Annotated in this window: 77 protein-coding genes, 1 pseudogene and 1 other annotated feature; of the genes and pseudogenes, 47 read left to right on the top strand and 31 right to left on the bottom strand. The window is 51.4% G+C overall.

What is annotated here, in order from left to right:
- Positions 1–268: 268 nt before the first annotated feature.
- Both ACJHYR_RS11480 and ACJHYR_RS11475 read right to left on the bottom strand, forming a co-directional pair.
- Complete coding sequence (locus ACJHYR_RS11480) at positions 269–1,132, bottom strand: YjjW family glycine radical enzyme activase (protein WP_001586637.1); 864 nt, start codon at positions 1,130–1,132, stop codon at positions 269–271.
- Positions 1,104–2,654, bottom strand: coding sequence for a YjjI family glycine radical enzyme (locus ACJHYR_RS11475; protein ID WP_001143238.1), 1,551 nt, complete (start codon positions 2,652–2,654; stop codon positions 1,104–1,106). The genes ACJHYR_RS11480 and ACJHYR_RS11475 overlap by 29 nt, the downstream gene beginning before the upstream one ends.
- 257 nt (positions 2,655–2,911) lie before the next feature.
- Here ACJHYR_RS11475 and deoC point away from each other — a divergent pair, with 257 nt between their 5' ends.
- From deoC to yjjJ, 5 genes are all read left to right on the top strand, one after another.
- The gene (deoC, locus tag ACJHYR_RS11470) at positions 2,912–3,691 is read left to right on the top strand and encodes a deoxyribose-phosphate aldolase (RefSeq protein WP_001298497.1); all 780 of its coding nucleotides are present in this window, start codon (positions 2,912–2,914) and stop codon (positions 3,689–3,691) included.
- A 77-nt stretch (positions 3,692–3,768) separates the two neighbouring features.
- Entirely contained in the window at positions 3,769–5,091 is a 1,323-nt protein-coding gene (gene deoA, locus ACJHYR_RS11465) for a thymidine phosphorylase (protein ID WP_072837370.1), read from the top strand.
- 51 nt (positions 5,092–5,142) lie between these two features.
- Positions 5,143–6,366: a phosphopentomutase gene (deoB, locus tag ACJHYR_RS11460; protein WP_000816471.1), complete on the top strand. Its 1,224-nt coding sequence runs from the start codon at positions 5,143–5,145 to the stop codon at positions 6,364–6,366.
- A 56-nt stretch (positions 6,367–6,422) separates the two neighbouring features.
- Positions 6,423–7,142 carry a purine-nucleoside phosphorylase gene (gene deoD, locus ACJHYR_RS11455; RefSeq protein WP_000224877.1) on the top strand — a complete coding sequence of 240 codons (720 nt, stop codon included), beginning with the start codon at positions 6,423–6,425 and terminating at the stop codon, positions 7,140–7,142.
- Positions 7,143–7,308: 166 nt separating this feature from the next.
- Positions 7,309–8,640 (top strand): type II toxin-antitoxin system HipA family toxin YjjJ, encoded by a 1,332-nt coding sequence (gene yjjJ, locus ACJHYR_RS11450; protein ID WP_042097273.1) that lies wholly within the window; start codon positions 7,309–7,311, stop codon positions 8,638–8,640.
- Here yjjJ and lplA read toward each other — a convergent pair whose 3' ends face one another.
- Together lplA and ACJHYR_RS11440 are read right to left on the bottom strand one after the other, a co-directional pair.
- A complete protein-coding gene (gene lplA / locus ACJHYR_RS11445; RefSeq protein ID WP_000105893.1) occupies positions 8,641–9,657 on the bottom strand; it encodes a lipoate--protein ligase LplA in 1,017 nt (338 codons plus the stop codon).
- A 27-nt stretch (positions 9,658–9,684) separates the two neighbouring features.
- On the bottom strand, positions 9,685–10,329 hold the full coding sequence (locus ACJHYR_RS11440) for a YtjB family periplasmic protein (RefSeq protein ID WP_000124615.1): 645 nt from the start codon (positions 10,327–10,329) through the stop codon (positions 9,685–9,687).
- A gap of 105 nt (positions 10,330–10,434) precedes the next feature.
- Here ACJHYR_RS11440 and serB point away from each other — a divergent pair, with 105 nt between their 5' ends.
- From serB to nadR, 3 genes are read left to right on the top strand one after another with little or no spacing between them, the layout of a single operon-like run.
- Positions 10,435–11,403: a phosphoserine phosphatase gene (serB, locus tag ACJHYR_RS11435; protein WP_001132956.1), complete on the top strand. Its 969-nt coding sequence runs from the start codon at positions 10,435–10,437 to the stop codon at positions 11,401–11,403.
- A 48-nt stretch (positions 11,404–11,451) separates the two neighbouring features.
- Positions 11,452–12,834: a DNA repair protein RadA gene (gene radA, locus ACJHYR_RS11430; RefSeq protein ID WP_001029698.1), complete on the top strand. Its 1,383-nt coding sequence runs from the start codon at positions 11,452–11,454 to the stop codon at positions 12,832–12,834.
- 20 nt (positions 12,835–12,854) lie between these two features.
- Entirely contained in the window at positions 12,855–14,087 is a 1,233-nt protein-coding gene (gene nadR / locus ACJHYR_RS11425) for a multifunctional transcriptional regulator/nicotinamide-nucleotide adenylyltransferase/ribosylnicotinamide kinase NadR (RefSeq protein WP_000093812.1), read from the top strand.
- Positions 14,088–14,334: 247 nt separating this feature from the next.
- Here nadR and ACJHYR_RS11420 read toward each other — a convergent pair.
- The 5 genes and pseudogenes from ACJHYR_RS11420 to ACJHYR_RS11400 all read right to left on the bottom strand — a co-directional run.
- Positions 14,335–14,475: pseudogene (locus ACJHYR_RS11420) on the bottom strand (hypothetical protein); the annotation flags it as partial.
- Between the two features lie 72 nt (positions 14,476–14,547).
- Positions 14,548–14,760 (bottom strand): DUF1471 domain-containing protein, encoded by a 213-nt coding sequence (locus ACJHYR_RS11415; protein WP_000848790.1) that lies wholly within the window; start codon positions 14,758–14,760, stop codon positions 14,548–14,550.
- A 157-nt stretch (positions 14,761–14,917) separates the two neighbouring features.
- On the bottom strand, positions 14,918–15,334 hold the full coding sequence (locus ACJHYR_RS11410) for an SRPBCC family protein (protein WP_001140838.1): 417 nt from the start codon (positions 15,332–15,334) through the stop codon (positions 14,918–14,920).
- A gap of 25 nt (positions 15,335–15,359) precedes the next feature.
- Positions 15,360–16,157 carry an SDR family NAD(P)-dependent oxidoreductase gene (locus ACJHYR_RS11405; RefSeq protein WP_059328241.1) on the bottom strand — a complete coding sequence of 266 codons (798 nt, stop codon included), beginning with the start codon at positions 16,155–16,157 and terminating at the stop codon, positions 15,360–15,362.
- Positions 16,158–16,176: 19 nt separating this feature from the next.
- Complete coding sequence (locus ACJHYR_RS11400; RefSeq protein ID WP_000023619.1) at positions 16,177–17,187, bottom strand: aldo/keto reductase; 1,011 nt, start codon at positions 17,185–17,187, stop codon at positions 16,177–16,179.
- Between the two features lie 133 nt (positions 17,188–17,320).
- On the opposite strand from ACJHYR_RS11400, the gene ACJHYR_RS11395 reads away from it, so the two are divergent.
- Complete coding sequence (locus tag ACJHYR_RS11395) at positions 17,321–18,208, top strand: LysR substrate-binding domain-containing protein (RefSeq protein ID WP_000566334.1); 888 nt, start codon at positions 17,321–17,323, stop codon at positions 18,206–18,208.
- 153 nt (positions 18,209–18,361) lie between these two features.
- Here ACJHYR_RS11395 and ettA read toward each other — a convergent pair whose 3' ends face one another.
- Complete coding sequence (gene ettA, locus ACJHYR_RS11390; RefSeq protein WP_000046749.1) at positions 18,362–20,029, bottom strand: energy-dependent translational throttle protein EttA; 1,668 nt, start codon at positions 20,027–20,029, stop codon at positions 18,362–18,364.
- A 210-nt stretch (positions 20,030–20,239) separates the two neighbouring features.
- Between ettA and sltY the strand changes: the two genes are divergently transcribed.
- Together sltY and trpR are read left to right on the top strand one after the other, a co-directional pair.
- Positions 20,240–22,177, top strand: a complete 1,938-nt coding sequence (gene sltY, locus ACJHYR_RS11385; protein WP_000409419.1) for a murein transglycosylase — start codon at positions 20,240–20,242, stop codon at positions 22,175–22,177.
- Positions 22,178–22,266: 89 nt separating this feature from the next.
- Entirely contained in the window at positions 22,267–22,593 is a 327-nt protein-coding gene (gene trpR, locus ACJHYR_RS11380; protein WP_000068680.1) for a trp operon repressor, read from the top strand.
- On the opposite strand, the gene yjjX is transcribed toward trpR, so the two are convergent.
- On the bottom strand, positions 22,587–23,102 hold the full coding sequence (yjjX, locus tag ACJHYR_RS11375; protein WP_001389639.1) for an inosine/xanthosine triphosphatase: 516 nt from the start codon (positions 23,100–23,102) through the stop codon (positions 22,587–22,589). The two genes, trpR and yjjX, sit on opposite strands and share 7 nt — an antisense overlap.
- Before the next feature lie 51 nt (positions 23,103–23,153).
- Here yjjX and gpmB point away from each other — a divergent pair, with 51 nt between their 5' ends.
- A complete protein-coding gene (gpmB, locus tag ACJHYR_RS11370) occupies positions 23,154–23,801 on the top strand; it encodes a 2,3-diphosphoglycerate-dependent phosphoglycerate mutase GpmB (RefSeq protein WP_000942344.1) in 648 nt (215 codons plus the stop codon).
- Here gpmB and robA read toward each other — a convergent pair.
- On the bottom strand, positions 23,798–24,667 hold the full coding sequence (robA, locus tag ACJHYR_RS11365) for an MDR efflux pump AcrAB transcriptional activator RobA (RefSeq protein ID WP_000371666.1): 870 nt from the start codon (positions 24,665–24,667) through the stop codon (positions 23,798–23,800). The two genes, gpmB and robA, sit on opposite strands and share 4 nt — an antisense overlap.
- A 210-nt stretch (positions 24,668–24,877) precedes the next feature.
- Between robA and creA the strand changes: the two genes are divergently transcribed.
- Genes creA through creD form a run of 4 tightly spaced genes read left to right on the top strand, consistent with a single transcriptional unit; the run spans position 24,878 to position 28,887 of the window.
- Positions 24,878–25,351, top strand: a complete 474-nt coding sequence (gene creA / locus ACJHYR_RS11360) for a protein CreA (protein ID WP_000875487.1) — start codon at positions 24,878–24,880, stop codon at positions 25,349–25,351.
- 12 nt (positions 25,352–25,363) lie between these two features.
- Entirely contained in the window at positions 25,364–26,053 is a 690-nt protein-coding gene (gene creB / locus ACJHYR_RS11355; protein WP_001188679.1) for a two-component system response regulator CreB, read from the top strand.
- Positions 26,053–27,477, top strand: a complete 1,425-nt coding sequence (creC, locus tag ACJHYR_RS11350; protein WP_021564842.1) for a two-component system sensor histidine kinase CreC — start codon at positions 26,053–26,055, stop codon at positions 27,475–27,477. The genes creB and creC overlap by 1 nt, the downstream gene beginning before the upstream one ends.
- Positions 27,478–27,534: 57 nt before the next feature.
- On the top strand, positions 27,535–28,887 hold the full coding sequence (creD, locus tag ACJHYR_RS11345; RefSeq protein ID WP_072837372.1) for a cell envelope integrity protein CreD: 1,353 nt from the start codon (positions 27,535–27,537) through the stop codon (positions 28,885–28,887).
- 59 nt (positions 28,888–28,946) lie between these two features.
- On the opposite strand, the gene arcA is transcribed toward creD, so the two are convergent.
- Positions 28,947–29,663, bottom strand: coding sequence for a two-component system response regulator ArcA (gene arcA / locus ACJHYR_RS11340; RefSeq protein WP_001194358.1), 717 nt, complete (start codon positions 29,661–29,663; stop codon positions 28,947–28,949).
- Positions 29,664–29,758: 95 nt separating this feature from the next.
- Between arcA and yjjY the strand changes: the two genes are divergently transcribed.
- From yjjY to ACJHYR_RS11305, 7 genes are all read left to right on the top strand, one after another.
- Positions 29,759–29,899, top strand: a complete 141-nt coding sequence (yjjY, locus tag ACJHYR_RS11335) for a protein YjjY (protein ID WP_001303782.1) — start codon at positions 29,759–29,761, stop codon at positions 29,897–29,899.
- A 399-nt stretch (positions 29,900–30,298) separates the two neighbouring features.
- Positions 30,299–30,985 (top strand): tRNA/rRNA methyltransferase, encoded by a 687-nt coding sequence (locus ACJHYR_RS11330; protein WP_001223148.1) that lies wholly within the window; start codon positions 30,299–30,301, stop codon positions 30,983–30,985.
- Positions 30,986–31,198: 213 nt separating this feature from the next.
- Complete coding sequence (gene thrL / locus ACJHYR_RS11325) at positions 31,199–31,264, top strand: thr operon leader peptide (RefSeq protein ID WP_001386572.1); 66 nt, start codon at positions 31,199–31,201, stop codon at positions 31,262–31,264.
- Positions 31,200–31,319, top strand: a sequence feature (Thr leader region). Its footprint overlaps the gene before it by 65 nt.
- A gap of 25 nt (positions 31,320–31,344) precedes the next feature.
- Positions 31,345–33,807: a bifunctional aspartate kinase/homoserine dehydrogenase I gene (gene thrA / locus ACJHYR_RS11320; protein WP_042028634.1), complete on the top strand. Its 2,463-nt coding sequence runs from the start codon at positions 31,345–31,347 to the stop codon at positions 33,805–33,807.
- A 1-nt stretch (position 33,808) separates the two neighbouring features.
- Positions 33,809–34,741, top strand: a complete 933-nt coding sequence (gene thrB, locus ACJHYR_RS11315) for a homoserine kinase (RefSeq protein WP_000241660.1) — start codon at positions 33,809–33,811, stop codon at positions 34,739–34,741.
- Positions 34,742–36,028 carry a threonine synthase gene (gene thrC / locus ACJHYR_RS11310; RefSeq protein WP_000781055.1) on the top strand — a complete coding sequence of 429 codons (1,287 nt, stop codon included), beginning with the start codon at positions 34,742–34,744 and terminating at the stop codon, positions 36,026–36,028.
- A 213-nt stretch (positions 36,029–36,241) separates the two neighbouring features.
- Positions 36,242–36,538, top strand: coding sequence for a DUF2502 domain-containing protein (locus ACJHYR_RS11305; RefSeq protein ID WP_000738732.1), 297 nt, complete (start codon positions 36,242–36,244; stop codon positions 36,536–36,538).
- A 152-nt stretch (positions 36,539–36,690) separates the two neighbouring features.
- Here the strand turns inward: ACJHYR_RS11305 and yaaA are convergent, their stop codons facing one another.
- Both yaaA and ACJHYR_RS11295 read right to left on the bottom strand, forming a co-directional pair.
- Positions 36,691–37,467, bottom strand: coding sequence for a peroxide stress protein YaaA (yaaA, locus tag ACJHYR_RS11300; protein WP_059328242.1), 777 nt, complete (start codon positions 37,465–37,467; stop codon positions 36,691–36,693).
- Between the two features lie 69 nt (positions 37,468–37,536).
- Positions 37,537–38,967 (bottom strand): alanine/glycine:cation symporter family protein, encoded by a 1,431-nt coding sequence (locus ACJHYR_RS11295; RefSeq protein WP_001112575.1) that lies wholly within the window; start codon positions 38,965–38,967, stop codon positions 37,537–37,539.
- 278 nt (positions 38,968–39,245) lie between these two features.
- Between ACJHYR_RS11295 and tal the strand changes: the two genes are divergently transcribed.
- Together tal and mog are read left to right on the top strand one after the other, a co-directional pair.
- Positions 39,246–40,199 (top strand): transaldolase, encoded by a 954-nt coding sequence (gene tal / locus ACJHYR_RS11290; protein WP_000130187.1) that lies wholly within the window; start codon positions 39,246–39,248, stop codon positions 40,197–40,199.
- Positions 40,200–40,313: 114 nt separating this feature from the next.
- Positions 40,314–40,901: a molybdopterin adenylyltransferase gene (gene mog / locus ACJHYR_RS11285; RefSeq protein ID WP_001094685.1), complete on the top strand. Its 588-nt coding sequence runs from the start codon at positions 40,314–40,316 to the stop codon at positions 40,899–40,901.
- 34 nt (positions 40,902–40,935) lie between these two features.
- Here the strand turns inward: mog and satP are convergent, their stop codons facing one another.
- The 3 genes from satP to ACJHYR_RS11270 form a co-directional block, all read right to left on the bottom strand.
- On the bottom strand, positions 40,936–41,502 hold the full coding sequence (gene satP / locus ACJHYR_RS11280; RefSeq protein ID WP_000528538.1) for an acetate uptake transporter: 567 nt from the start codon (positions 41,500–41,502) through the stop codon (positions 40,936–40,938).
- Positions 41,503–41,650: 148 nt separating this feature from the next.
- Complete coding sequence (gene msyB, locus ACJHYR_RS11275; protein ID WP_001102367.1) at positions 41,651–42,364, bottom strand: acidic protein MsyB; 714 nt, start codon at positions 42,362–42,364, stop codon at positions 41,651–41,653.
- Positions 42,365–42,389: 25 nt separating this feature from the next.
- Positions 42,390–42,794, bottom strand: coding sequence for a DUF2541 family protein (locus ACJHYR_RS11270; protein WP_000843584.1), 405 nt, complete (start codon positions 42,792–42,794; stop codon positions 42,390–42,392).
- Positions 42,795–43,169: 375 nt separating this feature from the next.
- Between ACJHYR_RS11270 and dnaK the strand changes: the two genes are divergently transcribed.
- Positions 43,170–45,086 carry a molecular chaperone DnaK gene (dnaK, locus tag ACJHYR_RS11265; protein WP_000516135.1) on the top strand — a complete coding sequence of 639 codons (1,917 nt, stop codon included), beginning with the start codon at positions 43,170–43,172 and terminating at the stop codon, positions 45,084–45,086.
- Positions 45,087–45,174: 88 nt separating this feature from the next.
- On the top strand, positions 45,175–46,305 hold the full coding sequence (dnaJ, locus tag ACJHYR_RS11260) for a molecular chaperone DnaJ (protein WP_001118464.1): 1,131 nt from the start codon (positions 45,175–45,177) through the stop codon (positions 46,303–46,305).
- A gap of 103 nt (positions 46,306–46,408) precedes the next feature.
- Here dnaJ and mokC read toward each other — a convergent pair whose 3' ends face one another.
- Complete coding sequence (gene mokC, locus ACJHYR_RS11255; RefSeq protein ID WP_000809168.1) at positions 46,409–46,561, bottom strand: type I toxin-antitoxin system toxin MokC; 153 nt, start codon at positions 46,559–46,561, stop codon at positions 46,409–46,411.
- 585 nt (positions 46,562–47,146) lie between these two features.
- Between mokC and nhaA the strand changes: the two genes are divergently transcribed.
- Positions 47,147–48,313: a Na+/H+ antiporter NhaA gene (gene nhaA / locus ACJHYR_RS11250; RefSeq protein ID WP_000681360.1), complete on the top strand. Its 1,167-nt coding sequence runs from the start codon at positions 47,147–47,149 to the stop codon at positions 48,311–48,313.
- 65 nt (positions 48,314–48,378) lie between these two features.
- Positions 48,379–49,278, top strand: coding sequence for a transcriptional activator NhaR (nhaR, locus tag ACJHYR_RS11245; protein ID WP_001300855.1), 900 nt, complete (start codon positions 48,379–48,381; stop codon positions 49,276–49,278).
- Between the two features lie 37 nt (positions 49,279–49,315).
- Here the strand turns inward: nhaR and ACJHYR_RS11240 are convergent, their stop codons facing one another.
- From ACJHYR_RS11240 to rpsT, 6 genes are all read right to left on the bottom strand, one after another.
- Complete coding sequence (locus ACJHYR_RS11240; RefSeq protein WP_000871674.1) at positions 49,316–50,275, bottom strand: hypothetical protein; 960 nt, start codon at positions 50,273–50,275, stop codon at positions 49,316–49,318.
- A gap of 12 nt (positions 50,276–50,287) precedes the next feature.
- Positions 50,288–52,738 (bottom strand): fimbrial biogenesis outer membrane usher protein, encoded by a 2,451-nt coding sequence (locus tag ACJHYR_RS11235; protein WP_072837373.1) that lies wholly within the window; start codon positions 52,736–52,738, stop codon positions 50,288–50,290.
- A 12-nt stretch (positions 52,739–52,750) separates the two neighbouring features.
- Positions 52,751–53,434, bottom strand: a complete 684-nt coding sequence (locus ACJHYR_RS11230; RefSeq protein ID WP_001306194.1) for a fimbria/pilus periplasmic chaperone — start codon at positions 53,432–53,434, stop codon at positions 52,751–52,753.
- Between the two features lie 49 nt (positions 53,435–53,483).
- Entirely contained in the window at positions 53,484–54,017 is a 534-nt protein-coding gene (locus ACJHYR_RS11225) for a fimbrial protein (RefSeq protein WP_000759930.1), read from the bottom strand.
- Between the two features lie 301 nt (positions 54,018–54,318).
- Entirely contained in the window at positions 54,319–55,740 is a 1,422-nt protein-coding gene (espX1, locus tag ACJHYR_RS11220; RefSeq protein ID WP_042028630.1) for a type III secretion system effector EspX1, read from the bottom strand.
- Positions 55,741–56,224: 484 nt separating this feature from the next.
- Positions 56,225–56,488, bottom strand: a complete 264-nt coding sequence (gene rpsT, locus ACJHYR_RS11215; protein ID WP_001274021.1) for a 30S ribosomal protein S20 — start codon at positions 56,486–56,488, stop codon at positions 56,225–56,227.
- Positions 56,489–56,590: 102 nt separating this feature from the next.
- On the opposite strand from rpsT, the gene ACJHYR_RS11210 reads away from it, so the two are divergent.
- The 11 genes from ACJHYR_RS11210 to caiF all read left to right on the top strand — a co-directional run bounded on the left by ACJHYR_RS11210 (position 56,591) and on the right by caiF (position 70,064).
- Positions 56,591–56,809, top strand: a complete 219-nt coding sequence (locus ACJHYR_RS11210; RefSeq protein ID WP_001300728.1) for a DUF2575 family protein — start codon at positions 56,591–56,593, stop codon at positions 56,807–56,809.
- 7 nt (positions 56,810–56,816) lie between these two features.
- Positions 56,817–57,758 carry a bifunctional riboflavin kinase/FAD synthetase gene (gene ribF / locus ACJHYR_RS11205; protein WP_000767330.1) on the top strand — a complete coding sequence of 314 codons (942 nt, stop codon included), beginning with the start codon at positions 56,817–56,819 and terminating at the stop codon, positions 57,756–57,758.
- A gap of 42 nt (positions 57,759–57,800) precedes the next feature.
- Positions 57,801–60,617 carry an isoleucine--tRNA ligase gene (gene ileS / locus ACJHYR_RS11200; protein ID WP_001286869.1) on the top strand — a complete coding sequence of 939 codons (2,817 nt, stop codon included), beginning with the start codon at positions 57,801–57,803 and terminating at the stop codon, positions 60,615–60,617.
- Complete coding sequence (lspA, locus tag ACJHYR_RS11195) at positions 60,617–61,111, top strand: signal peptidase II (protein WP_072837374.1); 495 nt, start codon at positions 60,617–60,619, stop codon at positions 61,109–61,111. The genes ileS and lspA overlap by 1 nt, the downstream gene beginning before the upstream one ends.
- A gap of 87 nt (positions 61,112–61,198) precedes the next feature.
- Complete coding sequence (fkpB, locus tag ACJHYR_RS11190) at positions 61,199–61,648, top strand: FKBP-type peptidyl-prolyl cis-trans isomerase (RefSeq protein ID WP_000004655.1); 450 nt, start codon at positions 61,199–61,201, stop codon at positions 61,646–61,648.
- A 1-nt stretch (position 61,649) separates the two neighbouring features.
- A complete protein-coding gene (gene ispH / locus ACJHYR_RS11185) occupies positions 61,650–62,600 on the top strand; it encodes a 4-hydroxy-3-methylbut-2-enyl diphosphate reductase (RefSeq protein WP_001166395.1) in 951 nt (316 codons plus the stop codon).
- A gap of 65 nt (positions 62,601–62,665) precedes the next feature.
- Positions 62,666–63,580, top strand: a complete 915-nt coding sequence (gene rihC / locus ACJHYR_RS11180) for a ribonucleoside hydrolase RihC (RefSeq protein ID WP_001239137.1) — start codon at positions 62,666–62,668, stop codon at positions 63,578–63,580.
- Between the two features lie 166 nt (positions 63,581–63,746).
- Positions 63,747–64,568: a 4-hydroxy-tetrahydrodipicolinate reductase gene (dapB, locus tag ACJHYR_RS11175; protein ID WP_000543604.1), complete on the top strand. Its 822-nt coding sequence runs from the start codon at positions 63,747–63,749 to the stop codon at positions 64,566–64,568.
- 455 nt (positions 64,569–65,023) lie between these two features.
- Positions 65,024–66,172 (top strand): glutamine-hydrolyzing carbamoyl-phosphate synthase small subunit, encoded by a 1,149-nt coding sequence (gene carA, locus ACJHYR_RS11170; protein ID WP_059328244.1) that lies wholly within the window; start codon positions 65,024–65,026, stop codon positions 66,170–66,172.
- A gap of 17 nt (positions 66,173–66,189) precedes the next feature.
- A complete protein-coding gene (carB, locus tag ACJHYR_RS11165; RefSeq protein ID WP_001126365.1) occupies positions 66,190–69,408 on the top strand; it encodes a carbamoyl-phosphate synthase large subunit in 3,219 nt (1,072 codons plus the stop codon).
- Positions 69,409–69,668: 260 nt separating this feature from the next.
- On the top strand, positions 69,669–70,064 hold the full coding sequence (gene caiF / locus ACJHYR_RS11160) for a carnitine metabolism transcriptional regulator CaiF (protein WP_000333125.1): 396 nt from the start codon (positions 69,669–69,671) through the stop codon (positions 70,062–70,064).
- A gap of 118 nt (positions 70,065–70,182) precedes the next feature.
- Here the strand turns inward: caiF and caiE are convergent, their stop codons facing one another.
- The 6 genes from caiE to caiT form a co-directional block, all read right to left on the bottom strand.
- Positions 70,183–70,773, bottom strand: a complete 591-nt coding sequence (gene caiE, locus ACJHYR_RS11155; protein WP_072837375.1) for a carnitine operon protein CaiE — start codon at positions 70,771–70,773, stop codon at positions 70,183–70,185.
- A 5-nt stretch (positions 70,774–70,778) separates the two neighbouring features.
- Positions 70,779–71,564 carry a crotonobetainyl-CoA hydratase gene (caiD, locus tag ACJHYR_RS11150; RefSeq protein WP_000004399.1) on the bottom strand — a complete coding sequence of 262 codons (786 nt, stop codon included), beginning with the start codon at positions 71,562–71,564 and terminating at the stop codon, positions 70,779–70,781.
- Between the two features lie 108 nt (positions 71,565–71,672).
- Entirely contained in the window at positions 71,673–73,226 is a 1,554-nt protein-coding gene (gene caiC, locus ACJHYR_RS11145; RefSeq protein WP_001306200.1) for a crotonobetaine/carnitine-CoA ligase, read from the bottom strand.
- A gap of 72 nt (positions 73,227–73,298) precedes the next feature.
- Positions 73,299–74,516 (bottom strand): L-carnitine CoA-transferase, encoded by a 1,218-nt coding sequence (caiB, locus tag ACJHYR_RS11140; RefSeq protein WP_000349941.1) that lies wholly within the window; start codon positions 74,514–74,516, stop codon positions 73,299–73,301.
- A 117-nt stretch (positions 74,517–74,633) separates the two neighbouring features.
- The gene (gene caiA, locus ACJHYR_RS11135) at positions 74,634–75,776 is read right to left on the bottom strand and encodes a crotonobetainyl-CoA dehydrogenase (RefSeq protein ID WP_000347117.1); all 1,143 of its coding nucleotides are present in this window, start codon (positions 75,774–75,776) and stop codon (positions 74,634–74,636) included.
- A gap of 30 nt (positions 75,777–75,806) precedes the next feature.
- On the bottom strand, positions 75,807–77,321 hold the full coding sequence (gene caiT / locus ACJHYR_RS11130; RefSeq protein ID WP_000787103.1) for an L-carnitine/gamma-butyrobetaine antiporter: 1,515 nt from the start codon (positions 77,319–77,321) through the stop codon (positions 75,807–75,809).
- 472 nt (positions 77,322–77,793) lie between these two features.
- On the opposite strand from caiT, the gene ACJHYR_RS11125 reads away from it, so the two are divergent.
- The 7 genes from ACJHYR_RS11125 (at position 77,794) to kefC (ending at position 85,024) form a co-directional block, all read left to right on the top strand.
- The gene (locus ACJHYR_RS11125; RefSeq protein ID WP_000692217.1) at positions 77,794–78,564 is read left to right on the top strand and encodes an electron transfer flavoprotein FixA; all 771 of its coding nucleotides are present in this window, start codon (positions 77,794–77,796) and stop codon (positions 78,562–78,564) included.
- A gap of 14 nt (positions 78,565–78,578) precedes the next feature.
- Positions 78,579–79,520 carry an electron transfer flavoprotein subunit alpha/FixB family protein gene (locus tag ACJHYR_RS11120; RefSeq protein ID WP_001091477.1) on the top strand — a complete coding sequence of 314 codons (942 nt, stop codon included), beginning with the start codon at positions 78,579–78,581 and terminating at the stop codon, positions 79,518–79,520.
- A gap of 50 nt (positions 79,521–79,570) precedes the next feature.
- A complete protein-coding gene (locus tag ACJHYR_RS11115) occupies positions 79,571–80,857 on the top strand; it encodes an FAD-dependent oxidoreductase (RefSeq protein ID WP_001287739.1) in 1,287 nt (428 codons plus the stop codon).
- Positions 80,854–81,141 carry a ferredoxin-like protein FixX gene (gene fixX / locus ACJHYR_RS11110; protein WP_059328245.1) on the top strand — a complete coding sequence of 96 codons (288 nt, stop codon included), beginning with the start codon at positions 80,854–80,856 and terminating at the stop codon, positions 81,139–81,141. The genes ACJHYR_RS11115 and fixX overlap by 4 nt, the downstream gene beginning before the upstream one ends.
- Positions 81,142–81,199: 58 nt before the next feature.
- Entirely contained in the window at positions 81,200–82,531 is a 1,332-nt protein-coding gene (locus tag ACJHYR_RS11105) for an MFS transporter (protein WP_001183198.1), read from the top strand.
- Between the two features lie 107 nt (positions 82,532–82,638).
- Positions 82,639–83,169, top strand: a complete 531-nt coding sequence (gene kefF, locus ACJHYR_RS11100; RefSeq protein ID WP_000600725.1) for a glutathione-regulated potassium-efflux system oxidoreductase KefF — start codon at positions 82,639–82,641, stop codon at positions 83,167–83,169.
- Positions 83,162–85,024, top strand: coding sequence for a glutathione-regulated potassium-efflux system protein KefC (gene kefC, locus ACJHYR_RS11095; RefSeq protein WP_000377114.1), 1,863 nt, complete (start codon positions 83,162–83,164; stop codon positions 85,022–85,024). The genes kefF and kefC overlap by 8 nt, the downstream gene beginning before the upstream one ends.
- Positions 85,025–85,152 lie beyond the last annotated feature (128 nt).

Raw genomic sequence — 85,152 nt, 5'->3', positions numbered from 1 at the left:
GATGCGACGCTGACGCGTCTTATCATGCCTACAGGTCTGTGCCGAACCGTAGGCCGGATAAGGCGTTCACGCCGCATCCGGCAGTTGGCGCACAATGCCTGATGCGACGCTGACGCGTCTTATCATGCCTACAGGTCTGTGCCGAACCGTAGGCCGGATAAGGCGTTCACGCCGCATCCGGCAGTTGGCGCACAATGCCTGATGCGACGCTTGACGCGTCTTATCATTCCTACAAGTCTGTGCCGAACCGTAGGCCACATCCGGCATGTCACAAATACAGCGCCGGAAATATCAACCGGCTCACCCCGCGCACCTTTAACGCATCAGCCAACTGCTCAACATCTTCCGGTGTGGCGCTCGGCCAGCTTTGCGCTTCGCCATACACGCCGTGGGCATGAAACGCGTTCAGGCGTACCGGAACATCGCCAAGTCCCTTGATAAACGCCGCCAGTTCTTCGATGTGTTGCAAATAATCCACCTGGCCAGGGATTACCAGCAAACGCAGTTCCGCCAGCTTGCCGCGCTCTGCCAGCAAATAGATGCTGCGCTTAATCTGCTGATTATCGCGTCCGGTTAACTGTTGATGACATTCGCTACCCCACGCTTTGAGATCGAGCATCGCGCCGTCGCACACCGGGAGCAATTTTTCCCAGCCGGTTTCGCTCAACATACCGTTACTGTCCACCAGACAGGTGAGATGGCACAGTTGCGGATCATTTTTGATAGCAGTAAACAGCGCCACCACAAACGGTAGCTGGGTCGTGGCTTCGCCGCCGCTTACCGTTATCCCTTCGATAAACAGCACTGCTTTGCGGATATGGCTAAGCACCTCATCCACGCTCATGGACTGCGCCATTGGCGTGGCATGTTGCGGACACATCTTCAGGCAGGTATCACATTGCTCGCAGACCACAGCGTTCCACACCACTTTGCCGTCAACAATCTGCAACGCCTGATGCGGACACTGTGGCACGCACTCCCCGCAGTCATTGCAACGTCCCATCGTCCACGGATTGTGACAGTTTTTGCAGCGCAGATTGCAGCCCTGCAAAAACAGAGCCAGACGACTGCCTGGCCCGTCAACGCAGGAGAAGGGGATAATCTTACTGACTAAAGCGCATCTGCTGTTCATGGCTTATCACGCGCGGCTGGCGTTCCAGAATACGAGTGTTACGTGCGGCCTCTTCGCCCAGCCAGGTGGTGTTGGTACGTGAACCTTCGGCGCGATATTTTTCTAAATCCGACAAACGCACCATATAACCGGTAACGCGAACCAGATCGTTACCGCTGACATTGGCGGTAAATTCACGCATTCCGGCTTTAAAGGCACCGAGGCAAAGCTGTACCAGCGCCTGCGGATTACGTTTGATGGTTTCGTCGAGCGTCAGAATGTCGCTGATGCCGGAATAATAATAAGCATGATGCGGGGCGACGGTTTGCAGATGGGTGATCGGATCTGGCTCATCACCATACGGCAAGCGTGCGCCCGGCGTGGTGCCGATATCGGAACTGATCCCCGACTGTGCGTGTAACATGGCGCGTTTTTGCCAGCCATATTTCACGGGGGTATTGGCGACAAACTCCGCCAGTTGCGCGCTGATGCGATAACCCACTTCATTTGCAGCAGCTTCTTTACCGTAACGTGCGACAATTCCTTCTTTCTCACACAGTAAGTTAACTGCTTCCGCCAGTCCGTACATGCCAAACATTGGCACAAAACGTTCAGGGTTAATCAGCCCTTCTTTCACCAGGAAGCTATTCTCAAAGAAGTGTGATTGTTGATAGAGGAATTCACACCGCGCATCGATGATGGCGATCTGCTGCTGGCAGTAGTGCGGTAGAGTGCGCGTAAAGAAGTCATCCAGCGATTCGCTGCGCTCGGCAATGGCTTTCAGGTTAAGGCGTACCAGCGTGCTGCCACCACCCGCCAGCGGCAGTGAGTTGTAACAGCTCACAATCCCGTAGCCCCCTTTTGTGAAAATTTTATCATGCACCGGACCGTTGGCGATGTGCGGTTTGCTACATTCACAGATGTTCTTCGCCACTTCCAGCAGCAGGTCATCAGGGGTGATTTCAGGATCGTAGATAAAGGTCAGGTTCGGTGAAACCTGCTTCAGCTCTGCATCTGCACGTAAGATTGCACGGGTGATGGGCGAATCAGACGGGCCGATATTGGCGTGCATAAAGGCGTCTGGCAGGGTTCTGTCGAGGTAACGCCAGAAACGTTTTATTCGAATATCGATCTCGTCTTGTGTTAGAATTCTAACATACGGTTGCAACAACGCATCCAGTTGCCCCAGGTAGACCGGCATCGATGTGACCGACGGTACGTGGTGGTAAAGAATGGTCAGCAGAGAGAGTGCATCATCAAGATCTTTCGCGCCTTCCAGCTCCAGCCATTCGGAACCGTTCGCCAGAAAACGGGCGTAATCGGGTAAGACATAGCGCGGTTTGTACGGCGCATGACCTTCAAACATATCGCAGATTACACCTTCATCCAGCGCGCGGCGGGCTTCGGCAGGAAGCTGTGGGTAAGGCAGATTGTTTTCTGCTTCCAGTGCCAGAAAATGGCGCTTCTGCTCCGGGCTAAGCACTGGGCTGGTGACAATTTGCTGGCAACGTTGTTGCAGTGCATTTTCATGAGAAGTGGGCATCTTCTTTTCCTTTTATGCCGAAGGTGATGCGCCATTGTAAGAAGTTTCGTGATGTTCACTTTGATCCTGATGCGTTTGCCACCACTGACGCATTCATTTGAAAGTGAATTATTTGAACCAGATCGCATTACAGTGATGCAAACTTGTAAGTAGATTTCCTTAATTGTGATGTATATCGAAGTGTGTTGCGGAGTAGATGTTAGAATACTAACAAACTCGCAAGGTGAATTTTATTGGCTACAAGCCAGGAGAATGAAATGACTGATCTGAAAGCAAGCAGCCTGCGTGCACTGAAATTGATGGACCTGACCACCCTGAATGACGACGACACCGACGAGAAAGTGATCGCCCTGTGTCATCAGGCCAAAACTCCGGTCGGCAATACCGCCGCTATCTGTATCTATCCTCGCTTTATCCCGATTGCTCGCAAAACGCTGAAAGAGCAGGGCACCCCGGAAATCCGTATCGCTACGGTAACTAACTTCCCACACGGTAACGATGACATCGACATCGCGCTGGCAGAAACCCGTGCGGCAATCGCCTACGGTGCCGATGAAGTTGACGTAGTGTTCCCGTACCGTGCGCTGATGGCAGGTAACGAGCAGGTTGGTTTTGACCTGGTGAAAGCCTGTAAAGAGGCTTGCGCTGCGGCTAACGTACTGCTGAAAGTGATCATCGAAACCGGCGAACTGAAAGACGAAGCGCTGATCCGTAAAGCGTCTGAAATCTCCATCAAAGCGGGTGCTGACTTCATCAAAACCTCTACCGGTAAAGTGGCAGTGAACGCGACGCCGGAAAGCGCGCGCATCATGATGGAAGTGATCCGTGATATGGGCGTAGAAAAAACCGTTGGTTTCAAACCGGCGGGCGGCGTGCGTACTGCGGAAGATGCGCAGAAATATCTCGCCATCGCCGATGAACTGTTCGGCGCTGATTGGGCCGATGCGCGTCACTACCGCTTTGGCGCTTCCAGCCTGCTGGCAAGCCTGCTGAAGGCTCTGGGCCACGGCGACGGTAAGAGCGCCAGCAGCTACTAAGGCTTGATTTGCCGGATGACGCAGCGATGCTCATCCGGTTCCCCGATTACCTCGTCTCTTTTCCACGGGAGGTTACCTTGTTTCTCGCACAAGAAATTATTCGTAAAAAACGTGATGGTCATGCGCTGAGCGATGAAGAAATTCGTTTCTTTATCAACGGTATTCGCGACAACACTATCTCCGAAGGGCAGATTGCCGCTCTCGCGATGACCATTTTCTTCCACGATATGACAATGCCTGAGCGTGTCTCGCTGACCATGGCGATGCGAGATTCAGGAACCGTTCTCGACTGGAAAAGCCTGCATCTGAATGGCCCAATTGTTGATAAACACTCCACCGGTGGCGTCGGCGATGTGACTTCGCTGATGTTGGGGCCGATGGTCGCAGCCTGCGGCGGCTATATTCCGATGATCTCCGGTCGCGGCCTCGGTCATACTGGCGGTACGCTCGACAAACTGGAATCCATTCCTGGCTTCGACATTTTCCCGGATGACAACCGTTTCCGCGAAATTATTAAAGACGTCGGCGTGGCGATTATCGGTCAGACCAGCTCACTGGCTCCGGCGGATAAACGTTTCTACGCGACCCGTGATATTACCGCAACCGTGGACTCCATCCCGCTGATCACTGCCTCGATCCTGGCGAAGAAACTGGCGGAAGGTCTGGACGCGCTGGTGATGGACGTGAAAGTGGGTAGCGGCGCGTTTATGCCGACCTACGAACTCTCTGAAGCCCTTGCCGAAGCGATTGTTGGCGTGGCTAACGGCGCTGGCGTGCGCACCACCGCGCTGCTCACCGACATGAATCAGGTACTGGCCTCCAGTGCAGGTAACGCGGTTGAGGTTCGTGAAGCAGTGCAGTTCCTGACGGGAGAATATCGTAACCCGCGTCTGTTTGATGTCACGATGGCGCTGTGCGTGGAGATGCTGATCTCCGGCAAACTGGCGAAAGATGACGCCGAAGCACGCACGAAATTGCAGGCGGTGCTGGACAACGGTAAAGCGGCAGAAGTCTTTGGTCGTATGGTAGCGGCACAAAAAGGCCCAACCGACTTCGTTGAGAACTACGCGAAGTATCTGCCGACAGCGATGCTGACGAAAGCAGTCTATGCTGATACCGAAGGTTTTGTCAGTGAAATGGATACCCGCGCGCTGGGGATGGCAGTGGTTGCAATGGGCGGCGGACGCCGTCAGGCATCTGACACCATCGATTACAGCGTCGGCTTTACTGATATGGCGCGTCTGGGCGACCAGGTAGACGGTCAGCGTCCGCTGGCGGTTATCCACGCGAAAGACGAAAACAGCTGGCAGGAAGCGGCGAAAGCGGTGAAAGCGGCAATTAAACTTGCCGATAAAGCACCGGAAAGCACACCAACTGTCTATCGCCGTATCAGCGAATAACGGTATACTGATCTGATCATTTAAATTTGAAGCACTGAGTACGGAGAACATATGAAACGTGCATTTATTATGGTGCTGGACTCATTCGGCATCGGCGCTACAGAAGATGCAGAACGCTTTGGTGACGTCGGGGCTGACACCCTGGGTCATATCGCAGAAGCTTGTGCCAAAGGCGAAGCTGATAACGGTCGTAAAGGCCCGCTCAATCTGCCAAATCTGACCCGTCTGGGGCTGGCGAAAGCACACGAAGGTTCTACCGGTTTCATTCCGGCGGGAATGGACGGCAACGCTGAAGTTATCGGCGCGTACGCATGGGCGCACGAAATGTCATCCGGTAAAGATACCCCGTCTGGTCACTGGGAAATCGCCGGTGTCCCGGTTCTGTTTGAGTGGGGATACTTCTCCGATCACGAAAACAGCTTCCCGCAAGAGCTGCTGGATAAACTGGTCGAACGCGCTAATCTGCCGGGTTACCTCGGTAACTGCCACTCTTCCGGTACGGTCATTCTGGATCAGCTGGGCGAAGAGCACATGAAAACCGGCAAGCCGATTTTCTATACCTCCGCTGACTCCGTGTTCCAGATTGCCTGCCATGAAGAAACTTTCGGTCTGGATAAACTCTACGAACTGTGCGAAATCGCCCGTGAAGAGCTGACCAACGGCGGCTACAACATCGGTCGTGTTATCGCTCGTCCGTTTATCGGCGACAAAGCCGGTAACTTCCAGCGTACCGGTAACCGTCACGACCTGGCCGTTGAACCGCCAGCACCGACCGTGCTGCAGAAACTGGTTGATGAAAAACACGGCCAGGTGGTTTCTGTCGGTAAAATTGCAGACATCTACGCCAACTGCGGTATCACCAAAAAAGTGAAAGCGACTGGCCTGGACGCGCTGTTTGACGCCACCATCAAAGAGATGAAAGAAGCGGGTGATAACACCATCGTCTTCACCAACTTCGTTGACTTCGACTCTTCCTGGGGCCACCGTCGCGACGTCGCCGGTTATGCTGCGGGTCTGGAACTGTTCGACCGCCGTCTGCCGGAGCTGATGTCTCTGCTGCGCGATGACGACATCCTGATCCTCACCGCTGACCACGGCTGTGATCCGACCTGGACCGGTACTGACCACACGCGTGAACACATTCCGGTACTGGTTTACGGCCCGAAAGTAAAACCGGGCTCACTGGGTCACCGTGAAACCTTCGCGGATATCGGCCAGACTCTGGCAAAATATTTTGGTACTTCTGATATGGAATATGGCAAAGCCATGTTCTGATGGATTTGGGCGGAGCGTTGACTCCGCCTTTGTTATGTCACAAAAAGGATAAAACAATGGCTACCCCACACATTAATGCAGAAATGGGCGATTTCGCTGACGTAGTTTTGATGCCAGGCGACCCGCTGCGTGCGAAGTATATTGCTGAAACTTTCCTTGAAGATGCCCGTGAAGTGAACAACGTTCGCGGTATGCTGGGCTTCACCGGTACTTACAAAGGCCGCAAAATTTCCGTAATGGGTCACGGTATGGGTATCCCGTCCTGCTCCATCTACACCAAAGAACTGATCACCGATTTCGGCGTGAAGAAAATTATCCGCGTAGGCTCCTGTGGCGCTGTTCTGCCACACGTAAAACTGCGCGACGTCGTTATCGGTATGGGTGCCTGCACCGATTCCAAAGTTAACCGCATCCGTTTTAAAGACCATGACTTTGCCGCTATCGCTGACTTTGACATGGTGCGTAACGCAGTAGATGCAGCTAAAGCACTGGGCATTGATGCTCGCGTTGGTAACCTGTTCTCCGCTGACCTGTTCTACTCTCCGGACGGCGAAATGTTCGACGTGATGGAAAAATACGGCATCCTCGGCGTGGAAATGGAAGCGGCTGGTATCTACGGCGTCGCTGCAGAATTTGGCGCGAAAGCCCTGACCATCTGCACCGTGTCTGACCACATCCGTACTCACGAGCAGACCACTGCCGCTGAGCGTCAGACCACCTTCAACGACATGATCAAAATCGCACTGGAATCCGTTCTGCTGGGCGATAAAGAGTAATTGTGTTTCGCTGAAAGGCGAACGTCGTGTTAAGCCGGAGTGGGAGACCGCTCCGGCTTTATATTATCTATTCATTTCTCTCTCCAGCTTGAATATTTTCGCTATACTTTTCAGTGAAATGTGTTAATAAATCTATTCAAGTATCTATTCACGAATCTATTCATTAATGAGCGAACTGACCGATCTTTTATTGCAAGGGCCGCGTTCTGCCCCGGAATTGCGCCAGCGTCTGGCAATCAGTCAGGCGACGTTCTCACGCCTTGTTGCCAGAGAAGATCGGGTGATTCGCTTTGGTAAAGCACGGGCAACGCGATATGCACTGCTGCGTCCTTATCGCGGAATTGAGCGTATTCCCGTATGGCGAGTGGACGATGCCGGAAAGGCGCATAAATTCGCCGACATCCGGTTGTGCTGGCCGCAGGGAAGTTGTCTGGTAACAGGCGCAGATGGCGACGAACAGTGGTTTGATGGTTTGCCCTGGTATTTGACCGATCTGCGACCGCAGGGGTTTTTGGGGCGCGCGTGGGGCAGGAAGTTAGCCGCGCAACTGAATCTTACTGAAGATATCCGTCTCTGGCAGGAAGAAGATGTGCTCTACGCCCTGACCGTATTTAGCGGTGAATACACCGGCGGCTGGCTGGTCGGGGAGGGGAATTATCAGCGATGGATTACTGCACAACGCCCTGCGGCAATTCATCTGGATCAAAAACTCACCCGTTATGAACAACTGGCGCATGATGCACTGGCAGGAGAAATTGTGGGTTCTTCTGCGGGCGGCGAGCAGCCAAAATTTACCTGCTATGCACAAACGCCGTCAGGCAATAAACATGTGCTGGTTAAATTCACCGTGCCACAGCAAACCGCGGTCAGCCAACGTTGGGGCGACTTGCTTATTGCGGAATCTATTGCCGCGCAAATCCTGCGCGACGGTGGGATCCACGCCATCGAGTCAACGGTGCTTGTAACAAGTAACAGGCAGGTATTCCTTGAAGCGGAACGATTTGACTGCAAAGGTAACGATGGTCGCTTGCCCATTGTGTCGCTGGAGGCGGTGCAGAGTGAGTTTATCTCTTCTCCGGGATCGTGGCCGGAGGCTATGCGCCGTTTGTGTGAGCAACAACTTGTCACTCACCAGAGCGTGGCGCAAACAGAAGTGATCTGGGCGTTTGGGCGACTTATCGCCAACAGCGATATGCACGCAGGCAATTTATCATTTTATTTATCTGAACCACCATTTGCGCTGACGCCCGTCTACGACATGCTGCCGATGGCCTATGCACCAAACAGCGCCGGAATGTTGCGTGATGCTGCCATTGAGGTGAGGTTTGATCTTAACGTCAGTAAAAGTGCATGGTTAACGGCGATCCCGCTGGCGCAGCAGTTCTGGCAAACGGTCGCCGGAGATCCGCGTATCAGCGAGGCATTTCGCCACATTGCACAAGAAATGCCGGAAAAAATCCGGCAAATCGAAGGGAAAGTTGCCCGCATGGGCGGGTAACTACCGCACTGCCCCCGCTATCCATGCCGACAACTCCCGTAGCTCTTTTTCCTGTTCCGGGAAGTCAACCAACAGCGCTTCGCACTCCTGTTGCAGCATATCTGCGCGGTACAGGCAGCCTTGCAGTCGTCCGGCGAGGGCTTCCAGCGGCGCGGGGTTGAGGCTGTCGGTAAACACCTGGGCGCGGGTGATATGGCCTTTTTCAACGTCGAAATGCAGTTCCACACCGCCCCAAGTAAAGCGTTCATCCAGCAGATGCGAGAATGCCGGAGCCTGACCGAAGTTCCATTCCCAGCTACTCTGGCGGGCAAAGGTTTCGGCGAAGTTTGGCAAGTCTGGCGTTTTGTCCGGGGAGATGATTTCTGCTTCCACGCGCTCGCCATAATGGGCGAAAAAGGCCTCGGTTATGGCCTCGCAAACCTGCTCATGGGTGATCCCCGGCAGCAGCTCGGTGAGGTTGGTCACGCGGGAACGTACCGACGTAATGCCTTTCGCCGCCAGTTTCTTTTTATCCGGATTGAGATAGTTTGCCAGGCGGCTAAGGTCGGCATTGAGCAGCAAGGTGCCGTGGTGGAAGCCGCGATCTTTGGTTTCGCGATAGGCCGAGCCTGAGACTTTGCGGTCGCCTTCGGCGGTTTTCACCACCAGATCGTTACGTCCGGACGCTTCGGCGGTGACGCCGAGCGCGTTCAGCGCATTAAGCACAATCGACGTGGAGATAGTTTTATCGTACTCCGGCTTGCCAGCCATAAAGGTAAAGCAGGTATTGCCGAGATCGTGGAACACCGCGCCGCCACCGCTGCTGCGCCGCGCCAGGCGGACGTTATCTTCTTCCATCCGCCGGGTATTACACTCTTTCCACGGGTTCTGCGCGCGACCAATCACTACCGTGTCGGCATTGCGCCAGAGAAACAGAACGCGCTGCGTGGCGGGCATCTGGCGAAAAATACACTCCTCCACCGCCAGGTTAAACCACGGGTCGTAAGAGTCAGAGATGAGCAGGCGTAATGTGGACATAACGATTTCCTTTCTTGTAGTAATGGGTCACTCTTTTTTCTCGCTTTCTTCCTCTTCCGGCACCGGTTTGCTGGCGGTTAACAGGAAGGGCGATTGCTGCCAGCGGGTGCGTTTACCCTGTAGCAGCGTGCGGGTCAGCACTACGCCGATTGCCAGTGAGAGCAGCAACATCAGGCGTAAAATGTTAGTGGTGTTATCCACCTGTTGGGCTTCGGTGGCGAGCGTATGGGTGTCGAGCGTCAGGCGCAGATAGCCGAGCGGTCCGTTTTTCCCGGCAATTGGTTCGACAATCTGCTGGTTAAAATAGCCGCCCGCTTTTTTGCCGTCGAGCGCCAACCGGTCGCGCACTTCGACGCTTTCGCCAGAACGGGCGATAAGATCGCCTTGTTCGTCATACACGCCCGCGTCGAGGATGCGGCTTTCATCCGTTAACTGATCGAGGATCGCCTGAATGCGTTTTTCATCCGGTGAGTCGGTACGCATCAGCGGTGCAACGTTCAGCGTCACCTGACGCGCCAGGGTGCGGGCCAGTTCTTCCAGCTGTGGATTACGCTGTCGCTGGTGGTTTTGACTAAACCATGACGCTCCCTGCATCAGCGCCACTAACAAGGCAAGACAGAACAGGACAATCACTGCCCGATGCAGCCGGAATTTCAGTTTTGTGCGAGCCATCTTCCACCCTTTGAAAATTTGAGACTTAATGTTGCCAGAAGCAATGGATACAAGGTAGCCTCATGCGTTATTTTCCCTGCTTCGAACGATTTTACAGGAGCCTTAATGCCTAACATTACCTGGTGCGACCTGCCTGAAGATGTCTCTTTATGGCCGGGTCTGCCTCTTTCATTAAGTGGTGATGAAGTGATGCCACTGGATTACCACGCAGGTCGTAGCGGCTGGCTGCTGTATGGTCGTGGGCTGGATAAACAACGTCTGACCCAATACCAGAGCAAACTGGGCGCGGCGATGGTGATTGTTGCCGCCTGGTGCGTGGAAGATTATCAGGTGATTCGTCTGGCAGGTTCACTCACCGCGCGGGCTACGCGCCTGGCCCACGAAGCGCAGCTGGATGTCGCGCCGCTGGGGAAAATCCCGCACCTGCGCACGCCGGGTTTGCTGGTGATGGACATGGATTCCACCGCCATCCAGATTGAATGTATTGATGAAATTGCCAAACTGGCCGGAACGGGCGAGATGGTGGCGGAGGTAACCGAACGGGCGATGCGCGGCGAACTCGATTTTACCGCCAGCCTGCGCAGCCGCGTGGCGACGCTGAAAGGCGCTGATGCCAATATTCTGCAACAGGTGCGTGAAAATCTGCCGCTGATGCCAGGCTTAACGCAACTGGTGCTCAAGCTGGAAACGCTGGGCTGGAAAGTGGCGATTGCCTCCGGTGGCTTTACTTTCTTTGCTGAATACCTGCGCGACAAGCTGCGCCTGACAGCCGTGGTAGCCAATGAACTGGAGATCATGGACGGTAAATTTACCGGCAATGTGATCGGCGACATCGTAGACGCGCAGTACAAAGCGAAAACTCTGACTCGCCTCGCGCAGGAGTATGAAATCCCGCTGGCGCAGACCGTGGCGATTGGTGATGGAGCCAATGACCTGCCGATGATCAAAGCGGCAGGGCTGGGGATTGCCTACCATGCCAAGCCAAAAGTGAATGAAAAGACGGAAGTCACCATCCGTCACGCTGACCTGATGGGGGTATTCTGCATCCTCTCAGGCAGCCTGAATCAGAAGTAATTGCCTGCCCGTCATCCTGCGGGCGGCACAGCATTAACGAGGTACACCGTGGCAAAAGCTCCAAAACGCGCCTTTGTTTGTAATGAATGCGGGGCCGATTATCCGCGCTGGCAGGGGCAGTGCAGCGCCTGTCATGCCTGGAACACCATCACCGAGGTGCGTCTTGCTGCGTCGCCAACGGTGGCGCGTAACGAGCGTCTCAGTGGCTATGCCGGTAGCGCCGGGGTGGCGAAAGTCCAGAAACTCTCCGACATCAGCCTTGAGGAGCTGCCGCGTTTTTCCACCGGATTTAAAGAGTTCGACCGCGTATTAGGCGGCGGGGTGGTGCCGGGAAGCGCCATTCTGATTGGCGGTAACCCAGGTGCGGGGAAATCCACGCTGTTGCTGCAAACGCTGTGCAAACTGGCGCAGCAGATGAAAACGCTGTATGTCACTGGCGAAGAGTCGCTGCAACAGGTGGCAATGCGCGCTCATCGCCTTGGCCTGCCGACTGACAATCTCAATATGTTGTCGGAAACCAGCATCGAGCAGATCTGCCTGATTGCCGAAGAAGAGCAACCGAAGCTGATGGTAATTGACTCCATCCAGGTGATGCATATGGCGGATGTTCAGTCATCGCCTGGCAGCGTGGCGCAGGTGCGTGAAACGGCGGCTTATCTGACGCGCTTCGCCAAAACGCGCGGCGTGGCGATTGTCATGGTTGGGCACGTAACCAAAGATGGCTCGCTGGCTGGCCCTAAAGTGCTGGAACACTGTATCGACTGTTCGGTGCTTCTGGATGGCGATGCCGACTCCCGTTTTCGCACCTTACGCAGCCATAAAAACCGCTTCGGCGCGGTGAATGAGCTGGGCGTCTTCGCGATGACCGAACAGGGGCTGCGTGAAGTTAGCAACCCTTCCGCCATCTTTTTAAGCCGCGGTGATGAAGTGACCTCCGGTAGCTCAGTGATGGTGGTATGGGAAGGAACGCGTCCACTGCTGGTGGAGATCCAGGCGCTGGTCGATCACTCGATGATGGCGAATCCACGCCGCGTCGCAGTAGGGCTGGAGCAAAACCGTCTGGCAATCCTGCTGGCGGTGCTGCACCGTCACGGTGGGTTGCAAATGGCCGATCAGGATGTATTTGTTAACGTGGTCGGTGGCGTGAAGGTAACCGAAACTAGCGCCGACTTAGCGTTACTGCTGGCGATGGTTTCCAGCCTGCGCGACAGACCGCTGCCGCAGGATCTGGTGGTGTTTGGTGAAGTCGGGCTGGCAGGGGAGATCCGCCCGGTGCCCAGCGGCCAGGAACGAATCTCTGAAGCGGCGAAACACGGTTTTCGGCGGGCGATTGTTCCGGCGGCTAACGTGCCGAAAAAAGCGCCGGAAGGGATGCAGATTTTTGGCGTTAAAAAACTCTCCGACGCGCTTAGCGTGTTCGACGACTTATAATGAGAGATACGGAGGGAGATATGTCGTCATTTGATTACCTGAAAACTGCCATCAAGCAACAGGGCTGCACGCTACAGCAGGTAGCTGATGCCAGCGGTATGACCAAAGGGTATTTAAGCCAGTTACTGAATGCCAAAATTAAAAGCCCCAGCGCGCAAAAGCTGGAGGCGTTGCACCGTTTTTTGGGGCTTGAATTTCCCCGGCAGAAGAAAACCATTGGTGTCGTATTTGGTAAGTTCTACCCGCTACATACCGGACATATCTACCTTATCCAGCGCGCCTGTAGCCAGGTTGACGAGCTGCATATCATTATGGGTTTTGACGATACCCGCGACCGCGCGTTGTTTGAAGACAGCGCCATGTCGCAGCAGCCCACGGTGCCGGATCGTCTGCGCTGGTTATTGCAAACCTTTAAATATCAGAAAAATATCCGTATTCATGCTTTCAACGAAGAGGGCATGGAGCCGTATCCGCACGGCTGGGATGTGTGGAGCAACGGCATCAAAAAGTTTATGGCTGAAAAGGGGATCCAGCCGGACCTGATCTACACCTCGGAAGAAGCCGATGCGCCACAGTATATGGAACATCTGGGGATCGAAACGGTGCTGGTCGATCCGAAACGCACCTTTATGAGTATCAGCGGTGCGCAGATCCGCGAAAACCCGTTCCGCTACTGGGAATATATTCCCACCGAAGTGAAGCCGTTCTTTGTGCGTACCGTGGCGATCCTTGGCGGCGAGTCGAGCGGTAAATCCACCCTGGTAAACAAGCTTGCCAATATCTTCAATACCACCAGTGCGTGGGAATATGGTCGCGATTATGTCTTTTCACACCTTGGCGGTGATGAGATCGCATTGCAGTATTCCGACTACGATAAAATCGCGCTGGGACACGCGCAATATATTGATTTTGCGGTGAAATATGCCAATAAAGTGGCGTTTATTGACACCGATTTTGTCACTACCCAGGCGTTCTGCAAAAAGTACGAAGGGCGTGAGCATCCGTTCGTGCAGGCGCTGATTGATGAATACCGTTTCGATCTGGTGATCCTGCTGGAGAACAACACGCCGTGGGTGGCGGATGGTTTACGCAGTCTCGGCAGTTCGGTGGATCGCAAAGAGTTCCAGAACTTGCTGGTGGAGATGCTGGAAGAGAACAATATCGAATTTGTGCGGGTTGAAGAAGACGATTACGACAGCCGTTTCCTGCGCTGTGTGGAGCTGGTGCGGGAGATGATGGGGGAGCAGGGATAACCGTGACGAAACGGCTCAAAGGCGAGGTATAAAATGAGTTTTTTTGATGAGTTGAAAACCTCTCTGGAAGAGGCTGTTGAGATTAGAAAGAACCTGCACGGGTGACCCACTACGAAATTGCGGATGCTAAGGCTATTCGTGAGCAACTTCATACTCCAACTGACCGGTTGCGTAGCCAGAATGCAATCAAATCTGACAGTCCGCTTCGGCGCGCGCTTTGGTGTATTTACCGGAGTAAATCAGCGTGCCATGGAAAATTATGCGCAGCGCTTCTGCTGATTTGCGTACCTTCGCTGATGAGAAGTCCTGCACTGGCGTGCTGCGCGTAATAGTCCGCCATCATGTCAGTCGTAACGTCACCCGCACGGGAACGTGTCATCGGTGGCATTACAATACGGTTTTTTAATGGCAACGCATTCAGCGCATATTTAGCAAATTACGTAATGGGTCCCTTGCGCGGTTATTTGTACAGTTCGGCACTCATGGTGACGGTATTGCCCATGCGAGCGCTGGTGATTTTGTATTCAGAGGCGTTTATCTCTTTCGCTTTCTGCGCAATAACCGCTTCCGCAGAATCCAGTGTTGTACCGGTTGCTGTTACGCTTTGCGCCGATGCGTTAAACGCCGCGACAGAGAAAAGAGAAGCTGTAAAAATTGCGATGATCGTTTTCATGTTTATATTCCAGAGTGTCTTAATTGTTTGGCGTTTATTAACGCGATGGGGAGAGAATACGCCTGCTGCCTGATAACATAAATGATACAAATGACAATAGACTATTCTGATTTTGTTAATAATCAGACGCCGGACGTTCCGACGCCTGTCGATTGCATCAGGCAACAAAGTTGTCCTTCAGCGCTTTGAGACCATCCCGATAGATGCCGGTAAACAGCGCTTCGGCCTCTTCGTTCGTCACATTCACCGGGGTGAATTCACCGAACCATTCCACACGGGAAACCTGGCTGTCGGCGGTTTCATGAACGGTAATGGTGGAGAGGTAATCCACCACCGGGAACGGTGCCTGAATAATGGAATAGGTATAACTGCGTTGACGGTTATCAAACGCTTCCAGACGTTCAACCACAGTGCCGCCGTCAGAGGTTGTCAGCGAACGAACGCGACCGCCTTCTGTCACTACGCTTTTCGGGATGAACGGCAGCCAGTCTGGCAGCGCATCAAAGCCGCCCATCAATTGCCATACGGCGTCGGCAGAAGCCGGAATTTCGATCGATACAGTTGTTTTAGCCATGATAATTTTCTCTTAATTTATAGGGTTACATAGTCAGGGTGTCGACGACACCGCCATCGACGCGCAGGGCTGCCCCTGTGGTTGCCGAGGAAAGCGGTGACGCGAGATAAACCGCCAGATTCGCTACTTCTTCCACATCCGCCGCACGCTGGATGATGGAACTCGGACGCGAGGTTTTAACAAACTCATCGGCCTGTTCACGCGCACTGCGTCCCGATTGTGCAGCGGCATCCGCCAGCATCTCTTTCAGGCCATCGGTAAAGGTTGGCCCTGGCAGAATGGCGTTGACGGTCACACCGGTCCCTGCCAGTCGTTTCGCCAGACCATGAGAGACCGCCAGATTCGCGGCTTTGGTGACGCCGTAGTTGATCATGTCGCCAGGGATTGCCACGCCGGATTCGGACGAGACAAAGATAATCCGCCCCCAGCCCTGTTCCGTCATGCCTGGCGCATAGTGACGCGCCAGACGAACGCCGGAGAGGACGTTGACGTTATAGAAGTGCAGCCACTCATCATCCGGAACGCTAAAGAAATCTTTATCGTTGAAAATGCCCAGATTATTGACCAGCACATCAGCCGTTGGGACTGCAGCGATCAGCGCAGCCACGCCGTCTTCGGTGCTGAGATCGGCCACCACGCCACGCAGTGACGCCGTGGGAGTTTGTGTCGCAATCGCAGCCATGGCGTCATCAACGCCGCGCTGTTTACGGCCGACGACAACCACCGTTGCGCCTGCTTTTGCCAGTCCGGCGGCGATACCCTGCCCAATGCCGGAGGTTGAGCCGCTGACCACCGCGACTTTACCTGTCAGATCCAGTTTCATCGTTTTCTCACCAGGTTGATTAACGGGTCGGCAGCGGAGCGTTTTCCGCAACCAGATTTTGACGGCGCATTTCTGCCCAGAATTCAGCCGGAACAGGCGCATTCAGTGCAGCCAGATCTTCTGCCATACGGCCAGGACGGCTGGAGCCAGGAATAACCGCCGCAACGGCCGGGTTTGCCAGCGCGAACTGCAGCGCAGCTGCTTTAACGTTCACATTGAAACGTGTGGCAATGGTGTTAATTTGCGCCACTTTCTGCTGGATGGCCGCAGAAGCTTTCTGATATTCAAAGTGCTCGCCGCCTGCCAGTACGCCAGAGCTGTACGGACCGCCCACAACAATATCCACGTTCTGTTCCAGTGCTTCTGGCATCAGGCGTTGCAGCGCACGTTCGTGATCCAGCAGGGAATAACGCCCCGCCAGCAGGAACGCATCCGGCTTCGGTTCGTCCAGCGCCAGCGTCAGTTCGCAAGGTTCGACGCGATTCACACCCAGTCCCCAGGCTTTAATCACACCTTCGTCACGCAAACGTGTCAGTGCACGAAACGCACCGGTACGAGCAATGTTGAACTGCTCCAGCCAGCTGTCACCGTAGAAGTCCTGCGCCGGGTCGTGGATCCAGACAATATCCAGACGATCTGTTTTCAGGCGTTTCAGGCTGTCTTCAATCGAGCGCAGCGTGGCGTCAGCAGAGTAGTCATTCAGAATTTTGTTTTTCAGGCCATGTTCGAACAGGCCACCTTTTTCACCGAAATCACGTTTTGCCGGATCTTCCATTTCGTCCAGCATGATGCGGCCGACTTTGCTGCTCAGAACGTATTCATCACGTGGATACTGAGACAGCGCTTCGCCCATGCGGATTTCAGAAAGGCCAGAGCCGTACAGCGGCGCGGTATCAAAGTAACGCACGCCCAGGTTCCAGGCTTCGCTCACGGTGGCGTGGGCCTCGTCTTCCGGAATGGCACGGAACATGTTGCCGAGTGGTGCGCCACCTAAGCCAATTTTGCCGGGAAGTAAATTTTTGATGCTCATAAGATGTCCTCAATTATTCGGTTTGGGTTAGGGCGTTTTTTTGCTATCGCCCTGTGACGTGGATCACAATACCTTGCGAGGTTGTGACTTGATAGGACATAATTCGTCTGACTTAAGTCCTTTGAGGTCTAACATGATTGATTTACGCCAACTGAAGTACTTCGTGGTGGTCGCAGAAGAAGAGCACGTGGGACGCGCAGCCGAGCGATTACATATCTCGCAATCACCGCTGAGCCGCCAGATTGCACAACTGGAAGAACGGCTGGGGCTGACGCTGTTTGAGCGTAATCAGCAGCGCATTCGCCTGACCGCTGATGGACAGACATTCCTTGCCGAAACACGTTCATTGCTGACACACGCCAACCGTCTGGAGTCGTTAGGCAAACGCCTGGGACGGGGGGAAGATGGTGGCTTGTGTATTGGCTATATCGAAAACGCCATGCATTCCGGTGTGCTTTCTACGGCGCTACGTACGTTACGTGTATCGCGTCCGAATGTGCATATCGCACTTTACAGCCAACCACCGGCTACCCAGATTGAAGGCCTGCGCCAGCGCAGTCTCGATTTTTCTCTGGTCGATACGCCGCCCACCGACAGCGAGCAGGATCTGGAATATATTCAGGTTCTGGATGATCGAATGTTGTTGGCCTTACCGCAAAATCATCCTCTGGCGCAGGAGGAAAACCTTGTCGCGTCACAACTTGGCGATGAGCAGTGGATTGCGGTGATTCATAACGACGATGCGCATTCTCGCGATCATTTTGTCGCCGCCTGTGTTAACGCCGGGTTTAATCCTGATATTCGCCTGGAAGCGGGTGAACCCCTCACGGCATTAGGTTTGGTCGCTGCGGGATTAGGTCTGGCCTTAATTCAACATAGTCTGCGTCATAATGCGCCGGAAGGGGTGGTATTACGTGAATTGCCGTGGATGAATTATTCAACGCAATTATGGGCAGCCTGGCATAAAGCCAACCAACGTCCGCTGGTTTCCCATTTCCGCCAGATTTTGCGCGGTGAATAAAACGTTAAGCGGGAACCATGAGTTCCCGCTTGATTTGAGATGTCAGTCCGCATCTGAGCTAATACGCTTAAAGAGAATTCTGCCTTTTCGGGGACTCATCATTTAACTAATACCGGATGCGATGCTGGCGCGCCGCATCCGGCATTTTACGCATTACTTCGCAATACGCTTGTACTTGATACGCTTCGGCTCCAGCGCGTCTGCGCCCAGCGTGCGTTTCTTGTACTCTTCGTACTCGGTAAAGTTACCTTCGAAGAACTCAACTTTACCTTCATCCTGGTAATCCAGGATGTGCGTGGCGATACGGTCGAGGAACCAACGGTCGTGCGAGATAACCATCGCACAGCCCGGGAACTCCAGCAGGGCGTTTTCCAGCGCGCGCAGGGTTTCGATATCCAGGTCGTTGGTTGGTTCGTCGAGCAGCAGCATGTTGCCGCCAACTTGCAGCAGCTTCGCCAGATGCAGACGACCGCGCTCACCGCCGGAGAGTTCACCAACGCGTTTACCCTGATCAACCCCTTTAAAGTTAAAGCGGCCAACGTAGGCGCGGCTTGGCATCTCGGTGTTGCCGATTTTCATGATATCCAGCCCGCCGGAAACTTCTTCCCAAACGGTTTTGCTGTTATCCATTGAGTCACGGAACTGATCAACCGATGCCAGTTTCACCGTTTCACCCAAAGTGATGGTGCCGCTGTCCGGCTGTTCCTGACCAGAGATCATACGGAACAGGGTCGATTTACCCGCACCGTTCGGACCGATGATCCCGACGATCGCCCCTTTCGGGATCGAGAAACTCAGATCATCAATCAGCAGACGATCGCCATAGGATTTACGCAGATTGCTGACTTCCAGCACTTTGTCGCCCAGACGCGGTCCAGGTGGAATAAACAGTTCGTTGGTTTCGTTACGTTTCTGATATTCGGTGCTGTTCAGTTCTTCAAAGCGCGCCAGACGTGCTTTACCTTTCGACTGACGGCCTTTAGTCCCCTGACGTACCCACTCCAGCTCTTTCTCAATCGACTTACGACGCGCAGCTTCTTGTGAAGCTTCCTGCGCCAGACGTTGATCTTTCTGCTCCAGCCAGGAGGAGTAGTTACCTTCCCACGGAATACCTTCACCACGGTCCAGTTCGAGGATCCAGCCTGCAACGTTATCAAGGAAGTAACGGTCGTGGGTAATCGCCACAACGGTGCCTTCGAAGTCGTGCAGGAAGCGTTCCAGCCAGGCCACGGATTCGGCATCCAGGTGGTTGGTCGGTTCGTCGAGCAGCAGCATGTCTGGTTTTTCCAGCAGCAGGCGGCACAACGCCACGCGACGACGCTCACCACCGGAGAGGTTTGCGATTTTCGCGTCCCAGTCCGGCAGACGCAGCGCATCCGCTGCACGCTCCAGCTGAACGTTCAGGTTGTGACCGTCGTGAGCCTGAATGATCTCTTCCAGACGGCCTTGTTCAGCGGCCAGCTTGTCAAAATCGGCATCCGGATCGGCGTACAGCGCATACACTTCATCCAGGCGTTTCAGGGCGTTAACCACTTCAGAAACCGCTTCTTCAATGGACTCACGCACGGTGTGTTCCGGGTTCAGCTGCGGTTCCTGCGGCAGATAACCAATCTTGATATCCGGTTGCGGACGCGCTTCGCCTTCGATGTCTTTATCAATGCCCGCCATAATGCGCAGCAGGGTGGACTTACCCGCGCCGTTCAGACCCAGGACACCAATTTTTGCCCCAGGGAAGAAACTCAGAGAGATGTTTTTCAAAATATGACGTTTCGGCGGAACAACTTTGCCGACACGATGCATGGTATAAACGAATTGAGCCACGTTGGACTTCGCCTCTATGTTTATCGTGATGATGAGTTTTCAAAGGCGAAGTGTAGCCTGTTTCCTTATCTAATCCCAGCCGGTCGATCACCCTCCCGATAAAAGTAAAAAAGTGTCCGTAACGTGGCGTAAACGGCAATGACTGGTTAGCATAAATCTATTACGCGGCATGACGCTGCATTGATGTATTTACACTTAGAGGATGCGCTTGTGGAAAAAGCCAAACACGTTACCTGGCGGCTGTTGGCTGCCGGTGTCTGTCTGCTGACGGTCAGCAGCGTGGCGCGAGCCGACTCACTGGATGAGCAGCGTAGCCGCTACGCCCAAATCAAGCAGGCCTGGGATAATCGACAAATGGATGTGGTCGAACAAATGATGCCTGGACTGAAAGATTATCCGCTTTATCCCTACCTGGAATACCGCCAGATCACCGATGATCTGATGAATCAACCGGCGGTGACGGTCACTAACTTTGTTCGCGCTAACCCCACGCTTCCTCCCGCTCGCACGCTGCAATCTCGTTTCGTCAATGAACTGGCGCGGCGTGAAGACTGGCGTGGCTTGTTAGCCTTTAGCCCGGAAAAGCCCGGAACTACCGAAGCGCAATGTAATTACTACTATGCAAAATGGAACACCGGGCAGAGTGAAGAAGCCTGGCAAGGGGCGAAAGAGCTGTGGCTAACCGGCAAGAGCCAGCCTAACGCCTGTGACAAGTTATTTAGCGTCTGGCGTGCGTCAGGTAAACAAGATCCGCTGGCGTATTTAGAGCGTATCCGTCTGGCGATGAAAGCGGGTAACACTGGCCTGGTAACAGTGCTGGCAGGGCAGATGCCTGCCGATTACCAGACTATCGCTTCGGCAATTATTTCACTGGCGAACAATCCTAATACGGTACTGACCTTCGCGCGTACAACCGGAGCGACCGATTTTACCCGTCAAATGGCGGCGGTGGCGTTTGCCAGTGTGGCGCGGCAGGATGCTGAAAATGCACGGCTGATGATCCCGTCGCTTGCCCAGGCGCAGCAGCTTAATGAAGATCAGATTCAGGAGCTGCGCGATATCGTCGCCTGGCGTTTGATGGGCAACGATGTCACCGACGAACAGGCGAAATGGCGTGATGACGCCATTATGCGTTCGCAATCTACTTCGCTTATTGAACGCCGTGTGCGAATGGCGCTTGGCACCGGCGATCGTCGCGGCCTGAATACCTGGCTGGCGCGTTTGCCGATGGAGGCGAAAGAGAAAGATGAATGGCGTTACTGGCAGGCGGATTTACTGCTGGAACGCGGACGTGAAGCTGAAGCGAAAGAGATTTTGCATCAACTCATGCAACAGCGTGGTTTCTACCCGATGGTTGCAGCACAACGCATCGGCGAAGAGTATGAGCTGAAGATTGATAAAGCGCCGCAGAATGTTGACAGCGCCCTGACTCAGGGGCCGGAGATGGCGCGCGTGCGCGAGTTGATGTACTGGAATCTCGATAACACCGCGCGTAGCGAGTGGGCCAATCTGGTGAAGAGCAAGTCAAAAACAGAGCAAGCTCAACTGGCGCGGTATGCTTTCAACAACCAATGGTGGGATCTTAGCGTTCAGGCAACGATCGCCGGGAAGCTTTGGGATCATCTGGAAGAGCGATTCCCGCTGGCTTACAACGATCTTTTCAAACGTTACACCAGTGGGAAGGAGATCCCGCAAAGCTATGCGATGGCGATTGCCCGTCAGGAGAGCGCCTGGAATCCGAAAGTGAAATCACCGGTAGGGGCCAGCGGCCTGATGCAGATTATGCCGGGCACGGCGACCCATACGGTGAAGATGTTCTCTATTCCTGGTTATAGCAGCCCTGGGCAATTGCTGGATCCGGAAACGAATATCAACATTGGCACCAGTTACCTGCAATATGTTTATCAGCAGTTTGGTAATAACCGTATTTTCTCCTCAGCAGCTTATAACGCCGGACCAGGGCGGGTGCGAACCTGGCTTGGCAACAGCGCCGGGCGTATCGACGCAGTGGCATTCGTCGAGAGTATTCCGTTCTCCGAGACGCGCGGTTATGTGAAGAACGTGCTGGCTTATGACGCTTACTACCGCTATTTCATGGGGGATAAACCGACGTTGATGAGCGCCACGGAATGGGGACGTCGTTACTGATCCGCACGTTTATGATATGCTATCGTACTCTTTAGCGAGTACAACCGGGGGAGGCATTTTGCTTCCCCCGCTAACAATGGCGACATATTATGGCCCAACAATCACCCTATTCAGCAGCGATGGCAGAACAGCGTCACCAGGAGTGGTTACGTTTTGTCGACCTGCTTAAGAATGCCTACCAAAACGATCTCCATTTACCGTTGTTAAACCTGATGCTGACGCCAGATGAGCGCGAAGCGTTGGGGACTCGCGTGCGTATTGTCGAAGAGCTGCTGCGCGGCGAAATGAGCCAGCGTGAGTTAAAAAATGAACTCGGCGCGGGCATCGCGACGATTACGCGTGGATCTAACAGCCTGAAAGCCGCACCCGTGGAGCTGCGCCAGTGGCTGGAAAAGGTGTTGCTGAAAGATCACTGATACACCGCATTATGAAACGGACTCAGCGCCAGGATCACCGCCTGGTGATAGACGCTGGCGCGGGTAAGTTTCCCGGCGGTAAACACGCCGATCGCCCCTTCCTTACGACCAATCTCATCAATACCGGTATAACGCGACATCACGGGACCGAGCGCCTCGCCTTCACGCACTTTCTGCAAAATCACCGCAGGTAACGGCAAAGTTGCCGAACGCGCCTCGCCGCGCTGGCTGGCGTTTTCAATCACCACCCAACTGAAGGTGCTGTCGCCATCAATGCCAGCTTCAATCGCCACCCAAAAATCAGCCTCTGGATGTAAACGGCGGGCATTTGCTACCCGATTTCGTGCGCCAGCGCGCGTTTCCTCACTGCCAAAGGGCTGTTCCGGTACACCGCTCTCGACGGCAACGGATGCAATATGGCAGGATCCTTCGCCGAAGATCTCGTGAAATGCCTGCAGAATGGCCTGAATTTTAGCGGGATTGGTGGTCGCACAGACAACTTGGTGCATAATCAGCATTACTCAGAAAATTAACGTTACAGCAGTATACGGAAAAAAAGCATGTTACAGGTATACCTAGTCCGCCACGGTGAAACGCAGTGGAACGCCGAGCGACGTATTCAGGGCCAGTCTGACAGCCCGCTGACCGCCAAAGGTGAGCAACAGGCGATGCAGGTGGCAACCCGTGCCAAAGAGCTTGGCATTACGCATATCATCAGTAGCGATTTAGGACGCACCCGGCGTACGGCGGAAATCATCGCCCAGGCCTGCGGCTGTGACATCATCTTTGATTCTCGCCTGCGTGAATTAAACATGGGTGTGCTGGAAAAAAGACATATCGATTCTCTGACCGAAGAAGAAGAGAACTGGCGTCGGCAGCTGGTCAATGGCACCGTTGACGGGCGTATTCCTGAAGGCGAGTCAATGCAGGAGCTCAGCGATCGCGTCAATGCGGCACTGGAATCTTGCCGGGACTTACCGCAGGGAAGCCGACCGCTGCTGGTGAGCCATGGTATTGCACTGGGATGCCTGGTGAGTACGATTCTCGGATTACCAGCATGGGCAGAGCGTCGCTTACGTCTGCGTAACTGTTCTATTTCGCGCGTGGATTATCAGGAAAGCCTGTGGCTGGCGTCTGGCTGGGTCGTTGAAACCGCAGGGGACATCTCGCATCTGGACGCCCCTGCATTAGATGAGCTGCAGCGTTAACGACGGATCGGAATCAGCAGTTCACAGCGCAGATTAATTGGGCGATCTCCCGCTTTGGCATCTTCTGCCGGGTAGTATCGCTCAATATCCTGACCTTTACGGCGCGTCAGGTTGAGCATTGGCATACACGTTCCGTATACCGTCAGGATAAACTCCTGCACGCCGGTTCCCAGACCTTCATAGGTAAACATCACATATTCGCCGCCCTGCAGCATCACCGGATGCCCCGTCAGTACATAGCCATCTGCCTGATCCTGGGCTAACGCGGTGGTATAGAATACCTCTTGTTCGTCGTCTTTATCCTGACTCGGACGCGTTTCATTCAGGCCGTAGAGCACCGGCGGAATGGTCGGCGCGTTGCCGAGAAAATCGTGCCAGAACTGATAACGCATTTCATGGCGGAAATCAGAGATTTGCTCCAGCGAACAGGAGTAGCTCTGGGTAACACCAATCAGCGGCGTATCTTCCAGGGTGACAAATTTGTGCTCTGGCATAGTGAATTCACCCAGGCGTAGCGGCGGGCGAATACCAAAGGCGCTCCATTCAGGAGAACGGCGGTAAAGTGCAGGAGTCTGGGCAAACTGCTTCTTGAATGCGCGGGTAAATGTCTGTTGAGAGTCGAAGCGGTATTGCAGCGCGATGTCCAGAATCGGACGCGCAGTCAGGCGTAGTGCGACCGCCGATTTCGACAAACGACGAGCACGAATATACGCGCCAATAGCATGGCCTGTGACATCTTTAAACATTCTCTGTAAGTGCCACTTGGAATAACCTGCTTTCGCCGCTACATTGTCGAGCGACAGGGGCTGATCCAGATGACCTTCCAGCCAGATTAAAAGGTCGCGAATAATGCCGGCCTGATCCATAAAATATCCTCATCCTTTCAACAACGAGCACCTGACATCAGGTAATTGGATAATAGCATTTTTTGCTGTTTTAGCATTCAGTGTTTTTTTCTTAGTAGAGTATGTTTTAGGACTTGACGGAAATAAAAGTATTGAGATTTTGTTCTTAATCAATATGTTATTTACCGTGACGAACTAATTGCTCGTGTAATAGATAAAAATGGTAACAATATGAAATACAAGCATTTGATCCTGTCTTTAAGCCTGATAATGCTGGGGCCATTGGCTCATGCAGAAGAGATTGGTTCGGTCGACACCGTATTTAAAATGATCGGCCCGGATCACAAAATTGTTGTGGAAGCCTTTGACGATCCCGATGTGAAAAATGTCACCTGTTATGTGAGCCGGGCGAAAACCGGTGGTATTAAAGGGGGATTGGGCCTGGCAGAAGATACCTCCGATGCGGCCATTTCTTGTCAGCAAGTCGGGCCGATTGAACTGTCGGATCGTATTAAAAACGGCAAAGCTCAGGGCGAGGTAGTATTCAAAAAACGCACGTCCCTGGTCTTTAAGTCGTTACAGGTCGTGCGCTTTTATGACGCCAAACGCAACGCGCTCGCTTATCTGGCTTACTCCGACAAAGTTGTAGAAGGTTCGCCGAAAAACGCGATTAGCGCGGTTCCTGTCATGCCGTGGCGGCAATAACAGAGGCGATTTATGCAACGGGAAACGGTCTGGTTAGTGGAAGATGAGCAAGGGATAGCCGACACTCTGGTCTACATGTTGCAGCAGGAAGGTTTTGCCGTCGAGGTCTTTGAGCGAGGCTTGCCGGTGCTGGATAAAGCTCGCCAGCAGGTTCCCGATGTCATGATTCTCGACGTTGGTTTGCCTGATATCAGTGGCTTTGAATTGTGCCGCCAGTTACTGGCGCTCCATCCGGCGTTACCTGTACTGTTCCTGACGGCCCGAAGTGAAGAGGTCGATCGCCTGCTTGGGCTGGAAATTGGCGCTGACGACTACGTGGCTAAACCGTTTTCACCCCGCGAAGTGTGCGCCAGGGTGCGCACCTTACTGCGTCGGGTGAAGAAGTTCTCGACGCCGTCTCCCGTCATCCGTATTGGACATTTTGAATTGAATGAACCCGCGGCGCAGATCAGCTGGTTTGACACGCCATTAACGCTGACGCGGTATGAGTTTTTATTGCTGAAGACGTTACTCAAGTCGCCAGGCCGCGTCTGGTCCCGCCAGCAACTGATGGATAGCGTGTGGGAAGATGCGCAGGACACCTACGATCGCACCGTCGATACCCACATTAAAACGTTGCGTGCCAAGCTGCGCGCCATCAACCCCGATCTTTCACCGATTAATACTCATCGCGGCATGGGATATAGCCTGAGGGGCCTGTAATGCGTATCGGCATGCGGTTGCTGCTGGGCTATTTTTTACTGGTGGCGGTGGCAGCCTGGTTCGTACTGGCCATTTTTGTCAAAGAAGTTAAACCGGGCGTGCGAAGAGCAACGGAGGGGACGTTGATCGACACCGCAACGTTGCTGGCGGAGCTGGCGCGTCCCGATTTGCTCTCTGGGGACCCAACGCATGGGCAACTGGCGCAGGCGTTTAATCAGCTACAGCATCGCCCGTTTCGCGCCAATATCGGTGGCATTAACAAAGTGCGCAATGAATATCATGTCTATATGACCGATGCGCAGGGCAAAGTATTGTTCGATTCGGCAAATAAAGCCGTTGGACAGGATTATTCGCGCTGGAATGACGTCTGGCTAACGTTGCGTGGTCAGTATGGTGCGCGCAGCACGTTGCAAAATCCTGCCGATCCCGAAAGTTCTGTGATGTATGTTGCCGCGCCGATTATGGACGGCTCGCGGCTTATTGGCGTTTTGAGCGTAGGCAAACCGAACGCGGCGATGGCTCCGGTCATTAAGCGCAGCGAGCGGCGAATTTTATGGGCCAGCGCCATTTTGTTGGGGATTGCACTGGTGATTGGCGCAGGCATGGTTTGGTGGATCAACCGCTCCATTGCCCGGCTCACTCGCTATGCTGATTCCGTCACTGACAATAAGCCCGTTCCTCTTCCCGATCTCGGTAGTAGCGAGCTGCGTAAACTCGCGCAGGCGCTGGAAAGTATGCGCGTGAAGCTGGAAGGGAAAAACTATATTGAGCAGTATGTTTACGCATTAACTCATGAGCTAAAAAGCCCACTGGCGGCGATTCGTGGCGCGGCGGAAATTTTACGCGAAGGTCCGCCGCCGGAAGTGGTGGCTCGTTTTACTGACAACATTCTGACGCAAAATGCGCGTATGCAGGCATTGGTAGAAACGTTACTACGCCAGGCAAGACTGGAGAATCGTCAGGAAGTCGTTCTGACTGCTGTTGATGTGGCGGCATTATTCCGCCGCGTCAGCGAAGCGCGCACCGTGCAGTTGGCAGAAAAAAACATCACTTTGCATGTTATGCCCACCGAGGTTAATGTTGCTGCTGAACCGGCGTTACTGGATCAGGCGCTGGGGAATTTACTGGATAACGCCATCGATTTTACCCCCGAGAGCGGTTGCATCACGCTAAGCGCCGAAGTGGAGCAGGAACACGTCACGCTTAAGGTGCTGGATACCGGTAGTGGTATTCCTGACTACGCGCTTTCACGTATTTTTGAACGCTTTTACTCTTTGCCTCGTGCAAATGGGCAAAAAAGCAGCGGTCTGGGGTTGGCGTTCGTCAGTGAGGTCGCCCGTTTGTTTAACGGCGAAGTCACGCTGCGCAACGTGCAGGAAGGTGGCGTGCTGGCTTCGCTTCGACTTCACCGTCACTTCACATAGCTTCAAATTCTTCCCACATAGCCTTCGTATCCTGCTGCCATTGCAAAGGAGAAGACTATGTTGAAATCCCCCCTGTTCTGGAAAATGACCACCCTGTTTGGTGCAGTATTGCTGTTGTTGATTCCGATAATGCTGATTCGGCAGGTGATTGTCGAACGTGCTGATTACCGTAGCGATGTGGAAGATGCGATTCGCCAAAGTACCAGCGGGCCGCAAAAACTCGTTGGGCCGCTCATCGCTATTCCTGTGACCGAGCTTTATACGGTGCAGGAAGACGATAAAACCGTGGAGCGGAAACGAAGTTTTATCCATTTTTGGTTACCTGAGTCATTGATGGTTGATGGCAATCAGAACGTGGAAGAACGCAAGATAGGGATTTATACCGGTCAGGTCTGGCACAGTGATTTAACGCTAAAAGCCGATTTCGATGTTTCGCGTCTTAGCGAACTCAACGCGCCAAATATCACCTTAGGCAAGCCCTTTATTGTGATTAGCGTCGGGGATGCGCGTGGTATTGGTGTGGTGAAAGCGCCTGAAGTTAACGGAACGGCACTGACCATTGAACCCGGTACCGGGTTAGAGCAAGGCGGGCAGGGCGTGCATATCCCTTTACCTGAAGGGGACTGGCGGAAGCAGAACCTGAAGCTGAATATGGCACTGAATTTAAGCGGTACCGGCGATCTTTCTGTGGTGCCTGCCGGGCGTAATAGCGAAATGACCTTAACCAGCAACTGGCCGCATCCCAGTTTTTTAGGTGATTTTCTACCAGCCAAACGGGAAGTTAGCGAGTCAGGTTTTCAGGCGCAATGGCAAAGCAGCTGGTTTGCTAATAATCTCGGTGAGCGTTTTGCTTCAGGCAATGATACCGGCTGGGAAAACTTCCCCGCGTTTAGCGTCGCAGTGACGACGCCAGCCGATCAATACCAATTAACGGACCGGGCGACTAAGTACGCCATTCTGCTGATTGCACTGACTTTTATGGCGTTCTTTGTTTTTGAAACGCTCACCGCGCAACGTTTACACCCAATGCAATATTTGCTGGTGGGGCTTTCATTGGTGATGTTTTATTTGCTCTTGCTGGCGCTTTCTGAACATATCGGTTTTACCGTGGCATGGATAATCGCCAGTCTGATTGGGGCGTTAATGAACGGTATTTATTTGCAGGCGGTATTGAAAGGCTGGCGCAATAGCATGTTGTTTACCCTCGCGCTGTTGTTGCTGGATGGTGTGATGTGGGGACTGCTCAACTCTGCCGATAGCGCGCTGTTGTTGGGAACCAGTGTGCTGGTGGTGGCGCTGGCCGGCATGATGTTTGTGACCCGTAATATCGACTGGTATGCGTTTTCACTGCCGAAAATGAAAGCCAGTAAAGAAGTTACAACGGACGATGAATTACGTATCTGGAAATAAGGTTGAAAAATAAAAACGGCGCTAAAAAGCGCCGTTTTTTTTGACGGTGGTAAAGCCGATTAATCTTCCAGATCACCGCAGAAGCGATAACCTTCACCGTGAATGGTGGCGATGATTTCCGGCGTATCCGGCGTAGATTCGAAATGTTTACGAATACGGCGGATCGTCACGTCTACAGTACGGTCGTGCGGTTTCAGCTCACGGCCGGTCATTTTCTTCAGCAGTTCAGCACGGGACTGAATTTTGCCTGGGTTTTCACAGAAGTGAAGCATGGCGCGGAACTCGCTGCGCGGCAGCTTGTACTGCTCGCCATCAGGGCCGATCAACGAACGGCTGTTGATGTCCAGTTCCCAACCATTGAACTTGTAGCTTTCAACGCTACGACGTTCTTCGCTGACAGTACCCAGATTCATGGTACGGGACAGCAGGTTGCGTGCACGAATAGTCAGTTCACGCGGGTTGAACGGTTTGGTGATGTAGTCATCTGCACCGATTTCGAGGCCGAGAATTTTATCGACTTCGTTGTCACGGCCAGTCAGGAACATCAACGCAACATTCGCCTGCTCGCGCAGTTCACGCGCTAACAGAAGACCGTTCTTACCCGGCAGATTGATATCCATGATCACCAGGTTGATGTCATATTCAGAGAGGATCTGATGCATTTCCGCGCCATCTGTCGCTTCGAAAACATCATAGCCTTCCGCTTCGAAAATACTTTTCAACGTGTTGCGTGTTACCAACTCGTCTTCAACGATAAGAATGTGCGGGGTCTGCATGTTTGCTACCTAAATTGCCAACTAAATCGAAACAGGAAGTACAAAAGTCCCTGACCTGCCTGATGCATGCTGCAAATTAACATGATCGGCGTAACATGACTAAAGTACGTAATTGCGTTCTTGATGCACTTTCCATCAACGTCAACAACATCATTAGCTTGGTCGTGGGTACTTTCCCTCAGGACCCGACAGTGTCAAAAACGGCTGTCATCCTAACCATTTTAACAGCAACATAACAGGCTAAGAGGGGCCGGACACCCAATAAAACTACGCTTCGTTGACATATATCAAGTTCAATTGTAGCACGTTAACAGTTTGATGAAATCATCGTATCTAAATGCTAGCTTTCGTCACATTATTTTAATAATCCAACTAGTTGCATCATACAACTAATAAACGTGGTGAATCCAATTGTCGAGATTTATTTTTTATAAAATTATCCTAAGTAAACAGAAGGATATGTAGCATTTTTTAACAATTCAACCGTTAGTACAGTCAGGAAATAGTTTAGCCTTTTTTAAGCTAAGTAAAGGGCTTTTTCTGCGACTTACGTTAAGAATTTGTAAATTCGCACCGCGTAATAAGTTGACAGTGATCACTCGGTTCGCGGTTATTTGATCAAGAAGAGTGGCAATATGCGTATAACGATTATTCTGGTCGCACCCGCCAGAGCAGAAAATATTGGGGCAGCGGCGCGGGCAATGAAAACGATGGGGTTTAGCGAACTGCGGATTGTCGATAGTCAGGCACACCTGGAGCCAGCCACCCGCTGGGTCGCACATGGATCTGGTGATATTATTGATAATATTAAAGTTTTCCCGACACTGGCTGAATCGTTACACGATGTCGATTTCACTGTTGCCACCACTGCGCGCAGTCGGGCGAAATATCATTACTACGCTACGCCAGTAGAACTGGTGCCGCTGTTAGAGGAAAAATCTTCATGGATGAGCCATGCCGCGCTGGTGTTTGGTCGCGAAGATTCCGGGTTGACTAACGAAGAGTTAGCGTTGGCTGACGTTCTTACTGGTGTGCCGATGGTGGCGGATTATCCTTCGCTCAATCTGGGGCAGGCGGTGATGGTCTATTGCTATCAATTAGCAACATTAATACAACAACCGGCGAAAAGTGACACAATGGCAGACCAACATCAACTGCAAGCTTTACGCGAACGAGCCATGGCATTGCTGACGACTCTGGCAGTGGCAGATGACACAAAACTGGTCGACTGGTTACAACAACGTCTGGGGCTTTTAGAGCAACGAGACACGGCAATGTTGCACCGTTTGCTGCATGATATTGAAAAAAATATCACCAAATAAAAAACGCCTTAGTAAGTATTTTTCAGCTTTTCATTCTGACTGCAACGGGCAATATGTCTCTGTGTGGATTAAAAAAAGAGTGTCTGATAGCAGCTTCTGAACTGGTTACCTGCCGTGAGTAAATTAAAATTTTATTGACTTAGGTCACTAAATACTTTAACCAATATAGGCATAGCGCACAGACAGATAAAAATTACAGAGTACACAACATCCATGAAACGCATTAGCACCACCATTACCACCACCATCACCATTACCACAGGTAACGGTGCGGGCTGACGCGTACAGGAAACACAGAAAAAAGCCCGCACCTGACAGTGCGGGCTTTTTTTTCGACCAAAGGTAACGAGGTAACAACCATGCGAGTGTTGAAGTTCGGCGGTACATCAGTGGCAAATGCAGAACGTTTTCTGCGGGTTGCCGATATTCTGGAAAGCAATGCCAGGCAGGGGCAGGTGGCCACCGTCCTCTCTGCCCCCGCCAAAATCACCAACCACCTGGTGGCGATGATTGAAAAAACCATTAGCGGCCAGGATGCTTTACCCAATATCAGCGATGCCGAACGTATTTTTGCCGAACTTCTGACGGGACTCGCCACCGCCCAGCCGGGATTCCCGCTGGCGCAACTGAAAACTTTCGTCGACCAGGAATTTGCCCAAATAAAACATGTCCTGCATGGCATTAGTTTGTTGGGGCAGTGCCCGGATAGCATCAACGCTGCGCTGATTTGCCGTGGCGAGAAAATGTCGATCGCCATTATGGCCGGCGTGTTAGAAGCGCGTGGTCACAACGTTACCGTTATCGATCCGGTCGAAAAACTGCTGGCAGTGGGGCATTACCTCGAATCTACCGTCGATATTGCTGAGTCCACCCGCCGTATTGCGGCAAGCCGCATTCCTGGTGATCACATGGTGTTGATGGCAGGTTTCACCGCCGGTAATGAAAAAGGCGAACTGGTGGTGCTTGGACGTAACGGTTCCGACTACTCTGCTGCGGTGCTGGCTGCCTGTTTACGCGCCGATTGTTGCGAGATTTGGACGGACGTTGACGGGGTCTATACCTGCGACCCGCGTCAGGTGCCCGATGCGAGGTTGTTGAAGTCGATGTCCTACCAGGAAGCGATGGAGCTTTCCTACTTCGGCGCTAAAGTTCTTCACCCCCGCACCATTACCCCCATCGCCCAGTTCCAGATCCCTTGCCTGATTAAAAATACCGGAAATCCTCAAGCACCAGGTACGCTCATTGGTGCCAGCCGTGATGAAGACGAATTACCGGTCAAGGGCATTTCCAATCTGAATAACATGGCAATGTTCAGCGTTTCCGGCCCGGGGATGAAAGGAATGGTTGGCATGGCGGCGCGCGTCTTTGCAGCGATGTCACGCGCCCGTATTTCCGTGGTGCTGATTACGCAATCATCTTCCGAATACAGTATCAGTTTCTGCGTTCCACAAAGCGACTGTGTGCGAGCTGAACGGGCAATGCAGGAAGAGTTCTACCTGGAACTGAAAGAAGGCTTACTGGAGCCGCTGGCAGTGACGGAACGGCTGGCCATTATCTCGGTGGTAGGTGATGGTATGCGCACCTTGCGTGGGATCTCGGCGAAATTCTTTGCCGCGCTGGCCCGCGCCAATATCAACATTGTCGCCATTGCTCAGGGATCTTCTGAACGCTCAATCTCTGTCGTGGTAAATAACGATGATGCGACCACTGGCGTGCGCGTTACTCATCAGATGCTGTTCAATACCGATCAGGTTATCGAAGTGTTTGTGATTGGCGTCGGTGGCGTTGGCGGTGCGCTGCTGGAGCAACTGAAGCGTCAGCAAAGCTGGCTGAAGAATAAACATATCGACTTACGTGTCTGTGGTGTTGCCAACTCGAAGGCTCTGCTCACCAATGTACATGGCCTTAATCTGGAAAACTGGCAGGAAGAACTGGCGCAAGCCAAAGAGCCGTTTAATCTCGGGCGCTTAATTCGCCTCGTGAAAGAATATCATCTGCTGAACCCGGTCATTGTTGACTGCACCTCCAGCCAGGCAGTGGCGGATCAATATGCCGACTTCCTGCGCGAAGGTTTCCACGTTGTTACGCCGAACAAAAAGGCTAACACCTCGTCGATGGATTACTACCATCTGTTGCGTCATGCGGCGGAAAAATCGCGGCGTAAATTCCTCTATGACACCAACGTTGGGGCTGGATTACCGGTTATTGAGAACCTGCAAAATCTACTCAATGCAGGTGATGAATTGATGAAGTTCTCCGGCATTCTTTCTGGTTCGCTTTCTTATATCTTCGGCAAGTTAGACGAAGGCATGAGTTTCTCCGAGGCGACCACGCTGGCGCGGGAAATGGGTTATACCGAACCGGACCCGCGAGATGATCTTTCTGGTATGGATGTGGCGCGTAAACTATTGATTCTCGCTCGTGAAACGGGACGTGAACTGGAGCTGGCGGATATTGAAATTGAACCTGTGCTGCCCGCAGAGTTTAACGCCGAGGGTGATGTTGCCGCTTTTATGGCGAATCTGTCACAGCTCGACGATCTCTTTGCCGCGCGCGTGGCGAAGGCCCGTGATGAAGGAAAAGTTTTGCGCTATGTTGGCAATATTGATGAAGATGGCGTCTGCCGCGTGAAGATTGCTGAAGTGGATGGCAACGATCCGCTGTTCAAAGTGAAAAACGGCGAAAACGCCCTGGCCTTCTATAGCCACTATTATCAGCCGCTGCCGTTGGTGCTGCGCGGATATGGTGCGGGCAATGACGTTACAGCTGCCGGTGTTTTTGCCGATCTGCTACGTACCCTCTCATGGAAGTTAGGAGTCTGACATGGTTAAAGTTTATGCCCCGGCTTCCAGTGCCAATATGAGCGTCGGGTTTGATGTGCTCGGGGCGGCGGTGACACCCGTTGATGGTGCATTGCTCGGAGATGTAGTCACGGTTGAGGCGGCAGAGACATTCAGTCTCAATAACCTCGGACGCTTTGCCGATAAGCTGCCGTCAGAACCTCGGGAAAATATCGTTTATCAGTGTTGGGAGCGTTTTTGCCAGGAGCTGGGTAAGCAAATTCCAGTGGCGATGACCCTGGAAAAGAATATGCCGATCGGCTCGGGCTTAGGCTCCAGCGCCTGCTCAGTGGTCGCGGCGCTGATGGCGATGAATGAACACTGCGGCAAGCCGCTTAATGACACCCGTTTGCTGGCTTTGATGGGCGAGCTGGAAGGGCGTATCTCCGGCAGCATTCATTACGACAACGTGGCACCGTGTTTTCTTGGTGGTATGCAGTTGATGATCGAAGAAAACGACATCATCAGCCAGCAAGTGCCAGGGTTTGATGAGTGGCTGTGGGTGCTGGCGTATCCGGGGATTAAAGTCTCGACGGCAGAAGCCAGGGCTATTTTACCGGCGCAGTATCGCCGCCAGGATTGCATTGCGCACGGGCGACATCTGGCAGGCTTTATTCACGCCTGCTATTCCCGTCAGCCTGAGCTTGCCGCGAAGCTGATGAAAGATGTTATCGCTGAACCCTACCGTGAACGGTTACTGCCAGGCTTCCGGCAGGCGCGGCAGGCGGTCGCGGAAATCGGCGCGGTAGCGAGCGGTATCTCCGGCTCCGGCCCGACTTTGTTCGCTCTGTGTGACAAGCCGGATACCGCCCAGCGCGTTGCCGACTGGTTGGGTAAGAACTACCTGCAAAATCAGGAAGGTTTTGTTCATATTTGCCGGCTGGATACGGCGGGCGCACGAGTACTGGAAAACTAAATGAAACTCTACAATCTTAAAGATCACAATGAGCAGGTCAGCTTTGCGCAAGCCGTAACCCAGGGGTTGGGCAAAAATCAGGGGCTGTTTTTCCCGCACGACCTGCCGGAATTCAGCCTGACTGAAATTGATGAGATGCTGAAGCTGGATTTTGTCACCCGCAGTGCGAAGATCCTCTCGGCGTTTATTGGTGATGAAATCCCGCAGGAAATCCTGGAAGAGCGCGTACGCGCGGCGTTTGCCTTCCCGGCTCCGGTCGCCAATGTTGAAAGCGATGTCGGTTGTCTGGAGTTGTTCCACGGGCCAACGCTTGCATTTAAAGATTTCGGCGGTCGCTTTATGGCACAAATGCTGACCCATATTGCGGGCGATAAGCCAGTGACCATTCTGACCGCGACCTCCGGTGATACCGGAGCGGCAGTGGCTCATGCTTTCTACGGTTTGCCGAATGTGAAAGTGGTTATCCTCTATCCACGAGGCAAAATCAGTCCACTGCAAGAAAAACTGTTCTGTACATTGGGCGGCAATATTGAAACTGTTGCCATCGACGGCGATTTCGATGCCTGTCAGGCGCTGGTGAAGCAGGCGTTTGATGATGAAGAACTGAAAGTGGCGCTGGGGTTAAACTCAGCTAACTCGATTAACATCAGCCGTTTGCTGGCGCAGATTTGCTACTACTTTGAAGCCGTGGCGCAGTTGCCGCAGGAAGCGCGCAACCAGCTGGTTGTCTCGGTGCCAAGCGGAAACTTCGGCGATTTGACGGCGGGTCTGCTGGCGAAGTCACTCGGTCTGCCGGTGAAACGTTTTATTGCTGCGACCAACGTGAACGATACCGTGCCACGTTTCCTGCACGACGGTCAGTGGTTACCCAAAGCGACTCAGGCGACGTTATCCAACGCGATGGACGTGAGTCAGCCGAACAACTGGCCGCGTGTGGAAGAGTTGTTCCGCCGCAAAATCTGGCAACTGAAAGAGCTGGGTTATGCAGCCGTGGATGATGAAACCACGCAACAGACAATGCGTGAGTTAAAAGAACTGGGCTACACCTCGGAGCCGCACGCTGCCGTAGCTTATCGTGCGCTGCGTGACCAGTTGCATCCAGGCGAATATGGCTTGTTCCTCGGCACCGCGCATCCGGCGAAATTTAAAGAGAGCGTGGAAGCGATTCTCGGTGAAACGTTGGATCTGCCAAAAGAGCTGGCAGAACGTGCTGATTTACCCTTGCTTTCGCATAACCTGCCCGCCGATTTTGCTGCGTTGCGTAAATTGATGATGAATCATCAGTAACATCTATTCATTATCTCAATCAGGCCGGGTTTGCTTTTATGCAGCCCGGCTTTTTTATGAAGAAAATATGGAGAAAAACGACAGGGAAAAAGGAGAAATTCTCAATAAATGCGGTAACTTAGAGATTAGGATTGCGGAGAATAACAACTGCCGTTCTCATCGCGTAATCTCCGGATATCGACCCATAACGGGCAATGATAAAAGGAGTAACCTGTGAAAAAGATGCAATCTATCGTACTCGCACTTTCCCTGGTTCTGGTCGCTCCCATGGCAGCGCAGGCTGCGGAAATTACGCTAGTCCCGTCAGTAAAATTACAGATAGGCGATCGTGATAATCGTGGCTATTACTGGGATGGCGGTCACTGGCGCGACCACGGCTGGTGGAAACAACATTATGAATGGCGAGGCAATCGCTGGCACCCATATGGACCGCCGCCACCGCCGCGCCACCATAAGAAAGCTCCTCATGATCATCACGGCGGTCATGGTCCAGGCAAACATCACCGCTAAATGACAAATGCCGGGTAACAATCCGGCATTCAGCGCCTGATGCGACGCTGGCGCGTCTTATCAGGCCTACGTTAATTCTGCAATATATTGAATCTGCATGCTTTTGTAGGCCGGATAAGGCGTTCACGCCGCATCCGGCATTTACTGCAAACTTAACGCTGCTCGTAGCGTTTAAACACCAGTTCACCATTGCTGGAGGAAGCTTCATCAAAGAAGTAACCTTCGCTATTAAAACCAGTCAGTTGCTCTGGTTTGGTCAGCCGATTTTCAATAATGAAACGACTCATCAGACCGCGTGCTTTCTTAGCGTAGAAGCTGATGATCTTAAATTTGCCGTTCTTCTCATCGAGGAACACTGGCTTGATAATCTCGGCATTCAATTTCTTCGGCTTCACCGATTTAAAATACTCATCTGACGCCAGATTTATCACCACATTATCGCCTTGTGCTGCGAGCGCCTCGTTCAGCTTGTTGGTGATGATATCTCCCCAGAATTGATACACATCTTTCCCTCGGGCATTCTCAAGACGGATCCCCATTTCCAGACGATAAGGCTGCATTAAATCGAGCGGGCGTAGTACGCCATACAAGCCGGAAAGCATTCGCAAATGCTGTTGGGCAAAATCGAAATCGTCTTCGCTGAAGGTTTCGGCCTGCAAGCCGGTGTAGACATCACCTTTAAACGCCAGAATCGCCTGGCGGGCATTCTCCGGCGTGAAATCTGGCTGCCAGTCATTAAAGCGAGCGGCGTTGATACCCGCCAGTTTGTCGCTGATGCGCATCAGCGTGCTAATCTGCGGAGGCGTCAGTTTCCGCGCTTCATGGATCAACTGCTGGGAATTGTCTAACAGCTCCGGCAGCGTATAGCGCGTGGTGGGCAATGGGCTTTGGTAATCGAGCGTTTTTGCAGGTGAAATAAGAATCAGCATATCCAGTCCTTGCAGGAAATTTATGCCGACTTTAGCAAAAAAAGAGAATGAGTTGATCGATAGTTGTGATTACTCCTGCGAAACATCATCCCACGCGTCCGGAGAAAGCTGGCGACCGATATCCGGATAACGCAACGGATCAAACACCGGGCGCACGCCGAGTTTACGCTGGCGTAGATAATCACTGGCAATGGTATGAACCACAGGCGAGAGCAGTAATATGGCGGTCAAATTGGTAATAGCCATGCAGGCCATAATGATATCTGCCAGTTGCCACATCAGCGGAAGACTTAGCAAGGTGCCGCCGATGACCGTTGCGAAGGTGCAGATTCGCAGACACCAGATCGCTTTAGGGTTGTTCAGGCGTAAGAAGAAGAGATTGTTTTCGGCATAAATGTAGTTGGCAACGATGGAGCTGAAGGCAAACAGAATAACCACGAGGGTAACAAACTCCGCACCCCAGGAACCCATTAACACCCGCATCGCCTTCTGGATAAGCTGAATACCTTCCAGCGGCATGTAGGTTGTGCCGTTACCCGCCAGTAATATCAGCATGGCGCTTGCCGTACAGATGACCAGGGTGTCGATAAAAATGCCAATCATCTGGACAATTCCTTGCGCTGCGGGATGCGGAGGCCAGGACGCAGCCGCCGCTGCCGCGTTTGGCGTCGACCCCATTCCTGCCTCATTGGAAAACATACTGCGCTGAAAACCGTTAGTAATCGCCTGGCTTAAGGTATATCCCGCCGCGCCGCCTGCCGCTTCCTGCCAGCCAAAAGCACTCTCAAAAATAGACCAAATGACGTGGGGAAGTTGCCCGATATTCATTACGCAAATTACCAGGCTGGTCAGTACCCAGATTAACGCCATCAACGGGACAAACCCCTGCATGAGCCGGGCGACGCCATGAAGACCGCGAGTGATTGCCAGCAGAGCAAAGACAGCAAGAATAATGCCTGTCACCAGCGGGGGAAAATCAAAAGAAAAACTCAGGGCTCGGGCAACGGCGTTCGCCTGAACTCCGCTGAAAATTATGCCGTAGGCGATGAGCAAAAAGAGGGCGAACAGAACGCCCATCCAGCGCATCCCCAGCCCGCGCGCCATATACCATGCCGGTCCGCCACGAAACTGCCCATTAACGTCACGTTCTTTATAAAGTTGTGCAAGGGAACATTCGGCAAACGAGGTCGCCATGCCGATAAACGCGGCAACCCACATCCAGAAGACGGCACCTGGTCCACCGGCGGTAATAGCCAGCGCAACGCCAGCCAGGTTGCCGCTACCCACGCGCGCCGCAAGACTGGTACACAATGATTGAAATGAGGTTAAACCGCCTGGCTGTGGATGAATGCTATTTTTAAGACTTTTGCCAAACTGGCGGATGTAGCGAAACTGCACAAATCCGGTGCGAAAAGTGAACCAACAACCTGCGCCGAAGAGCAGGTAAATCATTACCGATCCCCAAAGGACGCTGTTAATAAAGGAGAAAAAATCTGGCATGCATATCCCTCTTATTGCCGGTCGCGATGACTTTCCTGTGTAAACGTTACCAATTGTTTAAGAAGTATATACGCTACGAGGTACTTGATAACTTCTGCGTAGCATACATGAGGTTTTGTATAAAAATGGCGGGCGATATCAACGCAGTGTCAGAAATCCGAAACAGTCTCGCCTGGCGATAACCGTCTTGTCGGCGGTTGCGCTGACGTTGCGTCGTGATATCATCAGGGCAGACCGGTTACATCCCCCTAACAAGCTGTTTAAAGAGAAATACTATCATGACGGACAAATTGACCTCCCTTCGTCAGTACACCACCGTAGTGGCCGACACTGGGGACATCGCGGCAATGAAGCTGTATCAACCGCAGGATGCCACAACCAACCCTTCTCTCATTCTTAACGCAGCGCAGATTCCGGAATACCGTAAGTTGATTGATGATGCTGTCGCCTGGGCGAAACAGCAGAGCAACGATCGCGCGCAGCAGATCGTGGACGCGACCGACAAACTGGCAGTAAATATTGGTCTGGAAATCCTGAAACTGGTTCCGGGCCGTATCTCAACTGAAGTTGATGCGCGTCTTTCCTATGACACCGAAGCGTCAATTGCGAAAGCAAAACGCCTGATCAAACTCTACAACGATGCAGGGATTAGCAACGATCGTATTCTGATCAAACTGGCTTCTACCTGGCAGGGTATCCGTGCTGCAGAACAGCTGGAAAAAGAAGGTATTAACTGTAACCTGACACTGCTGTTCTCCTTCGCTCAGGCTCGTGCTTGTGCGGAAGCGGGCGTGTTCCTGATCTCGCCGTTTGTTGGCCGTATTCTTGACTGGTACAAAGCGAATACCGACAAGAAAGAGTACGCTCCGGCAGAAGATCCGGGCGTGGTTTCTGTATCTGAAATCTACCAGTACTACAAAGAGCACGGTTATGAAACCGTGGTTATGGGCGCAAGCTTCCGTAACATCGGCGAAATTCTGGAACTGGCAGGTTGCGACCGTCTGACCATCGCACCGGCACTGCTGAAAGAGCTGGCTGAGAGCGAAGGGGCTATCGAACGTAAACTGTCTTACACCGGCGAAGTGAAAGCGCGTCCGGCGCGTATCACTGAGTCCGAGTTCCTGTGGCAGCACAACCAGGATCCAATGGCAGTAGATAAACTGGCGGAAGGTATCCGTAAGTTTGCTGTTGACCAAGAAAAACTGGAAAAAATGATCGGCGATCTGCTGTAATCATTCTTAGCGTGACCGGGAAGTCGGTCACGCTACCTCTTCTGAAGCCTGTCTGTCACTCCCTTCGCAGTGTATCATTCTGTTTAACGAGACTGTTTAAACGGAAAAATCTTGATGAATACTTTACGTATTGGCTTAGTTTCCATCTCTGATCGCGCATCCAGCGGCGTTTATCAGGATAAAGGCATCCCTGCGTTGGAAGAATGGCTGACATCGGCGCTAACCACGCCGTTTGAACTGGAAACCCGCTTAATCCCCGACGAGCAGGCGATCATCGAGCAAACGTTGTGTGAGCTGGTGGATGAAATGAGTTGCCATCTGGTGCTCACCACGGGCGGAACTGGCCCGGCGCGTCGTGACGTAACGCCCGATGCGACGCTGGCAGTAGCGGACCGCGAGATGCCAGGCTTTGGTGAACAGATGCGCCAGATCAGCCTGCATTTTGTACCAACTGCGATCCTTTCGCGTCAGGTGGGTGTGATTCGCAAACAGGCGCTGATCCTTAACTTACCCGGTCAGCCGAAGTCGATTAAAGAGACGCTGGAAGGTGTAAAGGACGCTGAGGGTAACGTTGTGGTGCACGGTATTTTTGCCAGCGTACCGTACTGCATTCAGTTGCTGGAAGGGCCATACGTTGAAACGGCACCGGAAGTGGTTGCTGCATTCAGACCGAAGAGTGCAAGACGCGAAGTTAGCGAATAAAAAAATCCCCCCGAGCGGGGGGATCTCAAAACAATTAGTGCGATTCACCAATCGGCAGAACGGTGCGACCAAACTGCTCGTTCAGCACTTCACCCATCGCCAGATAGATTGCGCTGGCACCGCAGATCAGACCAATCCAGCCGGCAAAGTGGATGATTGCGGCGTTACCGGCAATGTTACCGATCGCCAGCAGGGCAAACAGCACGGTCAGGCTAAAGAAAACGAATTGCAGAACGCGTGCGCCTTTCAGCGTGCCGAAGAACATAAACAGCGTAAATACGCCCCACAGACCCAGGTAGACACCAAGGAACTGTGCATTTGGCGCATCGGTCAGACCCAGTTTCGGCATCAGCAGAATCGCAACCAGCGTCAGCCAGAAAGAACCGTAAGAGGTGAATGCGGTTAAACCGAAAGTGTTGCCTTTTTTGTACTCCAGCAGACCAGCAAAAATTTGCGCGATGCCGCCGTAGAAAATGCCCATGGCAAGAATAATACCGTCAAGAGCGAAATAACCCACGTTGTGCAGGTTAAGCAGAATGGTGGTCATGCCGAAGCCCATCAGGCCCAGCGGTGCCGGATTAGCCAACTTAGTGTTGCCCATAATTCCTCAAAAATCATCATCGAATGAATGGTGAAATAATTTCCCTGAATAACTGTAGTGTTTTCAGGGCGCGGCATAATAATCAGCCAGTGGGGCAGTGTCTACGATCTTTTGAGGGGAAAATGAAAATTTTCCCCGGTTTCTGGTATCAGACCTGAGTGGCACTAACCATCCGGCGCAGGCAGGCGATTTGCAGTACGGCTGGAATCGTCACGCGATAGGCGCTGCCGCTGACCGCTTTAACCCCATTTAGTGCCGCGCCTACAGGGCCTCCCAGCCCCGCGCCGCGAAGCAAACCATGCCCAAGTACGCTCATTGCTGCGTGGGTGCGTAAAATGCGGGTCAATTGGCTGGAAAGCAAATGCGACACGCCTTTTGCCAATAATTTGTCTTTCATCAGCAGCGGCAGCAGCTCTTCCAGCTCATTCACCCTGGCATCGACCGCGTGCAGAAACTCCTGCTTATGTTCCTCGTCCATTTTCTTCCAGGTATTACGCAGAAATTGTTCCAGTAACTGTTGCTCAATTTCAAACGTAGACATCTCTTTGTCGGCTTTCAGCTTCAATCGTTTTGAAACATCGAGCAAAATGGCCCGATACAATTTACCGTGTCCGCGCAGTTTGTTGGCGATACTATCGCCACCAAAATGTTGTAATTCTCCGGCAATCAGCTGCCAGTTGCGGCGGTGTTGCTCGGGATGTCCTTCCATCGATTTAAACAGTTCGTTGCGCATCAGTACGCTGGAGAGGCGAGTTTTGCCTTTTTCATTATGGGTGAGCAGCCGGGCGAAATTTGCCAATTGTTCCTCACTACAATGCTGGAGAAAATCCAGATCTGAATCATTCAGGTAATTAACATTCATTTTTTGTGGCTTCTATATTCTGGCGTTAGTCGTCGCCGATAATTTTCAGCGTGGCCATATCCGATGAGTTCACCGTATGGCCGGAAAAGGTGATTTTTGAGACGCAGCGTTTATTGTCGTTATCGCTGTTAATGTTGATCCAGTCAGTGGTTTGCCCTTCTTTTATTTCTGAAGGAATATTCAGGCTCTGACTGGCGCTACGGGCGGCTTTGAAATAAACCGATGCACCGCTTAACTGCAAATCGCCATGGTCGGCTGAGAGTTGTATGCGTTTAACAATTCGGCAAACAGGAAGTTTCAGCGCCAGATCGTTGGTTTCGTTACGTGGCATTGCAATGACGCCGAGGATTTTATGGTCGTTTGCCTGCGCCGTGCAGCACAGCATCAGGCTAATCGCCAGGCTGGCGGAAAGCGTAAAAACGGATTTCATAAGGATTCTCTTAGTGGGGAGAGGTAGGGGATGAATACCCACTAGTTTACTGCTGATAAAGAGAAGATTCAGGTACGTAATATTTTCTTTTTATTACAATTTTTCTATGAATGTCTTGGCTGCTATTCATTCTCTATATGAATAAAATTGCTGTCAGTTTCATGTCTTGTTCTGGCATATCGCGAAATTTCTGCGCAAAAGCACAAAAAATTTTTGCATCTCCCCCTTGATGACGTGGGTTACGACCCCATTTAGTAGTCAACCGCAGTGAGTGAGTCTGCAAAAAAATGAAATTGGGCAGTTGAAACCAGACGTTTCGCCCCTATTACAGACTCACAACCACATGATGACCGAATATATAGTGGAGACGTTTAGATGGGTAAAATAATTGGTATCGACCTGGGTACTACCAACTCTTGTGTAGCGATTATGGATGGCACCACTCCTCGTGTACTGGAGAACGCCGAAGGCGATCGCACCACGCCTTCTATCATTGCCTATACCCAGGATGGTGAAACTCTGGTTGGTCAGCCGGCTAAACGTCAGGCAGTGACGAACCCGCAAAATACCCTGTTTGCGATTAAACGCCTGATTGGCCGCCGCTTCCAGGACGAAGAAGTACAGCGTGATGTTTCCATCATGCCGTTCAAAATTATTGCTGCTGATAACGGCGACGCATGGGTCGAAGTTAAAGGCCAGAAAATGGCACCGCCGCAGATCTCTGCTGAAGTGCTGAAAAAAATGAAGAAAACCGCTGAAGATTACCTGGGTGAACCGGTAACTGAAGCTGTTATCACCGTACCGGCATACTTTAACGATGCTCAGCGTCAGGCAACCAAAGACGCAGGCCGTATCGCTGGTCTGGAAGTAAAACGTATCATCAACGAACCGACCGCAGCTGCGCTGGCTTACGGTCTGGACAAAGGTACTGGCAACCGTACTATCGCGGTTTATGACCTGGGTGGTGGTACTTTCGATATTTCTATTATCGAAATCGACGAAGTTGACGGCGAAAAAACCTTCGAAGTTCTGGCAACCAACGGTGATACCCATCTGGGTGGTGAAGACTTCGACAGCCGTCTGATCAACTACCTGGTTGAAGAATTCAAGAAAGATCAGGGCATTGACCTGCGCAACGATCCGCTGGCAATGCAGCGCCTGAAAGAAGCGGCAGAAAAAGCGAAAATTGAGCTGTCTTCCGCTCAGCAGACCGACGTTAACCTGCCGTACATCACTGCAGACGCGACCGGTCCGAAACACATGAACATCAAAGTGACTCGTGCGAAACTGGAAAGCCTGGTTGAAGATCTGGTAAACCGTTCCATTGAGCCGCTGAAAGTTGCACTGCAGGACGCTGGCCTGTCCGTATCTGATATCGACGACGTTATCCTCGTTGGTGGTCAGACTCGTATGCCAATGGTTCAGAAGAAAGTTGCTGAGTTCTTTGGTAAAGAGCCGCGTAAAGACGTTAACCCGGACGAAGCTGTAGCAATCGGTGCTGCTGTTCAGGGTGGTGTTCTGACTGGTGACGTAAAAGACGTACTGCTGCTGGACGTTACCCCGCTGTCTCTGGGTATCGAAACCATGGGCGGTGTGATGACGACGCTGATCGCGAAAAACACCACTATCCCGACCAAGCACAGCCAGGTGTTCTCTACCGCTGAAGACAACCAGTCTGCGGTAACCATCCATGTGCTGCAGGGTGAACGTAAACGTGCAGCTGATAACAAATCTCTGGGTCAGTTCAACCTGGATGGTATCAACCCGGCACCGCGCGGCATGCCGCAGATCGAAGTTACCTTCGATATCGATGCTGACGGTATCCTGCACGTTTCCGCGAAAGATAAAAACAGCGGTAAAGAGCAGAAGATCACCATCAAGGCTTCTTCTGGTCTGAACGAAGATGAAATCCAGAAAATGGTACGCGACGCAGAAGCTAACGCCGAAGCTGACCGTAAGTTTGAAGAGCTGGTACAGACTCGCAACCAGGGCGACCATCTGCTGCACAGCACCCGTAAGCAGGTTGAAGAAGCAGGCGACAAACTGCCGGCTGACGACAAAACTGCTATCGAGTCTGCACTGACTGCACTGGAAACTGCTCTGAAAGGTGAAGACAAAGCCGCTATCGAAGCGAAAATGCAGGAACTGGCACAGGTTTCCCAGAAACTGATGGAAATCGCCCAGCAGCAACATGCCCAGCAGCAGACTGCCGGTGCTGATGCTTCTGCAAACAACGCGAAAGATGACGATGTTGTCGACGCTGAATTTGAAGAAGTCAAAGACAAAAAATAATCGCCCTATAAACGGGTAATTATACTGACACGGGCGAAGGGGTATTTCCTCTCCGCCCGTGCATTCATCTAGGGGCAATTTAAAAAAGATGGCTAAGCAAGATTATTACGAGATTTTAGGCGTTTCCAAAACAGCGGAAGAGCGTGAAATCAAAAAGGCCTACAAACGCCTGGCCATGAAATACCACCCGGACCGTAACCAGGGTGACAAAGAGGCCGAGGCGAAATTTAAAGAGATCAAGGAAGCTTATGAAGTTCTGACCGACTCGCAAAAACGTGCGGCATACGATCAGTATGGTCATGCTGCGTTTGAGCAAGGCGGCATGGGCGGCGGCGGTTTTGGCGGCGGCGCAGACTTCAGCGATATTTTTGGTGACGTTTTCGGCGATATTTTTGGCGGCGGACGTGGTCGTCAACGTGCGGCGCGCGGTGCTGATTTACGCTATAACATGGAGCTCACCCTAGAAGAAGCTGTACGTGGCGTGACCAAAGAGATCCGCATTCCGACTCTGGAAGAGTGTGACGTTTGCCACGGTAGCGGTGCAAAACCAGGTACACAGCCGCAGACCTGTCCGACCTGTCATGGTTCTGGTCAGGTGCAGATGCGCCAGGGTTTCTTTGCCGTGCAGCAGACCTGTCCACACTGTCAGGGCCGGGGTACGCTGATCAAAGATCCGTGCAACAAATGTCATGGTCATGGTCGTGTTGAGCGCAGCAAAACGCTGTCCGTTAAAATCCCGGCAGGGGTGGACACTGGAGACCGCATCCGTCTTGCGGGCGAAGGTGAAGCGGGCGAGCATGGCGCACCGGCAGGCGATCTGTACGTTCAGGTTCAGGTTAAACAGCACCCGATTTTCGAGCGTGAAGGCAACAACCTCTATTGCGAAGTCCCGATCAACTTCGCTATGGCGGCGCTGGGTGGCGAAATCGAAGTACCGACCCTTGATGGTCGCGTCAAACTGAAAGTGCCTGGCGAAACCCAGACCGGTAAGCTGTTCCGTATGCGCGGTAAAGGCGTCAAGTCTGTCCGCGGTGGCGCACAGGGTGATTTGCTGTGCCGCGTTGTCGTCGAAACACCGGTAGGTCTGAACGAGAAGCAGAAACAGCTGCTGCAAGAGCTGCAGGAAAGCTTCGGTGGCCCAACCGGCGAGCACAACAGCCCGCGTTCAAAGAGCTTCTTTGATGGTGTGAAGAAGTTTTTCGACGACCTGACTCGCTAACCTCCCCAAAAGCCTGCCCGTGGGCAGGCTTGGGTAAAAATAGGGTGCGTTGAAGATATGCGAGCACCTGTAAAGTGGCGGGGATCACTCCCCGCCGTTGCTCTTACTCGGATTCGTAAGCCGTGAAAACAGCAACCTCCGTCTGGCCAGTTCGGATGTGAACCTCACAGAGGTCTTTTCTCGTTACCAGCGCCGCCACTACGGCGGTGATACAGATGACGATCAGGGCGACAATCATCGCCTTATGCTGCTTCATTGCTCTCTTCTCCTTGACCTTACGGTCAGTAAGAGGCACTCTACATGTGTTCAGCATATAGGGGGCCTCGGGTTGATGGTAAAATATCACTCGGGGCTTTTCTCTATCTGCCGTTCAGCTAATGCCTGAGACAGACAGCCTCAAGCACCCGCCGCTATTATATCGCTCTCTTTAACCCATTCTGTTTTATCGATTCTAATCCTGAAGACGCCTCGCATTTTTATGGCGTAATTTTTTAATGATTTAATTATTTAACTTTAATTTATCTCTTCATCGCAATTATTGTCGACAAACTGGATTATTTTTGAAATATTGGCCTAACAAACATCGCAGACTGACAACAAATTAATTATTACTTTTCCTAATTAATCCCTCAGAAATCCTGACCTTAAGCTATGATTATCAGGGCTTAGGGTCACACGTCAGCGCTTACAGCCGTCAAAAACTCATCTCATCACTGATGACGCAAATCCTTCAATGGCTCGTAAAAAGCGAATTATTCCTACACTATAATCTGATTTTAACGATGATTCGTGCGGGGTAAAATAGTAAAAACGATCTATTCACCTGAAAGAGAAATAAAAAGTGAAACATCTGCATCGATTCTTTAGCAGTGATGCCTCGGGAGGCATTATTCTTATCATTGCCGCTATCCTGGCGATGATTATGGCCAATAGCGGCGCAACCAGTGGATGGTATCACGACTTTCTGGAGACGCCGGTTCAGCTCCGGGTTGGTTCACTCGAAATCAACAAAAACATGCTGTTATGGATAAATGACGCGCTGATGGCGGTATTTTTCCTGTTAGTCGGTTTGGAAGTTAAACGTGAACTGATGCAAGGATCGCTAGCCAGCTTACGCCAGGCCGCATTTCCAGTTATCGCCGCTATTGGTGGGATGATTGTGCCGGCATTGCTCTATCTGGCCTTTAACTATGCCGATCCGATTACCCGCGAAGGGTGGGCGATCCCGGCGGCTACTGACATTGCCTTTGCACTTGGTGTGCTGGCGCTGTTGGGAAGTCGTGTTCCGTTAGCGCTGAAGATCTTTTTGATGGCTCTGGCTATTATCGACGATCTTGGGGCCATCATTATCATCGCATTGTTCTACACTAATGACTTATCGATGGCCTCTCTTGGTGTCGCGGCTGTAGCAATTGCGGTACTCGCGGTATTGAATCTGTGTGGTGTACGCCGCACGGGCGTCTATATTCTGGTTGGCGTGGTGTTGTGGACTGCGGTGTTGAAATCGGGGGTTCACGCAACCCTGGCGGGGGTAATTGTCGGCTTCTTTATTCCTTTGAAAGAGAAGCATGGGCGTTCTCCAGCGAAGCGACTGGAGCATGTGTTGCACCCGTGGGTGGCGTATCTGATTTTACCGCTGTTTGCATTTGCTAATGCTGGCGTTTCACTGCAAGGCGTCACGCTGGATGGCTTGACCTCCATTCTGCCATTGGGGATCATCGCTGGCTTGCTGATTGGCAAACCGCTGGGGATTAGTCTGTTCTGCTGGTTGGCGCTGCGTTTGAAATTGGCGCATCTGCCTGAGGGAACGACTTATCAGCAAATTATGGCGGTGGGGATCCTGTGCGGTATCGGTTTTACTATGTCTATCTTTATTGCCAGCCTGGCCTTTGGTAGCGTAGATCCAGAACTGATTAACTGGGCGAAACTCGGTATCCTGGTCGGTTCTATCTCTTCGGCGGTAATTGGATACAGCTGGTTACGCGTTCGTTTGCGTCCATCAGTTTGACAGGACGGTTTACCGGGGAGCCATAAACGGCTCCCTTTTCATTGTTATCAGGGAGAGAAATGAGCATGTCTCATATCAATTACAACCACTTGTATTACTTCTGGCATGTCTATAAAGAAGGTTCCGTGGTTGGCGCAGCGGAGGCGCTTTATTTAACACCACAAACCATTACCGGACAGATTCGGGCGCTGGAAGAGCGCCTGCAAGGCAAATTATTTAAGCGCAAGGGACGTGGCCTCGAGCCCAGCGAGCTGGGAGAGCTGGTCTATCGCTATGCCGATAAAATGTTCACCTTAAGCCAGGAAATGCTGGATATCGTGAACTATCGCAAAGAATCCAATTTATTGTTTGACGTTGGCGTGGCTGATGCACTTTCTAAACGCCTGGTCAGTAGCGTACTTAACGCCGCAGTGGTAGAAGGCGAGCCGATTCATCTTCGCTGCTTCGAATCCACCCACGAAATGCTGCTGGAGCAATTAAGTCAGCATAAACTGGATATGATCATTTCCGACTGTCCGATAGATTCTACGCAGCAGGAAGGTCTGTTCTCCGTGAGAATTGGCGAATGTGGCGTGAGTTTCTGGTGTACAAATCCACCACCGGAAAAACCGTTCCCGGCTTGTCTGGAAGAACGGCGGCTTTTGATTCCTGGGCGACGTTCAATGTTAGGGCGCAAATTGCTTAACTGGTTTAACTCCCAGGGATTAAACGTAGAAATCCTCGGCGAGTTTGATGATGCCGCGTTGATGAAAGCTTTTGGTGCGATGCACAATGCAATCTTCGTTGCCCCAACGCTTTATGCATATGACTTTTATGCCGATAAAACTGTCGTAGAAATTGGTCGCGTCGAAAATGTGATGGAAGAGTACCATGCTATTTTTGCTGAGCGGATGATTCAGCACCCGGCGGTACAGCGAATCTGCAATACGGATTATTCTGCGCTTTTTAGCCCAGCGGCACGTTAATCGGCAGCTCCCCCAAAGTTAAGGTGGGGGAGATAGATTAGTTGTACATTACCACGATTTTGACTCGGCTCATTATTTGCCCGCTTGAGACATTGTTTCCATATGTACGCGGGCGAATAAATAGAGGAATCTGATTACTTCCTTCATGGGGATGCTGAAAAGAGTAGTAATTGCTTTTACCATACTGGATTTCATTCGTACCATCATTGGAGAGTTGAAAGCCTATTTGACCCGCACCGTCCTCACTGTTTTCTAAATCATTTTTTAATATGCTGGTTCCTGACTCCTGTATCGTCACTGGCTCAAAGTAATATTCAACATCACTGGGTTCAAAAACTAATTCACCTTGCTCACCCTGGATACAGTCAAATCTTATATGATGAAACTGATAATTTTCATTATTGATACGAGACAGTACAAATCGTCCAGTGTCGATGGATTGATCTTCAAAACCACAGGTCATTAAATTTACCTGTAAAATAGTATTTAAATTAAAATTAAAGCGGACGCTATTACAATTAGTATTATTCCCTGTGCATGAACTCACTTCAATTTCGAACAGCAAAGGAAAAGGAGTTCCTGGAAAAATATCTGCGGTGTCAGAACTATCTGATACAGATGCGATAGAATATGGAATGGTGAAATTTATCGCAGATAGCATTTCTTCTAAATTATAAGATAACTTCCCTGGAAGCTCTATTTTTTTACCGTCAGATTCAAAGGGGAAATTAATAATGTAATGACGACTTCCGACTTTAAACCTTAAAGCGTTCTGTGTTAAAAAATGAACTTTAATGGCGTTGGTCGTCTCTTGCAAGTCTGCACACTCAATGATATTCCCGGGGTTTTCAATTTTCTCGGCAGTTAGATTACCTTTCATACTCAGTGGCTTGAGTATATATGTTCCACGTTGTTCACCGACATTGGTCACTGCACAGGGAGCACTTTGCACAATAAAAGAATATAGACTCAAGGTGATTAATAAAAGCCACTTCATAGTAAACTCCTTTTACTGGCATATATATGTTTTGTTTTCATCGATAACGTGTTGAAAAGTAATAGTACAGAATAAGTTCTGTTCATCATTGAGAGCAACTTTGATGCCAGTGGGAATTTCATCTACGCGAATAAAAAGGCGACTACCCTGGCCAACGACTCCAATATTGTTTTCCTGGAGATCCAGTACGTCATAGCCAAAGGTTAATGGCGAACCATCGGGACGCAGTGCCTGTATATACCAGGGCTTACGTTGGTCAGTTGTAAACTGCACATAAGAAACTGCTCCACGGTAAGGCGCAATAATTTGACGATTGCCCTGCAATTCTGTTTCACTTTCACTGTTTGCTATATCAAGTACCAGATGGTTTTCACGATGAGGTATCATCAGGTCGTAAACAACCTGGCCTTTGCTGTTTGTTCGGTTGTATTTTTGTCCATTAATATGCGCGCCTTCTAACCCAGGCGCATCCAGAATTGCAAATGTATCGGATAACTGGTTAGTTATATTAATACCACCGGGCCAGACAACTAATCCACTACTAATACTTCCACCACTTTGCCAGGCGTTTTTAGAATGGCTATAGCTGCCATCTATTGTGGCGATGGGAGTTCTCCAGCTTAAATTCGTACCAAGCGAGGTATCATTATTTTGTTGTTGCTGATTAACATATATACCATAATTTAACTGATCATGTTCACCGGCTATGCCAGTAATTCCAGTATTGTTGGAGGAATAGCCATCTTTGGAAAATGAGGTCGAATTCGATAAGTTAATTTGGTGACGTGTTTTGGCAATATCATCCCCCCAGTAGAAAGGAATGGAGATAAACAGATTAAAACGCTCCTCTTCTTTGTCGTTTTCATCATAGGATTGGCTGGCAGAGAAAGTATAACTGATGCGTTGCCAGCTATTGGAATAACTGAATTGGTAATCTTTAGCATTTCCACTTCGCCCCCAGTAATTCCGCCAAAGTGCACTTAATGATACATTTCCCAGATTATTGGATAAAGGTTGCATGATATTGGCAGAAAGGCTATTTTTTCTGCCAATATCATAAAAATCGTCATCATCACTCTGATGATTTATTTTATCATTTTCGTAAAGATGGTCGCTGAATGTCCTGTAATCCTGCGAAGCATAACGCCAGGCGGCCACGCTAAAGTGAGTAGCCGTTTGCAATAGATATTTATTATAGGCGACCTGATAGCTCGTACCTTCGTGTCTGGTATCATTATTTAACTTACTACTCGATCGGGTAGCATCAAAAGAGATTGCTCCCAGCGGTGTATTCCAACCATTTCCCAGAGTTATAGCATTATAGTTATCGGATAAAATCGTACCGCCATAAAGTGTCAAAAGATTGTTGAGGCCATATATATAATTTGCCTCGAGAAAGTCCTCCTGATTCTTGACACCATATATCTGACTGCGTCCGGCGATAAAATCGAAATTTGAAACACCAGGTTGCAGCATATTGGGCACGGAAGAGTAGGGCACCAAAAAGGAACGAACACTACCATCTGCTTCCTTAATGCTGACATCGAGATCAGAGCCGCTGCCCGAAAGTTGCAAATCTGCGATAGTAAATGGTCCTGGGGGAACCTCTTTTTGGTAAATGGTATAGCCATTTTGCGAAACCGTTATCAAGGCGTTACTTTGCGCAACACCTTGTACTAAAGGTGTAAAGCTTTGCATAGAATCAGGTAGCATTTGCATATCGCGAAATAAGCGTATTCCGCTAAATCGCAGAGAGTCGAATATGAGTGAGGATGTGTAATTTTCTCCTATCTGAACTGTGCTTAATATTTGCGACCAGCCACGTTCCAGGTAAAGAGTATTACTTTGCCATTTGCCTTTCATATCATCAGGTTTGCTATAACTGGCATCAGAGTGTAACTGCCAACTAAATAAATTTAATCCGCTGTTGAACCGGCCATAACTGGTTGTATTACTGTTATTATTGCTGTCATAAGAGCGATACTGACTTAAATTATAGGAGGTATAAAAAGCATCAATGCCGCGATCCCAACTTTCCGGGGGAACGTAACCTCTTTCAAGTTCATTGATATACGCCTGTGGGATCGTTAAATTTAGTCGGTGTTCACTGATATCCCACTGATATTGTCCACCATGAACCGCTTCATCCAGTAAAATACAATTATCTTCTGTATTGAGATTATCGGTCTTTACCCCCAGTGTGGTTAGTAGCACCTTAGGCAGACATGGTTTGGCTGGTGACTCTGGGATCGTGATATCTTGTTTCCCACGCCACTGGTGGTTTACATAAACATCAAGTTCGTAGTTTCCCGGAAGAGGTTGTTTATTATCGAAACGATATTCGGAAACTTTTTCTCCTCTCATGCCGCCGATCATAAAGTGTGTATCAAAAGTTTCTTCAGCATAACCCGGAAAAGAATACAAAAAAATAATAGCAGCGACCCATCGTGTCGTCCTTAACATGACTTTTTCCTGTTATCGTGCGGCGATTTTACTATGGATGTTATTCCCGTAATCATCAACTACCGTTAGTTCATATTCTGATGCGTGGTTATTTTTTAATGTAATGTCGTTATTCGAAAATGGAGGCAGTAAGATACTTTCATTATTAACTTTCACGTTTTGTGCTTTGATAGTTGTAACCGTTATCCAGTTGGCTGTTTCGTTGTTTATTGAGATGGCGTTATTTTTCTTTTTGATATTTAATTGAGAAAGGCTTTTTTTATCTACCGGAGCTATTCCGCTTGGACGCCAAAGTAACTTTATACGGTTTTGCAATGCAAGTTTAATTTTGTTTTTTCCTGCATTTTGTGGGTTGTTTGGAGGGATATCCAGAACATTTAGATAAAATAAACTTTCTTTATTGTGAGGCAAATTGTTTGGCATTTTTCTTATTTTAAGTTGTTGGCCAGAACCACCTGCTACACGACTTACTGGCGGTGTGAGAATAAATGGGACCTGAATTTTTTCTGGCGCGATAGTTGTGTTCCCATCATCGATCCATGCCTGAATTAAAGAGGCATTTTTACTTTGATTCATTAACTGTACGAGAACTTCTCTGTTTTTTTCCGGATAAATAATGCGCGTACCATAGATGACCACACCGGCATGAACAGGTAAAATAAAAAATGACATCAGTAATGCTGTTATTATTCTCACGTAACCACTCCGTAAATAATACCGGTAGCAGAGCTACCGGCAAAAAACGTTAATCTGCACTGATTTTAATCGTTACGGTTGACTCTACAGAGCCTTTTGTAACAGGATTGCCACTTGTGCGGGCATATTGTGCACTTAAATTAAGAACATATTGACCAGAGCCATTATCTTTCAGCGGTGTTTTTAACCCCGGTCTCATTCTGGTCAAAGTCCCATCATCGAGGAAAATGGCAAAGCCAATGTTCTCAGCAGTTCCTTTATTCAGCGTAAAGTTATTAGCATCAAACTCTGATGCTAGCACTTCGATACTTGGGGCTGTATTGCCGTCACACTGAATTTCTAAGTCATGAGAGGTTGAACCGGTTTTTAAAGTGTAGATTTCATTATTGATAAGTTGATTCATTGCACTGGTTACAACATCTTCGACAACGATATCTGTTGTCGAATCACCATTAACAAAGTAACACGTTGTATCAACAACTTCTCCTCTAATGGTTAGTGTTCCTTGATCGACATCCTTGGCGAAGGTTGTTGCGCTAAACATCAACGTTGTCGCAACGAAGGGAATAATATACTTTTTCATAAATCATCCTTAATTAACTGGTATGGAAGGTCACTCGTTGTCAAACCCGATTATGTGATCAGGTTGTTATTATTTAGATTAATGTTTAAGTTTTTTAATTTCTTGATGTGAAGTTGATGAAAGTTTGAAAATTTAATATTCTTAATTGTTCCCTTCTTTATAATAAGAGCAAGTTTCCATCATTAGAATGACAGAGTAGGATGTTTCAGAGCATGCTTCAGATTATTTTTTATTTCTCTGCAGTGAATTAATAATCATCACAGATAATTTCATTCTGAAATTACTTCTTTTTTGGGGTGTTTTAATTGTGATGAGCTATGTTTTTCATAAGGAACATACACTCGTTGATGCTTTTAAGGTATTTTCTCATTTCTGGGGATGTTTTGTCGTAATCGTGCATAAACTTTTTCAGTTCTTTATACACATCATTATTTAGCTTTACATTGTCGCGAACTAAAGTTTGTATCAATGGTATCAAAATTTCGAAACGGGACGGTTTGTCATCAATACTTGCCAGGGTTTTGAATACTCCTGTGTATCTGTAACCCAGGTGCTTATTGACAAGTTGAGTGGTCCATCGACCAGGCATAATATCTTCACAGAGCAAATTTTTTATTCTGGTATTAGTGAATGATGCTCCAAATATGTTGCTTTTTTTAATGAATAGATTATTAATTTCTCCATTTGAAAAGATGGTATTTGATAAGTCGCTTTCAAAACATGATATATTGGATAATATACAACCAAAATAATACCCATATGAAAGGTTGCTCTTTTCTATTGTTATATTTGATAGCGACATTTTATGTATATTGATATTAGGGGAAGTCAAATACTGGATCTTTTGATCGTTAAGTTCATACATCTCCAGTGATTTATTATAGGGTAATAAAAGTATAAATTCCTTTACGTTATCTCCGCAGTAAGAAAAGACAACATCAAATTTATTGGTCATCGTGTTTTCAGTTGAGCAGTAAGCTGATTTTTCTATTAATCGACTGGATGTGCTTTTAAATAAAGCTGATTTTTCACATAGTTGTGAATATGCAATATTGCTAGTTTTAAAATTCTGCCATATTATTCCCTGGTTATCATCTATCGATGAGGAGGGAATTTTATTACATTGATCATTGTATAGCTCTGGAAAAATATTTTTTTTGATTAGCTTTTTGATTTCCTGGTTAAGGTGACTTTTTTTCTTGTCTATTTCACTGTATTTTGCATTTTGTGACGTCTCCTGATGATAAAAAAATGACTGGAGATGTTTGCAGGCCTCATAAAATATCTCAGGAATATATAGCTGTGGGTATATTTCCTGGCTGAAGTTTACCTTTAAAAACTTAATGAATTTTTCATGGCATTCTTGATATATCTTAATCTCTTCAGAAAGACATTCGCTTGTTCTGTCATCAAAAACATCCAATCTAAGTAATGTGATTTCTTTGTGTTTAAAAAAAGAAAATTGAACTGTATTTTCTATGAGTTTACATCTATAAAAATGCGCATCTCTTAGATGAGTGTATTGAAAAAAATGATGAAGGACTGGAGATGGTTTAGGCAAATCCTGGCTTCTAAAAAAGTCATCAAACAAAATTAAGAACTCGGTTTTATACTCGCAAAATACTTTTATTAACTCATTTTGTCTTGTTTTATTTATTATTACATCATCTACTATATTTGATTTATAAAGACAACGTGGTGAGATTGAGATACCATCTGTCATTATCAGTCCTTGAAGTTGATGAATTTTTTTTAATTTAATTTATGAGTGAATGTGAGGACTATCAAAAATCGCTCATTAATTTTAAGAAGTACAATATAAATAGGTAGTTAACCTGTGTTGATTACTGTTAATAATTTACAAGGTCTAATAAGGAGATATTTATGAATCGTTAAAGTGTATAGGAATTTAATTCAAAAATAGAGTGGTCTTAAGTTTAATACCTCAATGTGTATCACAATCTCCACATTCTGTGTAGGGGGAGTCTGAAGATTGAGTAGATATTCTTATTCAGAATGTATCAGCAGATGATTCTACGATTTTTAAGCCACGAAGAGTTCAGAGAGTGTAACGGCATGTCTGCAAGAACCAGCATCTTTTGACTATCTGGCAACCGGCAGTGTGTTTTCTCACGCATCACAAAAGCAGCAGGCATAAAAAAACCCGCTTGCGCGGGCTTTTTCACAAAGCTTCAGCAAATTGGCGATTAAGCCAGTTTGTTGATCTGTGCAGTCAGGTTAGCCTTATGACGTGCAGCTTTGTTTTTGTGGATCAGACCTTTAGCAGCCTGACGGTCCACGATCGGTTGCATTTCGTTAAATGCTTTCTGTGCAGCAGCTTTGTCGCCAGCTTCGATAGCTGCGTATACTTTCTTGATGAAAGTACGCATCATAGAGCGACGGCTTGCGTTGTGCTTACGAGCCTTTTCAGACTGAATGGCGCGCTTCTTAGCTGATTTGATATTAGCCAAGGTCCAACTCCCAAATGTGTTCTATATGGACAATTCAAAGGCCGAGGAATATGCCCTTTTAGCCTTCTTTTGTCAATGGATTTGTGCAAATAAGCGCCGTTAATGTGCCGGCACTCGTTACGTAGTGATGGCGCAGGATTCTACCAGCTTGCGGGGTGTGAATACAGCTTTTCCGCGATAAAAATTGCAGCAGGTGGTCAGTTTCTTCCCGTGATTTGCGCCATGGCAATGAAAAGCCACTTCTTTCTGATTTCGGTACTCAATCGCCGGTTAACCTTGACCGCTGTACAAGGTATACTCGGACGATTTTCACTGTTTTGAGCCAGACATGAAGCTGATACGCGGCATACATAATCTCAGCCAGGCCCCGCAAGAAGGGTGTGTGCTGACTATTGGTAATTTCGACGGCGTGCATCGCGGTCATCGCGCGCTGTTACAGGGCTTGCAGGAAGAAGGGCGCAAGCGAAACTTACCGGTGATGGTGATGCTTTTTGAACCTCAACCACTGGAACTGTTTGCTACCGATAAAGCCCCGGCACGGCTGACCCGGCTGCGGGAAAAACTACGTTACCTTGCAGAGTGTGGCGTTGATTACGTGCTGTGCGTACGTTTCGACAGGCGTTTCGCGGCGTTAACCGCGCAAAATTTCATCAGCGATCTTCTGGTGAAGCATTTGCGCGTAAAATTTCTTGCTGTAGGGGATGATTTCCGCTTTGGCGCTGGTCGTGAAGGCGATTTCTTGTTATTACAGAAAGCTGGCATGGAATACGGCTTCGATATCACCAGTACGCAAACTTTTTGCGAAGGTGGCGTGCGTATCAGCAGCACCGCCGTGCGTCAGGCCCTTGCGGATGACAATCTGGCTCTGGCAGAAAGTTTACTGGGGCACCCGTTTGCCATCTCCGGGCGTGTAGTCCACGGTGATGAATTAGGGCGCACTATAGGTTTCCCGACGGCGAATGTACCGCTGCGCCGTCAGGTTTCCCCGGTGAAAGGGGTTTATGCGGTAGAAGTGCTGGGTCTCGGTGAAAAGCCGTTACCCGGCGTGGCAAACATCGGAACACGCCCAACGGTTGCCGGTATTCGCCAGCAGCTGGAAGTGCATTTGTTAGATGTTGCAATGGACCTTTACGGTCGCCATATACAAGTAGTGCTGCGTAAAAAAATACGCAATGAGCAGCGATTTGCGTCGCTGGACGAACTGAAAGCGCAGATTGCGCGTGATGAATTAACCGCCCGCGAACTTTTTGGGCTAACAAAACCGGCTTAAGCCTGTTATGTAATCAAACCGAAACACGGAACCGAGAATCTGATGAGTGACTATAAATCAACCCTGAATTTGCCGGAAACAGGGTTCCCGATGCGTGGCGATCTCGCCAAGCGCGAACCGGGAATGCTGGCGCGTTGGACTGATGATGATCTGTACGGCATCATCCGTGCGGCTAAAAAAGGCAAAAAAACCTTCATTCTGCATGATGGCCCTCCTTATGCGAATGGCAGCATTCATATTGGTCACTCGGTTAACAAGATTCTGAAAGACATTATCGTGAAGTCCAAAGGGCTTTCCGGTTATGACTCGCCGTATGTGCCTGGCTGGGACTGTCATGGTCTGCCAATCGAACTGAAAGTAGAGCAAGAATACGGTAAGCCGGGGGAGAAATTCACCGCCGCTGAGTTCCGCGCCAAGTGCCGCGAATACGCTGCGACCCAGGTTGACGGTCAGCGCAAAGACTTTATCCGTCTGGGCGTGCTGGGTGACTGGTCCCACCCGTACCTGACCATGGACTTCAAAACTGAAGCCAATATCATCCGCGCGCTGGGCAAAATCATCGGCAACGGTCACCTGCACAAAGGCGCGAAGCCGGTACACTGGTGCGTTGACTGCCGTTCTGCGCTGGCGGAAGCGGAAGTTGAGTATTACGACAAAACTTCTCCGTCCATCGACGTTGCTTTCCAGGCGGTCGATCAGGATGCGCTGAAAGCAAAATTTGCCGTAAGCAACGTTAACGGCCCAATCTCGCTGGTGATCTGGACCACTACGCCGTGGACTCTGCCTGCGAACCGCGCAATCTCTATTGCACCTGATTTCGACTATGCGCTGGTGCAGATCGACGGTCAGGCCGTGATTCTGGCGAAAGATCTGGTTGAAAGCGTAATGCAGCGTATCGGCGTGACCGATTACACCATTCTCGGCACGGTAAAAGGTGCGGAGCTTGAGCTGCTGCGCTTTACCCATCCGTTTATGGGCTTCGACGTTCCGGCAATCCTCGGCGATCACGTTACCCTGGATGCCGGTACCGGTGCCGTTCACACCGCGCCTGGCCACGGCCCGGACGACTATGTGATCGGTCAGAAATACGGCCTGGAAACCGCTAACCCGGTTGGCCCGGACGGCACTTATCTGCCGGGTACTTACCCGACGCTGGATGGCGTGAACGTTTTCAAAGCGAACGACATCGTTGTTGCGCTGCTGCAGGAAAAAGGCGCGCTGTTGCACGTTGAGAAAATGCAGCACAGCTATCCGTGCTGCTGGCGTCACAAAACGCCGATCATCTTCCGCGCGACGCCGCAGTGGTTCGTCAGCATGGATCAGAAAGGTCTGCGTGCGCAGTCACTGAAAGAGATCAAAGGCGTGCAGTGGATCCCGGACTGGGGCCAGGCGCGTATCGAGTCGATGGTTGCTAACCGTCCTGACTGGTGTATCTCCCGTCAGCGCACCTGGGGCGTACCGATGTCACTGTTCGTGCATAAAGACACGGAAGAGCTGCATCCGCGTACCCTCGAACTGATGGAAGAAGTGGCTAAACGCGTTGAAGTTGACGGCATCCAGGCGTGGTGGGATCTCGATGCGAAAGAGCTCCTCGGCGACGAAGCTGATCAGTACGTGAAAGTGCCGGATACTCTCGACGTATGGTTTGACTCCGGATCTACCCACTCTTCCGTTGTTGACGTGCGTCCGGAATTTGCCGGTCACGCTGCGGACATGTATCTGGAAGGTTCAGACCAGCACCGTGGCTGGTTCATGTCCTCTCTGATGATCTCTACCGCGATGAAGGGCAAAGCACCGTATCGTCAGGTACTGACCCACGGCTTTACCGTGGATGGTCAGGGCCGCAAGATGTCTAAATCCATCGGCAACACCGTTTCGCCGCAGGATGTGATGAACAAACTGGGCGCGGATATTCTGCGTCTGTGGGTGGCATCAACTGACTACACCGGTGAAATGGCCGTTTCTGACGAGATCCTGAAACGTGCTGCCGACAGCTATCGTCGTATCCGTAACACCGCGCGCTTCCTGCTGGCAAACCTGAACGGTTTTGATCCGGCAAAAGATATGGTGAAACCGGAAGAGATGGTGGTACTGGATCGCTGGGCCGTAGGTTGTGCGAAAGCGGCACAGGAAGACATCCTCAAGGCGTACGAAGCATACGATTTCCACGAAGTGGTACAGCGTCTGATGCGCTTCTGCTCCGTTGAGATGGGTTCCTTCTACCTCGACATCATCAAAGACCGTCAGTACACCGCCAAAGCGGACAGTGTGGCGCGTCGTAGCTGCCAGACAGCGCTGTATCACATCGCGGAAGCGCTGGTGCGCTGGATGGCACCAATCCTCTCCTTCACCGCTGATGAAGTGTGGGGCTACCTGCCGGGTGAACGTGAAAAATACGTCTTCACCGGCGAGTGGTACGAAGGCCTGTTTGGTCTGGCAGACAGTGAAGCGATGAACGATGCGTTCTGGGACGAGCTGTTGAAAGTGCGTGGCGAAGTGAACAAAGTCATTGAGCAAGCGCGTGCCGACAAGAAAGTGGGTGGCTCGCTGGAAGCGGCAGTGACCTTGTTCGCAGAACCGGAACTGGCGGCGAAACTGACCGCGCTGGGCGATGAATTACGATTTGTCCTGTTGACCTCCGGCGCTACCGTTGCAGACTATAACGACGCACCTGCTGATGCCCAGCAGAGCGAAGTACTCAAAGGGCTGAAAGTCGCGTTGAGTAAAGCCGAAGGTGAGAAGTGCCCACGCTGCTGGCACTATACCCAGGATGTCGGCAAGGTGGCGGAACACGCAGAAATCTGCGGCCGCTGTGTCAGCAACGTCGCCGGTGACGGTGAAAAACGTAAGTTTGCCTGATGATTCAATCGATCTGTTCAACAGGGCTACGCTGGCTGTGGCTGGTGGTAGTCGTGCTGATTATCGATCTGGGCAGCAAATACCTGATCCTCCAGAACTTTGCTCTGGGGGATACGGTCCCGCTGTTCCCGTCGCTTAATCTGCATTATGCGCGTAACTATGGCGCGGCGTTTAGTTTCCTTGCCGATAGCGGCGGCTGGCAGCGTTGGTTCTTTGCCGGTATTGCGATTGGTATTAGCGTGATCCTGGCAGTGATGATGTATCGCTCGAAGGCCACGCAGAAGCTAAACAATATCGCTTACGCGCTGATTATTGGCGGCGCACTGGGCAACCTGTTCGACCGCCTGTGGCACGGCTTCGTTGTCGATATGATCGACTTCTACGTCGGCGACTGGCACTTCGCCACCTTCAACCTTGCCGATACTGCCATCTGTGTCGGTGCGGCACTGATTGTGCTGGAAGGTTTTTTGCCTTCTAAAGCGAAAAAACAATAATAAACCCTGCCGGATAAGGCCTACAGATTGCTGCGAAATCGTAGGCTGCATCCGGCAAAAATCCTCAAAATATAAGAGCAAACCTGCATGTCTGAATCTGTACAGAGCAATAGCGCCGTCCTGGTGCACTTCACGCTGAAACTCGACGATGGCACCACCGCCGAGTCTACCCGCAACAACGGTAAACCGGCGCTATTCCGCCTGGGCGATGCTTCTCTTTCCGAAGGGCTGGAGCAACACCTGCTGGGGCTGAAAGTGGGCGATAAAACCACTTTCTCGCTGGAGCCAGATGCGGCGTTTGGCGTGCCGTCACCGGATCTGATTCAGTACTTCTCCCGCCGTGAGTTTATGGATGCAGGCGAGCCAGAAATTGGCGCAATCATGCTTTTTACCGCAATGGATGGCAGTGAGATGCCTGGCGTGATCCGCGAAATTAACGGCGACTCCATTACCGTTGATTTCAACCATCCGCTGGCCGGGCAGACCGTTCATTTTGATATTGAAGTGCTGGAAATCGATCCGGCACTGGAGGCGTAACATGCAGATCCTGTTGGCCAACCCGCGTGGTTTTTGTGCCGGGGTAGACCGCGCTATCAGCATTGTTGAAAACGCGCTGGCCATTTACGGCGCACCGATATATGTCCGTCACGAAGTGGTGCATAATCGCTACGTGGTCGATAGCCTGCGCGAGCGTGGGGCTATCTTTATTGAGCAGATTAGCGAAGTGCCGGACGGCGCGATCCTGATTTTCTCCGCACACGGTGTTTCTCAGGCGGTACGTAACGAAGCGAAAAGCCGTGATTTAACGGTATTCGACGCCACCTGCCCGCTGGTGACCAAAGTGCATATGGAAGTCGCCCGCGCCAGTCGCCGTGGCGAAGAATCTATTCTCATCGGCCACGCCGGGCACCCGGAAGTGGAAGGTACGATGGGCCAGTACAGTAACCCGGAAGGGGGAATGTATCTGGTCGAATCGCCAGACGATGTGTGGAAACTGACGGTCAAAAACGAAGAGAAGCTCTCCTTTATGACCCAAACCACTCTGTCGGTGGATGACACGTCTGATGTGATCGACGCGCTGCGTAAACGCTTCCCGAAAATTGTCGGTCCGCGCAAAGATGACATCTGCTACGCCACGACTAACCGTCAGGAAGCGGTACGCGCCCTGGCAGAACAGGCGGAAGTTGTGCTGGTGGTCGGTTCGAAAAACTCCTCCAACTCCAACCGTCTGGCGGAGCTGGCCCAGCGGATGGGCAAACGCGCGTTTTTGATTGACGATGCGAAAGATATCCAGGAAGAGTGGGTGAAAGAGGTTAAATGCGTCGGCGTGACTGCGGGCGCATCGGCTCCGGATATTCTGGTGCAGAATGTGGTGGCACGTTTGCAGCAGCTGGGTGGTGGTGAAGCCATTCCGCTGGAAGGCCGTGAAGAAAACATTGTTTTCGAAGTGCCGAAAGAGCTGCGTGTCGATATTCGTGAAGTCGATTAAGTCATTAGCAGCCTAAGTTATGCGAAAATGCCGGTCTTGTTACCGGCATTTTTTATGGAGAAAACATGCGTTTACCTATCTTCCTCGATACTGACCCCGGCATTGACGATGCCGTCGCCATTGCTGCCGCGATTTTTGCCCCCGAACTCGACCTGCAACTGATGACCACCGTCGCGGGTAATGTCTCGGTTGAGAAAACGACCCGCAACGCCCTGCAACTGCTGCATTTCTGGAATGCGGAGATTCCGCTCGCCCAGGGAGCCGCTGTGCCGCTGGTACGCGCACCGCGTGATGCGGCATCTGTGCACGGCGAATCGGGAATGGCTGGCTACGACTTTGTTGAGCACAACCGAAAGCCACTTGGGATACCAGCGTTTCTGGCGATTCGTGATGCCCTGATGCGTGCGCCTGAGCCTGTTACCCTGGTGGCCATCGGCCCGTTAACCAATATTGCGCTGTTACTTTCACAATGCCCGGAATGTAAACCGTATATTCGTCGTCTGGTGATCATGGGCGGTTCTGCTGGTCGCGGCAACTGCACACCAAACGCCGAGTTTAATATCGCTGCCGATCCAGAAGCGGCAGCCTGTGTCTTCCGTAGCGGCATCGAAATCGTCATGTGCGGTCTGGATGTCACCAATCAGGCAATATTAACCCCTGACTATCTCGCTACTTTGCCGGAGTTGAATCGCACCGGAAAAATGCTCCACGCCCTGTTTAGTCACTACCGTAGCGGCAGTATGCAAAGTGGACTGCGAATGCACGATCTCTGCGCCATCGCCTGGCTGGTGCGCCCGGACCTGTTCACTCTCAAGCCGTGTTTTGTGGCAGTGGAAACGCAGGGCGAATTTACCTCTGGCACGACGGTGGTTGATATCGACGGTTGCCTGGGCAAACCAGCCAATGTACAGGTGGCATTGGATCTGAATGTAAAAGGCTTCCAGCAGTGGGTAGCTGAGGTGCTGGCTCTGGTGCCGTAACCTGTCACATGTTATCGGCATGCAGTCATCCATCGACTCATGCCTTTCACTGATATCCCTCCCTGTTTATCATTAATTTCTAATTATCAGCGTTTTTGGCTGGCGGCGTAGCGATGCGCTGGTTACTCTGAAAACGGTCTATGCAAATTAACAAAAGAGAATAGCTATGCATGATGCAAACATCCGCGTTGCCATCGCGGGAGCCGGGGGGCGTATGGGCCGCCAGTTGATTCAGGCGGCGCTGGCATTAGAAGGCGTGCAGCTTGGCGCGGCGCTGGAGCGCGAAGGATCTTCTTTACTGGGCAGCGACGCCGGTGAGCTGGCTGGAGCAGGGAAAACAGGCGTTACCGTGCAAAGCAGCCTCGATGCGGTAAAAGATGATTTTGATGTGTTTATCGATTTTACCCGTCCGGAAGGTACGCTGAATCATCTCGCTTTTTGTCGCCAGCATGGCAAAGGGATGGTGATCGGCACTACGGGGTTTGACGAAGCCGGTAAACAGGCGATTCGTGACGCAGCCGCCGATATTGCGATTGTCTTTGCAGCCAATTTTAGCGTTGGCGTTAACGTCATGCTTAAACTGCTGGAGAAAGCAGCCAAAGTGATGGGGGACTACACCGATATCGAAATTATTGAAGCACATCATAGACATAAAGTTGATGCGCCGTCAGGCACCGCACTGGCAATGGGAGAGGCGATCGCCCACGCTCTTGATAAAGATCTGAAAGATTGCGCGGTCTACAGTCGTGAAGGCCATACCGGTGAACGTGTGCCTGGCACCATTGGTTTTGCCACCGTGCGTGCAGGTGACATCGTTGGCGAACATACCGCGATGTTTGCCGATATTGGCGAGCGTCTGGAGATCACCCATAAGGCATCCAGCCGCATGACATTTGCTAACGGTGCGGTAAGATCGGCTTTGTGGTTGAGTGGTAAGGAAAGTGGTCTTTTTGATATGCGAGATGTGCTTGATCTCAATAATCTGTAACCACAAAATATTTATAGTGATGCAAAAATAACACATTTAATTCATTGAATATAAAGGGCTTTAATTTTTAGCCCTTTTATTTTTGGTGTTATATTTTTAAATTTAATGCAAATGCTGAAAATTACATGTTTTGTATTCTGTTTTTGTTGTTTTAATGTAAATTTTGACCGTTTGGTCCACTTTTTCCTGCTCGTTTTTATTTCATGCAATCTTCTTGCTGCGCAAGCGTTTTCCAGAACAGGTTATATGATCTTTTTGTCGCTTAATGCTTGTAAAACATGCATGAGCCACAAAATAATATAAAAAATCCCGCCATTAAGTTGACTTTTAGCGCCTATATCTCCAGAATGCCGCCGTTTGCCAGAAATTCGTCGGTAAGCAGATTTGCATTGATTTACGTCATCATTGTGAATTAATATGCAAATAAAGTGAGTGAATATTCTCTGGAGGGTGTTTTGATTAAGTCAGCGCTATTGGTTCTGGAAGACGGAACCCAGTTTCACGGTCGGGCCATAGGGGCAACAGGTTCGGCGGTTGGGGAAGTCGTTTTCAATACTTCAATGACCGGTTATCAAGAAATCCTCACTGATCCTTCCTATTCTCGTCAAATCGTTACTCTTACTTATCCCCATATTGGCAATGTCGGCACTAATGACGCCGATGAAGAATCTTCTCAGGTACATGCACAAGGTCTGGTGATTCGCGACCTGCCGCTGATTGCCAGCAACTTCCGTAATACCGAAGACCTCTCTTCTTATCTGAAGCGCCATAACATCGTGGCGATTGCCGATATCGATACCCGTAAGCTGACGCGTTTACTGCGCGAGAAAGGCGCACAGAATGGCTGCATTATCGCAGGCGATAACCCGGATGCGGCGCTGGCATTAGAAAAAGCCCGCGCGTTCCCAGGTCTGAACGGCATGGATCTGGCAAAAGAAGTGACCACCGCAGAAGCCTATAGCTGGACACAAGGGAGCTGGACGTTGACCGGCGGCCTGCCAGAAGCGAAGAAAGAAGACGAGCTGCCGTTCTATGTTGTGGCTTATGATTTTGGTGCCAAGCGCAACATCCTGCGCATGTTGGTGGATAGAGGCTGTCGTCTGACCATCGTTCCGGCGCAAACTTCTGCGGAAGACGTGCTGAAAATGAATCCAGACGGCATCTTCCTCTCCAACGGTCCTGGCGACCCGGCCCCGTGCGATTACGCCATTACCGCCATCCAGAAATTCCTCGAAACCGATATTCCGGTCTTCGGCATCTGCCTCGGTCATCAGCTGCTGGCGCTGGCGAGCGGTGCGAAGACTGTCAAAATGAAATTTGGTCACCACGGCGGCAACCATCCGGTTAAAGATGTGGAGAAAAACGTGGTGATGATCACCGCCCAGAACCACGGTTTTGCGGTGGATGAAGCAACATTACCTGCAAACCTGCGTGTCACGCATAAATCCCTGTTCGACGGTACGTTACAGGGCATTCATCGCACCGATAAACCGGCGTTCAGCTTCCAGGGTCACCCTGAAGCCAGCCCAGGGCCACACGACGCAGCGCCGTTGTTTGACCACTTTATCGAGTTAATTGAGCAGTACCGTAAAACCGCTAAGTAATCAGGAGTAAAAGAGCCATGCCAAAACGTACAGATATAAAAAGTATCCTGATTCTGGGTGCGGGCCCGATTGTTATCGGTCAGGCGTGTGAGTTTGACTACTCTGGCGCGCAAGCATGTAAAGCCCTGCGCGAAGAGGGTTACCGCGTCATTCTGGTGAACTCCAACCCGGCGACCATCATGACCGACCCGGAAATGGCTGATGCGACCTACATCGAGCCGATTCACTGGGAAGTGGTACGCAAGATTATTGAAAAAGAGCGCCCGGACGCGGTGCTGCCAACTATGGGCGGTCAGACGGCGCTGAACTGTGCGCTGGAGCTGGAACGTCAGGGCGTGCTGGAAGAGTTCGGCGTCACCATGATTGGTGCCACTGCCGATGCGATTGATAAAGCAGAAGACCGCCGCCGTTTCGACGTGGCGATGAAGAAAATCGGCCTCGAAACCGCGCGTTCCGGTATCGCGCACACCATGGAAGAAGCGCTGGCGGTTGCCGCTGACGTGGGCTTCCCATGCATTATTCGTCCATCCTTTACCATGGGCGGTAGCGGCGGCGGTATCGCTTATAACCGCGAAGAGTTTGAAGAAATTTGCGCCCGCGGTCTGGATCTCTCTCCGACTAAAGAGCTGCTGATTGATGAGTCGCTGATCGGCTGGAAAGAGTACGAGATGGAAGTGGTGCGTGATAAAAACGACAACTGCATCATCGTCTGCTCTATCGAAAACTTCGATGCGATGGGCATCCACACCGGTGACTCCATCACTGTCGCGCCAGCCCAAACGCTGACCGACAAAGAATATCAAATCATGCGTAACGCCTCGATGGCGGTGCTGCGTGAAATCGGCGTTGAAACCGGTGGTTCCAACGTCCAGTTTGCGGTGAACCCGAAAAACGGTCGCCTGATTGTTATCGAAATGAACCCGCGCGTGTCGCGTTCTTCGGCGCTGGCGTCGAAAGCCACTGGTTTCCCGATTGCCAAAGTGGCGGCGAAACTGGCGGTGGGTTACACCCTCGACGAACTGATGAACGACATCACCGGTGGGCGTACTCCGGCCTCCTTCGAGCCGTCCATCGACTACGTGGTCACCAAAATTCCTCGCTTCAACTTCGAGAAATTCGCCGGGGCGAACGACCGTCTGACCACTCAGATGAAATCGGTTGGCGAAGTGATGGCGATTGGTCGCACGCAGCAGGAATCCCTGCAAAAAGCGCTGCGCGGCCTGGAAGTGGGCGCGACCGGCTTCGATCCGAAAGTGAGTCTCGACGACCCGGAAGCGCTGACTAAAATCCGCCGCGAGCTGAAAGACGCTGGCGCAGAGCGTATCTGGTATATCGCCGATGCTTTCCGCGCGGGCCTGTCCGTAGACGGCGTCTTCAACCTGACCAACATTGACCGCTGGTTCCTGGTACAGATTGAAGAGCTGGTGCGTCTGGAAGAGAAAGTGGCGGAAGTGGGCATCACTGGCCTGAACGCTGACTTCCTGCGCCAGTTGAAACGCAAAGGCTTTGCCGACGCGCGTCTGGCAAAACTCGCGGGCGTGCGTGAAGCAGAAATCCGTAAGCTGCGTGACCAGTATGACCTGCACCCGGTTTACAAGCGCGTGGATACCTGTGCGGCAGAGTTCGCTACCGACACCGCTTATATGTACTCCACTTATGAAGAAGAGTGCGAATCCAACCCATCTGACCGTGAAAAAATCATGGTCCTCGGCGGCGGCCCGAACCGTATCGGTCAGGGTATCGAATTCGACTACTGTTGCGTACACGCCTCACTGGCGCTGCGCGAAGACGGTTACGAAACCATTATGGTTAACTGTAACCCGGAAACCGTCTCCACTGATTACGACACTTCCGACCGCCTCTACTTCGAGCCGGTAACTCTGGAAGACGTGCTGGAAATTGTGCGTATTGAGAAGCCGAAAGGCGTTATCGTCCAGTACGGCGGTCAGACCCCGCTGAAACTGGCGCGCGCGCTGGAAGCTGCTGGCGTACCGGTTATCGGTACCAGCCCGGATGCCATCGACCGTGCGGAAGACCGTGAACGCTTCCAGCATGCGGTTGAGCGTCTGAAACTGAAACAACCGGCGAACGCCACCGTTACCACCATCGAAATGGCGGTTGAGAAAGCGAAAGAGATTGGCTACCCGCTGGTGGTACGTCCGTCTTACGTTCTCGGCGGTCGGGCGATGGAAATCGTCTATGACGAAGCTGACCTGCGTCGCTACTTCCAGACGGCGGTTAGCGTGTCTAACGATGCGCCAGTGTTGCTGGATCATTTCCTTGATGACGCAGTAGAAGTTGACGTGGATGCTATCTGCGACGGCGAAATGGTGCTGATTGGCGGCATCATGGAACACATTGAGCAGGCGGGCGTGCACTCCGGTGACTCCGCATGTTCTCTGCCAGCCTACACTTTAAGTCAGGAAATTCAGGATGTGATGCGCCAGCAGGTGCAGAAACTGGCCTTCGAATTGCAGGTGCGCGGCCTGATGAACGTGCAGTTTGCGGTTAAAAACAACGAAGTCTACCTGATTGAAGTTAACCCGCGTGCGGCGCGTACCGTTCCGTTCGTCTCCAAAGCCACCGGCGTACCGCTGGCAAAAGTGGCGGCGCGTGTGATGGCTGGCAAATCGCTGGCTGAGCAGGGCGTAACCAAAGAAGTTATCCCGCCGTACTACTCGGTGAAAGAAGTGGTGCTGCCGTTCAACAAATTCCCGGGCGTTGACCCGCTGTTAGGGCCAGAAATGCGCTCTACCGGGGAAGTCATGGGCGTGGGCCGCACCTTCGCTGAAGCGTTTGCCAAAGCGCAGCTGGGCAGCAACTCCACCATGAAGAAACACGGTCGTGCGTTGCTTTCCGTGCGCGAAGGCGACAAAGAACGCGTGGTGGACCTGGCGGCAAAACTGCTGAAACAGGGCTTCGAGCTGGATGCGACCCACGGCACGGCGATTGTGCTGGGCGAAGCGGGTATCAATCCGCGTCTGGTAAACAAGGTGCATGAAGGACGTCCGCACATTCAGGACCGCATCAAGAATGGCGAATATACCTACATCATCAACACCACCTCAGGCCGTCGTGCGATTGAAGACTCCCGCGTGATCCGTCGCAGTGCGCTGCAATATAAAGTGCATTATGACACCACCCTGAACGGTGGTTTCGCTACCGCGATGGCGCTGAATGCCGATGCGACTGAAAAAGTAATTTCGGTGCAGGAAATGCACGCGCAGATCAAATAATAGCGTGTCATGGCGGATATTTTTCATCCGCTAATTTGATCGAATAACTAATACGGTTCTCTGATGAGGACCGTTTTTTTTGCCCATTAAGTAAATCTTTTGGGGAATCGATATTTTTGATGACATAAGCAGGATTTAGCTCACACTTATCGACGGTGAAGTTGCATACTATCGATATATCCACAATTTTAATATGGCCTTGTTTAATTGCTTCAAAACGAGTCATAGCCAGACTTTTAATTTGTGAAACTGGAGTTCGTATGTGTGAAGGATATGTTGAAAAACCACTCTACTTGTTAATCGCCGAATGGATGATGGCTGAAAATCGGTGGGTGATAGCAAGAGAGATCTCTATTCATTTCGATATTGAACACAGCAAGGCGGTTAATACCCTGACTTATATTCTGTCGGAAGTCACAGAAATAAGCTGCGAAGTTAAGATGATCCCTAATAAGCTGGAAGGGCGGGGATGCCAGTGTCAGCGACTGGTTAAAGTGGTCGATATCGATGAGCAAATTTACGCGCGCCTGCGCAATAACAGTCGGGAAAAATTAGTCGGCGTAAGAAAGACACCGCGTATTCCTGCCGTTCCGCTCACGGAACTTAACCGCGAGCAGAAGTGGCAGATGATGCTGTCAAAGAGTATGCGTCGTTAATGTCATTTCGTTGATACCACGCAGCCTGGTTGCTGGATGCAATGCTGGCGCATCTTATCTGGCCTACGGTTGCTTTCCAGCCAGGTCGGATAAGGCGTTTACGCCGCATCCGGCAAGATCACCGTTTCGGCGTCACATCCGTCGTCCCCTGCAAACGGGGGCGATTTTCCTCCATTTGCCTCAATGGCTGCGTTTCATGCAACGATGCATGACAGCGCCCGACAAGATCCTGATACTCTTTGGTATTCAACCGTTTCCAGTGTAACTCTTCGTCACTAACATTGCGTACAGCGCGGGCTGGCGTACCTATCAACAACTGGCGTTTCTCGCCGCGAAAGCCCGCTTTGACAAAGCTCATGGCGGCAACAATGCTCTCTTCGCCAATGACCGCGCCATCCATAATCACGCTGTTCATCCCGACCAGTGCATCGCGACTAATCACACAACCATGCAGGATCGCTCCGTGCCCGATATGACCGTTTTCCCCAACGATGGTGTCAGTGTCGCAGTAGCCATGCATAATGCATCCATCCTGAATATTGGCTCCCGCTTGCACGATCAACCGCCCGTAGTCACCACGCAGTGAGGCGAGTGGGCCGATGTAGACACCGGCTCCCACAATCACATCGCCAATCAAGACTGCACTGGGATGGACAAACGCCGTCGGGTGAACCACCGGAATTAACCCCTCAAAGGCGTAATAGCTCACGGTTGTTAACGTCCTTTCCACACCGGATCGCGCTTCTCGGCAAACGCCAGCGGCCCTTCAATGGCATCTTCCGAATGCAGAACCGACGGATAGTGTTTCAACACGCCGCTGCGAATATAGCGATACGCTTCTTCTACCGGCATTTCGCTGGTGGTGCGGTAGATCTCTTTCAGCGCCGCAATCGCCAGCGGAGCGCTGTTAACCAGCTGCTGCGCCAGTTCGCGGGCGTTATCCATCAGTTCCGCCTGGCTAACCACGCGGTTGACTACCCCCCAACGCAGCGCCTCTTCTGCGCCCATTCGTCTGCCGGTCATCACCATTTCATTGACGATGGCAGGCGGCAGGATCTTCGGCAGACGCAGCACGCCGCCGCTGTCAGGAACGATGCCCAGTTTGGCTTCCGGCAGGGCGAAGCTGGCGTTATCGGCACAGACAATAAAATCTGCCGCCAGTGCCAGTTCAAAGCCGCCGCCAAAGGCATAGCCGTTCACAGCGGCGATAACTGGTTTGTCGAGATTGAAAATTTCGGTTAATCCCGCAAAACCACCCGGGCCAAAGTCAGCATCCGGTGCTTCGCCTTCTGCTGCCGCTTTTAAATCCCAGCCCGCGGAAAAGAATTTCTCTCCGGCACCGGTAATAATGGCGACACGTAATTGCGGATCGTCACGGAAATTTAGAAATACTTCGCCCATTTCAAAGCTGGTTTTTGCATCAATAGCATTCGCTTTTGGGCGATCAAGGGTAATTTCCAGAATTGATCCATTGCGGGTCAGATGTAATGATTCACTCATTCCTTTTCTCCATTTTTGCTTTTTCAGGGACGACAACATCTCTGCAAAAAATGCATATTGTTTTAGATCGTGATTATTAGCTGGCAGGGTAGTTCCCTGCCGTTTCATTTATTTAAGATTCTTTCTAATTATTTTCCCCGAGCAATTACGTGGCAGATCTTTTCTGATCTCCAGATAAGAGGGCACTTTAAATTTCGCCATATTTTGTTCGCAGAAGCGGAAAAATTCCTCTTCGCTCAATGTTTCACCTTCATTCAGCACCACAAATGCTTTGATGGCTTCATCGCGTATCGAATCTTTAATACCCACAACCACGATGTCCTGAATTTTTGGATGGGTGGCGATGATATTTTCCAGCTCCACGCAGGAGACATTCTCGCCACCGCGTTTGATCATATTGCAGCGGCGATCGACGAAATAAAAAAAGCCCTCTTCGTCGCGGTATCCGGTATCGCCGGTATGTAGCCAGCCATCGGCTTCCAGTACTTTCGCAGTGGCTTTCGGGTTGAGAAAATACTCTTTGAAGATGGTTTTCCCTGGTACGCCTTTAATACAGATTTCACCGAGCTCACCAGCCGGGAGGGGACGATTGTGATCGTCGCGGATCTCCGCTTCGTAGCAAAACCCCGCCCGACCAATCGACGGCCAGCGCCGTTTATCGCCAGGGCGATCGCCGATAATGCCCACAATGGTTTCCGTCATCCCATAAGACGTCAGCAAGCGAACGCTGAAGCGTTCACAAAACGCGTCTTTTTCCTGCTCCGACAGGTTGAGATAAAACATCACTTCCCGCAGGCAGTGTTGCCGATCGTTGGCTGAAGGCGGCTGCACCATCAACGTACGAATCATCATCGGAATACATTCGGTAATGGTGGCGCGGTACTTCTGCACCTGTCCCCAGAAGGCGCGGGCGCTGTATTTCTCGACCAGCACAAAGGTGGCCCCGGCAGAAAACGCCGCCATCGCCGCAGTACACTGGCAATCGATATGAAACGCAGGCATTACCGTCAGGTAGACGTCATCGTCACGCAGTGCACACTGCCAGGCGGAGTAATATCCAGCGAAGCGCAGGTTGTAATGAGTTATCACCACCCCTTTCGGTCGGGAGGTGGTGCCGGAGGTGAAGAGAATTTCCGCCGTATCGTCAGTCGATAGCGGCGGTGCATAGCACAAGGTGGCAGGTTGTTGATTTTTCAGTTGAGTAAACGAACTCACGCCATCATCAGCGGGAAGTACCATATCTGTCAGGCAAATGTGCCGCAACTGAGAGGCATCTTCCTGCTGAATCTGTTGATACATAGGATAAAATTGCGCACTGGTCACCAGCAGGCACGCCTGGCTATTTTGCAGGATCCACGTGCTTTCTTCGCGCAACAGGCGGGCGTTAATCGGCACCATAATCGCGCCAATTTTTGCCAACCCGAACCAGCAAAAGATAAATTCCGGGCAGTTGTCGAGATGTAGAGCAACCTTGTCGCCTTTGCGAATCCCCAGCGTATAAAACAGGTTTGCCGTGCGGTTAATCTCCTGATTTAACTCAAGATAACTATACCGGTTAACGACTCCGCTGCTGGATTCACAAATCAGCGCCGTTTTATGACCGTAAACGTCCGCCAGATCGTCCCACATTTGACGTAGATGTTGTCCGCCAATGATATCCATTGCACCTCTATCCATTTTGTTCGTTTGTTATTGGGCGGGCGCTAGTCAGGCAAGTTGACTGACGCCACGCGTTTAGTCCTCAACTTTGGCCAGACCTTTGCTGACCAACTCCTGAATGTCGTTTTCGCTGTAGCCGATATTTTTCAAAATGGCAGCCGTGTCCATGCCATGTGAGGGCATTCCGCGCCAGATTTGTCCGGGGTTATTTTTGAATTTCGGGATGATATTCGGCCCTTTGCAGGTGCGACCATCCATCGTTTGCCACTGAGTGATTGATTCGCGAGCCACATACTGTGGATTGCTTTCCAGTTCCGGCACGGTCAGTACTTTGGCACAGGCGATATTCAGTTCGGCAAAGCGTTCTTTAACTTCTGCGATGGTATGTGCCGCCAGCCAGGCATCGAGTTTCTCTTCTACCAGTGGGCCGTAAGGGCATTCGATACGGTGGATAAGCTGAGTGCCTTCCGGGATTTCCGGCGTACCGAGCAGGTGTGCGAGGCCAATATCTTTAAAGCACTCTGCAATTTGAGTAATGCCCACCAGTTCCATCACGATGTAGCCGTCGGCGCATTTATACAGACCGCAACCGGCGTAGTAGGGATCTTTACCTTTGGTCATGCGCGGGCACATTTCGCCGCCGTTGAAGTAATCCATCATGAAGTACTGGCCCATACGCAGCATCACTTCATACATGGCGATGTCGATGCTTTCGCCTTTGCCGGTTTCACGCACTTTATGCAGTGCTGCAAGCGCCGCCGTGGTGGCGGTCAGGCCAGAAAAGTAATCGGCGGTATACGGGAAGGCAGGCATTGGCTGGTCAACATCACCGTTCTGAATCAGGTAACCACTGAAGGCCTGGGCGATGGTGTTATAGGCCGGAAGATTGGTGTACTCCTCGGTGCCGTACTGACCAAAACCGGACAGGTGAGCGATAACCAGTTTCGGGTTGTGCTGCCACAGGACTTCATCGGTAATGCCACGACGGGCAAATGCCGGACCTTTACTGGCTTCGATGAAGATATCGGTGGTTTCCATTAATTTCAGAAACGCTTCGCGGCCTTCATCTTTGAAGATATTTAACGACAGCGCGTGCAAATTGCGGCGGGAGAGCTGCGGGTAGTTAGGTTGAACGCGAATGGTGTCGGCCCAGGCGACGTTCTCGATCCAAATAACTTCCGCGCCCCATTCTGCGAACATTTGCCCGGCGAACGGCCCGGCGATTTCGATACCGGAGAAGACAACGCGCAATCCGGCCAGCGGCCCGAATTTCGGCATGGGTAGATGATCCATTATTAGCTCCTGAAAAATTTATGTAGCGCATGACTGCCGGATGCGGCGTAAACGCCTTATCCGGCCGACCGTAGGCCTGATAAGACGCGTCAGCGTCGCATCAGGCAGCGCACGGACTTAGCGGTATTGCTTCAGCACCGCGCGACCCAGCGTCAGGATCTGCATTTCGTCAGATCCCCCGGAGACGCGGTCTACACGCAGATCACGCCAGAAGCGGCTGATGCGGTGGTTGCCCGCAATCCCGACACCGCCCAGCACCTGCATTGCGCTATCCACCACTTCAAATGCCGCATTGGCGCAGAAGTATTTGCACATCGCTGCATCGCCAGAGGTGATGGTGCCGTTGTCTGCTTTCCACGCTGCTTCATACAGCATGTTTTTCATGGAGTTTAATTTGATCGCCATGTGGGCGAATTTTTCCTGAATCAACTGGAAACGACCAATAGCCTCGCCAAACTGCACGCGCTGGTTGGCGTAGCGCGCCGCATCTTCAAAGGCGCACATCGCCGTACCGTAGTTGGTCAGGGCTACCAGGAAACGTTCATGGTCGAACTCTTCTTTGACGCGGTTAAAGCCGTTACCTTCGCGACCGAACATGTCTTTCTCGTCCAGTTCCACATCGTCAAAGGTGATTTCACAGCAGCTATCCATACGCAGACCGAGCTTTTCAAGTTTGGTCACTTTGATGCCCGGTTTGCTCATATCAACAAACCATTCGGTGTAGACAGGTTTGTCCGGAGAAGCCCCGTCGCGCGCCATCACAACGATGTACGGGGTGTAGGCGCTGCTGGTAATAAAACACTTACTACCATTAAGATAAATCTTACCATTTCTACGGGTATAAGTCGTTTTCAGGCTACCCACGTCGGAGCCCGCGCCCGGTTCGGTAATCGCTGAGTTCCACATCTGCTTACCGGTGCCGCGGAAAGCCATAATCTTGTCGATCTGCTCTTGTGTGCCTTCGCGCAGGAAGGTATTGAACCCGCCCGGCAACTGGTACAGCACATAGGTTGGTGCCCCCAGACGTCCCAGCTCCATCCACACGGCGGCGAGAGTAACAAACCCCGCGTCCAGACCACCGTGCTCTTCAGGGATCAGCAGACTGTCGATACCCATATCCGCCAGTGCTTTGACAAAACGTTCCGGGTAGACGCTGTCACGGTCGCACTCGGCAAAATAGGCCTCCCAGTTTTCGCTGGCCATCAGTTCGCGGATACCGGCGACAAACAGTTCCTGCTCATCATTTAAATTAAAATCCATCTTTCAACCTCTTGATATTTTGGGGGGTAATTAATCTTTCCAGTTCTGTTTCGCGTCTTTAATAAAGGAGAGCGTCACCATAATGTTGACGAAGAACAGCGGGCATCCTCCGGCGATAATGGCGGTTTGAATCGGTTTCAGGCCGCCGAGCGCCAGCAGAACAATACCGATAATGCCAACCAGAATTGACCAGCCGATACGCACCAGCAGCGGTGGTTCTTCACCATCGCGTACTTCGCGGCAAGTGGACATCGCCAGGGTATAAGAGCAGGCGTTAACCAGCGTAACGGTGGCAATAAAGCAGAGGATGAAGAAGCCCCACATGGTGGCGGTGCTGAGTGGCAGAGCGGCCCAGGTTTCAATGATGGCGCGCGCCACACCGTACTGTTCGATCAGATTTGGAATGTTGATGATGTTTTTATCTATCAACAGCAGAGTGTTACTACCGAGTACAGTCCACAGGATCCAGGTTGACGCTGTCAGCCCCAGCACCATGCCGAAGCACAGTTCACGCACGGTACGACCACGGGAGATGCGGGCGAGGAAGATACTCATCTGGATAGCGTAAATCACCCACCATGCCCAGTAGAACACGGTCCAGCCCTGCGGGAAGCCGCCTTTAGCGATGGGATCGGTATAGAACAACATGCGCGGCAGATACATCAGCAACATCCCCACCGAATCGGTGAAGTAGTTCATGATGAAGCTGGCACCGCTGACAATGAACACCCAACCCAGCATCAGGAAGCTCAGGTAACTACGCACGTCACTGGCGATACGTACCCCTTTTTGCAGACCGCAGGCGACGCAAATGGCGTTGAGGATAATCCAGCAGGTAATGATGATAGCGTCCAGTTGCAGGGTATGCGGAATGCCAAACAACCATTGCATACACTCGGTCACCAGCGGCGTGGCAAGGCCCAGACTGGTGCCCATCGCGAAGATCAAGGCGACGAGATAGAAGTTGTCGACGATGGTACCGAACAACCCTTTGGCGTGTTTTTCACCTACCAGCGGCACTAGTGTCGAGCTGGGGCGAATCACTTCCATTTTGCGGACAAAGAAGAAGTAAGCGAAGGCGACTGAAAGGAAGCTGTAAGTGGCCCACGGCAGAGGTCCCCAGTGGAACAAGCTGTAAGCCAGCCCCAACTCTTTCGCCCCTGTCGAGTTCGGTTCTAAGCCAAACGGCGGGGTGGAGATGTAGTAGTAGATCTCAATCGATCCCCAGAACAGTACGGCAGCAGACGTACAGGAGGCGAACATCATAAAGATCCAACTGGCGGTACTAAATTCAGGTGGTTCGTTACCTAAACGCTTTTTGGCATACGGGCCAAACACCAGCCAGAACCAACCGAAAAGCATCACTACCATATACCATTCAAATGCCCATCCCCATACATTGGTGACGTAACTGAATACAGCATTAATAACGACATTCGCTGCATCCAGATCTCTGACTGTAAGCCAACAAAGTATGCCGACGATTATTAATGGCGGAAAGAAAACCTTCGGTTCTATTCCCGTTTTTCTCTTTTCATTCTTCATGAGTTAATTCCACTGTGAAAACGAATATTTATTTTGCGTTCCCGTTTGTTTTATTTTTGTTAACATTTAATATAATTATTATTAACCTCGTGGACGCGTTAATGGCTAACTCATAATGGGTATTCAATTGGCTGCGTTCTGTGATGTTAGTCACAGTTTTTTATCGGGTAAAAACAGGGCGTCTTTGTGTAAATATTCATTGTTTATCAATGTGATAAGTTTGATTGTGAGTAAAAAAATAGCATCTGACTTTCAATATTGGTGATCCATAAAGCAATATTGAAAATTTCTTTTTGCTACGCCATGTTTTCAATATTGGTGAGGGACTTAACAATATTGAAAGTTGGATTTATCTGCGTGTGACATTTTCAATATTGGTGATTAAAGTTTTATTTCCAAATTAAAGGGCGTGATATCTGTAATTAACACCACCGATATGAACGACGTTTCCTTCATGATTTCTGGAGATGCAATGAAGATTATTACTTGCTATAAGTGCGTGCCTGATGAACAGGATATTGCGGTCAATAATGCTGATGGTTCGTTAGACTTCAGTAAAGCCGATGCCAAAATAAGCCAATACGATCTCAACGCTATTGAAGCGGCTTGCCAGCTAAAGCAACAGGCAGCAGAGGCGCAGGTGACGGCCCTAAGTGTGGGCGGTAAAGCCCTGACCAACGCCAAAGGGCGTAAAGATGTGCTATCGCGCGGTCCGGATGAACTGATTGTGGTGATTGATGACCAGTTCGAGCAGGCACTGCCGCAACAAACGGCGAGCGTACTTGCTGCAGCCGCCCAGAAAGCAGGCTTTGATTTGATCCTCTGTGGCGATGGTTCTTCCGACCTTTATGCCCAGCAGGTTGGTTTGCTGGTAGGCGAAATCCTCAATATTCCGGCAGTTAACGGCGTCAGCAAAATTATCTCCCTGACGGCAGATACCCTCACCGTTGAGCGCGAACTGGAAGATGAAACAGAAACCTTAAGCATTCCGCTGCCTGCGGTTGTTGCTGTTTCCACTGATATCAACTCCCCACAAATTCCTTCGATGAAAGCCATTCTCGGCGCGGCGAAAAAGCCAGTCCAGGTATGGTCGGCGGCGGATATCGGTTTTAATGCAGAGGCAGCCTGGTCAGAACAACAGGTTGCCGCGCCGAAACAGCGCGAGCGTCAGCGCATCGTGATTGAAGGCGACGGCGAAGAACAGATCGCCGCATTTGCTGAAAATCTTCGCAAAGTCATTTAATTACAGGGGATGCTATGAACACGTTTTCTCAAGTCTGGGTATTCAGCGATACCCCTTCTCGTCTGCCGGAACTGATGAATGGTGCGCAGGCTTTAGCTAATCAAATCAATGCCTTTGTCCTCAATGATGCCGACGGCGCACAGGCAATCCAGCTAGGCGCTAATCATGTCTGGAAATTAAACGGCAAACCGGACGATCGGATGATCGAAGATTACGCCGGTGTCATGGCTGACACTATTCGCCAGCACGGCGCAGACGGTCTGGTGCTGCTGCCAAACACCCGTCGCGGCAAATTACTGGCGGCAAAACTGGGTTATCGCCTTAAAGCGGCGGTGTCTAACGATGCCAGCACCGTCAGCGTACAGGACGGTAAAGCGACAGTGAAACACATGGTTTACGGCGGTCTGGCGATTGGCGAAGAACGCATTGCCACGCCGTATGCGGTACTGACCATCAGCAGCGGCACGTTTGATGCGGCTCAGCCAGACGCGTCACGCACTGGCGAAACGCACACCGTGGAGTGGCAGGCTCCGGCTGTGGCGATTGCCCGCACGGCAACCCAGGCGCGCCAGAGCAACAGCGTCGATCTCGACAAAGCCCGTCTGGTGGTCAGCGTCGGTCGCGGCATTGGCAGCAAAGATAACATTGCGCTGGCAGAACAGCTTTGTAAGGCGATAGGTGCGGAGTTGGCCTGTTCTCGTCCGGTGGCAGAAAACGAAAAATGGATGGAGCACGAACGCTATGTCGGTATCTCCAACCTGATGCTGAAACCTGAACTGTACCTGGCGGTGGGGATCTCCGGGCAGATCCAGCACATGGTTGGCGCTAACGCGTCGCAAACCATTTTCGCCATCAACAAAGATAAAAATGCGCCGATCTTCCAGTACGCGGATTACGGCATTGTTGGCGACGCCGTGAAGATCCTTCCGGCACTGACCGCAGCTTTAGCGCGTTGATCCACTCTGGCAGGGCTGCATTTTGGCCCTGCCGCTGACAGGGAGCTCTTATGTCCGAAGATATCTTTGACGCCATCATCGTCGGTGCTGGGCTTGCCGGTTCGGTTGCCGCACTGGTGCTAGCCCGCGAAGGGGCGCAAGTGTTAGTTATCGAGCGTGGCAATTCCGCAGGTGCCAAGAACGTTACTGGCGGGCGTCTCTATGCCCACAGTCTGGAACACATTATTCCAGGTTTCGCCGAATCCGCCCCCGTAGAACGCCTGATCACCCATGAAAAACTCGCGTTTATGACGGAAAAGTCAGCGATGACTATGGACTACTGCAACGGTGACGAAACCTCGCCATCCCAGCGTTCTTACTCCGTTTTGCGCAGTAAATTTGATGCCTGGTTGATGGAGCAGGCCGAAGAAGCGGGCGCGCAGTTAATTACCGGGATCCGCGTCGATAACCTCGTACAGCGCGATGGCAAAGTTGTCGGTGTAGAAGCCGATGGTGATGTGATTGAAGCGAAAACGGTGATCCTTGCTGATGGGGTGAACTCCATCCTTGCCGAAAAGCTGGGGATGGCAAAACGTGTTAAACCGACGGATGTGGCGGTTGGCGTGAAGGAACTGATCGAGTTACCGAAGTCGGTAATCGAAGACCGTTTTCAGTTGCAGGGTAATCAGGGCGCGGCTTGCCTGTTTGCGGGATCACCCACCGATGGCCTGATGGGCGGCGGCTTTCTTTATACCAATGAAAACACTCTGTCGCTGGGGTTGGTTTGTGGTCTGCATCATCTGCATGACGCGAAAAAATCGGTGCCGCAAATGCTGGAAGATTTCAAACAACATCCGGCCGTTGCACCGCTGATCGCAGGCGGCAAGCTGGTGGAATATTCCGCTCACGTAGTGCCGGAAGCAGGCATCAACATGCTGCCGGAGCTGGTCGGTGACGGCGTACTGATTGCCGGTGATGCCGCCGGAATGTGTATGAACCTCGGTTTTACCATTCGCGGTATGGATCTGGCGATTGCCGCCGGGGAAGCCGCAGCAAAAACCGTGCTTTCAGCGATGAAAAGCGACGATTTCAGTAAGCAAAAACTGGCGGAATATCGTCAGCATCTTGAGAGTGGCCCGCTGCGCGATATGCGTATGTACCAGAAACTACCGGCGTTCCTTGATAACCCACGCATGTTTAGCGGCTACCCGGAACTGGCGGTGGGCGTGGCGCGTGACCTGTTCACCATTGACGGCAGTGCGCCGGAACTGATGCGCAAGAAAATCCTCCGCCACGGTAAGAAAGTGGGCTTCATCAATCTGATCAAGGATGGCATGAAAGGAGTGACCGTTTTATGACTTCTCCCGTCAATGTGGACGTCAAACTGGGCGTCAATAAATTCAATGTCGATGAAGAGCATCCGCACATTGTTGTGAAGGCCGATGCCGATAAACAGGCGCTGGAGCTGCTGGTGAAAGCGTGCCCCGCACGTCTGTACAAGAAGCAGGATGACGGCAGCGTGCGTTTCGATTATGCCGGATGTCTGGAATGTGGTACCTGCCGCATTCTGGGGCTGGGGTCGGCGCTGGAACAGTGGGAATACCCGCGCGGCACCTTTGGTGTGGAGTTTCGTTACGGCTGATGTTGGTTTGATACGTAACGCCGTACTGACTCTCATTGCAAAAAAACAGGAATAACCCATGCAACCGTCCAGAAACTTTGACGATCTTAAATTCTCTTCTATTCACCGCCGCATTTTGCTGTGGGGAAGCGGTGGTCCGTTTCTGGATGGTTATGTACTGGTAATGATTGGCGTGGCGCTGGAGCAACTGACTCCGGCGCTGAAACTGGACGCTGACTGGATTGGCTTGCTGGGCGCGGGAACGCTCGCCGGGCTGTTCGTTGGCACATCGCTGTTTGGCTATATCTCCGATAAAGTCGGACGGCGCAAAATGTTCCTCATTGATATCATCGCCATCGGCGTGATATCGGTGGCGACGATGTTTGTCTCATCCCCCGTCGAACTGTTAGTGATGCGGGTACTTATCGGCATTGTCATCGGTGCAGATTATCCCATCGCCACTTCGATGATCACTGAGTTCTCCAGTACCCGTCAGCGGGCGTTTTCCATCAGCTTTATTGCCGCGATGTGGTATGTCGGCGCGACCTGCGCCGATCTGGTCGGCTACTGGCTTTATGATGTGGAAGGCGGCTGGCGCTGGATGCTGGGTAGCGCAGCGATCCCCTGTTTGTTGATTTTGATTGGTCGATTCGAACTGCCTGAATCTCCCCGCTGGTTGTTACGCAAAGGGCGAGTAAAAGAGTGCGAAGAGATGATGATCAAACTGTTTGGCGAACCGGTGGCTTTCGATGAAGAGCAGCCGCAGCAAACCCGTTTTCGCGATCTGTTTAATCGCCGCCATTTTCCTTTTGTTCTGTTTGTTGCCGCCATCTGGACCTGCCAGGTGATCCCGATGTTCGCCATTTACACCTTTGGCCCGCAAATCGTTGGTTTGTTGGGATTGGGGGTTGGCAAAAACGCGGCACTGGGGAACGTGGTAATTAGCCTGTTCTTTATGCTCGGCTGTATTCCACCGATGCTGTGGTTAAACACTGCCGGACGGCGTCCATTGTTGATTGGCAGCTTTGCCATGATGACGCTGGCGCTGGCGGTTTTGGGGCTGATCCCGGATATGGGGATCTGGCTGGTAGTGATGGCATTTGCGGTGTATGCCTTTTTCTCTGGTGGGCCGGGTAATTTGCAGTGGCTCTATCCTAATGAGCTCTTCCCGACGGATATCCGCGCCTCTGCCGTGGGCGTGATTATGTCCTTAAGCCGTATTGGCACTATTGTTTCGACCTGGGCACTGCCGATCTTTATCAATAATTACGGTATCAGTAACACGATGTTAATGGGGGCGGGTATCTCGCTGTTTGGCTTGTTGATTTCCGTAGCGTTTGCCCCGGAGACTCGAGGGATGTCACTGGCGCAGACCAGCAATATGACGATCCGCGGGCAGAGAATGGGATAATTTGTTCAGATTTCTCTCTTTTCTGAATCAATATTATTGACTATAAGCCGCGTGAATATATGACTACACTTTGTGGGAAAACAAAGGCGTAATCACGCGGGCTACCTATGATTCTTATAATTTATGCGCATCCGTATCCGCATCATTCCCATGCGAATAAACGGATGCTTGAACAGGCAAGGACGCTGGAAGGCGTCGAAATTCGCTCTCTTTATCAACTCTATCCTGACTTCAATATCGATATTGCCGCCGAGCAGGAGGCGCTGTCTCGCGCCGATCTGATCGTCTGGCAGCACCCGATGCAGTGGTACAGCATTCCACCGCTCCTCAAACTTTGGATCGATAAAGTTTTCTCGCACGGCTGGGCTTACGGTCACGGCGGTACGGCGCTGCATGGCAAACATTTGCTGTGGGCGGTGACGACCGGCGGCGGGGAAAGCCATTTTGAAATTGGTGCGCATCCGGGCTTTGATGTGCTGTCACAGCCGCTACAGGCGACGGCAATCTACTGCGGGCTGAACTGGCTGCCACCGTTTGCCATGCACTGCACCTTTATTTGTGACGACGAAACCCTCGAAGGGCAGGCGCGTCACTATAAGCAACGTCTGCTGGAATGGCAGGAGGCACATCATGGATAGCCATACGCTGATTCAGGCGCTGATTTATCTCGGTTCGGCGGCGCTGATTGTACCCATTGCGGTACGTCTTGGTCTGGGATCGGTACTTGGCTACCTGATCGCTGGCTGCATTATTGGCCCGTGGGGGCTGCGACTGGTGACCGATGCCGAATCTATTCTGCACTTTGCCGAGATTGGCGTGGTACTGATGCTGTTTATTATCGGCCTCGAACTCGATCCACAAAGGCTGTGGAAGCTGCGTGCAGCAGTGTTTGGTGGTGGCGCATTGCAGATGGTGATTTGCGGCGGCCTGCTGGGGCTGTTCTGTATGTTACTTGGGCTGCGCTGGCAGGTCGCGGAATTGATCGGCATGACGCTGGCGCTCTCTTCTACGGCGATTGCCATGCAGGCGATGAATGAACGCAATCTGATGGTGACGCAAATGGGTCGCAGTGCCTTTGCGGTGCTGCTGTTCCAGGATATCGCGGCGATCCCGCTGGTGGCGATGATCCCGCTACTGGCAGCGAGCAGTGCCTCGACGACGATGGGCGCATTTGCTCTCTCGGCGTTAAAAGTGGCGGGTGCGCTGGTGCTGGTGGTATTGCTGGGGCGCTATGTCACGCGTCCGGCGCTGCGTTTTGTTGCCCGCTCTGGCTTGCGGGAAGTGTTTAGTGCCGTGGCGTTATTCCTCGTGTTTGGCTTTGGTTTGCTGCTGGAAGAGGTTGGCTTGTCGATGGCGATGGGCGCGTTTCTGGCGGGCGTACTGCTGGCAAGCTCGGAATACCGTCATGCGCTGGAGAGCGATATCGAGCCATTTAAAGGTTTGCTGTTGGGGCTGTTTTTCATCGGTGTTGGCATGTCGATAGACTTTGGCACGCTGATTGAAAACCCATTGCGCATTGTCATTTTGCTGCTCGGTTTCCTCATCATCAAAATCGCCATGCTGTGGCTGATTGCCCGACCGTTGCAGGTGCCAAATAAACAGCGTCGCTGGTTTGCGGTGCTGTTAGGGCAGGGCAGTGAGTTTGCCTTTGTGGTATTTGGTGCGGCGCAAATGGCGAATGTGCTGGAGCCGGAGTGGGCGAAATCGCTGACCCTGGCGGTGGCGCTGTCGATGGCGGCAACGCCGATTCTGCTGGTGATCCTCAATCGCCTTGAGCAATCTTCTACTGAAGAGGCGCGTGAAGCCGATGAGATCGACGAAGAACAGCCGCGGGTAATCATTGCCGGATTCGGTCGTTTTGGGCAGATCACCGGACGTTTACTGCTCTCCAGCGGGGTGAAAATGGTGGTGCTCGATCACGACCCGGACCATATCGAAACGCTGCGTAAATTCGGTATGAAAGTGTTTTATGGCGATGCCACGCGGATGGATTTACTGGAATCTGCGGGAGCGGCGAAAGCGGAAGTGCTGATTAACGCCATCGACGATCCGCAAACCAACCTGCAACTGACGGAGATGGTGAAAGAACATTTCCCGCATTTGCAGATTATTGCCCGCGCCCGCGATGTCGACCACTACATTCGTTTGCGTCAGGCAGGCGTTGAAAAGCCGGAGCGTGAAACCTTCGAAGGTGCGCTGAAAACCGGGCGTCTGGCACTGGAAAGTTTAGGTCTGGGGCCGTATGAAGCGCGAGAACGTGCCGATGTGTTCCGCCGCTTTAATATTCAGATGGTGGAAGAGATGGCAATGGTTGAGAACGACACCAAAGCCCGCGCGGCGGTCTATAAACGCACCAGCGCGATGTTAAGTGAGATCATTACCGAGGACCGCGAACATCTGTCATTAATTCAACGACATGGCTGGCAGGGAACAGAAGAAGGTAAACATACCGGCAACATGGCGGATGAACCGGAAACAAAACCCTCATCCTAATAAAGAGTGACGTAAATCACACTTTACAGCTAACTGTTTGTTTTTGTTTCATTGTAATGCGGCGAGTCCAGGGAGAGAGCGTGGACTCGCCAGCAGAATATAAAATTTTCCTCAACATCATCCTCGCA

Source organism: Escherichia sp. WS1450 (assembly GCF_046487395.1).
Lineage (GTDB): Bacteria > Pseudomonadota > Gammaproteobacteria > Enterobacterales > Enterobacteriaceae > Escherichia > Escherichia coli.
This window is presented reverse-complemented; position numbering and strand designations above follow the sequence as displayed.

What these genes read in the sequence shown, in the direction of transcription:
- ACJHYR_RS11330 (WP_001223148.1), top strand. Translation starts at nt 30,299, where the DNA reads ATGCGTATAACGATTATTCTGGTCGCACCCGCCAGAGCAGAAAATATT.
- ACJHYR_RS11410 (WP_001140838.1), bottom strand. Translation starts at nt 15,334, where the DNA reads ATGGCTAAAACAACTGTATCGATCGAAATTCCGGCTTCTGCCGACGCC.
- carB (WP_001126365.1), top strand. Translation starts at nt 66,190, where the DNA reads ATGCCAAAACGTACAGATATAAAAAGTATCCTGATTCTGGGTGCGGGC.
- creA (WP_000875487.1), top strand. Translation starts at nt 24,878, where the DNA reads ATGAAATACAAGCATTTGATCCTGTCTTTAAGCCTGATAATGCTGGGG.
- ACJHYR_RS11210 (WP_001300728.1), top strand. Translation starts at nt 56,591, where the DNA reads ATGTGCCGGCACTCGTTACGTAGTGATGGCGCAGGATTCTACCAGCTT.
- lspA (WP_072837374.1), top strand. Translation starts at nt 60,617, where the DNA reads ATGATTCAATCGATCTGTTCAACAGGGCTACGCTGGCTGTGGCTGGTG.
- caiA (WP_000347117.1), bottom strand. Translation starts at nt 75,776, where the DNA reads ATGGATTTTAATTTAAATGATGAGCAGGAACTGTTTGTCGCCGGTATC.
- ispH (WP_001166395.1), top strand. Translation starts at nt 61,650, where the DNA reads ATGCAGATCCTGTTGGCCAACCCGCGTGGTTTTTGTGCCGGGGTAGAC.
- ACJHYR_RS11115 (WP_001287739.1), top strand. Translation starts at nt 79,571, where the DNA reads ATGTCCGAAGATATCTTTGACGCCATCATCGTCGGTGCTGGGCTTGCC.
- creC (WP_021564842.1), top strand. Translation starts at nt 26,053, where the DNA reads ATGCGTATCGGCATGCGGTTGCTGCTGGGCTATTTTTTACTGGTGGCG.
- trpR (WP_000068680.1), top strand. Translation starts at nt 22,267, where the DNA reads ATGGCCCAACAATCACCCTATTCAGCAGCGATGGCAGAACAGCGTCAC.
- yjjY (WP_001303782.1), top strand. Translation starts at nt 29,759, where the DNA reads ATGACTAAAGTACGTAATTGCGTTCTTGATGCACTTTCCATCAACGTC.
- serB (WP_001132956.1), top strand. Translation starts at nt 10,435, where the DNA reads ATGCCTAACATTACCTGGTGCGACCTGCCTGAAGATGTCTCTTTATGG.
- nhaR (WP_001300855.1), top strand. Translation starts at nt 48,379, where the DNA reads ATGTCTCATATCAATTACAACCACTTGTATTACTTCTGGCATGTCTAT.
- caiT (WP_000787103.1), bottom strand. Translation starts at nt 77,321, where the DNA reads ATGAAGAATGAAAAGAGAAAAACGGGAATAGAACCGAAGGTTTTCTTT.
- caiD (WP_000004399.1), bottom strand. Translation starts at nt 71,564, where the DNA reads ATGAGTGAATCATTACATCTGACCCGCAATGGATCAATTCTGGAAATT.
- ACJHYR_RS11475 (WP_001143238.1), bottom strand. Translation starts at nt 2,654, where the DNA reads ATGCCCACTTCTCATGAAAATGCACTGCAACAACGTTGCCAGCAAATT.
- ACJHYR_RS11400 (WP_000023619.1), bottom strand. Translation starts at nt 17,187, where the DNA reads ATGAGCATCAAAAATTTACTTCCCGGCAAAATTGGCTTAGGTGGCGCA.
- arcA (WP_001194358.1), bottom strand. Translation starts at nt 29,663, where the DNA reads ATGCAGACCCCGCACATTCTTATCGTTGAAGACGAGTTGGTAACACGC.
- msyB (WP_001102367.1), bottom strand. Translation starts at nt 42,364, where the DNA reads ATGAATGTTAATTACCTGAATGATTCAGATCTGGATTTTCTCCAGCAT.
- dnaK (WP_000516135.1), top strand. Translation starts at nt 43,170, where the DNA reads ATGGGTAAAATAATTGGTATCGACCTGGGTACTACCAACTCTTGTGTA.
- ACJHYR_RS11405 (WP_059328241.1), bottom strand. Translation starts at nt 16,157, where the DNA reads ATGAAACTGGATCTGACAGGTAAAGTCGCGGTGGTCAGCGGCTCAACC.
- nadR (WP_000093812.1), top strand. Translation starts at nt 12,855, where the DNA reads ATGTCGTCATTTGATTACCTGAAAACTGCCATCAAGCAACAGGGCTGC.
- creB (WP_001188679.1), top strand. Translation starts at nt 25,364, where the DNA reads ATGCAACGGGAAACGGTCTGGTTAGTGGAAGATGAGCAAGGGATAGCC.
- ACJHYR_RS11240 (WP_000871674.1), bottom strand. Translation starts at nt 50,275, where the DNA reads ATGAAGTGGCTTTTATTAATCACCTTGAGTCTATATTCTTTTATTGTG.
- rihC (WP_001239137.1), top strand. Translation starts at nt 62,666, where the DNA reads ATGCGTTTACCTATCTTCCTCGATACTGACCCCGGCATTGACGATGCC.
- ACJHYR_RS11225 (WP_000759930.1), bottom strand. Translation starts at nt 54,017, where the DNA reads ATGAAAAAGTATATTATTCCCTTCGTTGCGACAACGTTGATGTTTAGC.
- tal (WP_000130187.1), top strand. Translation starts at nt 39,246, where the DNA reads ATGACGGACAAATTGACCTCCCTTCGTCAGTACACCACCGTAGTGGCC.
- deoC (WP_001298497.1), top strand. Translation starts at nt 2,912, where the DNA reads ATGACTGATCTGAAAGCAAGCAGCCTGCGTGCACTGAAATTGATGGAC.
- dapB (WP_000543604.1), top strand. Translation starts at nt 63,747, where the DNA reads ATGCATGATGCAAACATCCGCGTTGCCATCGCGGGAGCCGGGGGGCGT.
- ACJHYR_RS11295 (WP_001112575.1), bottom strand. Translation starts at nt 38,967, where the DNA reads ATGCCAGATTTTTTCTCCTTTATTAACAGCGTCCTTTGGGGATCGGTA.
- satP (WP_000528538.1), bottom strand. Translation starts at nt 41,502, where the DNA reads ATGGGCAACACTAAGTTGGCTAATCCGGCACCGCTGGGCCTGATGGGC.
- ACJHYR_RS11120 (WP_001091477.1), top strand. Translation starts at nt 78,579, where the DNA reads ATGAACACGTTTTCTCAAGTCTGGGTATTCAGCGATACCCCTTCTCGT.
- ACJHYR_RS11395 (WP_000566334.1), top strand. Translation starts at nt 17,321, where the DNA reads ATGATTGATTTACGCCAACTGAAGTACTTCGTGGTGGTCGCAGAAGAA.
- yjjJ (WP_042097273.1), top strand. Translation starts at nt 7,309, where the DNA reads ATGAGCGAACTGACCGATCTTTTATTGCAAGGGCCGCGTTCTGCCCCG.
- kefF (WP_000600725.1), top strand. Translation starts at nt 82,639, where the DNA reads ATGATTCTTATAATTTATGCGCATCCGTATCCGCATCATTCCCATGCG.
- fixX (WP_059328245.1), top strand. Translation starts at nt 80,854, where the DNA reads ATGACTTCTCCCGTCAATGTGGACGTCAAACTGGGCGTCAATAAATTC.
- ACJHYR_RS11480 (WP_001586637.1), bottom strand. Translation starts at nt 1,132, where the DNA reads ATGAACAGCAGATGCGCTTTAGTCAGTAAGATTATCCCCTTCTCCTGC.
- lplA (WP_000105893.1), bottom strand. Translation starts at nt 9,657, where the DNA reads ATGTCCACATTACGCCTGCTCATCTCTGACTCTTACGACCCGTGGTTT.
- deoB (WP_000816471.1), top strand. Translation starts at nt 5,143, where the DNA reads ATGAAACGTGCATTTATTATGGTGCTGGACTCATTCGGCATCGGCGCT.
- creD (WP_072837372.1), top strand. Translation starts at nt 27,535, where the DNA reads ATGTTGAAATCCCCCCTGTTCTGGAAAATGACCACCCTGTTTGGTGCA.
- ileS (WP_001286869.1), top strand. Translation starts at nt 57,801, where the DNA reads ATGAGTGACTATAAATCAACCCTGAATTTGCCGGAAACAGGGTTCCCG.
- fkpB (WP_000004655.1), top strand. Translation starts at nt 61,199, where the DNA reads ATGTCTGAATCTGTACAGAGCAATAGCGCCGTCCTGGTGCACTTCACG.
- kefC (WP_000377114.1), top strand. Translation starts at nt 83,162, where the DNA reads ATGGATAGCCATACGCTGATTCAGGCGCTGATTTATCTCGGTTCGGCG.
- thrC (WP_000781055.1), top strand. Translation starts at nt 34,742, where the DNA reads ATGAAACTCTACAATCTTAAAGATCACAATGAGCAGGTCAGCTTTGCG.
- ACJHYR_RS11440 (WP_000124615.1), bottom strand. Translation starts at nt 10,329, where the DNA reads ATGGCTCGCACAAAACTGAAATTCCGGCTGCATCGGGCAGTGATTGTC.
- ribF (WP_000767330.1), top strand. Translation starts at nt 56,817, where the DNA reads ATGAAGCTGATACGCGGCATACATAATCTCAGCCAGGCCCCGCAAGAA.
- mokC (WP_000809168.1), bottom strand. Translation starts at nt 46,561, where the DNA reads ATGAAGCAGCATAAGGCGATGATTGTCGCCCTGATCGTCATCTGTATC.
- thrB (WP_000241660.1), top strand. Translation starts at nt 33,809, where the DNA reads ATGGTTAAAGTTTATGCCCCGGCTTCCAGTGCCAATATGAGCGTCGGG.
- deoD (WP_000224877.1), top strand. Translation starts at nt 6,423, where the DNA reads ATGGCTACCCCACACATTAATGCAGAAATGGGCGATTTCGCTGACGTA.
- espX1 (WP_042028630.1), bottom strand. Translation starts at nt 55,740, where the DNA reads ATGACAGATGGTATCTCAATCTCACCACGTTGTCTTTATAAATCAAAT.
- caiB (WP_000349941.1), bottom strand. Translation starts at nt 74,516, where the DNA reads ATGGATCATCTACCCATGCCGAAATTCGGGCCGCTGGCCGGATTGCGC.
- ACJHYR_RS11105 (WP_001183198.1), top strand. Translation starts at nt 81,200, where the DNA reads ATGCAACCGTCCAGAAACTTTGACGATCTTAAATTCTCTTCTATTCAC.
- gpmB (WP_000942344.1), top strand. Translation starts at nt 23,154, where the DNA reads ATGTTACAGGTATACCTAGTCCGCCACGGTGAAACGCAGTGGAACGCC.
- ACJHYR_RS11235 (WP_072837373.1), bottom strand. Translation starts at nt 52,738, where the DNA reads ATGTTAAGGACGACACGATGGGTCGCTGCTATTATTTTTTTGTATTCT.
- caiF (WP_000333125.1), top strand. Translation starts at nt 69,669, where the DNA reads ATGTGTGAAGGATATGTTGAAAAACCACTCTACTTGTTAATCGCCGAA.
- thrA (WP_042028634.1), top strand. Translation starts at nt 31,345, where the DNA reads ATGCGAGTGTTGAAGTTCGGCGGTACATCAGTGGCAAATGCAGAACGT.
- ACJHYR_RS11270 (WP_000843584.1), bottom strand. Translation starts at nt 42,794, where the DNA reads ATGAAATCCGTTTTTACGCTTTCCGCCAGCCTGGCGATTAGCCTGATG.
- dnaJ (WP_001118464.1), top strand. Translation starts at nt 45,175, where the DNA reads ATGGCTAAGCAAGATTATTACGAGATTTTAGGCGTTTCCAAAACAGCG.
- ACJHYR_RS11415 (WP_000848790.1), bottom strand. Translation starts at nt 14,760, where the DNA reads ATGAAAACGATCATCGCAATTTTTACAGCTTCTCTTTTCTCTGTCGCG.
- yaaA (WP_059328242.1), bottom strand. Translation starts at nt 37,467, where the DNA reads ATGCTGATTCTTATTTCACCTGCAAAAACGCTCGATTACCAAAGCCCA.
- yjjX (WP_001389639.1), bottom strand. Translation starts at nt 23,102, where the DNA reads ATGCACCAAGTTGTCTGTGCGACCACCAATCCCGCTAAAATTCAGGCC.
- caiC (WP_001306200.1), bottom strand. Translation starts at nt 73,226, where the DNA reads ATGGATATCATTGGCGGACAACATCTACGTCAAATGTGGGACGATCTG.
- ACJHYR_RS11125 (WP_000692217.1), top strand. Translation starts at nt 77,794, where the DNA reads ATGAAGATTATTACTTGCTATAAGTGCGTGCCTGATGAACAGGATATT.
- mog (WP_001094685.1), top strand. Translation starts at nt 40,314, where the DNA reads ATGAATACTTTACGTATTGGCTTAGTTTCCATCTCTGATCGCGCATCC.
- robA (WP_000371666.1), bottom strand. Translation starts at nt 24,667, where the DNA reads ATGGATCAGGCCGGCATTATTCGCGACCTTTTAATCTGGCTGGAAGGT.